Source organism: Paenibacillus sp. Marseille-Q7038 (assembly GCF_965111595.1).
Window position 1 is genome coordinate 1,223,185 of the sequence record NZ_CBCOOM010000002.1, and the last position, 98,640, is coordinate 1,321,824.

General features: G+C 43.3%; 89 protein-coding genes, 3 tRNA genes, 1 pseudogene and 1 other annotated feature (1 of these 94 only partly in view). Of the genes and pseudogenes, 72 read left to right on the forward strand and 21 right to left on the reverse strand.

Annotation, left to right across the window (positions count from 1 at the left end; all coding sequences use genetic code 11):
• The 3 genes in view from ACWPWY_RS22980 to ACWPWY_RS22990 are tightly spaced (at most 29 nt apart) and all read left to right on the forward strand, a layout consistent with a single transcriptional unit that may run on beyond the window.
• Positions 1-1,330, forward strand: the 3' portion of a protein-coding gene (locus ACWPWY_RS22980; protein ID WP_454193801.1) for a DEAD/DEAH box helicase. It extends 17 nt beyond the left edge of the window; 1,330 of the gene's 1,347 nt are visible here — the last part of the coding sequence; its start codon lies off the left edge, out of view; it ends in the stop codon at positions 1,328-1,330.
• Between the two features lie 29 nt (positions 1,331-1,359).
• Positions 1,360-2,106: an ABC transporter ATP-binding protein gene (locus ACWPWY_RS22985; protein WP_454193802.1), complete on the forward strand. Its 747-nt coding sequence runs from the start codon at positions 1,360-1,362 to the stop codon at positions 2,104-2,106.
• Between the two features lie 2 nt (positions 2,107-2,108).
• Positions 2,109-3,326, forward strand: a complete 1,218-nt coding sequence (locus tag ACWPWY_RS22990) for an ABC transporter permease (RefSeq protein ID WP_454193803.1) — start codon at positions 2,109-2,111, stop codon at positions 3,324-3,326.
• 128 nt (positions 3,327-3,454) lie between these two features.
• Here the strand turns inward: ACWPWY_RS22990 and ACWPWY_RS22995 are convergent, their stop codons facing one another.
• The 3 genes from ACWPWY_RS22995 to ACWPWY_RS23005 form a co-directional block, all read right to left on the reverse strand.
• Complete coding sequence (locus tag ACWPWY_RS22995; protein ID WP_454193804.1) at positions 3,455-3,595, reverse strand: YjcZ family sporulation protein; 141 nt, start codon at positions 3,593-3,595, stop codon at positions 3,455-3,457.
• Positions 3,596-3,761: 166 nt separating this feature from the next.
• The gene (locus tag ACWPWY_RS23000; RefSeq protein WP_454193805.1) at positions 3,762-5,060 is read right to left on the reverse strand and encodes an aminotransferase class I/II-fold pyridoxal phosphate-dependent enzyme; all 1,299 of its coding nucleotides are present in this window, start codon (positions 5,058-5,060) and stop codon (positions 3,762-3,764) included.
• Between the two features lie 172 nt (positions 5,061-5,232).
• Positions 5,233-5,856, reverse strand: a complete 624-nt coding sequence (locus ACWPWY_RS23005) for a pyridoxamine 5'-phosphate oxidase family protein (protein WP_454193806.1) — start codon at positions 5,854-5,856, stop codon at positions 5,233-5,235.
• Between the two features lie 136 nt (positions 5,857-5,992).
• On the opposite strand from ACWPWY_RS23005, the gene pdxR reads away from it, so the two are divergent.
• Both pdxR and ACWPWY_RS23015 read left to right on the forward strand, forming a co-directional pair.
• Entirely contained in the window at positions 5,993-7,468 is a 1,476-nt protein-coding gene (gene pdxR / locus ACWPWY_RS23010) for a MocR-like pyridoxine biosynthesis transcription factor PdxR (RefSeq protein WP_454193807.1), read from the forward strand.
• Positions 7,469-7,569: 101 nt separating this feature from the next.
• Positions 7,570-8,355, forward strand: coding sequence for a helix-turn-helix domain-containing protein (locus ACWPWY_RS23015; RefSeq protein WP_454193808.1), 786 nt, complete (start codon positions 7,570-7,572; stop codon positions 8,353-8,355).
• A 284-nt stretch (positions 8,356-8,639) separates the two neighbouring features.
• Here the strand turns inward: ACWPWY_RS23015 and asd are convergent, their stop codons facing one another.
• The gene (gene asd, locus ACWPWY_RS23020; RefSeq protein WP_454193809.1) at positions 8,640-9,461 is read right to left on the reverse strand and encodes an archaetidylserine decarboxylase; all 822 of its coding nucleotides are present in this window, start codon (positions 9,459-9,461) and stop codon (positions 8,640-8,642) included.
• A 144-nt stretch (positions 9,462-9,605) separates the two neighbouring features.
• On the reverse strand, positions 9,606-10,682 hold the full coding sequence (locus tag ACWPWY_RS23025) for a YheC/YheD family endospore coat-associated protein (protein WP_454193810.1): 1,077 nt from the start codon (positions 10,680-10,682) through the stop codon (positions 9,606-9,608).
• Between the two features lie 437 nt (positions 10,683-11,119).
• On the opposite strand from ACWPWY_RS23025, the gene ACWPWY_RS23030 reads away from it, so the two are divergent.
• From ACWPWY_RS23030 to ACWPWY_RS23105, 16 genes are all read left to right on the forward strand, one after another.
• Positions 11,120-12,025, forward strand: coding sequence for a glycosyltransferase family 2 protein (locus ACWPWY_RS23030; protein ID WP_454193933.1), 906 nt, complete (start codon positions 11,120-11,122; stop codon positions 12,023-12,025).
• 9 nt (positions 12,026-12,034) lie between these two features.
• Entirely contained in the window at positions 12,035-13,120 is a 1,086-nt protein-coding gene (locus tag ACWPWY_RS23035) for a glycosyltransferase family 2 protein (protein WP_454193811.1), read from the forward strand.
• On the forward strand, positions 13,117-13,890 hold the full coding sequence (locus tag ACWPWY_RS23040) for a glycosyltransferase family 2 protein (protein ID WP_454193812.1): 774 nt from the start codon (positions 13,117-13,119) through the stop codon (positions 13,888-13,890). The genes ACWPWY_RS23035 and ACWPWY_RS23040 overlap by 4 nt, the downstream gene beginning before the upstream one ends.
• Before the next feature lie 2 nt (positions 13,891-13,892).
• Complete coding sequence (locus ACWPWY_RS23045) at positions 13,893-14,624, forward strand: sugar phosphate nucleotidyltransferase (RefSeq protein WP_454193813.1); 732 nt, start codon at positions 13,893-13,895, stop codon at positions 14,622-14,624.
• 13 nt (positions 14,625-14,637) lie between these two features.
• Positions 14,638-15,675, forward strand: coding sequence for a GT-D fold domain-containing protein (locus ACWPWY_RS23050; protein WP_454193814.1), 1,038 nt, complete (start codon positions 14,638-14,640; stop codon positions 15,673-15,675).
• Between the two features lie 21 nt (positions 15,676-15,696).
• Positions 15,697-17,109: a glycosyltransferase family 2 protein gene (locus tag ACWPWY_RS23055; RefSeq protein ID WP_454193815.1), complete on the forward strand. Its 1,413-nt coding sequence runs from the start codon at positions 15,697-15,699 to the stop codon at positions 17,107-17,109.
• A 135-nt stretch (positions 17,110-17,244) separates the two neighbouring features.
• Positions 17,245-17,862 carry a DedA family protein gene (locus ACWPWY_RS23060; protein ID WP_454193816.1) on the forward strand — a complete coding sequence of 206 codons (618 nt, stop codon included), beginning with the start codon at positions 17,245-17,247 and terminating at the stop codon, positions 17,860-17,862.
• Between the two features lie 125 nt (positions 17,863-17,987).
• On the forward strand, positions 17,988-19,517 hold the full coding sequence (locus tag ACWPWY_RS23065; RefSeq protein WP_454193817.1) for a response regulator transcription factor: 1,530 nt from the start codon (positions 17,988-17,990) through the stop codon (positions 19,515-19,517).
• Positions 19,518-19,539: 22 nt separating this feature from the next.
• Positions 19,540-21,378, forward strand: coding sequence for a sensor histidine kinase (locus ACWPWY_RS23070; RefSeq protein WP_454193818.1), 1,839 nt, complete (start codon positions 19,540-19,542; stop codon positions 21,376-21,378).
• A complete protein-coding gene (locus ACWPWY_RS23075; protein WP_454193819.1) occupies positions 21,368-22,906 on the forward strand; it encodes a response regulator transcription factor in 1,539 nt (512 codons plus the stop codon). The genes ACWPWY_RS23070 and ACWPWY_RS23075 overlap by 11 nt, the downstream gene beginning before the upstream one ends.
• Before the next feature lie 128 nt (positions 22,907-23,034).
• The gene (locus ACWPWY_RS23080; RefSeq protein ID WP_454193820.1) at positions 23,035-24,717 is read left to right on the forward strand and encodes an ABC transporter substrate-binding protein; all 1,683 of its coding nucleotides are present in this window, start codon (positions 23,035-23,037) and stop codon (positions 24,715-24,717) included.
• Positions 24,718-24,858: 141 nt separating this feature from the next.
• Positions 24,859-25,824: an ABC transporter permease gene (locus ACWPWY_RS23085; protein WP_454193821.1), complete on the forward strand. Its 966-nt coding sequence runs from the start codon at positions 24,859-24,861 to the stop codon at positions 25,822-25,824.
• Positions 25,825-25,934: 110 nt separating this feature from the next.
• Positions 25,935-26,774 carry a carbohydrate ABC transporter permease gene (locus ACWPWY_RS23090; protein WP_454193934.1) on the forward strand — a complete coding sequence of 280 codons (840 nt, stop codon included), beginning with the start codon at positions 25,935-25,937 and terminating at the stop codon, positions 26,772-26,774.
• Positions 26,775-28,334, forward strand: coding sequence for a glycoside hydrolase family 43 protein (locus tag ACWPWY_RS23095; RefSeq protein WP_454193822.1), 1,560 nt, complete (start codon positions 26,775-26,777; stop codon positions 28,332-28,334).
• Positions 28,335-28,383: 49 nt separating this feature from the next.
• Complete coding sequence (locus tag ACWPWY_RS23100; RefSeq protein ID WP_454193823.1) at positions 28,384-29,418, forward strand: endo-1,4-beta-xylanase; 1,035 nt, start codon at positions 28,384-28,386, stop codon at positions 29,416-29,418.
• A gap of 81 nt (positions 29,419-29,499) precedes the next feature.
• Positions 29,500-30,486, forward strand: coding sequence for a glycoside hydrolase family 43 protein (locus tag ACWPWY_RS23105; RefSeq protein ID WP_454193935.1), 987 nt, complete (start codon positions 29,500-29,502; stop codon positions 30,484-30,486).
• Between the two features lie 133 nt (positions 30,487-30,619).
• On the opposite strand, the gene galU is transcribed toward ACWPWY_RS23105, so the two are convergent.
• On the reverse strand, positions 30,620-31,501 hold the full coding sequence (galU, locus tag ACWPWY_RS23110; RefSeq protein ID WP_454193824.1) for a UTP--glucose-1-phosphate uridylyltransferase GalU: 882 nt from the start codon (positions 31,499-31,501) through the stop codon (positions 30,620-30,622).
• Between the two features lie 389 nt (positions 31,502-31,890).
• Between galU and ACWPWY_RS23115 the strand changes: the two genes are divergently transcribed.
• The 19 genes from ACWPWY_RS23115 to ACWPWY_RS23205 all read left to right on the forward strand — a co-directional run bounded on the left by ACWPWY_RS23115 (position 31,891) and on the right by ACWPWY_RS23205 (position 50,318).
• A complete protein-coding gene (locus ACWPWY_RS23115) occupies positions 31,891-33,525 on the forward strand; it encodes a lactate permease LctP family transporter (protein WP_454193825.1) in 1,635 nt (544 codons plus the stop codon).
• 42 nt (positions 33,526-33,567) lie between these two features.
• Positions 33,568-34,521, forward strand: a complete 954-nt coding sequence (locus tag ACWPWY_RS23120; RefSeq protein ID WP_454193826.1) for an L-lactate dehydrogenase — start codon at positions 33,568-33,570, stop codon at positions 34,519-34,521.
• A gap of 135 nt (positions 34,522-34,656) precedes the next feature.
• On the forward strand, positions 34,657-34,944 hold the full coding sequence (locus ACWPWY_RS23125) for a nucleoside-diphosphate sugar epimerase (protein ID WP_454193827.1): 288 nt from the start codon (positions 34,657-34,659) through the stop codon (positions 34,942-34,944).
• Between the two features lie 37 nt (positions 34,945-34,981).
• Complete coding sequence (locus ACWPWY_RS23130; protein ID WP_454193936.1) at positions 34,982-35,302, forward strand: restriction endonuclease subunit S; 321 nt, start codon at positions 34,982-34,984, stop codon at positions 35,300-35,302.
• A 2-nt stretch (positions 35,303-35,304) separates the two neighbouring features.
• Positions 35,305-35,613 carry a hypothetical protein gene (locus ACWPWY_RS23135; protein ID WP_454193828.1) on the forward strand — a complete coding sequence of 103 codons (309 nt, stop codon included), beginning with the start codon at positions 35,305-35,307 and terminating at the stop codon, positions 35,611-35,613.
• Positions 35,610-35,954: a hypothetical protein gene (locus tag ACWPWY_RS23140; protein ID WP_454193829.1), complete on the forward strand. Its 345-nt coding sequence runs from the start codon at positions 35,610-35,612 to the stop codon at positions 35,952-35,954. The genes ACWPWY_RS23135 and ACWPWY_RS23140 overlap by 4 nt, the downstream gene beginning before the upstream one ends.
• A gap of 252 nt (positions 35,955-36,206) precedes the next feature.
• Positions 36,207-37,313, forward strand: a complete 1,107-nt coding sequence (locus tag ACWPWY_RS23145; RefSeq protein WP_454193830.1) for a CgeB family protein — start codon at positions 36,207-36,209, stop codon at positions 37,311-37,313.
• Positions 37,314-37,318: 5 nt separating this feature from the next.
• On the forward strand, positions 37,319-38,470 hold the full coding sequence (locus ACWPWY_RS23150) for a CgeB family protein (RefSeq protein ID WP_454193831.1): 1,152 nt from the start codon (positions 37,319-37,321) through the stop codon (positions 38,468-38,470).
• 179 nt (positions 38,471-38,649) lie between these two features.
• A complete protein-coding gene (locus ACWPWY_RS23155) occupies positions 38,650-40,065 on the forward strand; it encodes a glycosyltransferase family 4 protein (RefSeq protein ID WP_454193832.1) in 1,416 nt (471 codons plus the stop codon).
• A gap of 16 nt (positions 40,066-40,081) precedes the next feature.
• Complete coding sequence (wecB, locus tag ACWPWY_RS23160) at positions 40,082-41,173, forward strand: non-hydrolyzing UDP-N-acetylglucosamine 2-epimerase (RefSeq protein ID WP_454193833.1); 1,092 nt, start codon at positions 40,082-40,084, stop codon at positions 41,171-41,173.
• Positions 41,166-42,152 (forward strand): polysaccharide biosynthesis protein, encoded by a 987-nt coding sequence (locus ACWPWY_RS23165; RefSeq protein ID WP_454193834.1) that lies wholly within the window; start codon positions 41,166-41,168, stop codon positions 42,150-42,152. Before wecB ends, ACWPWY_RS23165 begins: the two co-directional genes overlap by 8 nt.
• Positions 42,149-42,979: a dTDP-4-dehydrorhamnose reductase family protein gene (locus ACWPWY_RS23170; protein ID WP_454193835.1), complete on the forward strand. Its 831-nt coding sequence runs from the start codon at positions 42,149-42,151 to the stop codon at positions 42,977-42,979. The genes ACWPWY_RS23165 and ACWPWY_RS23170 overlap by 4 nt, the downstream gene beginning before the upstream one ends.
• Positions 42,961-43,920 carry an NAD-dependent epimerase/dehydratase family protein gene (locus ACWPWY_RS23175; RefSeq protein WP_454193836.1) on the forward strand — a complete coding sequence of 320 codons (960 nt, stop codon included), beginning with the start codon at positions 42,961-42,963 and terminating at the stop codon, positions 43,918-43,920. Before ACWPWY_RS23170 ends, ACWPWY_RS23175 begins: the two co-directional genes overlap by 19 nt.
• Positions 43,917-44,630 carry a glycosyltransferase gene (locus tag ACWPWY_RS23180; RefSeq protein ID WP_454193837.1) on the forward strand — a complete coding sequence of 238 codons (714 nt, stop codon included), beginning with the start codon at positions 43,917-43,919 and terminating at the stop codon, positions 44,628-44,630. The genes ACWPWY_RS23175 and ACWPWY_RS23180 overlap by 4 nt, the downstream gene beginning before the upstream one ends.
• A gap of 25 nt (positions 44,631-44,655) precedes the next feature.
• Positions 44,656-45,237: a class I SAM-dependent methyltransferase gene (locus tag ACWPWY_RS23185; RefSeq protein ID WP_454193838.1), complete on the forward strand. Its 582-nt coding sequence runs from the start codon at positions 44,656-44,658 to the stop codon at positions 45,235-45,237.
• 18 nt (positions 45,238-45,255) lie between these two features.
• Positions 45,256-45,957, forward strand: coding sequence for a glycosyltransferase family 2 protein (locus ACWPWY_RS23190; protein WP_454193839.1), 702 nt, complete (start codon positions 45,256-45,258; stop codon positions 45,955-45,957).
• A 21-nt stretch (positions 45,958-45,978) separates the two neighbouring features.
• Positions 45,979-47,025, forward strand: coding sequence for a glycosyltransferase family 4 protein (locus tag ACWPWY_RS23195; RefSeq protein ID WP_454193840.1), 1,047 nt, complete (start codon positions 45,979-45,981; stop codon positions 47,023-47,025).
• A 150-nt stretch (positions 47,026-47,175) separates the two neighbouring features.
• The gene (gene aroD / locus ACWPWY_RS23200) at positions 47,176-47,949 is read left to right on the forward strand and encodes a type I 3-dehydroquinate dehydratase (protein ID WP_454193841.1); all 774 of its coding nucleotides are present in this window, start codon (positions 47,176-47,178) and stop codon (positions 47,947-47,949) included.
• Between the two features lie 176 nt (positions 47,950-48,125).
• Positions 48,126-50,318, forward strand: coding sequence for a stalk domain-containing protein (locus ACWPWY_RS23205; RefSeq protein WP_454193842.1), 2,193 nt, complete (start codon positions 48,126-48,128; stop codon positions 50,316-50,318).
• Between the two features lie 46 nt (positions 50,319-50,364).
• On the opposite strand, the gene ACWPWY_RS23210 is transcribed toward ACWPWY_RS23205, so the two are convergent.
• Positions 50,365-51,813 (reverse strand): glycosyltransferase family 4 protein, encoded by a 1,449-nt coding sequence (locus ACWPWY_RS23210; RefSeq protein WP_454193843.1) that lies wholly within the window; start codon positions 51,811-51,813, stop codon positions 50,365-50,367.
• A gap of 21 nt (positions 51,814-51,834) precedes the next feature.
• Positions 51,835-52,905 carry a glycosyltransferase family 4 protein gene (locus ACWPWY_RS23215; protein WP_454193844.1) on the reverse strand — a complete coding sequence of 357 codons (1,071 nt, stop codon included), beginning with the start codon at positions 52,903-52,905 and terminating at the stop codon, positions 51,835-51,837.
• Positions 52,906-53,108: 203 nt separating this feature from the next.
• On the opposite strand from ACWPWY_RS23215, the gene ACWPWY_RS23220 reads away from it, so the two are divergent.
• The 5 genes from ACWPWY_RS23220 to ACWPWY_RS23240 all read left to right on the forward strand — a co-directional run bounded on the left by ACWPWY_RS23220 (position 53,109) and on the right by ACWPWY_RS23240 (position 58,177).
• Positions 53,109-54,122: an ABC transporter ATP-binding protein gene (locus ACWPWY_RS23220; protein WP_454193845.1), complete on the forward strand. Its 1,014-nt coding sequence runs from the start codon at positions 53,109-53,111 to the stop codon at positions 54,120-54,122.
• Positions 54,119-54,832 (forward strand): ABC transporter permease subunit, encoded by a 714-nt coding sequence (locus tag ACWPWY_RS23225; protein WP_454193846.1) that lies wholly within the window; start codon positions 54,119-54,121, stop codon positions 54,830-54,832. The genes ACWPWY_RS23220 and ACWPWY_RS23225 overlap by 4 nt, the downstream gene beginning before the upstream one ends.
• A gap of 5 nt (positions 54,833-54,837) precedes the next feature.
• A complete protein-coding gene (locus tag ACWPWY_RS23230; protein WP_454193847.1) occupies positions 54,838-56,226 on the forward strand; it encodes a GldG family protein in 1,389 nt (462 codons plus the stop codon).
• Positions 56,223-57,179 (forward strand): DUF4340 domain-containing protein, encoded by a 957-nt coding sequence (locus tag ACWPWY_RS23235; RefSeq protein ID WP_454193848.1) that lies wholly within the window; start codon positions 56,223-56,225, stop codon positions 57,177-57,179. Before ACWPWY_RS23230 ends, ACWPWY_RS23235 begins: the two co-directional genes overlap by 4 nt.
• A gap of 149 nt (positions 57,180-57,328) precedes the next feature.
• Positions 57,329-58,177, forward strand: a complete 849-nt coding sequence (locus ACWPWY_RS23240; protein ID WP_454193849.1) for a YhcN/YlaJ family sporulation lipoprotein — start codon at positions 57,329-57,331, stop codon at positions 58,175-58,177.
• 80 nt (positions 58,178-58,257) lie between these two features.
• Here the strand turns inward: ACWPWY_RS23240 and ACWPWY_RS23245 are convergent, their stop codons facing one another.
• Positions 58,258-59,028, reverse strand: coding sequence for a DUF817 domain-containing protein (locus ACWPWY_RS23245; RefSeq protein ID WP_454193850.1), 771 nt, complete (start codon positions 59,026-59,028; stop codon positions 58,258-58,260).
• Positions 59,029-59,266: 238 nt separating this feature from the next.
• Positions 59,267-59,509 (forward strand) — a binding site (T-box leader).
• Positions 59,510-59,576: 67 nt separating this feature from the next.
• On the opposite strand from ACWPWY_RS23245, the gene ACWPWY_RS23250 reads away from it, so the two are divergent.
• Both ACWPWY_RS23250 and ACWPWY_RS23255 read left to right on the forward strand, forming a co-directional pair.
• Positions 59,577-59,649 (forward strand) — tRNA-Phe (locus ACWPWY_RS23250).
• 13 nt (positions 59,650-59,662) lie between these two features.
• A tRNA-Phe gene (locus ACWPWY_RS23255) sits at positions 59,663-59,735 on the forward strand.
• Positions 59,736-59,798: 63 nt separating this feature from the next.
• Here the strand turns inward: ACWPWY_RS23255 and ACWPWY_RS23260 are convergent.
• From ACWPWY_RS23260 to nikA, 5 genes are read right to left on the reverse strand one after another with little or no spacing between them, the layout of a single operon-like run.
• Positions 59,799-60,563: an ABC transporter ATP-binding protein gene (locus ACWPWY_RS23260; RefSeq protein ID WP_454193851.1), complete on the reverse strand. Its 765-nt coding sequence runs from the start codon at positions 60,561-60,563 to the stop codon at positions 59,799-59,801.
• Positions 60,564-60,570: 7 nt separating this feature from the next.
• Positions 60,571-61,353: an ABC transporter ATP-binding protein gene (locus ACWPWY_RS23265; protein WP_454193852.1), complete on the reverse strand. Its 783-nt coding sequence runs from the start codon at positions 61,351-61,353 to the stop codon at positions 60,571-60,573.
• A 4-nt stretch (positions 61,354-61,357) separates the two neighbouring features.
• Entirely contained in the window at positions 61,358-62,203 is an 846-nt protein-coding gene (nikC, locus tag ACWPWY_RS23270) for a nickel transporter permease (RefSeq protein ID WP_454193853.1), read from the reverse strand.
• Entirely contained in the window at positions 62,203-63,147 is a 945-nt protein-coding gene (gene nikB / locus ACWPWY_RS23275) for a nickel ABC transporter permease (RefSeq protein ID WP_454193854.1), read from the reverse strand. Before nikB ends, nikC begins: the two co-directional genes overlap by 1 nt.
• Positions 63,148-64,650 carry a nickel ABC transporter substrate-binding protein gene (gene nikA, locus ACWPWY_RS23280; protein ID WP_454193937.1) on the reverse strand — a complete coding sequence of 501 codons (1,503 nt, stop codon included), beginning with the start codon at positions 64,648-64,650 and terminating at the stop codon, positions 63,148-63,150. It abuts the gene before it with no gap.
• A 244-nt stretch (positions 64,651-64,894) separates the two neighbouring features.
• Here nikA and ACWPWY_RS23285 point away from each other — a divergent pair, with 244 nt between their 5' ends.
• The 3 genes and pseudogenes from ACWPWY_RS23285 (at position 64,895) to ACWPWY_RS23295 (ending at position 66,942) form a co-directional block, all read left to right on the forward strand.
• Complete coding sequence (locus ACWPWY_RS23285; RefSeq protein WP_454193855.1) at positions 64,895-66,148, forward strand: S41 family peptidase; 1,254 nt, start codon at positions 64,895-64,897, stop codon at positions 66,146-66,148.
• Between the two features lie 86 nt (positions 66,149-66,234).
• Positions 66,235-66,717, forward strand: a pseudogene (locus ACWPWY_RS23290) (DUF2975 domain-containing protein).
• 9 nt (positions 66,718-66,726) lie between these two features.
• Positions 66,727-66,942, forward strand: a complete 216-nt coding sequence (locus tag ACWPWY_RS23295) for a helix-turn-helix domain-containing protein (RefSeq protein WP_191802159.1) — start codon at positions 66,727-66,729, stop codon at positions 66,940-66,942.
• Positions 66,943-67,102: 160 nt separating this feature from the next.
• Here the strand turns inward: ACWPWY_RS23295 and ACWPWY_RS23300 are convergent, their stop codons facing one another.
• On the reverse strand, positions 67,103-67,513 hold the full coding sequence (locus ACWPWY_RS23300) for an Lrp/AsnC family transcriptional regulator (RefSeq protein WP_454193856.1): 411 nt from the start codon (positions 67,511-67,513) through the stop codon (positions 67,103-67,105).
• 128 nt (positions 67,514-67,641) lie between these two features.
• Between ACWPWY_RS23300 and ACWPWY_RS23305 the strand changes: the two genes are divergently transcribed.
• On the forward strand, positions 67,642-68,421 hold the full coding sequence (locus ACWPWY_RS23305; protein WP_454193857.1) for an MBL fold metallo-hydrolase: 780 nt from the start codon (positions 67,642-67,644) through the stop codon (positions 68,419-68,421).
• Between the two features lie 29 nt (positions 68,422-68,450).
• The gene (locus ACWPWY_RS23310) at positions 68,451-68,858 is read left to right on the forward strand and encodes an ester cyclase (RefSeq protein ID WP_454193858.1); all 408 of its coding nucleotides are present in this window, start codon (positions 68,451-68,453) and stop codon (positions 68,856-68,858) included.
• Between the two features lie 209 nt (positions 68,859-69,067).
• Here ACWPWY_RS23310 and ACWPWY_RS23315 read toward each other — a convergent pair whose 3' ends face one another.
• The gene (locus ACWPWY_RS23315; protein ID WP_047913631.1) at positions 69,068-69,289 is read right to left on the reverse strand and encodes a helix-turn-helix domain-containing protein; all 222 of its coding nucleotides are present in this window, start codon (positions 69,287-69,289) and stop codon (positions 69,068-69,070) included.
• A gap of 266 nt (positions 69,290-69,555) precedes the next feature.
• On the opposite strand from ACWPWY_RS23315, the gene ACWPWY_RS23320 reads away from it, so the two are divergent.
• The 3 genes from ACWPWY_RS23320 to nagA are packed head-to-tail and all read left to right on the forward strand — an operon-like array spanning position 69,556 to position 72,330.
• Complete coding sequence (locus tag ACWPWY_RS23320; RefSeq protein ID WP_454193859.1) at positions 69,556-70,413, forward strand: MurR/RpiR family transcriptional regulator; 858 nt, start codon at positions 69,556-69,558, stop codon at positions 70,411-70,413.
• Between the two features lie 5 nt (positions 70,414-70,418).
• Entirely contained in the window at positions 70,419-71,144 is a 726-nt protein-coding gene (gene nagB, locus ACWPWY_RS23325; protein WP_454193860.1) for a glucosamine-6-phosphate deaminase, read from the forward strand.
• Position 71,145: 1 nt separating this feature from the next.
• The gene (gene nagA / locus ACWPWY_RS23330) at positions 71,146-72,330 is read left to right on the forward strand and encodes an N-acetylglucosamine-6-phosphate deacetylase (RefSeq protein WP_454193861.1); all 1,185 of its coding nucleotides are present in this window, start codon (positions 71,146-71,148) and stop codon (positions 72,328-72,330) included.
• Between the two features lie 125 nt (positions 72,331-72,455).
• Here the strand turns inward: nagA and ACWPWY_RS23335 are convergent, their stop codons facing one another.
• Positions 72,456-73,817, reverse strand: a complete 1,362-nt coding sequence (locus tag ACWPWY_RS23335; protein WP_454193862.1) for a dipeptidase — start codon at positions 73,815-73,817, stop codon at positions 72,456-72,458.
• Positions 73,818-74,051: 234 nt separating this feature from the next.
• On the opposite strand from ACWPWY_RS23335, the gene ACWPWY_RS23340 reads away from it, so the two are divergent.
• The 7 genes from ACWPWY_RS23340 (at position 74,052) to ACWPWY_RS23370 (ending at position 87,072) form a co-directional block, all read left to right on the forward strand.
• Positions 74,052-76,463, forward strand: a complete 2,412-nt coding sequence (locus ACWPWY_RS23340; protein ID WP_454193863.1) for a helix-turn-helix domain-containing protein — start codon at positions 74,052-74,054, stop codon at positions 76,461-76,463.
• A gap of 315 nt (positions 76,464-76,778) precedes the next feature.
• Positions 76,779-77,714 carry an ABC transporter permease gene (locus ACWPWY_RS23345; RefSeq protein ID WP_454193938.1) on the forward strand — a complete coding sequence of 312 codons (936 nt, stop codon included), beginning with the start codon at positions 76,779-76,781 and terminating at the stop codon, positions 77,712-77,714.
• Positions 77,715-77,768: 54 nt separating this feature from the next.
• Positions 77,769-78,653, forward strand: a complete 885-nt coding sequence (locus tag ACWPWY_RS23350) for a carbohydrate ABC transporter permease (RefSeq protein WP_454193864.1) — start codon at positions 77,769-77,771, stop codon at positions 78,651-78,653.
• A 33-nt stretch (positions 78,654-78,686) separates the two neighbouring features.
• A complete protein-coding gene (locus ACWPWY_RS23355) occupies positions 78,687-80,213 on the forward strand; it encodes an extracellular solute-binding protein (RefSeq protein WP_454193865.1) in 1,527 nt (508 codons plus the stop codon).
• Between the two features lie 23 nt (positions 80,214-80,236).
• Positions 80,237-83,476 carry a glycosyl hydrolase gene (locus tag ACWPWY_RS23360; protein ID WP_454193866.1) on the forward strand — a complete coding sequence of 1,080 codons (3,240 nt, stop codon included), beginning with the start codon at positions 80,237-80,239 and terminating at the stop codon, positions 83,474-83,476.
• 22 nt (positions 83,477-83,498) lie between these two features.
• Entirely contained in the window at positions 83,499-84,788 is a 1,290-nt protein-coding gene (locus ACWPWY_RS23365) for a Gfo/Idh/MocA family oxidoreductase (protein ID WP_454193867.1), read from the forward strand.
• A 226-nt stretch (positions 84,789-85,014) separates the two neighbouring features.
• A complete protein-coding gene (locus ACWPWY_RS23370) occupies positions 85,015-87,072 on the forward strand; it encodes a glycoside hydrolase family 88/105 protein (protein ID WP_454193868.1) in 2,058 nt (685 codons plus the stop codon).
• A gap of 89 nt (positions 87,073-87,161) precedes the next feature.
• Here the strand turns inward: ACWPWY_RS23370 and ACWPWY_RS23375 are convergent, their stop codons facing one another.
• Positions 87,162-88,040, reverse strand: coding sequence for a DUF72 domain-containing protein (locus ACWPWY_RS23375; protein WP_454193869.1), 879 nt, complete (start codon positions 88,038-88,040; stop codon positions 87,162-87,164).
• Between the two features lie 184 nt (positions 88,041-88,224).
• Between ACWPWY_RS23375 and ACWPWY_RS23380 the strand changes: the two genes are divergently transcribed.
• On the forward strand, positions 88,225-89,238 hold the full coding sequence (locus tag ACWPWY_RS23380) for an MBL fold metallo-hydrolase (protein WP_454193870.1): 1,014 nt from the start codon (positions 88,225-88,227) through the stop codon (positions 89,236-89,238).
• A 57-nt stretch (positions 89,239-89,295) separates the two neighbouring features.
• Here ACWPWY_RS23380 and ACWPWY_RS23385 read toward each other — a convergent pair whose 3' ends face one another.
• Positions 89,296-89,874, reverse strand: coding sequence for a phosphatidylglycerophosphatase A family protein (locus ACWPWY_RS23385; RefSeq protein ID WP_160036321.1), 579 nt, complete (start codon positions 89,872-89,874; stop codon positions 89,296-89,298).
• Positions 89,875-89,996: 122 nt separating this feature from the next.
• Here ACWPWY_RS23385 and ACWPWY_RS23390 point away from each other — a divergent pair, with 122 nt between their 5' ends.
• From ACWPWY_RS23390 to ACWPWY_RS23400, 3 genes are all read left to right on the forward strand, one after another.
• Complete coding sequence (locus tag ACWPWY_RS23390; protein WP_454193871.1) at positions 89,997-91,052, forward strand: GerMN domain-containing protein; 1,056 nt, start codon at positions 89,997-89,999, stop codon at positions 91,050-91,052.
• A 98-nt stretch (positions 91,053-91,150) separates the two neighbouring features.
• Complete coding sequence (gene rph, locus ACWPWY_RS23395; RefSeq protein ID WP_454193872.1) at positions 91,151-91,906, forward strand: ribonuclease PH; 756 nt, start codon at positions 91,151-91,153, stop codon at positions 91,904-91,906.
• Between the two features lie 7 nt (positions 91,907-91,913).
• Positions 91,914-92,540, forward strand: coding sequence for an XTP/dITP diphosphatase (locus tag ACWPWY_RS23400; RefSeq protein ID WP_454193873.1), 627 nt, complete (start codon positions 91,914-91,916; stop codon positions 92,538-92,540).
• 105 nt (positions 92,541-92,645) lie between these two features.
• Here ACWPWY_RS23400 and asnB read toward each other — a convergent pair whose 3' ends face one another.
• Positions 92,646-94,490: an asparagine synthase (glutamine-hydrolyzing) gene (asnB, locus tag ACWPWY_RS23405; protein ID WP_454193874.1), complete on the reverse strand. Its 1,845-nt coding sequence runs from the start codon at positions 94,488-94,490 to the stop codon at positions 92,646-92,648.
• A 179-nt stretch (positions 94,491-94,669) separates the two neighbouring features.
• Here asnB and ACWPWY_RS23410 point away from each other — a divergent pair, with 179 nt between their 5' ends.
• From ACWPWY_RS23410 to mgtE, 4 genes are all read left to right on the forward strand, one after another.
• Positions 94,670-95,005, forward strand: a complete 336-nt coding sequence (locus ACWPWY_RS23410; protein WP_454193875.1) for a hypothetical protein — start codon at positions 94,670-94,672, stop codon at positions 95,003-95,005.
• 18 nt (positions 95,006-95,023) lie between these two features.
• Entirely contained in the window at positions 95,024-95,377 is a 354-nt protein-coding gene (locus ACWPWY_RS23415) for a hypothetical protein (protein WP_454193876.1), read from the forward strand.
• Positions 95,378-95,450: 73 nt separating this feature from the next.
• Entirely contained in the window at positions 95,451-95,579 is a 129-nt protein-coding gene (locus ACWPWY_RS23420; RefSeq protein ID WP_454193877.1) for a hypothetical protein, read from the forward strand.
• A 249-nt stretch (positions 95,580-95,828) separates the two neighbouring features.
• Positions 95,829-97,211, forward strand: a complete 1,383-nt coding sequence (mgtE, locus tag ACWPWY_RS23425) for a magnesium transporter (RefSeq protein WP_454193878.1) — start codon at positions 95,829-95,831, stop codon at positions 97,209-97,211.
• A gap of 147 nt (positions 97,212-97,358) precedes the next feature.
• Here mgtE and ACWPWY_RS23430 read toward each other — a convergent pair whose 3' ends face one another.
• On the reverse strand, positions 97,359-97,652 hold the full coding sequence (locus tag ACWPWY_RS23430) for a DUF4870 domain-containing protein (protein WP_454193879.1): 294 nt from the start codon (positions 97,650-97,652) through the stop codon (positions 97,359-97,361).
• Between the two features lie 144 nt (positions 97,653-97,796).
• Here ACWPWY_RS23430 and ACWPWY_RS23435 point away from each other — a divergent pair.
• Positions 97,797-97,870, forward strand: a tRNA-Arg gene (locus tag ACWPWY_RS23435).
• A 174-nt stretch (positions 97,871-98,044) separates the two neighbouring features.
• Positions 98,045-98,299: a hypothetical protein gene (locus ACWPWY_RS23440; protein WP_454193880.1), complete on the forward strand. Its 255-nt coding sequence runs from the start codon at positions 98,045-98,047 to the stop codon at positions 98,297-98,299.
• Positions 98,300-98,640: the final 341 nt, after the last annotated feature.

Consider the following 98,640-nt stretch of genomic DNA (forward strand, 5'->3'; position numbering starts at 1 on the left):
TTCACTCGGGCTACACCCGGATTTAATACAATTGCTTTCGGATAAAGGGATTACGGAGCCTTCTCCCGTACAGGAACAGACGATTCCTGTAATACGTGAAGGAAAAGATGTACTTGCTCGTTCCCAGACCGGAACAGGAAAAACATTAGCGTATTTGCTACCGCTTTTTGAAACGGTAGATACGAATGTGAAAGGAACACAAAAAGTAATTCTTGCTCCAACACAAGAGCTTGCTATGCAAATTGTACGAGAAGCAGAAATGTACGGTGCATATAAAGGAATTAAGACCCTTGGTCTTATTGGCGGTGCTGCCATCAAACGTCAGATTGAGAAGCTGAAAGAGCATCCTGAGATTGTCGTAGGGACCCCGGGCCGAGTACGCGAATTAATTGAAGTACGTAAACTCAAAATGCATCAGGTCAAAACGATTGTTATCGATGAAGCCGATCAGGTATTTCAGCTGGGCGGTGTAGGTGATGTGAATCATATTCTGCGCAGTGCACTTAGAGATCGCCAGCTCGTCTTTGTATCTGCTACCGTTGATGAAGGAACACGGAGACTGGCTGAACGTGAAATGAAAGATCTAGTCACGATTGGTATTGATCCCGAGCAAATGACGGCAGCAGGACTCACCCATTTGTATTTTGTAGCGGGTGAGCGCGAGAAAATTGATATGCTTCGCCGTGTGGTGCGTCATTTTGACCCTACTAAAGCGCTTGTGTTTGCTAATAATGCCGAGACGATTTCGGAAGTAGAAGCGAAAATGAACTACATGGGTATCTCTGCGGCTGCTCTTTACGGAGATGCGGATAAAATGACCCGGACCCGGGTTCTGAGTGCTTTCCGTGATGGACAGATTAAGCTCCTTATTGCCAGTGATGTAGCTGCACGAGGTCTTGATATTCAAGATTTACCGCTTGTCATTAACTTTGATCCTGCTTTTGACTCCGATCATTATGTTCACCGTGCAGGCAGAACAGGACGGATGGGCAAGACGGGAACGGTTGTATCCATCGTTGGGGAAAAAGAGACCTTTATCATGCGTAAATTTGCTAGAGAACTTGGCATTGAGTTGAATGAACGAGCAATGCAGGGTGGAGAAATTAAAGATGGACCGGCGGTTTCTTCCAATAGACCTCAGCGCACATTTACTAAAAAAGATTCTTCTGCTTCTGCTTCCGCTTCTTATGGAAAACCAGCGGTTCGCACAAGCAGTACGAAAGAACGCGAGCAATCCTCCGCTGTTCCTGGACGCAAGAACGAGAGAGAACGGGATCGGAAGAACAAAGGGGCTCCAAAATGGCTTAAAGACAAGAAAAAAGAGCAATAAGTCTAATATAGAAGAAAGCGGGGGATATCATGGAACAATCACCGATTCTGCAAATTAATAATCTTAGCGGAGGGTATAGTGCCAAAAAACCCGTGCTGCATCATATTGATTTTCAGGTGGCTCCTGGTGAGATGGTAGGCCTGATTGGACTTAACGGGGCGGGGAAAAGTACGACCATGAAGCATATACTCGGCCTGATGGTTCCGCAGCAAGGGGAGGTTCTGATTCAAGGGAAACGAAGAGAAGAAGATCCTGAATCTTATCAGAGCGGAATGGCCTTTGTTCCTGAATCACCGGAACTGTTTATGGAAATGACCGTTATGGAGCATCTGGAATTTACAGCACGTGCTTATAACGTGACCAAAGCAGAGTTTAAGGAACGGGCCGATCATTTGCTGGACATGTTCCGAATGAGAGATAAGAAAGATACCTTGTCGTCTCATTTGTCCAAAGGGATGCGGCAAAAAGTGATGATTATGAGCGCTTTTGTCGCAAGACCACCGCTTTACATTATCGATGAGCCTTTCCTTGGTCTTGACCCGCTAGGTATTCGGTCTTTGCTGGACTTTATGATGGAAATTCGCGCATCGGGTGCTTCCATTTTGCTTAGTTCACATATTCTATCGACTATCGAAAATTACTGTGACAGATTCATCATTCTTCACAGCGGCAAAATTATAGCGCAAGGAACACTCACAGAACTGCGTGAACAGTTCGCGATGGAGCAAGCTCCGCTCGAAGATCTATTCTATCAACTTGTACAAGGCAGGGATTGAAGATGGATCTGAAGCAGCTATGGAAAACAAGGCGTTCCGCTTTCTGGAATCAGATTACTCCTTATTTAGGGTATGTAATGCAGAGCGGGGTAGCAGTGATGATGGGGTTCGCCCTGATTGCTTTTTCCGCATGGTATACCGCACTTGTCCAGGATATCCCTGAAGGATTTCCGATCAACCTGGTTATGCTTGTTGTGCTTGCTCCTCCCGTGATATTCAGCAGCTTTAGAACGTATCTGCAGCAGGCAGATATCGTCTTTCTAAGACCTCAGGAATATCGAATGAATCTGTATTTACAGAACAGTTTTGTAAGAGGGATCGTCTATAAGTCGGTAGGTCTTGTTCTATTATTCATTCTTTTATGGCCGCTTTATATTCGCAGTGAAGGAGCACCGAAGCCCTTTTATCTGTTCTTACTTGTGCTTCTATTGCTTAAGTACTTTGCCAGCTATGGTGGATGGACTGAGCAACAGATGCTATCACGGTCTGCACGATTAGGGTATCGAGTACTTAGATACGGTTTTATTATAGTGAGTTTATATGCATTTTTATGGCACTCGCTTGCGTTAAGTCTGATTTTCATTGCCTTGCTTGCCGGATTATATCTGGTTTCTCTTCGGTTTCCCGTGAAACTGCCTGTTCATTGGGAAAATCTGATCGAGACAGAGCAGAACCAAAGTTCACGAGCGATGAAGACGTTAGGTTGGTTTGTAGAAGTTCCTGCTTCTCGTCAGCGGGTTCATGCCCGGAAGTGGCTGGCACCACTCGCTGATCGGCTTCGCTGGGGACAGCAAACGGCATTTCAGTATCTTATCGTCAAAACATTCCTGCGCAGTGACTTGCTTGGAATCACCGTAAGACTTACAGTGATTGGCGGATTATTCGTATACTGGACAGCAGACAGTTTATGGGGAAGCGGAGTTTATCTGTTCTTCTTATTCCTGTTAGGAATTCAGTTGTCTGGTCTCCGGCGTAATCACCATGATTCATTCTGGATTCATATCTATCCTGTGACCCCACAAAGCCGAAGAGAACAGGTACTTGGTTTTGTCTATGTATTACAGATGGCGGGTGTAGTCTTGTTATTCATCCCGCTGCTTCTTGGAGGGTGGGGCAGATGGGTAGAGACCTTGATTACATTCGTAATAGGTATACTCATCGCCCGCTGGTTCCGAGCCTCGGAACGTAAGAAGTGGTCAAACGAGGAAGATATGGAGTAAATGGAAGGTGCAAGAGGACAAACATGTAAGAAATAAGGGAGTACTTGCCATTGATCCAATGGGAAGTAAACAAGGCCGGGATGTTCCCGGCCTTTTGTCTTGTAATGGTTACAAGAACAGGTTTTTAATTAGTAGCTCATGAACGATTTAGCAATAATCACGAGCAAGATGAAGAGTACGAGGATTGCACCAATGCTTTTACTATCGCCGTAACCTCCGCCGTAACCTCCACCGTATCCATATCCGCTTCTTTCTTCAGATCCAGACATTGTACATTCCCCTTTCAAATCGATTTGTCGTGCGCCTCTTAACGAAGCGTACAACGTATTGTATGACAGGTGTACCTTGAGGGTTTGGGCTTAAGCCTTACTATATCAAATAAAAAAAGGAAACTCCGTGCTGAAAAGCGACAGAGTTTCCTTTTATTGTTGAATTCTATTCTTGGATTAGATCTTGAACTGCCTGATAAATGAGATCAAACAGATCTTCTAGCTGCTCTTCTTCAAGAGAAGAAAAGGCAATTCTCAGATCGTGTTCGCCAATGGCAATCGTGCCGATTCTGTATTCATTCAGCAGATGAATTCGCAGTTCTTCAGCAGATACTTTTGTAAGCTTGAGGCACATAAAATAACCGGAGTTAAACGGATAGTAATCCCAAGCACCGCTGTATTTTCCACTATCGAGCAGTGCTTTTACTTTATTAGCTCTTGCCTTCATAATGAGAAATTTCTCTTGCTTTTGTTCAGAGAATTCGGGCGAATTCAGTGCATCAAGTACAAAAGTCTGGGATGGGTGTGGTCCGCTAGAAATGGTTGCCCGAATAATACCTAGTGTTTTTTGTTCCAGTGCAGATAATACATCAGCACTTTCATGACCATAGGTAATAAAGCCGACACGGAAGCCCCATACGAATTCTTCCTTCGTTGCGCCGTCCACTTTTATAGGCAGAATACGCGGGTGAATGTTAGTCAGACTTCCAAACAGGGATTCATGCAGTGAATCTTCAAAGAAGAGACCGAAATAAGCATCATCTGTAACAACAACGACGTTAATGCCTGCGTCTGCGGCTTCTTTCACGGCAGTCACAATTTCTTTGCCTTCCTCAGCCCCTGGCGTATACCCTGTTGGGTTATTCGGGAAATTAAGTACAACAATCGCTTTCCCTTGATCTTTTTGAGATAGGAGAGCTTCTTTGAGTCCTGCGCTGTTAAACTGATTATGCTCATTAAACAGCGGATAGTTAATGAGTCTACCCTGTCTGCGAACCCCAAAAGTGAGTTCATAGTTCTCCCAGTTTTTATCTGGATATATAACAGCATCACCTTCGTCTACGAATAGGTCGGCAACAATGCTGAGACCATGGGTGAGCGCATTCGTAGCGACGGGATTACCAAATGATTTTCCTTGTAAAGAGGGGGTCTCTTCGAGCATTTTCTTACGCCATGCTTCCCGGAGAGCCGGTTTGCCTGCAGGAGGTGCATAAGGATACAAATCCTGTGGTTTATAAGCAGATAATTTTTCTTGAATGACTTGAAGGTGCATCGGTTTACCGTTTTCAGTGGCGATTCCGATTGTAGCATTATATTTCTTGGCACGGCTAGAAGCTTCTGCTGATTGACTCAAAATACCTTCCTTCGGATAATAAAGTTCTTTGCCAAGCTTCGAGAGCATGTCGTATACATGATTACTGCTCGCTTGAATGCTTTCGTTCAGCTGTAAAGCTAGTGGATTCATTTTATTCATCCTTCCAAGTCTTTGAATTGCATCCGTTCTGACCTTCTAAGGTGATAATATAAGACGCAGCCCGGATAGTCACCATTTACTGCCTCATATTATAGCACCAACACCTAGTGCCGTCACGGAAAAAAGGCTTTAGGCGAGTACCCACTGCATGAACGCGTTACTTTTATGTTAGATCGGTATGAAACGGGCAAAATTTACGCATGAGTTCAGCTGTTTCTACGTCTTTCTTCGTTCCTCGTTCTTCGAGCAAAGCTTGCACTTTTTCGTGTTTACTTTGCTCTAGGTTTTGTCCAAATTTAAATTTAGCTGTAACTCGGTCAGGTACGATACGAATAACAGCAACTGCTTTTAGCTGCCCTTTATATAAGGGGTCGTCTGCATTAATAGGAGTGTATCCGCCTTCCGGTTGGAGTTTATTCATGAACAAGGAGAGCGCCTTTGCTTTTTCAGAAGGGTCAGATACTTTCTCCGCATGACCAAAAACCGTGACACTTTTGAAATACGCAGTAGCAGGACAGGCCAGCAAGGGATCACTAAAGTAGGAAGGAATGAGTGCATACTCTTCTGCTACATTAAAACTAACCCCGGTCTTTGCTTTAAGATGCTTCATCTTTTCGCCTGCAAGACTTCCATGAAAATAAACATAACCGCTATCATATACAAAATTCAGCGGTGTAACATGCGGATCTCCATCCACACTTATGGTTCCAAGAAACCCATAGGTTTTCTCTGCCAGAAAAGCCTCGATTTCTGCTTCTTGCTCTATCGTAAATTCTTTTCTTCTCATTTATCGTGGTACCTCCCCTTTGTTTTATTTATCATAGAGGGAAGAATGTCATGAAAAAAGATCCAATAATTCAAATTTTTATTGGTCCATTGGAGTGGGAGATAACAATGAGTAAGAGAGAAGGGAGAGGCTGGATATGGAATTCACTATACCCTGGGAACACTACGTAGCCAAATATCGTTACAAATACAGTGCCTTATACCATGCCATCCGTGAGGGAATTCTAACGGGAACACTCCAGAGCGGCAGACGATTACCAGCTACGCGGGAACTAGCTCGGCAATATGGTATCTCAAGAGGTTCAGCTGCAACAGCTTACGATATGCTGCTCGCTGACGGTTATATCACTACAGAGATCGGGCGAGGGACCTATGTAGCAGTAATACGTATAGAAGAAAAACAAGCTGTTCATCCCACTTCCGAAGTTCCGCTGTCTACTTGGGGGAAAAGATTGTTAGAGAAACAAAGAATGGAAGAGGAAGGCAGACTTTTAATTTCTTCTGAAGCAGGAGAAATTAAGCATACAGAAGAACAAATCCGCTTTGATAAAGGAGAAATACCAGCTGCTGACTTTCCGTTTGCAGAGTGGAGAAAAGTTGCTTTTTCTAAGATGGAAGATGATGATTCAGCTCTAACTGATCCTGCAGGTGATGTTTTGCTTCGGGCTGCTATTGCCGGCCATCTTGGACTGAGCCGCGGAATTGCAGTTGATCCTGAACTCATCGTATTATTTAGCGGCTCGATGCAAGGGATTGCCCTGCTGACACAAATCTTGCTGAATGAGTCCGAAAAGGCGGTGATGGAAAATCCTGGATACCCGGGATTCTTGCAGGCGATTCGTGTTAATGGTGGAATTCCTATATTCGCTTCCGTAGATGAAGAAGGGATTATTCCGGAAGACTGGGATGCTACCCTTCTATATGTGACGCCAAGTCGTCATTTTCCTACGGGGGCTGTGCTTCCTCTGTCCCGAAGGCAAAAGCTTCTAGCCTGGGCTCACAAGCGGAATGCTATCATTATTGAAGACAGTTATGATAGTGACTTTCGTTTTCGAGGCCGTCCCATTGAGCCGCTGAAAGTGCTGGATTCCGAAGACAGAGTGATCTATATGGGTTCTTTCTCAAAAACCATGTATTCGGGTTTTCGGCTTGGATATGCCGTACTACCGCGCGGACTTCTACAGGCTGCTCGTGCAGTGAAAGCTTTTTATGACCCGTTTCCTCCCGGTTTAAATGAGCAACGTGGACTTGGGGAGTGGATGCGAAGAGGTGGATATGCGAAACATATACGCAAGTTAACCCGGACGTATGGTCATAAGCTGGATGTTTTTGTGGAAGCGATGGAAACCTATACGGATGATTTTTTTGAACTTCATGTTGGAGATGCAGGGATCAGATTGTATGCCATCTGGAAGCAGAGCAAGGAGAAATACACACAATTTATGAGCAAGTGTAAGCAGCACGAAGTTTATTTTACGGACAGTGCTATCTATCAGATGACAGAGGATCATAAACCGGCTGCGTATTTTGGATATGTTCATTTAACGGAAGAAACAATAAGAGAAGGCGCAAGACGGATGGCCGCTGCTTGGGAAGAAATAAGAAACGGCTAAGAACCTTCACAGATCGCTGTTGCCGTCTGTTTTTTTTCAAGACGTTTCACGCTATAATAGAAAAGTACATAGGAACCACTTTAATAAGGAGGAAGGACGACATGTTACAGGCGTCACCGTCGTCTTTTGTGATTTTGCCCGCCGTCGCCAAGATTGTCTGTGAGCCAGGCTGGAAATGGCAGAAGCGCGAAAAACCGATGCAAAACTATGATTTGTTTTATGTATGGAGCGGAGAAGGTACCGTTATCCTGAATGATGAACCTTTTTCGGCCCAAAAAGGAAGCTGTTTTCTGTTTAGACCTGGTGACCATACGATTGCGACTCATAACCCGCAAAAACCATTTGTCTTGACGTATATTCATTTTGATGTTGAAGGTTTAGTTGAGGAAGTTCCTGGTCCTTATCGCAAACTTAGAGAAACAGTTCATTTTGAACACATGCTGGCTAGGTATGTGCGTTTGTTCTTGTCGAATTCGTATGGCAGAGAAGAAGAAATCAAACTGATTCTTAAACAGCTGATGATTCATCTGCTTCGGGTTGACCAAGAGGAACCTGAGGAAAGGAAAGTAAGCAATCAGCTGGCACAAGCGATCCAGGAGATTGCAAATTACGTAAGGCAACATCCAGGAATTAACCATCGTGTGGAAGATTTGGCTGCGCGTGCAGGGTTATCCCCGCGTTATTTTTCAATCAAATTTAAAGAACTGGTCGGTTATTCGGTACAGTCTTATATTATAAAAATGAGAATTGAACGTGCCGAGCATCTGTTGGTTCACGCAGGTATGAATGTTACGGAAGTAGCCGATGCGCTAGGATATCGTGATATTTTCTTTTTTAGCAGACAATTCAAACAGTACACAGGAAAGAGTCCATCTGAAATTCGGTGAGATGTGACCGTTTCAAACTCTTATGTGCAGGGTATTTACTTGAAAAAAGTAGATAAGATTGCTTGCACAGTGAGGAGGGTGTAATTGTGAACGGAACACGAAGAATTCGCAATCGTGGTTGCTCGGGTAAAGGGTGGAATTTATTCCGCACGCGCATGCGCCGTAAACCGGCAGAAGATATATGGTTTTAATGTCAATGATAATTAAATCTCAGTCCATATGATGATTGGCCATAGATAAAAAGCAGCGAGCTTGTCAGGATATCCTGAAAGCGGCTGCTTTTTTTAGGTATGTGGATGAGTGGAAACGGAACGAGATTTTTTAGGTTTTAATAAGCCGAGAGGCTGCCCCATTTTCACATTTTGTCCTAGAGAAAGATCATGATCCGGTTCAAACGTTCCTTCTTCACAGAGGAGAACAACCGTGGAACCAAATTCAAAATAAGCAAGTTCATCTCCGCGTTCCCAAGCGGTTGCTGTATCGTCTGTATATTGAATACTGCTTACATTCATGGCCCCGACTTTGACCACTGCGATCTCGCCGAATTCGTGTTTGATATATGTAATTCGTCTTTCATTTCGGCTGAGTACCGACCTCATATGACGAAGACCGAAATCATTCACAGGATATACTTTACCGCGTATATGTTCACTTTCTACCAAAGTTCCCGTTACGGGAGAGTGAATTCGATGATAATCTTTTGGACTGAGATACAGTACAAAAGCCCAGCCATTCTTATATTTTTCAAGATGAGGAGAATGGTTGAGAAGATCTGACAATGTGTAATCATGGCCTTTTACATTTAGGAGTGTTCCTCCTGTAATAGGACTCATCGCTGTAATTTTACCGTCCACAGGACTCAGGAGCATATTTGGCTCTTCGTAAATCATTCTTGCATCTGTCTGTAATCTCCTCGTAAAAAAAGCATTTAAGGAGGGATAATCACCGGGTGCAAGTTCTGCCTCGTGTGCAGGGATCTCATATGTTTTGATGAACCATGGAATAAGCAGCCGGCTTGCACTGCTCTTCGAAAAAGTGCCGGTGATCCGGGAGATCCATTTACGTGAAGAAAGCTCTGTCATCAGACGCAGCAATGGTTTCGACATGTATATCCCCCTTATAAGACGTACCTTATAGACCGGGTTTCTTGGGCCCGGCCACTCTGCATTATATTGACACAGAACGCAAGCGAAATCAATACAGCTTTTTTCTTATTCGAATGATCTGCATAGAGAGATTCAGAGGGTGCCTTAGCCCTGATCCAACAAAAATCTTGCATACGCTAGAGGTGTTCTATAACTTTCCAGCCATTCTTTATCCATTCCTGCTTTTCGAAAACCGTATCGTTGGTCTCTTCCATTACATTCGATGAAATAGATTTCTCCCTGTGAGGTAAGGGCCATATCAAACCCTAGATCAGCTAGACCAGGTAACGTAAGCGAAAGATGCTGAGCGGCTGTTACAGCCAGGTGATGAATCTGTTGGACAACATGGGGGAGTGAGTGGGAGGGAAGGGCGAAGGGATGAACTACGTCATAAGGCAATGCCATTCCGCCTTGAGCCACATTAGTCACAAAATGATCCAGCGGGGCAACCTTCGCATACATCCCTGTTACATGCCAGCAACCCGTATTTCCTCGCTGTACAGAGACACGAAGATCAATAGGACGCCCTTTATAGGTAGCTAGGGGAATCCGTTCTTGAACTAGGTAACTCTTTTCCCGAATACGAGCGTATAGTGCAGGAGGCAGAACCCCTTTTTTGAAGGGATAGTGAACCCGCTTTTTATCACGAGCCGATGAAACGAAAATTTTCCCATTTCCATGTTCGTGAATGACACGCATAATTCCTTTTCCGATACTGCTGCTTACCGGCTTAAGTATCAAATCACAGTGTTTTTCGAGCATTTGCTGAATCGCCCCGATGGATGCAAGTTCGGTTTCCGGCAGATGAGAGGATAGTTCCGTGTTGTTCATGAGCAATCGGTAAATCTCATCTTTACCATAACGGTTCCGCACATTAAAAATAGTAATGCCACGCTGAATGAGACCGGCTATTAAGTAATGACTAATTTTAGAGAAGTGCATGGCCCGATTGTGGATTACCTTAGGGATTTCGATATGCTGCATCTGAAAACGTTGATTTTTACGAATGTAAGCTTTGCATTTACCCGCAAGTAGGTCGACATCTTCCAATCTTAGATAACAGACAGTCAGACCATAGTTAGTAGCAGCAAGCTCATAACAAGCAAGAGATTCCTGTCTAGTTCTACCTGCAGGGATACCCCGAAGTATGCTTGAATCCAGTAAAATTCCTACACGGTTCATCACCATACCCCTTCCTTTTTATTTCCTGCCTAGTTGTTATTCTTCTTATTCTATGAAAAAAGCGAACAGCCCGGGTAGGGCAACAGCTGAACCTTGAATAATGATACAAGCCTGATTCGGAAGCTTCGGAGTTAACCCGCGGAGAGACGCGAGTGGTGAGGAGGTATGAATCACAGTGTCAGGCGCCCAAAGTATAGCATAGGATGCAAAGATTACAGCTCTATGTGGATGGTTTACCCGAGAAGATTATTCATAAAAGGAAGGGCAACTGCCGTTTCCAAAAGTGAAAACGATCATAAGATGTACGTGATAACTCCATCTATATGCTGGAGGCCTGCAAGGGAGGTATACAGCGCATGGGAGATTTGAACAAAAGACAGCAGAAGGCGAAGAAGAACGGATCAGGAAAAAGTTCGGTTACTAGACGCCCGGGAATCATTAAAAAAAAAACAAAGAAAGGTTCCATGACACCTCATCGAACCCATCAAATAAAAAGCCCCCGCAGTAAGAACAAGAAACGCAAAAGCAAGAGAGCTAGACCTATTTGGACGACGGTATCTCCACTAGTGCAGCAAGAATTCATAGCACTGACTCGCAGCATTACTTCAGAGGAACCGGTAGTTTCGGTTATTATTCCTGCAATGAATGAGAGTTCTACAATCGCCGAAGCAGTCCTGGAGGGCCGCCGAATTCATCCATCCAGTGAAGTAATCGTTGTGGATAACGGTTCTACAGATGAGACAGCAGTACGAGCGGAGTCAGCGGGAGCCAAAGTGTTACGTTATGATGATCCGCTGGGTCATGATGTGGGCAGACGTATGGGAGCAGAAGCAGCAAAAGGAAGGGTGCTTTTATTTATCGATGGAGATATGGTTATACCGGCTCATCAGCTTCGACCGTTTGTTCAGGCGGTTCTATCCGGTGTTGATATCGCACTGAATGACTATCAGGGTCCCATACAGCGAACACCGGTTCATCCGGTGATCGAAGCCAAGTATGTGTTAAATATTATGCTTGGAAGATCCGATCTTGGGGGTGCTTCACTAACGGCAGTACCTCATGCGATCAGCCGTAAAGCATATGAAACAATCGGGTCAAACGCCCTTAGCTCACCTCCGCTTGCACAAACAATAGGAATAGCAAGGGGACTGAATGTTCAGGCAGTTCATCCGATTCCCGTGGGTCGGCTGAATCCATCCAGGCGGAAGGGCGGAGCCGATCTACTGACGGAGGTTATTCTCAGAGACCATCAGGAAGCGGTACACTGGTTGACGGAGAATTATGGATCAAGAGCAGGTTACACCGATCTATATCGAGATCGGCAGTTAGTTCGAATGAAGTGAGGCGAGGTGATGAGAATGAGGAACTCCACTGCAAAGAAAACGATAAAGCCCCGAAAGCGGAAAAGTAAAAGCGCGAAACGAATCCGTGTTTCTCGTATCTCATCTGCCCCTAAGACCCTTCGGATTCTTGGAGTAAAGGCAGGTCTCGCCGCTTCGAAAAAACTGCGCCAGTCCTCAGAATCAATACAAAATGTGCATGCGGAGTTTACGTCATGGTATTTTCAATCCGTAAGTAAATCCCTGCCATATGGTCAAGTTAGACAAATTGCAGAAGCTTATCAGCATGCCTTTTATCTCAAGAAGAGAAGTACAAACTTGCCTATCTTACTGCCGCTTGCGCATTCGGCTGCAGCCGTTGTATCCGCATCAGACGAAGAAGAAACACTGGGTGCTGTTTTGAAAGAACTAAGCAGGTTGCCTTTGCAAGAAATCATCGTAGTACTCAATGGGTGCAGTGACAATAGCTATGCTTTGGCGAGAGCTTATCCCCTCGTGACGATCGTCCATGAGCCGGAGCGGGTCGGTCATGATGTCGGGCGGGCGATAGGCGCTCAAATGACGACCGCAGATACGGTATTGTTCACAGATGGTGATATCGTTATTAAAGCGGAACAGCTGGCTCCTTTTCTATATGCTGTAGACACAGGGATGGATATGGCTCTAAACGATCTTCGTTCCTACTTACCGTCTTTTGCTCATCAGGATACAGTAACGCGTCTGAAAAGTTATCTGAATTCGGTACTGAACAGGCGAGATCTGGGTGCAAGTTCCCTAATCTCCGTACCGCACGCCCTCTCAAAAAAATGTATTCAAACGATAGGATATTCCAGCTTGATTGTTCCGCCGCTTGCTCAAACCACAGCAATCCAGAAAGGGTGCACTGTAGAGGTGGCTGCATCCGTTGATGTCATTACTAAGAATCGCCGCAGAACAGGGAATGTGGGGAAAGGGAATTCGGTGGAACAGATGATCATAGGAGATCATGCAGAGGCTCTGTCGTCGCTGCTCAAAACGTTACACGCGGAAGCTGAAGCTAAAACCGAAGCCTCTCTCTTCCATAGAGTAGAGGTAGCGCGCTGGAGGAATGCCAAATGAATCATTACCCTCTAACGAGTATAGTGATCCCCTCATTCAATGGGAGAGGTTGGCTAAAGCAATGTATCGATTCGATCCGTCAGTACACGGATGAACCTTATGAAATCATTGTTGTGGATGACGGTTCCAAAGATGATACCTTCGATTATTGTGCTTCGGAGAAGGTCCGTTTCATCTCTTTGCCGGAAAATGGGGGATTCCCTGCCGCCTGTAATGCAGGGTTAAGATTGGCAAGAGGAGAATCGCTGCTGCTGCTTAACAACGATGTAACGGTTACGAAAGACTGGCTTACCTTACTCTTGCAAGGACTTTATAGTGACCCTTCCATTGGAATTGTAGGTCCAGTCACCAATTATGCGAGTGGAATTCAGCAGGTTACGGTGGAGTATCATTCATTGGAACAGTTCCAAAAAATAGCGACTGAGCATAATAGGCCGGACCCTGAGAAATGGTTAGAAGTAAACCGAGTGGTAGGTCTTTGTTTTTTATTTAAACGTGAAGTTCTTGAGAAAATTGGTTATCTTGATGAACGATTCAGCCCGGGTCATTATGAAGATGATGATTATTGTTATCGTGCTCGGCTTGCGGGATATCGTCTCCTCGTATTGGGTGATATTCTGGTTCATCACGAGGGAAGCGCAAGTTTTAATAAAGAAAAAAAAGATAAATTACAGCAAATTCTTAACCGCAATCGGTTGTTATATATGGAAAAGTGGAAGGTCGATCCACTGCAATTTATTGATAGTTCACTAGATGAAAAGGAGGGATAGACTTGAAAGGAGTAATCCTTGCAGGAGGAACGGGAACACGTCTTCGTCCGCTTACCCTGTATTTAAATAAACATCTGCTGCCAGTCGGGAAATATCCTATGATTGTGTACGGAATTGAGTCTTTGCGTAAAGCTGGAATAACAGATATTTTTATGGTCATCAGCAAGCAGTCTTCAGGTCTATACACGGACTTTTTAGGCAGCGGGGAAGCTTTTGGTGTTAATATTACCTACCGAATACAAGAACAGGCGGGTGGAATCGCTGAGGCGCTTGATCTAGCTAAAGGATTTATTTTGCCACAGGAAAAATTCGTCGTACTGCTGGGGGATAACTTGTTTGCAGATGATCTTCGTCCCTATGTTGCGTCTTATACGAAACAGCGGCAAGGAACGGCCCGGGTACTGCTTAAAGAAGTAGATGATCCGAGAAGATACGGCGTTCCTGTATTTGACACAGCACATAAAGAACTCATTTCTCACATTGAAGAAAAACCAGACCATCCTAAATCTGCTTATAGTGTGACTGGGTTCTATATGTTCGATGCTTCGGTATTTCAGCTCATCAGCGGACTTGCTCCTTCGGCAAGGGGAGAACTTGAAATTACGGACGTGAATAATATGTATGCCGCCGCAGGAGGATTAGAGTATGACATTGTTCCGGGATTCTGGAGTGATGCAGGGACTTTTGAATCTTTACAAGAGGCCACGATAAAAATGAAAGACCTACTGCCATAGGAGAGTGGTCTAAATGAGTCGCAAGCAAGCCCCTAAACCAAAGAAAGGGAGTCGTTCACATATAACCTTTTCCAGATCCAAGTCCAGATCGAGAGGAAAAGGTAAACTTCGCGGCTCTAGCTCAACCTCTGCGGGCTCGAAACGCCATCGTAAGGTTCCTAAACAGCCAGCTGACAAGCAGGTGCCAAAAAAAAGACAGAAGGCTGTCACAGCTGAATCAAGGGATCAACCTCCCGTTCATTCCTTATATAGAGAAGGGATTTATTTAGGTGGAGAAGCTCTCGTAGAGAAATGGATGCCTGATGGGATGTTGCTCCCGGATGTCACTTGCGAAGAAATCATCCAGGCAGGACTTAAATATTATCGTTCTCATATGTTACAGCTTGCAGGCACCTCGGAGATTAAAGATCTCTTGTGGACCGCAATCGTCGAGAAGCGACCAATATCGCTGGTAAGACTTGGGGATGGGGAGCTGCTAAGTCTTGCTTATGATACAGTGATGTCTCCAGCAGAAGTCTATGAGTTAGGGGCATTCCTACCCTATGCTGGAGTGCCTGTACCTGATGCTTTTGTACAGAGGTCCTTAATCGATGCGATGAAAGGTGCTGATTATATCGGAGTACCTGTGTCACGCAAACCCGCTTTTCAGATGCTGATGTTTCGTTTATTCAAGCATTACCAGCTGCCTATCAGAGAAATGAGACTCACGACTTCTACTATAAACTTTAGCCTGTACCACACCGGATATTTAATACCGCTTCTATATGGGAGGCGTGTACTATTGATCGGGAACAGAGCCGTAAGTACAGCGCAGGTCCTGCGGGGAAAAGGAATTAATGTGATCGGTACGATCTATCCGGTCTCCGGTTTTTCTGATATTGACCAGGTTCTTGCTTCCTGTTCGGAATATGAATATGATATTGCACTTGTAGCTGCGGGTGTTCCAGCTGTCGTCATCTGTCAGCGAATTGCTTCAATGTACGGAAAGGTTGCTATTGATATAGGTCATGTAGCGGATGAAATGATAAAGAATGAAGCTACACCTGGCTGAGCTGATAAAAGGGGAATCCGTATGAAAAAAACCTTTAGAAAGAAAGGGCTCATCTCTACAAAAAGGAACCGAAAACAAAAAGGAGCAGTCACACAGCCACCTAATCCCGCTTATCAAGACGGATACCTGATGGGCTATGAAGACGGCTTAAAAGCGGGAACAGCATCTTACGGGAATTACATGGATGGAACTAGTATTGTTATTCCTACATTTAACCAGGCCTCTTATCTTAAAGAATGTATTAACAGCATAAAGGCAAACACCGACGTGCCGTACGAGATCATTGTCGTGGATAATGCGTCAAGTGATGGTACTGCAGCTTATTTACGGAGTCAAAACTTAGGAGTGCGCTATACCATTCTTGAAGAAAATCGCGGGTTTGCCGGTGGAATTAATTACGGACTGATGATGGCACGAGGCAAATATATCGTCATGCTGAATAATGATACTGTAGTAACAAAAGGCTGGTTAACTCATATGCTCCATTGTTTACAAAGTGATGAGCAGATCGCAGCAGTGGGTCCCGTCACGAATTACATTGGTGGAGACCAGCAGATTGATGTATCTTATCAACGGATACAGGAAATGTGGGCATTTGCCGAAAGATACTGTACCCCGGACCCGTCTCTGTGGCGGGTAACAGACAGGCTTGTGGGATTCTGTCTGTTATTCCGGCGTGAGCTCATCTCAGAAGTCGGCTATTTGGATGAAGGATACCGGATCGGAAACTATGAAGATGAAGATTGGAACACACGGATTCGCTTACTAGACCGAAAATTAGCCGTGGCAGGAGATAGTTTTATTCATCATTATGGCAGTGTAAGTATGAAGAAGCTTGCGGATCAGTTCGAGCAGACGAATAATCAAAATGCCAAGTTTTATGCAGACAAGTGGGGAAATCCTCATGATCTTGTTCAGAGAACAAAAGAAATACGGCGAACAGAAAACAATCCTGAATTAAATAAGTATGCCTACCATCTCTATCCAAACTATCGCTGGATTCAGAGTGCAGCAGGGAGTCTATACTGGTTAGCTGATGGACAGAAACATCACGTAAGTTATAGTGGAGAAGGGGCTGACGATGAGCAGCTGCGAAAGAGAGCAGTCACTTTATCAAGACCGGAGCTTCGTCAGATTCCTACCGGGGTGGACATAACGTTAAGTTCTGAACAAGAGATTGCTGGAATGATAAGAATGCATAATTACACTTTCGGCTTACCCGAAGGTAGTATCATCACGGAGGATTCCCTGCATGAAAATTCGGAATTGTTTCAGCTCGATGAAGGAAAGCGAAGACCGTTCGTTACCAGGTATGCTGCGGAGTATTGGTTAAACGATACGGATATTATTCATATTCTGAGCAGTCAAATCATTCATACCTTACCGCTGGGGCGGCCCTTAATTGCACCCTCTGTAATGCATTATCCACTGTAAACCATGAGCAAGAACCTTCTGCCTTCCTGAGTGATTCTTTTGAGAGGCAGAAGGGTAAACTTGATTAAAGTTCTACATTTGGATTACTATTTCTAGAAGAGAAAATACATTTATTTCTGTACATAAGGAGACTTCATGAATCTGATTGATGTAGTAGAAAGATTGTTCGATCAATACGGGTACTATGTATTACTTATTGGGTTGCCTTTAGATTTTATTGCTTTGCCCATTCCTCCGGGAAATAGTACGTTAACATATACGGGTTATTTAGTATACTTAGGTCTGCTGCACTGGCTCCCTGCTTATTTATTTGCCCTGGCAGGTGCAATTTTAGGTGTTACGATTACATATAGCATTGGTTATCGGTTTGGAACTCCGCTTGTAGATCGGTTTGGAAAATGGTTGTCTATTCATCCTGAGTTCTTAGAGAAGACAAGGAAACGATATGATAAATATGGGGACAAGCTGTTGTTATATGTCTTTTTTGTTCCCGGCGTGAGACAATTTATCGGCTATTTTATAGGTATTATCCGCCTCCCTTACCGTACAGTAGCAACGTACGCCTACGCAGGCACCGCCATCTGGGTTACTGTATTTTTCTCTATTGGTTACGTGTTTGGTGAACAGTGGAAGCAAGTATTTCAGATCGTTGAACGTTCGCTGACCCGGACGCTTATTTTGCTTGGCATCATATTTGTACTGTATCAGCTCATTCGCTGGATCATACGCCGCTCTCGTAAGCGAAAATCATAATTTAAGGAAAAAAGTGTAATTAACATGTGAAAACATGATATATTACAATAAATATTCTTTTATTAACAAGTATTTACATTTATGTTCGAACACCGTGCAAGCTTCATTTAGGGGAGGAAGCAAGTATGATGAATGTTTTATTGGTGGATGATGAGCCATGGGTCTTGGAGGGTTTGCGAACCATGGTGAATTGGGACAAATACGGATTTCGGATCTGCGGAGAGGTCGAGAACGGAAATGAGGCCTGGTCCTTAATAGAAGATCTTCAGCCGGACCTGGTATTTACAGATATTCATATGCCTTCCGTGAGTGGCCTTGAACTCATTGACCGTTCTATGCAAGAGCTGGCTAAGCCGCCGAGATTCGTCATCTTAAGCGGTTACGATAGTTTTGAATATGCGAAAACAGCGCTTGAACAGCGTGTCGAGGATTACTTGCTTAAACCCATTGATGAGGTTGAGATTGAAAAAGTGTTGGAACAGATTAGCCGAAAAATTCAGAAAGATCAGGCTACGGAGGATTTACATCAACGCGAGCGTGCTTTATATGTAAATTGCTTGTTCAACCGACTGCTTCAGGGAGAAGATTGCAGCATACTAAAAACGGAAGTAGAAGCAATCCTGCAAATGGAAGGGCAGGAGGATATAGCATGTCTTTTGATTGAGACGGATACGGGCCAGGAGGACTTGAAATCGCGAGTCCATAGCCTAACTGAGGCTTATTGCTCTGAGCTCTTTACGGATGCAGAAGGAAGAGTAGGTGTATTCTCTGCGATGGCAGAACTATCCCTGGAGCGGATTGAGGTGCTCGGAAGAGATCTCTATGAGCTATACTCTAGTCATACGCAAATAACGATGGCACTCGGACATCATCCAGGCGGAGTAGGGGCTACGAAGCAGGCATACGATAAAGCACAATTCGCACTTAAATGGAAGCGCTATCAAAGAGGAAACGGCATGATTCATTATGAGGATCTCCCGCAAAATGAGGGGATGACGAGTGTGAATCAAAAAGCTTTGACGACGTTGATGAGAACGATTTTGTCCGGTGAACAGGACAGATGGGAAGAAGAAGTGCACGCTCTGCTTGCTAACCCTGACTCTCATATACCTGTACCTGATATTGAATATGTCCGGGTTCAATTACTTGCACTAGAAATGGGCATTCGTAAACAGCTGAAGGAGCTGGATGGGGATGTGGACCACTTTATGCGGGATATCCAAAATACCCCGGGTTTCACCACTAAGATTAGCTCGTATTCTGCATCTCGGGAATATGCACTCGTCTTAACACAGAACGCTATGAAGGTGCTTAAAGAGCTGCGGAAAGAAAAGGAGTACAGCACGATTTTTCATGTAGTGCAGTATGTTAATCAGGAGTTTCGAGAGAAATTACAGCTGCAAGAGCTTGCACAGAAATTTCATATGAATGCGAACTATCTGGGGCAAGCATTCAAACAGCAGACCGGGAAGACCTTTCGGGAGTATTTAAATGACAAACGTATGGAGGAAGCAAAGCGTTTGTTGCGTCAGAGTCGTTTCAACATTGCCGAGGTATCTTTGAATTCAGGGTATCCCAATGCCGACTATTTTGTAAGTCAGTTCAAACGAATGACTGGCATGGCGCCTTCTGAATATAGAAAGCAGCGAGGATGACTTGATAAGTAACAAATGGAGGATGGCGATAGCAACTATGTTTAAGAAATTTCGATTTCGCGGCATCGTGAACGATATTCCTTTGAACTACAAGTTTATGCTGATCTATGTGATCGGAATTTTGCTTCCTATCATTGTGAGTAATTCTTTATTTATGGATCGAATGTCAGGGCTAATCAAGGAGCGGGAAGAGCAAAATTTGCAAATATCCCTGGAGCGGGCAAGAAAGGACATCCATACGATGATTGACGGCGGTGTTGCTGTCAGTCATGCCTTGATCACGGACAAACTGCTGTCTGAATCTATGGATCGGCTGTACGACGGCCAACTGGATTTCTATCGGACGTTTGATGAGCAGCTTCGCCACCGAGTGACCTCTTATATCCCTGTGAATAACCAGATTCAGCGAATCGGTATCTACACGGACAATCCAACGATCGTGCCTGGCGGCGATTATTATTATTTGGATACTTCGGCGCGATTAAGCAACTGGTTTAAGACTTGGGAAGCGGCGGGAGAATCGCTGCAAGTGGTCGCTTACCGCGATCAAGCAGCCAATGATCAGACTACAACCTCGTCTTTTTTTAGCGTTATTGAAAAAATGGACTATTACTACGCAGATAATTCTTATCAGAAACTAGTACGTATTGATTTTTACCTGAATCGTTTCTACGACGCTATCGCGAGAGAAAAGAGCTCGCTCGATCTGTATCTAGTCAACGCTCAGGATCAAATTATCGTGTCTGCAAGTGATAAGTACCAGGGCGAGATGGGCAGCGACTATGCGTTGTTCGATACGAGTAAGGCGGCAGATCAGGATTTACATATTGTTCCGATTGGCAGTGCCAGCTATGTGAAAGGATGGAAACTAATCGGTGTACCACAGGAAACGCGCACGAAACAAGCGATGCTGTCCATGCAGCTTTATTTTGGCATGCTGGCAGGTATCATTACTCTGATTACCTCGATTTTTATTTATATCATGCTGCGTTCGTATAATTACCGAGTGAAACGCCTGTCCAGGCATATGCAAAAGGTGGGGAACGAGAAATTCGATCTGATCAACATTGATGGTGGACAAGACGAGATCGGTGATTTGATCCGAAATTTCAATATGATGACTGCTCAGATCCATTCATTGATTAATAATGTGTACAAGCTTGAAATTCAGCAACGAAGCCTTGAAGCTGAACGTATCCGTGCTGAGCTTAATTTATTGCAAAGCCAAATGAATCCCCATTTTTTATTTAATACACTGAATGCGCTGCTTGTCGTTAGTACCAAGAACAATTATGTGGATGTTAAATATATTATTAAAGACCTGTCCAAGCTGCTTCGTCGTCTATTGAATTGGAAGGACGATGTAGTCACCTTGGAGGAGGAAATGAGTTTTACGGTAATGTACCTGGGGATTGAGAAATTTCGTTTTCGGGACAAATTTGAATATTACATTGAGATCAGTGATGAGGCGCGGTATTATAAAATACCAAAAATGAGTATTCAGCAATTGGCAGAAAACGCTTGTAAACATGGAATACAGGCTACACCGGGGCTTGGTTATGTAAAAATCCGTGCTGAAATCACGAGCGGTTATCTTTGTATCGTTGTATCTGATAATGGAAAGGGCATGGATAACGAACGGCTGCAAGAGGTTTTGCAACATATGCGGAGTAAAGAGGAAAGTGGAGGAAGCAATATTGGCATGCGGAACGTGTATCGCCGTCTTGAATTGTATTATGACGATAAAGTGAATTTTAGAATTGTGAGCAAGTTGGGTGAAGGGACCGAGGTGTCCTTCGAAATTCCTCTACAGCTGCTTGAAAGTCAAGGTGGAGAAGGAGGCAGGGACAATGACATTTAAAGTGTTGTTGATTGATGATGAGCCATGGGCGCTGGAGGGGTTGCAGCTCTGGATTCCCTGGGAAAAGCTTGGATTTAAGATTTGCGCTGTTTGTGAGAATGGGGCGGAAGGGCTCAAACGAATGGAGGAACTGAAGCCTGATCTCGTCATGGTCGATATTCATATGCCCGTGATGAATGGACTAGAAATGATTGAAGAGTGGCGGCGTAGAGAGAACGGATCGACTAAATTCATTATTTTAACGGGGTACAGTGATTTTGAGTATGCAAGAAAGGCACTTAAATTTAGAGTATCCCGTTATTTACTTAAACCTCTTGATGAGGACCAAGCGGTGCTCGAAATTCGTGCGGTAGTGCAGGAACTGATTAAGGAGCAGGAACAGCTTCATATTGGACAAATCGTACAAAGAGAACAAGAAATTATGTCAATAAAGGAGGCGCTGATCGGCAAAGAGCTGTCCGTAGAAGCGAATCAGGTAATAGAGTCCCTCTCCCGGTCAGACAAGGAGTGGAATGTATGCCTGGTCCAGGTACCTGGAGAAGACTCTGCTCGGTGGTTCAGCCTGGCTGCAGATTTTCTGAACGGATGGGATACCGTTTATATGATTCGATTGCGAAATAATCTTGTTTCCATTGTGTTCGGTGATGCTGTTCAAGGTACAAGAGAACCCATAAGAAAGCAATTGGAGGTAATGGCTCGCCGTCTGGCGGGCTTTCGTGCATTTATGGCTACTGGGATTGCGGTACCTTCACTAAATCGTATTAGAAGTTCCCAAATAACAGCAGAGGAAACGCTGTTGCATGCCTTTTATGAAGAGGAGAATACCAATATTCTAGATTATGACATGCACAAGGACCAGACTTTTACAAAGCATTACAACCAGCTGGAGATACTAGAGCGCATGCTGGGAGCATTTCAGCTCATCGATCACGCTGCCTACCGATCTGTTGTGGAGTATACTCAGCAGACCTTTCGGCAAACGCGGGTACACCCGGATGAGGCCCAGAAGTTTGTGATCTATCTTCTTCATGAAATTCGGACATATATGGATAAGCATATGACGCAAGATTTAGGAATCTCAAACCGATTGTTTGATATTCCCAATCTGGATGAAGCCCTGCTGACCTTTGATGTGCTGATTGGCATGCTACATTCGTGCGGCCGAGTCTGCTTTGAGCTTTTGCTTAAAGAGAATCCGGCTGAGACCCAAGGCATTGTGCAAGATATCAATGATTATATTCATGCGCATTTCCGCGAAGGATTGACCATAAAGTTACTGGCGGAACATTTCTTTCTTCATCCGGCCTATTTAGGGCAATTATTGATACGTAAAAATGGGATTGGATTCAATGAATTGCTCCATAATCTGCGGATTGAGGAGGCTTGCCGTTTGCTTCAGACGAATCAGTATAAAAATAGCGAAATCTCGGAAAAGGTCGGATATTCCAGCTACCCTCTTTTTTTAAAGCAATTTGAAAAACGGATGGAAATGTCACCTAATGATTACAAAAAAAATGTCCAAATATAGGAAAACCTATGCTTTTCACGGAAAGAGCTATAATTCGGATATAGTTTCCGTGTGATGTTAAATTTATAATGAAATTACACAAATGTAAGGGCTTTCAACATGGCAAGACCAAACTTTGGAGGTGCTTTATGGGGGAAAGAAAAAAACCGTTTTTCCGAGCGGGGGCCACATTGTTGTTGTCACTGGGCGTAGTGCTAGCCGGCTGTTCAGGCGGAAGTGGGAATGAACCGGGCAGCGGAGAAGCGAACGGTACGGGCGGCGATGTTGGATCTGATAGTCCGATAGAAATCTCGGTATTCCTAAACGAGGCCGGACAACAGCCAACTGCGGATAACAAAATCTACAAAAAAATCAAGGAAGAGCTTGGCGTTACGTTTAAATTCGAATTTCTGGCTGGCGACAAAAACCAGAAGCTCGGCGTTATGATTGCTGGCGGTGACTATCCAGATTTAATCTCTGCGGATACTAAGCTGACGGCAGCGGGTTCGGTGATTCCACTAGAGGATTTAATCGAAGAACATGCGCCTAATTTGAAGAAGCACTACGAAAAGTACTGGAATCAGATGAAAGACCCGAATGATGGACATATCTACTATCTGCCCAACTATGGTGCATATAACGGTGAAGTGTCCGATACCTATTACAGCGGACCTGCTTTCTGGATTCAAAAAGAAGTCTTGAAGGAATTTGGTTATCCAAAACTGAAGACACTCGACGAATACTTTGACTTGATCGAGAAATATAAAGAGAAGTATCCAACGATTGACGGCAAGCCGACCATTGGTTTTGAGGTGCTGAACTATGACTGGAAAAACTGGGGCTTGCTGAACGCACCGCAACATTTGATCGGTCATCCAAATGATGGCGGTGTGGTTGTAAATGATGGCAAGGCGGAGATTTTTGCAGACAAGGATTACGCTAAACAGTACTATCAGAAACTCAATGAAATCAATACCAAAGGCTTGCTAGATAAAGAAGCATTTGCGCAAAACTATGATCAGTACATGGCTAAATTATCTAGTGGTGCGGTACTCGGCATGTTCGACCAGAAGTGGAACTTCGGCACAGCGGAAGATTCCTTGAAAACGCAAGACAAAATCGAACGAACTTATGTAGGTTTTCCACTTGTATATGACAGCAGCACGAAGGACTATTATCGTGATCGCGCAGCACTGAATTTGAACAATGGTTTTGGCATTACCGTAAGTGCCAAGGATCCAGTGAAGATCATTAAAGTGCTTGATAAGCTGATGGAAGAAGAATGGCAGAAAACACTCACTTGGGGTGTTCAGGATGAAGATTATTACGTTAATGACGAAGGACGTTTCATGAAAACGGAAGAACAGCGCGACAATGCAACCGATGCTGCCTGGAAGCTGGCAAATAAAGCAGATGCTTTCTATGCAACTGCACCGAAGCTCGAAGGTTACTTCAGCGATGGGAACGCAACTTCTGCAAGCAATCAGCCTGAGGAATATCAAGCAAGCTTGAAACCTTTTGATAAGGAAGTTCTAGATGCTTATGGACATAACAGCTATGTAGACTTCTTCAGTGATCCACCGGAAAATCCAGTGTATTACCCAGCATGGTCTGTTGATCTGGTGGAAGGATCTCCAGCCAAGATTGCAAATACGAAGCTGACGGAAACGTCTACTAAGTATTTACCTAGAGCTATTCTCGCTAATCCATCCGAATTTGATAGTGTCTGGAATGAATATGTTTCTGAGATTCAAAAGCTGGACATCAAATCTTATGAAGATCGCATTAATGAAGTATTGCAATGGAGAATTGATAACTGGTCTGTGAAATAAGAGCAATTCTATCAGGAAGGAAGGTATCCTTCCTTCCTGATTTTTTTTGAGAATAAGTTACTAGACACGCTGTCACCCTTGGAAGATACGCCACTCTACGTTTTTCTTTTCACTACAAAGATGGATAGGGAGTTTGATATTATGGAGGAAATTGTAGCGGGCACCAAGCCCCTCAGCCCGAAGAAAAAACCGAAAAACAAGCGGCTGACCTGGGAAACGATCAAAGAACAGAAACAGCTTATATTTATGTCTGTTCCTCTGTTAGCATATATCATCACTTTTTCTTATGTACCAGTCTGGGGCTGGACGATGGCTTTTCAGGATTACAAACCTGCACGAAGCTTCTCGGATCAAACTTGGGTAGGATTCAAGCATTTTAAATTTTTGTTTACGGATGATAATTTTCTACGTGTACTTCGCAATACGCTTGGCATGAGTATCATCAACTTGATATTAGGCTTTGTAACTGCCATTATTCTGGCCCTTCTGCTTAATGAGATCAAAAAGGTTCTATGGAAGCGGACAGTGCAGACCATTTCCTATCTGCCCCACTTTCTATCTTGGATTATCGTTACTGGCATCGTGGCAACATCATTAGCTTCCGATGGAATTATCAATGATATTTTAATGAAACTGCATCTGATAGATCAGCCGATCCTTTGGCTGACGGAAGGCAAATATTTCTGGGGAGTCGTCGCAGCCTCCCATGTTTGGAAAGAAGTAGGATGGAATACAATCATTTATTTGGCAGCTATAGCCTCTATTGATCCCGCGCTGTATGAAGCATCCGATATCGATGGAGCGAACCGCTACCAAAAAATGTGGAATATTACGTTGCCAGGAATCAAGCCTACGATTGTTATTCTACTGATTATGTCGATTGGACATATTCTAGAAGCGGGCTTCGAGGTTCAATATTTGCTTGGCAACGGACTTGTTGTTGATTGGTCGGAAACGATTGATATCTTCGTGCTCAAATACGGGATTGCACAAGGCAATTATTCGCTCGCTACTGCAGGCGGGATATTCAAGTCTGTAGTCAGCATTACCATGTTGCTCTTTGCGAATTGGACCGCCAAGCGGCTTGGGGAAGAGAGGCTGTTATGATGAAAAAAACACCATTGTCCGGTTCAGGAAACACAGCGGTAGTTTCCACTCGTCGCTCGGGAAACAGAACCATTGAACCAGTCCTGTTCAATACCTTCAATACCATTTTCATGATCATGCTGGTGACGGTGACACTGTATCCTTTTTTAAACACAATTGTGGTTTCATTTAATGCAGGGAATGACACCATCCGGGGGGGATTGTACTTATGGCCCCGTGAGTTCACCTTGCAGAATTATAAAGCAGTATTTGCTTCAGGCACCATCTATAACGCATTTCTAATTTCCGTTGCACGAACCGTTCTCTCCACTTTACTGAATATTTTCTTGACTAGTATGCTGGCATACACACTGAGCCGGCGGGATTATGTTTTCCGTAAGTTGATTACTACTGTTTTTGTACTCACGATGTATTTCAACGCAGGACTTATACCCGGGTATTTCCTGATGAAGGACCTACATTTAATTAACTCTTTCTGGGTGTATATCTTACCATCCCTAATTAGTGCATTTAATCTTATCGTTATTCGAACTTATATTTATACCATCCCGGAGGCCTTAATCGAATCAGCAAAAATCGATGGTGCGGGAGAATTCAAAATTTTCTGGAAAGTCATCTTTCCGTTATGTACACCCGTTCTTGCAACCATTGCACTCTTCGTTGCTGTTGGCGCGTGGAATACTTGGTTTGATGCTTTTCTTTACACGTCCTCACGTCAAGAACTAAGTACACTACAATATGAATTGATGAAACTGTTATCTTCCAGTATGAATGCCAACAGTAATCCTTCGGTTGCCAACGGTGTGGGCATGGAAAATGCGACACAGGTGACACCGATTTCCATCCGGGCAGCAGTTACCATTGTCGCTTCGGTACCAATTCTACTGGTTTACCCGTTCATGCAAAAATACTTTGTCGTTGGACTAAATGTAGGGAGTGTGAAGGAATAGATGAAGGATCAGCTACTTTCAAAAACGATCCGTTATGCGAATCCCATCCTTCCTGGGTTCTATCCCGATCCAAGTATCGTGAAAGCGGAAGATTATTTTTATCTCATTTGCAGCTCATTTGAATATTTCCCCGGTGTGCCGATTTTTCGGAGCCGGGATTTGATCCACTGGGAGCAGATAGGCAATGTACTGGATCGGTTCAGCCAGCTTGATTTAACCAGGCAGAAAAGTTCAGACGGGATCTATGCTCCTGTACTTCGATATCATGAGGGCATTTTCTATATGATTACGACAGATGTAAGAGGCATCGGCAACTTTTATGTTACGGCAACCGATCCTGCGGGGCCATGGTCCGACCCGATTCGCATTCCTTATGGAGGGATCGACCCATCGTTGTTTTTTGATGATGACGGCAAAGTGTATGTTACTGCTCAGCAAGGTGCCGATTACGACTCTCATGCCATTCAGTATGAGATCAACATTACTACAGGAGAGGCACTCTCTAAACCGCAAATCGTCTGGCATGGAGATGGCGGTCCTTGGACGGAAGGACCGCATTTATATAAGATTAAAGGTTTGTATTACATGATGTCCGCCTCTGGAGGTACGGCCAAGGAGCACCGCGAAATTATTGGTCGAAGTGATAAGCCGTACGGTCCGTTTGAACGGTACCCTGAGCCCATTCTAACCCATCGCCAGCTGGATCATCCCATTCAGTATTTGGGTCATGCCGATCTGGTCGAGGATCATCAAGGCGATTGGTGGGCCGTATTCCTTGGTGTTCGATTGACAGAGGGCGGATATAGCGTTCTTGGGCGGGAAACGTTCCTTGCACCTGTGTTTTGGAAGGATGGTTGGCCGCACATCGACAATAATGAAGGGACAGTAAGCCTGGATATGTCAGTCCAGCGGTTAGAGGTGTCAACGCCTTCTATGCTAGATAGGAATGAGGCAATCGTTGTTGGCCGGGAGGACTTTGATGCAGAGCTTGGACCACAGTGGCTGTACGTACGCAATCCGTCAGAAGGGAAATGCACGCTTACGGAAAAACCAGGTTTCCTTACTTTATATGGTCAGGAGGCAGGGCTGAATGACACCCAGCAGATCACGTTCGTTGGCCGAAGGCAGCAACATCTTGATGCCAGCTTTACCGCTTGTATATCATTCGTTCCTGTATCCGAAGGAGAAGAGGCGGGACTATGCATCCGCCGGGATGAAGACGCACACTATGAGCTGGGTGTAAGACGCTCGGCCGATCAAAACATTATTTTTGCCCGCCTGACGGAATGTGGAGAGTCAGAAATTGTACATGAGAGCGAGGTAGAAACGGAGCAACTATTACTCCGAATCGAATCGACAGAGAAGGAATATAAGCTAACTTGTTCGGAAGATGGACAGAACTGGTTACATTTAGGTTCAGGCACAGCCCGTGCGATCTCTCCTGAGGATTTTGTACATAAAATGTGCTTTACCGGGGCAGTCGTTGGATTATATGCTACCGGCAACGGACAGGAAAGTCAGACACCTGCTCGCTTCGACTGGTTTGAGTATTGTATTTGATTCGCAGGAATACGGGCGGGGTTAACGGCAAGAGAAGAGGAGGGGGACCATGAACCCGATAAGAACAGAAGCTCCACTGAAAGAATTGTACAAGGACGCTTTCCAGATTGGAGCAGCGGTTAGTCCGATAAAGCTTGAAACCCAAGGATCACTACTTGCATATCACTTCAACAGCATAACGGCAGAAAATGAAATGAAATTCGAAAGCTTGCATCCGCAGGAAGATGAATACACGTTTCGTGACGCAGACGTTATCGCCGCATTTGCTAAAAAGCAGGGCATGGCGCTGCGCGGTCATACGCTCGTATGGCATAACCAAACTCCGGACTGGCTTTTCGAGAATGAAACAGGAGGACTAGCAGAACGTGATGTATTGCTTGCGCGATTGCGCTCGCATATTCAGACCGTCGTTGGCAGATATAAGGATGTTATTTACTCGTGGGATGTCGTGAACGAAGTCATTTCAGATGATGCGGGAGATGAAAATGCATTTTTGCGGCCATCGAAATGGCTGGATATTGCCGGAGAGGACTTCATTGCCAAAGCTTTCGAATTCGCCCATGAAGCAGATCCTCAGGCACTTTTGTTCTATAACGATTACAATGAGTCCCATCCGCATAAGCGGGAGCGCATTTATCGCCTTGTTCGTTCCTTGTTAGATCAAGGCGTGCCAATTCATGGCGTTGGTTTGCAGGCACACTGGAATCTATACGATCCATCCCTGGACGATATTCGTGCCGCGATTGAACGATATGCACAGCTAGGCTTGCAGCTACAGCTTACTGAACTGGATGTGTCAGTATTTCGCTTTGAAGACAGGCGCACGGATCTTGCTCATCCTACGCAGGACATGCTGGAATTACAAGCCGCAAGATATGAGTCTATTTTCCGCGTGCTTCATGAGTATCGCGAACATATCAGCGCCGTAACATTCTGGGGAGCAGCCGATGATTACACTTGGCTCGATGATTTTCCGGTCAGGGGACGTAAAAACTGGCCTTTCTTATTTGATGAGGCTCAGCGTCCGAAGGAAGCTTATCAGCGAGTTGCCCGAATTGTTGCTCCGAGTATAAATAAGAAGTAATACAACATCTTGAACCCATGGAACATCGATATCATAGAGTTGTTTATTATCCCTTTGGAAGGAGTTGTTTGGATGTCAACAATGCCTAAACAGCCTAAACCGCATGAACCTTTAGTCACTCATATTTACACTGCCGATCCGTCAGCTCATGTATTCGAGAATCGTATCTATATTTACCCTTCCCATGATTTGGATCACGATGGTCCAGTTAATGACAATGGTGATCAATATAAGATGGAGGATTATCACATTTTATCGATGGCTGACCTGGATTCGCCCGTGACAGATCACGGTGAGGCGCTACATGTGAAGGATGTACCATGGGCGTCATGCCAGATGTGGGCGCCGGATGCCGCTTTCAAAAATGGATTGTATTACTTGTTTTTTCCTGCGCGGGATCATGAAGGGATTTTTCGCATCGGTGTAGCTACATCGATCTCTCCCGAAGGCCCATTCAAGCCGGAGGAACAGTATATGGAGGGGAGCTTCAGTATTGATCCTGCTGTTTTTGTTGACGAAAATGAAGAGGCTTACATACTCTTTGGAGGACTTTGGGGCGGACAATTAGAGAAGTGGCAGACGGGAAGCTACGTGGAACATGCAGAAGGCCCAGCTCCTGATGAGCCGGCGCTTGGACCAAGAATTGCAAAGCTAAGTGAGGATATGCTCTCAATGGTTTCAGAAGCAATGGAGATTGTGATCCTTGACCAAGAAGGAAAGCCGCTGACCGCAGGGAATGAGGATTGCAGATATTTTGAAGGACCATGGATGCACAAATATAATGACAAATATTATTTATCCTACTCTACAGGATCGACACACAAGCTTGTGTATGCCATCGGTGATAGCCCAATGGGACCTTTCACTTATCAAGGCACCATTTTGCCACCCGTCATGGGTTGGACAACACATCATTCGATTGTGCAATTTCAGGAGAAATGGTACTTATTCTATCACGACTGTTCTCTTTCCGGTGGTGTCGATTATAAGCGTTGCGTAAAATTTGCGGAGCTTACGTACTATCCGGATGGAACGATTCGCATGATTGATCCTTATCCTGAGAAGTGAAGTAGGATTTGAGGGGATGGCACGGACTGCTGTGGGATTGACCAGCAAAGGAGAAAGCTTAAAAGGAGTATGTCTCGTAACATGGGACATACTCCTTTTTTATTGTGGAAAACAGTAATCTATCATTGTGAATTTATCGATGTAAAGAGGTGTTTTCAAGTTTGGTATGTAACATGCGTAATACCTCATCACGGTACTTGGGGTTAGCTAAAGCAAATTCAATATTCGTATCAAGAAATCCTAGTATATCACCTACATCATATCGTTTACCTTCAAATTCGTAACCGTATACAGGCGTAATTTGATTTAATCTTTCAATCGCATCAGTTAGCTGGATTTCCCCGCCAAGACCAATGTGGTGCTCTTCCAGCAGAGGGAAAATTTCAGGTGTCAGTACATACCGGCCGATAATGGCAAGATTGGAGGGAGAGGTTCCAGGTTTCGGTTTCTCGACAAAACGCAGTGCAGAATAACTTCGCCCTCTTTTTCCACGGGGTTCCATAATGCCGTATTTGTGTGTATCTTCATCGGGTACCTGCATGACCCCCAGTACTGATGCACCTACCTTTTCATGCTCATCAATCAACTGTTTCAAGCAAGGTACAGGATTTACGACAATGTCATCTCCAAGCAGTACCGCAAATGGCTCATCTCCGACAAATTTACGAGCACACCAGATCGCATGGCCTAGACCTTTGGGTTCTTTTTGCCGGATATAATGAATATTAGGCACGGTAGAGGAAGAGAGAACTTCTTCCAGAGCAAGGGACTTCCCTTTGTCTGCAAGCAGCTGTTCCAGTTCAAAAGCATGGTCGAAATGATCCTCGATGGATCTTTTTCCCTTTCCGGTAACGATGATAATATCTTCGACTCCAGCAGCGATTGCTTCTTCGACAATATATTGAATGGTTGGTTTATTCAGGATCGGCATCATTTCTTTTGGCATGGCTTTTGTTGCGGGAAGAAATCGGGTTCCAAGTCCTGCGGCAGGAATTACTGCTTTTTTTACTGTCATGAATTTCATCACCTTCCTAGCTTATCTGCTTATATTCATCATATCAAGATTATGGAATAAAGTCACAAAGTACGGAATTTGATGGGATTTTATCTCTCCTTATTAGAAAAAGTTAGAAATAATTCATTGGAATATAATGTATTTGTTTTAATGTGTGAGAAAAATCACATACAATGTTTATCCGCATCGCTATAGTAAAAACGCGGCCGGGACATTGTGACAAACATCATGACTGAAAAAACGCCGCTTTTTTTACCAGACTAAAGTGAAAGTTTTCACATGATTAGTTTTAAAAAAGACAAGCATCTCTATTTTGTCGGCAATGTGAATAGGATAATCTAGCGCGGCTCACAATATCTAAACAATTAGCATTAAGGAGTGAGATACAAGTGGGGGTTTGGAATCAAATATACGACCCGATGGGCAATATATGGCTATCTGCTTTGGTGGCTGCCATACCCATTATATTCTTTATTGTAGCTTTAACGGTTTTTAAAATGAAAGGCTATGTAGCCGGACTGCTGAGCATTGTTGTTGCAGCCTGTGTAGCTTTATTCTTTTACAAAATGCCCTTCGTTAAAGTGGTAGGGACTGGTTTTTATGGCGTGCTTGCTGGGTTATGGCCGGTAGCTTCTATTGTACTGGCAGCAATTTTCTTGTATAAACTTACGGTAAAAACAGGAAAATTTGATATAATCAAGAATAGTATAGCGACAATTACCGAAGATCAGCGATTACAAGTACTTCTTGTTGCTTTCTCCTTTGGTGCGTTCTTGGAAGGGGCGGCTGGATTTGGTGCTCCTGTAGCGATTACAGCGGTAATTCTGATTGGTTTAGGATTTAAGCCTGTATATGCAGCTGGTCTTTGTCTTGTGGCTAATATTGCTGGAGGTTCTTATGGTGCGATGGGAATTCCCGTTACGACACCTGCTACGCTTACGGGACTTTCTGGACTTGAAGTTGCAAGCCGAACATCGTACGTTATTCCGATTATCAGTTTAATGATTGCTTTTCTGTTGGTTTACTTAATTGATGGATTTAAAGGAATGAGACAAACTTGGCCAGCGATTTTGGTAAGTGGAGGTTCATTTGCCATCACTCAGTTTATTGTACTTAATACCCTGGGTGCTGAACTCGTGGATATTATCTCTGCCCTTGTCAGTCTGGTTGCACTTGCGCTTTTCCTGCGTATTTGGAAACCAAAAGAAATTTATCGTTTAAATAAAGAGGATCAAGCGAACCAAGCAAAAGGAACGATCAAGAAAGAAACATATAGCTTGGGACAAGTTGCTTTCGCTTGGTTACCATTTGTTCTATTGACGATTATGGTTATTTTGTTCTCGCTGAAACCAGTCAAAGCGTTGTTCGCAGCAGGTGGACCGCTTAACAATCTGGTCTTCAGTTTCCCTATAAAAGGAGTTCATAACCAAATTTTGAGACAACCTCCGGTTGTTCCAGAAGAGACACCTTACGCTGCTGTATTTAATCTTGATTTATTCTCATCTACTACAACCGCAATTGTCATTGCAGCGCTTCTAACCATACTGATTTATCGTATTAAAGGAAGCATCATTAAAGAAGCAGCAATAGAAACGTTTAAAGAATTGTACATCCCGATTATTACGATTTGTAGCGTACTTGCATTTGCTTACATTTGTAACTATTCAGGTATGTCTTCAACACTCGGTCTTGCTTTTGCATCAACGGGCAGTATCTTCCCGTTGTTCGCACCAATTCTGGGTTGGATTGGGGTATTCTTGACCGGTTCTGTTGTTAACAGCGGATCTCTATTTGCACCATTGCAAGCTGTAACGGCAAACCAAATTGGCATTCTGCCAGAAGCTATGGTTGCTGCGAACGTAATGGGTGGTGCAATGGCTAAAATGATCTCGCCGCAATCGGTAGCCGTAGCTGCAGCGGCAGTAGGTCTTGCGGGTAAAGAGAATGAATTGTTTAAATTTACAATCAAGATCAGTGTAATTTTACTCGTTGTTGTTGGGATAATAAACTGGGCTCTTTATTAAGAACAAAAATTCAGCTTTTGAGATTGAAGGGAGATTATTATTATGGTAGGTAATAAAATTAATCGTGTTGTATTGGTAGGTACTGGAGCAGTAGGTTGCAGTTACGCTTACGCTATGATTAACCAGGGGATTGCTGAGGAACTCGTTCTTGTTGACGTAAATGCTGCTAAAGCCGAAGGCGAAGCAATGGACCTTAATCATGGTGTGCCATTCGCACCTTCTCCAACTAAAGTATGGAGCGGTTCTTATGAAGAATGCAAAAATGCGGACCTTGTTGTTATTACAGCAGGTTTGCCGCAAAAACCAGGTGAAACCCGTCTTGATCTTGTAGACAAAAATGCGAAGATCTTCAAAACAATCGTACGTGAAATTATGGACAGCGGATTTGATGGCATTTTCTTGATCGCTTCTAATCCAGTTGATATCCTTACTTATGTAACTTGGAAAGAATCCGGTTTGCCAAAAGAACGTGTGCTTGGTTCGGGAACAACGTTGGATACAGCTCGTCTGCGTTATATGATCGGTGAATACCTGGAAGTGGATACACGTAACGTCCACGCAGCCATTATTGGTGAGCATGGTGATACAGAATTTGCGGTATGGAGCCAAGCTTCCATCGGTATCGAATCCCTCGATAAAGTGATTGAGCGTCGTAACAACCCAGAAGATCGAGCAAAACTCGATGAAATTTTCGTTAACGTTCGTGATGCAGCATATCACATTATTGAACGTAAAGGTGCGACTTACTATGCGATTGGTATGGCACTCGCTCGTGTTACCAAAGCAATCCTCGGTAATGAAAATAGTATCTTAACCGTATCTTCTCTTCTTGAGGGACATTATGGTCAAGATGATCTATATATCGGTGTTCCGGCGATTGTTAACCGCGGTGGAGTTCGCGAAGTCATCGAAATTGACCTTAACGAAGAAGAAAAAGCGAAATTTAATCACTCTGCGAAAGTACTTAAAGAATTAATCGCTAAAGTTTATAGCTAATCCCCTTCATATCTAGGAACTGAGTTCCCCGGCCCGGCATATGCTACTTAAGGCAAATGCTTAGGCCGGGGATTTTTTTGTTTTTTTTCGAGAAATGAAATAACCGATCTTAATCTTATAAAGGAGGGCCGGGTCATGCAAAACAAATTAGATGAAATGCTGGCACATATGGCTCATGCTCATCAGCAAGTTGCCAGAGTACTCGATGCGGAACGAGAGGTCAATGTCCGTATGGCTGAACTCATGAATGAAATGCCGGATCTAATGCCGCATTTTACAGATGCTCAAGGGTTGCTTGATGGTTCCGGTTCTATAAATGCGGGCATTGTTGCTTATTTGGGCGGACTTGCTGATTTACAAGAAATGATTGCTGACTCCATTTCTCATCTGGTAAAGGAACTGGCAGTGGCTGATGAAGAGTAATCTTCTACTATTTTAAAGAAGGCAGGTGATCGTGGAAATGAACAGAGAGAAATCACTGCTCCAAATGCTTGATGCTGCGGTCAAAGTCCAGTACAATATTTCCCTTATATTGGAGGCGAAGGCACTCGAAGCAGAGAAAATGAGAAACTGGTCCGTCAATCACTTAACCGGTGCCATCTATGACAGTCATGAGGATCAACTAACCGTCTCCCTTAAACTTCAAGAGCAGTTAATTGAACTGCTTGAGGGAATTAACCGAATGGAAGCTGGTTTGAATAAGAATTTGAAAGCACTGCTTCATCAAAGCGAAGAGAATGGTTTTGATCAAATGATGGATTATGACAGCGGTAAGGGATAGAGATGAATTTGCTATCCAAAGAAAGAGAAGCGAAAATCGCGTTTCTTGAATCCATGACAAGAAGTCAGTCTGCACTGTCGCGGTTGCTGACCATCATTGCAGATCGCTATGAGCTAATTAGCTCCACCGAGGACATTGTGCCTGAGCATATCCTTCTTATTGAACGCTGCCGTATGGAGATGGCAGAGATGGCCGGGATGATGAAGATCAATCCACTGAATAAGGGAAACCCTGCTTCTCCATGGTATGCAAATCAGCTATTTGTCAGGCAAGCGAGCATCTCAAGACACAAGCGTAAACAGGAGGAATGATGATGAAAAGAAAAAAGTCTTTAAAAGCGGTATCCTTAAAAAAAGGTACTGCCAAAAAGGCCGCTCATTCGGCACCGAAAGCAAGGGGATTAGCCAAGAAGAGAAGGAAACTTACAGGGCGGAAGACCAAATCTCTATTGAAAAAGAACTCCTCTTCCGTGATCAAAAAAAAGAAAAGCAAACGAAAAGTTTCTCCGAAAAATACCGCGAAGCGACACTCGCAAGTAAAAAAAACCGGACTCAAATCCTACAACGACGTTTACAACGAAGGGTTCAACGTCGGGTTTGCCAAAGGGTTCGAAGATGGTCATGCTCTCGCTTATCAAGGTGAGGAGATCTAAGCTCGCAAGGACCGTCATCTTCGTCTGACTTAAGTAAAACAGACGTACAAGATGACGGCTTAGGCTCATTTTTGGGAGGACAAGTTACCTGAATAAACTCACATATACATAACACACCAAAGACAAATGTCTGCCGTACAAACGCCAATTTTCTTTGGCTCTGGACACACGTCCATGATGCATTTGACCTTAGGGCATATAGTTAGAAGGACGACATGAACTAATGTACAAGAGAGATAGGGTGAGTGCGAGGTGAAACTGACAAGGAGGAAGCAAAGTTATCGTGATGGATATGCGGAAGGGATTCGGTTCGGTGGGTGTGAGGCAATTCTTCAGAGAGTAAAGAAACCCGAATATATGATCCACCAGATGAAAGTAATTTATGTCCCGCAAGGTTTTGAAGCCATCGATGAAGGGGTCATTGCTGCTCTTCAGATGGCTGTCTCGGAGTGTATCGTAGTGGATGCCGCTCATGTGAAAGAATATGCTGCGATCCATATGCCGGATCTTGTGCTCGTCATGAATGGTCTTCATGTCTTTCCTGAGAATCATTTATCGCAAATCGATGAGATTCGGGCTTTGGGAATCCGGACAGCGATCTGGTTCGTAGATGATCCTTATTTTACAGAAGATACAGCAGCCATCTGTCTGCACTACGATCTCGTGTTCACCCATGAAATTAGGGCGATACCATTCTATCAGGAGCAGGGAGCCAACCATGTCCATCATGTTCCGCTCGGTGTAAATACATCTCTTTTTTCTCCACGTAAGACGTCTTTAGATCATCAATATGATGTTTGCTTCATTGGCAGTGGATTTTGGAATCGAATCTCTTTGTTTGATGAACTCGCTCCTTTTTTGAAAAATAAACGTGTCCTGATTGCAGGAGGACAGTGGGGCAGGCTGCAGAGGCAAGACTTACTCGCATCTTTTATCAAACCGGACTGGATTCCTCCCGCGGAAACGGTCAATTACTACAACGGGGCAAAAATCGTGATTAATATGCATAGGCCCCATGAATACGGGCTGGATAATCGAAACACTCATCAGATTCCTGCAGGCTCTATTAATCCGAGAACGTATGAAATTAATGCCTGTGGAACACTACAAATCACGGATATTAGAGAAGACCTTTCGAATTACTATAGGCCCGGCTATGACATAGAGACTTATGAAAATGGTGCTCAGCTACAGGAAAAAATCGCTTATTACCTTGGGAATGAAGAACAGCGGCTAGCTGTTGCATGGAGAAGTCTATATACAACGCACGAGAAACATACTTTTCTATCACGCATTCACATGTTGCTGAGTTATGTGAAAGCTATTCACTTCGTAAAAAGACAAGAAGAAGGAGGATGATGATAGTGGCTAAAAAACGAGTAAAGACTCGGCAAAAGAAAACGGTACAGGCAAGACCGAAGCGTTTGCCGTATTCAGTAAATCCAGCGAATCAGAGTGCAACTTTCCAAAAAGGATACGAAGACGGATATCTACGCGGCCGCGCTAATTTTATTATGAACCGAGCAGTAGAGCCTTTTCCTGTACGCCCTCTACACCTCCTTTATGTTTCCTCTGGTAAGGGATTTCCTTACTCCCCGCTGGATGAGGCAATAAGAGGAACATTGCGAGACTTAGTAACAACGCTTCATGTAGCAGAACCTCAAGAATCGATTGCTAAAATGGCAGCTTTGCTGAAGCCTGATCTCGTGCTGGTCTTAGATGGAATGTACTTTCCGGTAGAACAGGTAAAAGCAATTCGAAATCAAGGAATTCGAACGGCAATCTGGCTGACAGATGATCCCTACTATACAGATATAACGCTAAATATTGCTCCTCATTATGATTATATCTTCACACTTGAACTCAATTGTATCGAGCTATATCAGAGTCACGGATGTCCAGAAGTACATTATTTACCTTTTGCTGCTTATCTCCCCCAGTTTCACCCGAATACACTGCCTACCATTCATCGCAGAGATATCAGTTTCATTGGATCAGGATATTGGAATCGTGTGAACTACTTTAATCCTCTTCTTCCGCAAATAATGTCCCATCAAACCGTATTCAACGGAATATGGTGGGATCGACTCACTGATTTTGAAAAGTATCAACCTAAGATTGAACTGAATCGCTGGATGAGTCCAGAAGAGACAAAAGATGTGTACAACGGAACAAAGATTGTGCTCAACCTGCACCGTTCCCATGAAGATGATTCTGTAAATAATAACAGTCTTAAGATCCCCGCTTTATCACCCAACCCTCGTACTTTTGAAATTTCAGCCTGTGCAACCCTGCAACTTACCGATGCCAGAGAAGATTTGGCCCGTTTTTATACACCAGGAGTAGAGATTGAAACATACGAGACGGCTGCTGAGATGATGGACAAAATTGAATACTATCTTGCTAATGAAGATAAACGGAGAGAAATTGCGCTAAGAGGCTTTGAGCGCACGTGGAAAGAGCACTCGTATCATCACCGAATTCACTCCCTGCTTCAGACGATATTCGGCTCATAACGAGCTTCCTGTAAATTATGTGCGAATGATACGGTGCATATGTCGTGCCGTCATTTGCCGTATTTCATATATTGTGGTTAGAGCCATGATCCTTCAAACGCACAATCGAAGGAGGTGAACAACGCACATCCTTTCGCTGCCATTGTTAGGTAAGTAAGCAGGAAGGTTGTACGCCCGAGATGACACAAAAGCCTAAATTAATGTTATTCAGTCATATCAGTCACAGCCAAAGTATTACGGGGGCAGAAAAGTTGTTGTTGCGCTTTTGCCAAGAAATGAGTCCTTACTTTCGCTGTGTACTCGTGGTCCCTAGTGAAGGATTGATCTCCTGGCTAGCCCGAAAGAATGGAGTTCGGGTAAAAGTCCAGTCTTATGAACTGCTTCATTCGATATACACTCCCTACGAGGGGCTCAGACATGAAGCAGAACAGTTAATGCAAACCCCATCTTCTCACGCCGTTATCCATCTGTTGCAAAAAGAATCTCCCCACATCGTACTCACGAATACATGTGTGAATGCGGTACCTGCCATGGCAGCACGAATGCTTAACATCCCGGTGATTTGGAAAATTACCGAAACCATTACCACGAACGCGTATACTGCGGAATCCATAAAGATCATTGATGAGTTCAGCAACTGGGTAATCGGCATCTCGCAAACGGTCTTCGAACCCTTACAAGGCGGCAATATCCCCGCAAAATCCACCGTATTATCTCCAACGTGGGATGCTTCTCTTGCTGCAATTCATCAGTGGAACGATCTTCGAACAACAAGACGCAGCATGATTGGACTATCCCCTGACCATTTCTGCATTGGCTATATTTCCACTTTTATATACGATGCCAAAGGGTTACTGCCTTTCGTACGAAGTGCTCTGTCTTTATGTGAATCTTATCCCCATAGCAGGTTTTGGATTATAGGAAACCCGGTTGATGAAGTCTATTACAACGATTGTGTGAGATTGATTTCCGAATCGGGGTACCGTCATCAATTTATTTTCACTCCTTTTCTTGAACAAGTAAGCGAAGCGTACTGTGCGATGGATCTTACCGTCGTCCCGAGTATGGTCAAAGAAGGTTTTGGGATGACGGCACTGGAGAGTCTTTACTTTGGAACACCGGTTATTGCCTTTGGGCAGGGAGGACTTCAGGAGATGATGGAGGCGGTCGGTAATTCCCATTTACTTGCTGAGCCGGGTAGTGTTGAGGAATTAGCAAGCAGGATGGCTGTCTGTATCCAAAATCCAGAGGAAACGGCACGTACGGGAGAACGAAGTAAAGTAGTCGCAGAGCAGCAATACGGTTCAGAAGCATATAAGACCCGCGCGGAAGAGATGATTCGTGATCTCATGAGCCGATTCCCAGATTGGTTCCATACGTCAGCTGCTCGTCTTCGAACTCATGCGAAGAAGCGTAAACCGGCGAGAAGTAAGAAAAAGAAGATTCTTCCTCAACGAAAGAAAAAACCAACCTCTGTGAGGTTGAAAAAAACCGTTAAAAAAACCATGAAGCCAATGAAGAATAATAAAAGGAAAAAAACACGTTCTGCCATGAAGCCTCTGAGGTCTCGGAAAAAACGGAAGATGACTTCATGAAAAAGGAGGGTTCACCTTGAAGATCATGACGGTACTTGGAACAAGACCAGAAATTATCCGGCTAAGTCTTATTATTCCTAAGCTGGATCGTTATGCAGATCGGCACATCCTTGTGCATACGGGACAGAATTTCACAGAAAGTCTGAGCGGCCAATTTTTTAGAGAATTAGGACTGAGATCTCCGGATTATGTACTCCAGGATGAAGCAGCTACGCTTGGTGAGCAATTGTCTGCCATGTTCAGTCAGCTGGAAACGATTCTAATTCAAGAAAAGCCGGATAAAATCTTGCTGCTGGGAGACACCAACAGTGCTCTATCGGCAATTCTTGCAGAGAGAATGGGCATTCCGGTCATTCATATGGAAGCAGGGAATCGGTGTTATGACCTAAATGTACCAGAAGAGAAAAACCGCCGGGTAATTGATGCCATATCAAGCATTAATATGCCTTATACAGAACAAAGCAAAGCACACTTAATCCGGGAAGGTGTCCCTAGTCAGCGAATTGTACTCACGGGCAATCCCATATACGAAGTAATGCAGCATTATGAAAATCGGATGCTGGACAGCAAAATCATGAAAACCTTGAGACTTGAAAAAGGAGAATACTTTCTCGTTACGGCCCACCGTGCAGAAAATGTAGATCATCCAGGGCATCTAGCAGCCATTATGACAGGACTGAATCTCGTAGCAGAGAAACACGGAAAACGGATCATTTGCAGTATTCACCCTCGTACAGCGGAACGAATTAAGGAACATTTGAAGCTTAAGATGCATCCGCTAGTTGAATTCCATGAGCCTTTCGGCTTTTTCGACTTTCTTTTGCTGGAGCAAAATGCATGCTGTGCCTTAACGGACAGCGGAACTGTACAGGAAGAGTGCTGCATTATGGGAGTGCCTACCGTGACCATGCGTAAGACTACGGAACGGCCAGAGACCGTGGATTGCGGGAGTAACATTGTATCGGGGCTGGAAGCTGACCGTATTGCAGCCTCGGCAGCGCTGATGATGGAACTGCAGCGTTCATGGGAGTGTCCCAAAGGGTATCTCGCTAAAGATGTATCGGATAAAGTAGTTAAATTTCTGCTTGGAGGGAAGCTGCATGTTTGAAAATCAACGTATTCTCGTTACCGGAGGTACCGGTTCTTGGGGGCATGAATTAATCACTCAATTACTGACTTTGAATCCCAAGGAAGTTATTGTATATTCTCGCGGCGAATCGAGTCAAGTAGCCATGAGCCGTGAGTTTGAAGATAGCCGCCTCAGTTTTTGTATCGGAGATATCAGGGATAAGGAAGCGCTCGTTGCCGCTTGCAAAGAAGTGGATTATGTATATCATTTGGCAGCACTGAAGCATGTACCAGTCTGTGAGGATCAACCCTATGAAGCATTAAAGACCAATGTTATTGGTACGCAAAATGTAATTGAGGCAGCGGTGGAGAATGAAGTGAAGAAAGTAATCTATATTTCCACGGATAAAGCGGCAAATCCATCGAACTTTTATGGAATGACAAAAGCGATTGGAGAAAAGCTGATTGTATATGCGAACTTACTTCGCAGTAAAACAGCATTCGTTACCGTGCGTGGTGGAAATGTTCTGGGTACGAACGGAAGTGTGGTCCATCTGTTTAAGGATCAGATTAAGAATAAAGGCGTAGTATCGATTACGGATATGGAGATGACACGATTCTTCCTTACGCTTCGCGATGCGATATCGCTCTTATTTGATGCTTCTGTAAAAAGTGTGGGCGGAGAAATTTTTGTAATGACGATGCCTACCTGCAAAATTGTCGATCTTGCCGAAGTATTAATTGAAGATGCAGGGGTATCCGGGGTGCAAATCGTGGAAAGAGGTACACGGCCGGGAGAGAAAATTCACGAAATTCTAATGAGTGAGTTCGAGAGCAGAACAACCATTGTCTATGATGAAAAATATCTTGTGATTCTTCCAACGATTAATCTGCCTGATCTAAAAGAACACTATAAATACTACGAGCCGGTGACCTTCTCCAGTTTCAGTTCGGAATTTAATCTGATGTCGAAAGAGGAGATTAAGGAAATCCTGCAGCGCGGGGGGTTCCTTGGATGAAACTGCTCATAATTGGTGGTCATGGTATGGCAGGGCACATGATGGTTCAATATTTCAAACAACAAGGACACCACACGGTGTTTTATACATCTCGTAATAAGAAAGATCCGAACGGACTGATCCTGGATGTGAATGATATCCACAGTGTAGATTTGCTCGTAAAAGCAGTTCACCCTGATGTCATTATCAACGCAGTGGGGATTTTAAATCAGTATGCAGAGAAAAATATAATTCAAGCCTACCATGTCAATGGTTTTTTACCGCATCGCCTTGCGAATCTAGCTGATCAAGTTGGCGCAAAACTCATTCATATCAGCACAGATTGCGTATTCAAAGGGGAGCGGTCAGGAGGTTATACAGAAGAGGATTTACCAGATGGAGAGACGATATATGCGATTACAAAATCACTCGGGGAAGTTTGTTCCCCGGGTCATCTTACGATACGTACTTCCATTATCGGACCGGAAATTCGTAAGAATGGGATCGGTCTAATGCATTGGTTCTTTGCACAAAAAGGGGTTGTGCAAGGGTATACGAAAGCAAGATGGAATGGAGTGACTACACTCATGCTTGCTAAGGTGGTGGATGAGTACATGACTTCGAAAGTGTCGGGTCTAATTCATCTGGCTCATCCTGATCCCGTATCAAAGTATGAGCTATTATTACTTTTTAAAGAAATATGGGATCTCAAAGAAACGATAATCGTCCCCAACAGTACGTTTGAACAGGATCGAACCCTCGCTGTTACACGGGAGGATGTAAACCCCCTTCTGCCGTCTTATCGTGACATGCTGAAGGAGTTGAAAGAATGGATACAACGGGACTGAAAGACAAAGTCGTGCTGGTAACCGGTGCTTCTGGATTTACAGGACGGCATGCAGTTCACCTTCTCTGCGCGCTTGGTGCAAAGGTTGCGGCCGTCACCCGATCTCTTTCTGTTGATTTGCAAGATCCTAACGTAACCGTACATTTATGTGATCTCCGAGATCGTCAAGCAGTGAATCGGCTTGTGAGTCATACTCAGCCTGATTATATCTTGCATTTGGCAGGTCAGAATTCAGTACCTGCCTCCTGGGCAGACCCAGTGTCTACCATTGAAATGAATGTGATGTCCCCGCTATACCTGCTCGATGCCATGCGAACGCTGCCTGAATGCCGAGCTGTCATCGTTGGTTCACGTCTGAAGTACATTCCTGTTCCAGATCTCCCTTTATCACCTCCTCACCCTTATAGTCTTAGTAAATACATGGAGGAACTCGTTACCGTATCATTCTCAGCGATGTATAGCCAGCAGATGATTTACGCCGAACCAGGAAATCTCATCGGGCCTGGACCTTCCACTGGGATATGTTCCTTACTTGCTGCACATGTCATTTCGGCTGAACAAGGGGAAAATCCTAATCCGTTCCGCTTATCATCCCGTGATGATGCCCGTGATTATCTAGATGTGCGGGACGCCGTTCGGGCATATCTTGCGCTTTTGCTGAATGGGGAGCCAGGCAAAATTTATCCTGTGATTTCAGGTAAAGAAAGAACACTTGGAGAGATATCGGACTTACTTCGATCTTATACAAAAGCACAGGTACCTCTGCTTTGGGGAGCCCCTTCTTCTGGTCCTGGAGGTGTCTCTGCTGTAGATAATGATTCTGATTCCTGCGCTTCGCTTACGAAGTTAGGTTGGAAACCAGAAATTTCATTCGCCTCTTCTATAGAGGATGTATTGCAGGATCACCGCTATCGTCGTAGTAAGGAAGGAGGGCAAGCATGAATTCTCTCCCTCTGGTCACAGTGGTCATTCCTTTCTATAACTGTCCCTATATCTCGCAAGCCATTCGCAGCGCACTCAGCCAAACGTATTCTATGGTAGAAATTATCGTAGTTGATGACGGATCTACACAGTATACGGAACAAATTCATCCCTACCTGCCTTTTATTTATTATCTTGGTAAGGCGAATGGCGGAACGGCTTCCGCACTGAATCATGGAATTCGGTATGCCTCTGGAGAGTACATCGTTTGGCTCAGCTCGGATGACCGGCTTTATCCAGAGAAGATCGAGAAACAAGTACAGTTCATGATGAATCAGCAGGCTGTCATTTCTCATACCAATTTTAACTATATTAATGAAAATAACAGTGTAACCCAATACCGTGCCGGCATTTCCCCCCTGACAAGAAGGGAAATGCTGCAGGTTTTTCTTACGGGGAATCCAGTTAATGGATGTACGGTTATGTTTCATAAATCACTGTTTGAGAACATAGGATTGTTTGATGAATCTCTTCCTTATACGCATGATTATGATTTATGGTACCGCGTTCTGCTGAAAGGATGTACGATTCCCTATTTACCGGAACCGCTGACGGCCTACCGTAAACACCATGGAATGGGGTCTGTAAAATATGCAGATAAAATCCAGCAAGAAATCCGAATGATTCAAACCAGGTATGCTGAACGGATACGGCAGATGCTTCAAGTGTAAGGTCTGTAAGGAAGGGGGAAAATGAATGTATCATGAAATACAGAAAAACGATTTTTTGCCATTATTAAGTGAATTGCTTAGGTTCTCAGATAGTGTGCTTGATGTTGGCAGCGGTCTTGGTGTTCTACTAGAATATTACGAGTCCAGGCTCATTGTAGCACTAGATATCCACCGGCCCTACCTGGAACATCGCGTCTACTCCGCTCCACATGTCATCCCCCTGAATGCAGATGCCAAAATGTTAGACCAATTATTTCTTCCTAATACATTTTCCGCTGTAACCATGATTGATTCTCTGGAACACTTTACAAAAGAAGATGGAACATCGATCCTTCAGCAAGCTGAAAAGATTGCCAAAAATCGGATTATTATCTTTACGCCGCGTGGTTTTTTTCCTCAAGAAGGAGTTGACCACTACAATTTACAGGGCGAAATATATCAGAATCATTACAGCGGTTGGGAAGCAGAAGAACTTGAAAACATTGGATACCAGGTGATTGTCCTCAAAGGATTCCACAATCCAATGAATCCCTCTTTTGAAGAATCGTATGGTACGGAACATGAACCTGTTGATGCACTTTTAGCTTGGAAAATCCTTGATGAGTAAAAGTGAGGTGAGAAGCTCATGTATCATAGTCCTGTCGTGACGATCGTCATCCCCTTTTATAATTGCAAATACATTGGAGAAGCCATCGAGAGTGCTCTGCAACAAACCTACCCCCATCTCGAAATTATTGTCGTGGATGATGGATCAACCCAGCATACTGAACTCGTTACACCTTATAAAGATCAAATTCGCTATATCCGTAAAGTGAATGGCGGAACAGCGACGGCACTTAATACAGGAATTGTACATGCGAAGGGGCAGTATTTTGCTTGGTTAAGCAGTGACGATGCCTTCCTTCCCCATAAAGTGGAGACACAAGTGAATTATATGATAGAAAAGCGATTGTCTTTTACCCAATCCGCATATCATTATATGAATACGCTCAGTGAGCAAACAGAAACGATCTATCCGAAGCTTGGAAGCAGATCAGACATGATTCATACTCTTTTATCCTATTGTCCGATCAATGGTTGTTCCGTCATGCTAGATGCGCAGGTATTCGGTAAAGTGGGGCTGTTTAATCCAAATTTCCGCTATGCACATGATTATGAGATGTGGCTCAGATTACTTCCGCATTACGAACTTGGGTGCGTGGATATCCCGCTGATCAAATACCGGATGCATGAACAGATGGGGACAGCAAGACATATGGAAGAGATAGAAAAAGAGGTAGCTGCCATTCAGAATCTTCATAGGTCTGCTCTGCTATCTTTACTGTGAATGTATGGAGGTGAAGGGCAGGTGCGTTACATCTTACCTGTATATACGTTATGTCATGGCGGTGCACAGCGGATGATCGCGGAATTAGCGAATCGTCTTGTGGACACGGGGCATGAAGTTTTGATCGTCATGCCAAGCCAAGGGATCGTGGAATATGAGATCAAAGCACGAATTCTGCAAGTGAAGGAGACCATTTTACAATCACGCCATATTCCTAAAGGGGATGTCATTTTATCTAATTTCTACACTACCGCTTATCCGGCGCAACAAGCCAGCGAAGAGGGAAAAGGACTGCATGTTCGATTGTCCTTGTGTTATGAGCCTACATTTCTGAGAGATAACCAGTATTCATTCCCTTCGTATCATCTAACCCCTCATTTACTTGTCTTATCCCGGTGGCAGCAAGATATGATTTTTCTTAATCATGGGATAAAGGGCAGGATTGTACCAGTAGGTGTCAGTACATTTTTCCATAATATGCGTTTTCGAAATCAATTAAATGGACCCTTAAATATTACTTCGATCTACCGGAAAGAAGAAGGGGATTTTTCGTGGCATCGGGAACAAAAATACTTGCTTGCTCAGCTGGATCTTGTGAAAGCTGCCCATTCAGAAGTGACGCTGAACCTAATCACACCTCCTGGGGAATATGCAGACTCTGAGGATATTCAGTTTCTTCAATCGACGGGGAAATATAATATCTTCACTCCAGAAAACGATGAAGAGCTGAGATATCATTATAACCAGACGGATATCTATGTAAGTTCAGGATCATACGATACAGGTTCACTTCCAGGCCTGGAAGCGATGCGATGCGGTGCGGCTCTTGTCGCTTGTTATTCAGGAGGAAACACGGAATATGCAGTGCATGAACGAAACTGTCTTATGTCTTACCGATACGAAAATCGGTTAGCGGAGGATGTTATTAGGCTGATTGAAGATCACCCGCTACGGTTAAAACTGGCGAAGAATGGGGAACGTGACTCGAGTGTCTTTACTTGGGAGAAAAGCTATTCCGAGCTGGAGCGGATTGTGAACGATATCGTGAGCAGAGTCCATGCTAATTAGCCGTATGTTTCTTTTAAAATTCTATATGAAAAGACCTCTGCGCAGAAGGCAGGGGTTTTTTGCTGATACATTCTCAATAACTGTAATAACAGGTATACTATCCAAAACGAGTATTAACTCTTTATAGAGAAGATAAAGGAGTCTATCAACATGCAAAATACGCTAAAGCCCGTTATCGTAAAAAATGTTGTGATTGGCGAAGGCGCACCTAAAATTTGTGTTCCGCTCGTAGGGGAGACAGTTGAACAGTTAAAAGAAGAGGCTGATTTTTTAAAAACTCAGGATCTTGATGTGATTGAATGGCGTGTCGATTACTTTGAACATGTAGAAGATACCGAGAAAGTGAAGGAAGCTCTAGCAGAAATTCGTTTGATTCTTCCATCCGAGCCGATTATCTTTACGTTCCGCAGCGCAAAAGAAGGCGGAGAAAAAGAAATCAGCACTGCTTATTATGTAGAATTGAATCAAGTCATTGCAGCAACTGGACAAGTAGATATGGTGGATGCGGAGCTGTTTACAGGGGATGCAGAAGTAAAAGCAATTATAGAGGCAGCACATAAGCATAATGTCTATGTGATCATCTCAAACCATGATTTTGATAAAACACCTTCTAAGGAAGAAATCGTCTCTCGTCTTCGCAAAGCACAAGAGCTCGGCGGCGATATTCCGAAACTGGCAGCGATGCCGCAAAGTGTCTCTGATGTGCTCATGCTGATGGAAGCAACTCATACCATGAAAGAAGAGTATGCAGACAGACCGATCATTACCATGTCTATGGCGGGCAAAGGGGTGATCAGCCGGATCGCGGGTGAACTGTTTGGTTCTGCACTCACATTTGGATCTGCTAAAAAAGCATCCGCTCCAGGTCAGGTACCTGTCGGAGAACTTCGTAGTGTGCTGAACGTGCTGCATAAACATATGTAATTGGGTAACGAAAAAATGTTTGAGCCTTTTTGGGTTCAAGCGTTTTTTTGTTTAAAGGTAAATTATGGTTTCATTTAAATTGTGTGAAACATTATAATTCATTCTGCGTCTTAACTTAGGGCCAAGGTTTTTTTTGACGTAGCCTTAAAAATATCACACACCTAGAAGGAGACAGAATGAAACAAATGAAGCGTGGTTTACTAATTGTATTTACGATTTTAGGGCTGCTCTGCTACCCGTTTTCTGGGTATGCTCAAGCCGATGAACTCAACTTTGAGGATCTTTTTAACGAGGCGGTTATCCTTTCCATCGGTAGTCCAAACGCCATCTATGATACGGAAGACCGTATTATTGACGAAAATAACTATAATATTGTGCCTTATGTAAAAAGTCAGCGAACGATGGTGCCGCTGCGCTTTATTAGTGAAAGTCTTGGTGCACGTGTTGCCTGGAATCAGGCGACTTCTACTGCAACCATTACTCTTGCGGGAAAGGAAATAAAGATTACACTGGGCAGCAAGACCATACTTGTGAACGGGAAAAAGACAGCACTTGATGCACCGGCGGAATATAAACAAGGCCGGACGTTTGTGCCCATTCGTCTAATTAGTGAAACACTCGGCAAGAAGGTATTTTACAGTCGAGGAATGATTGTAATTAGTGAGAAATCAATTCTACATCCGACTCAAGATGCCGAGATAGTAGATTATTTAAAATTTATTTTAGAACCGTACAATAAAAGTCCTTACTCAGGCAAAAACCTAACGAATCAGCAAATCGCAAGTTTTGAGCAAAGTGTTGTTCTATTAGAAGCACTGGATCGCAGCGGTGAATCTACCGGATTTGGAAGTGCATTTGCGGTAGGTTATGGTCTGTACTTAACGAATTATCACGTTATTAATGAAGCAAGCAGTTATGTTATCTACACAGGAAAAGATCAAGTGTATGAAGCAGCAGGCGTTGTAGCTGTGGACAAGACTAATGATCTGGCTTTAGTAAAAGCAAAGATTCGAACAAATGTACCTCCGCTACATATGGGTTCCACGCAGAACTTGGCGAAAGGACAGGCGGTTGTTGCCATTGGTAATCCGGAAGGACTGCAAAACACCGTTTCAACGGGAATAATTAGTGGGCTTCGTGTAATTGATAACCAAAGTTTAATTCAATTTACAGCACCGATTGCTTCAGGTAGTTCGGGTGGAGCACTATTTAATAAAAAAGGAGAAGTGATTGGGGTTACTTCTTCCGGTATAGATGAAGGGAATTTGAATTTTGCGGTCCCTATTGATTATGCGAAATCATGGATCAGCAAATATAATGCAATGACATTTTCAAAAATAGCAGTATTAAATCAGGATCAATTCAGAGAACCCTCGAATGGATCTGGAACAGATGCGCCGGAAGAAAACCCCAAACCTCCAGCAGTTACACTGACAGGGAATGTAAGTGTATTAAATGAAGTTATACAGGAAGCGGTAACTGATCCATCTAGGCCAGTTGTCTATGCCATTGATGACAGTGAATCCACCATTATTTGTTACGATCTCACGGAGAAGAAAGTGATCAAGACTTCAACTCCATTTAGCAAGGCACCGCGGAAACTCGTATATGCAGGTGGAGAACTTTACGTCATTTTTAGTGATGGAGAATACAGTCCCTACCGGTATGATGGAGAGCAAGGCGGAACCGTGAGAGTACTTGATCCATCCACATTTCAAGTAATAGAGGAGTGGGATGTAGATATTGACCCTTATGATATTGTGGCTGATGAGTCGGGTCATGTGTATCTTACTTCAGGTTCCGGTCAGTGGACATATATTAAAAGTTATGACAGGACGACCAAGAGAGAACTTTCTTCGTCTCGCGTATATCACCAAACGAAAATCATGATGCATCCATCAGAGAATCGAATTTACTCTATTACTACTCCGTTAAGTCCGAGAGATATGGATGTGTTCCAGCTCACGGATGGGAAGATCACGACCACCTATGATTCTCCTTATCATGGAGACTATAAATTGTCCACGGTATTTGGGATTACGCCAGATGGTAAATTTATTGTGAACGGTGCGGGTTCTGTGTTTACGGCTACGAATAATAAAACGAGTGACATGAACTATGCCGGTACGATGGATAAGTTTGATATCGTTGTTGCGAATAAGAATCATACAGAAAAATTCTATACAGCAACAAAAAATGTGATTAACCAAGTGGATACAATGACGCTATCCACGACGAAAACATACAAGACACAAGGAACCATCGTAAAACTGCTGATGACAGATACTCAGCTCATTGCGATTACGAAGGTAACTGTTACTGGCTCAACACTAACGAAGAATGCAGTTGAGGTGGTTACGAAACTCTAGTATTCTAGAGTGCGCCAATGAAATGGTGCATCAGACGGTGAACAAGCTAGCGTAAACTAGTTTGTTCACCGTCTTTTTCTTCTTTTATTACCTTCCGATCAGGCAAGCGATAATCCGCAGGAAGTTTGCTCATTAAATCTGCTAGAAGTTCGGAAGAAATCGGCAGATGAGGAAGAGAGAAAGTGGATGATGTACTCAGAGGATCTATTCGTGCGTCGCTTCTGTTTTTTTTCATATCTGTCTTCTCGTCTTGCCCACGCTCCGACGTATGATCCTTTTTAATGTAACGCTCATAAACCGCAAGGGTGTCCTCCGCCTGCCGTTCCAGTGAACGGTATTTACGTGCCCAAGTACGCGCCGCCGCTCCGACACGGGTCCTTACTTTAGGATGTGTGAGAAGGTAGTCTAGCTTGCGGGCAAGAGCGGCAGCATCGGAAGGAGGAATGATATATCCGGTCTTGCCCTCTACTACCATATCCGGCATACCGGCGGTATCTGCCACAATGACGGGAATGCCTGCAAGCTGCGCTTCCGTGACAGAGAAGGGCTGAGTATCCTGTAAACTCGGCTGTACATAGATATCTACGTTCTTTAGGAACGAAGGCACATTAGTAACCATACCCCAGAATTTCACATGATCAGTTAATCTTTTTTTCTTCGCTTGTTCTTTAAAAAGAGAGCCCATACTTCCTTCCCCGGCAATCCAGATGACAAAATCCCCTCTGTACTTTTTCAGGATCGCGGCTGCTTCAAGTAGTACATGAATTCCTTTGATATATTCCAATCGGCCGGTAAAAGCAATCACCTTCTTGGTAGAAGGTGCGGGATATGAAGTTTGTTTTGCTGCAAGCTCATCATATTGAATCAGGTCTACCGCATAAGGAATTCGGCTGAATGCAGCGGGAGGTGCACCCAATTGCTGCATTAGCTGCTGAATCCAGCTTGATGAGACGATAAATCCATCAGATGCAGCGATGCCGAGTTGTTCCATCGTCTTATAGTATTTTCCCAGCGGGGTACGTAAATAATCTTCTTTACACGCATCAGAGTTCATCTGCAGTTCATCGAGATACCCTTCTAAATGCAGTGAACCATGATAGCTCGTGATAAGTGGAACTTTGCGCTTCATTACACGGGAGATAGCGTATGCGCTAATCGGGTCTTGAGCATGAATCAGGTCATAAGATTCGGTTCCTAAATAAGCAATTCCAAGTTCATAGGCATACCGATTAAGTTCCAGATAAGCAAGATAGGGGTCTGCATGAAGGGCTGGGACTTGATTCGTAGAGAGCTGTGAACGCAGGGTGGGGAGGACTGCTTTTTTTTCGAATAACCACCCTTTTTTTAATATATATACGGTCTCTTTCTGCATATCGGTTCCGATGACATCGACTTCTATTCCATGTTCCGCGTACCACTCCGATAACTGCCGAATATAGGTCCAGATTCCCCCAAGGTTCTGTAGTCCCCAGAAGGTTGCCATGAGTATTTTCATGAAGAAGTGTGCTCCTTCCTTTTAAAAAACAGCCAAGGCGTTCATCATTTGGCGGAACGAATGGGCATAAGCATCCGGGGAAAATTGAGAGACGAGATACTCACGGCCTGCCTTTTGAATCTCCGTACGAATCGTATGATTGTTCATCAGTTCCAGCACCTCGTTTGTCCCCTGTTCAACTTGACCAAGGGGATAAAATTTACCGGTTTGGTTATGTGTAATGAACGCTCTTACACCGTCTGAATCCGTGCTGACCACAGGACATTCACAGCTAATCGCCTCAGCCACGGCATATCCAAAGCCCTCCATAATCGACGTAGAAATCATAACTCCGCCTGATCTCGCTACCATGGAATAGTACATAGGCATCTTGGAGTGTGGAACATTGCTGAAAATACCGATTTTATCCTCTAAATGTAACGTTTTTAATGTTTCGTAGAACTGCTGTTCATCTGCTGAAAAAGCAAGGGTAGGATCATGAAAAAACCATAGTCTTGCTTCCGGTTTTTCTTGGATTACACGGTGACCAATGTGGAGAAATTCTCGCCAGTTTTTATTAAATTCGAGACGACCGACCCAGAGTAAAGCTGGATAGGGTGGGATGTCGGTTTCAAGCGGGGCAAAGCTCGTTGTATCGAGCATTCCTTTAATGATAAATAGGTGCATAAACGGGCACATGTCCAAAAAAAGCTGATGAAGATGGGTGGTTGGGGGAATAAGAACAGCGTCTGCGTAGGCTTGCAGATAAGGGGAAGCCATTTCGATGGTCTCCACAGCCGCTTCTTTTGTGCCGAGTCCCTGTGCTTCAAAGATGATTTTTCCTTTGTAATGAAGAAAAACACGGAGCCGTTCCAGCATATTAATATCCGAAGTGGAAATAACAGCATCATATTGCTGTTCTTCTAAAAGCGCACGAATCTCCTCATTATCTGACATGGTAAACACCGTACCTGTAGTATTCTGGAGTCCGGTGCCTGACATGAGATATAAGGTATGTGCTTCGATACCATGCTGTTTCAAGGCTGCACAGCGCAGCCGATTGAGCGTCTCCACACCGCCGCTCGGAATAAAGAAAGTAAATAGTACTTTCAAGACATACCCCTCCCGTTACATTTGATAAGATAAGGTACGTATAACATGGGGTAACGGTGTGGGTGGATAGGTGTTAGTTCACAGTTTAGACAACTTTTTTTAAGGATTCTTTTAGATTCATTTAAGAATCGTTTATTGTTATCAGGCTAGACTGGGAATAACCGTTAATGAACGGAGAAGAGAAGCAGAAAGGATGAAGTCTTTTGCTGAAACTAGATCAAGTAAGTAAAACTTACAATGGTCAAAGAGGGGTTCAGAATCTCGATTTCTCCATGGAGCGGGGAGAGATTGTTGGTTTTCTGGGCCCGAACGGAGCAGGGAAAACGACAACCATGCGAATGATTACCGGCTATTTAAGACCAACCGAAGGCAAGGTTCTCCTAGATGGAATGTCTGTACATGAGCAGGGGAGAAAAGTTCGTTCTCGTATCGGATACTTACCAGAGACACCCCCGTTATATCCAGACATGACCGTACTAGCTTACTTGAAATTTGTTGCGAAATTACGTGACGTGCCTGCAAGGGAGCAGAAGTACAGAATAGATGAGATGGTAAGCAGACTTGGACTAATCGGTAGAGAACAACAGATGATTCGGAGCTTATCCAAAGGATATAAACAGCGGACGGGACTCGCAGGAGCCATTATCCATAAGCCGGATCTACTGATTCTAGATGAACCTACGTCTGGACTAGATCCTAATCAGATTATGGAGATACGAGATTTAATCAAAGAGTTAGGAGAGAATCACACTGTATTACTAAGTACACATATCCTCCCAGAAGTGAGTGCTTTGTGCAGCCGAGTTCTCATTATTAACCAAGGAAAACTGGTACTGGATGGTTCACCTGATTCGATAGGAAATTCAATGGGAGATGCATTTGAGGTTCACCTTACGGTAAAAGGAGAAGCAGAACATATACTTCCTATTCTAACTTCTTGGGGAGAGGAGCAAGAACACACGATTACTCTTGGTATGCATCATCAATCAGAAGGGATTTTACAGCTGCAGCTAAGCACTCCATCTCGTTATGATTACAGAGAGGAACTCTTTCACAAACTTGCTTCTGAGCATATTCCTATTCTAGAAATGAAGAAACAAGATCAGACACTAGAAGAAGTGTTCCAGAAACTGACGATGACGGAAATAGAAGATGACAGTGAGCTTTTAAGCAAGGAGTCTGGGAAAGCCAAGAAAGAAGGGAGGAAGCGGAAATGAAACGGATGATGGCTATTTTTTATAAAGAACTTCAGTCCTATTTTCTTGCTCCCACTACGTATTTTGCTTTTGCTATTTATGTATTGTTGTCGAGCTTTTTGTTCTTTATGAGCTTTGTCTATTATCAGCCTAGTATTGTTGACTACCGGCTTGTGCTGGGAGATACCGTATCCTTATTAATTTACATCGTGCCTCTGCTGACGATGCGTCTCATTGCGGAAGAATTTAAGCAAGGAACCGATGAACTATTAATGACTTCACCAACGAGTGTAACCGAAATTGTATTCGGAAAATATTTGGCGTCCTTGGTTATTTTACTGCTTTTGATTCTATGCAGTCTGACCTACCCGCTTATTATGTCCTTGTATGGTGATATTAATGAAACGACGGTATGGCTATCCGCACTGGGTCTCTTTTTAATGGGTGCCTCTATGATGGCAATTGGGCTCTTTGCGTCATCCTTATCCCAACATCAGATGGTATCAGCGGTGGCTGGCTTCATTATATTACTTGTGCTGTGGATGATTGATTCCTTTACTGGTAGCAGCAGTACAATAACAGCTTGGCTTTCCCCATTTTCCTTGTCTAATCGATTTGCGAATTTCACTAAAGGTGTGATTAGTGGACCTGATGTGATTTTCTATCTTACATTAGCCGGTGTTTTCCTGATGCTCAGTATTCAGGGCATTGAGCGGAAACGGTGGAGGTAAGAAGGATGAAAAAATGGATGAATCATACGAACAGCGGAATTATTTCCGCAGCGATTATCGGTATTTTTATTTTGCTGACGTTATTTATCAATTCACTCGGAGGTTTTCAGCTCGATTTCTCTGAGGGAAAGCAGAACACGTTATCAGAGCAAACAAAAGAAGCAGTTAAAGGGATTACGGAAGATACCCGAGTGCTGGTGTTCACGGTTAACAGCTCTAGTGACGAATTATTAAACCGGGAAGTAACTGATTTGGTTGATGAGTACAGTAAGCTGAATAGTAAACTCAAAGTTGAAAAATACAATCTTGAATCGGAACCTGTACTGGCTCAGCAATATGGACTGAACTCAAGTTCCATTGTCATTTTACAAGGGGACAAGCAGCAAATTGTGTCGATGATTGATTTATTCTCTTCTGGGGAAAATGAAGGTTCTTATTTGTTCTCAGGAGAAGAAAAATTAACACAGGCACTTCTTTCACTTGAATCGGATGAAACACATAAAGTAGCCTTTTTAACCGGACATGGAGAACTTGAACTGTCTGCAACCACAACGCTGCAAACCTCACTGAACCAGAGCAATATGGAGACAACAGAAATCACTTTATCGGAAGATACTGCGGTACCTGAAGATACGGATGTCTTGGCTATTTTGGGACCGCAAGAAGATCTGAGTGACGCAGAATTAGAGCAGGTTCAAAACTATATGGATCATGGGGGCAAGCTGCTCCTCACGCTTGGTTTTCACGAAGATATGGAGAGCCAGTGGAAAAATATTGATTATCTAATGAAACAATATGGAGTGGTAGATGAACATGCCATTATGGTGGATCAGGAATCTTCCACGACAAATGGACCTTTGTGGTCCATGCCTCAGCTTGAATCACATGCGGTTACAGATAAATTAATTCAAAATCATCTTCAGCCGGTCTTTAGTTTATCTCTTGGACTTAGCGCTGAAACACAAGATAAATGGATGGTAACGTCTATTCTGGAGTCCTCAGACACGAGTTATGGGGAAACGGATATAACAGGACTTTTGGAGAATGAAACGAATAATGATACGAAAGAAGATTTGCAAGGACCCGTCAAATTAGGTTATGCCATAGAAACGACGGATGGTAATCCGAAAGCCGTTATTTTAGGTGCGACTACTTTCATGCAAGATTATGAAATTGGAAGTGGGGGGAATCGAGATTTTGTCCTCAATACCATTAATTATCTTGCAGAAAAAGAAAATGGCTTGACCATTCGTCCGAGGGAGCAGATGGGATATGAACTGGCTTACTTGACACAGGCGCAAGGTTCCACGATTTTCGCGATTGCAGTAATCGGCATGCCCCTTATTTTTGTTATCCTTGGTGCTTTACTATGGTGGAGGCGTAGAAAAAAATGAAGAAGTTTATTCCGACGATTCTTTTGTTAGTTGTGCTGGCGGGGATGTGGGCTTTCGCACACTCCCAGAACTATTTTCAGGAACAAGCGGAACCGGAAAAACTAATGGGCACAGATGTGATAGATCCCGCAGCAATTACTTCATTTCGTATTGTGAACAGTGGTGAAACCACTGAAATTACCAAACAAAATAACGAGTGGGTTATGACTGCCCCTGAAGCGTATCCTGTGAATAGCTATGCGGTTGATGAATGGCTTGAAACGGTAACCAATGTGGATCTTGCCTCCGTCGTAGAAGAGAATCCGGCAGATCTAGAGAAATATGGACTTTCTCTAGATGATCAGGGGATTACAATTACAACGGAAGATGGCGGTACGGTTGAGATCGCCCTTGGAAATACTCTGCCCACAGGAAATAAAGTTTACGCACAATTAGGATCAGGACAAGTGGTAAGTATTGCAGAAACGACCGCATCGAATCTCCTGCTAAGTCCTCTACAGCTCATGGATACTACTCCTTTTGAATGGGATAATGATCAGCTTGTATCTCTTGAATGGGAGAGCAGTGATATTTCATGGGTTTTAAAACAGAAGGAAGAGGAAGAAGGGAATACGGCGGCCTGGACCTTAAATGGTGAAAGCGTAGAACTCGCCGATGCGGATTCGCTGATGAATCAGCTGAAGACAATTGCTACTGATCAAGTGCTGCAAAAACCTAAGCAAGGAGTAGCTTCTGTTTCTTTTACAGTAACTGCTGAATTAAAGGATGGAACGACCCGGGTATATCAAGGGCTGACCGATTCCTCTGACGAAGGTATTTATTATGTGAAAACGAACCAAGACATTACACTTGCTTATGTTATTTCTGCTGATGCAGTGGATAAGGTAACTGATAAAGCGAAAGATTTACGGAATGGACCGAGTAAAACAGAAGAAACGGATACAACAGAATAATAAAAGAAGCTCGAAGTCACCGCTTATATAGTGGGATCTTCGGGCTTTTTTTAATGGCGTGTTCCATATCCTTTCAGCATAAGGCTGTAGTGCTTCGCGCATGCTAAAGGAGTGTTATAACAACTTCAAATTGAAGCGGAGGATGAAACATGCCAGGAATGAATAAAACCAAAGCGGTTACCCTTTCTTTATCTGCTGCAATTCTTATGATGTCAGCCCTAACCGGTTGTGGATCTACGGCGGATGATAATGATCAAGGAGTGAAAACGAACAATGTCCGTAATTATGGGTCGGATATGAACCGCAACGCTCGTAATGGTATCAACTACGGAATTAATGGCATTAATCCGGACCGGGCTAGTGTACATCGTACAACAAATCTTTCTGCAAATAGTCAAATGACGAAAGCGATCTCTGATATGAACGGAGTGGGACAGGCTTATGTTTTGCGCACTGATCATAATGCTTATGTTGCGGTATCGCTCAAAGAAGGCGTACAGCAACAAAGCACAAGACATCATAATAACCGAAATCAAATGAATCAAAATGTAGGCAGTTTGGGTGCAAATGATGTAGGGACAAGAGCTCCTTATACAACAAGCGGTATTGCCCCAGGTCTGCGTTCCAACGACTATTCTCAGAGTAATATGCTAGGTGATAATGACAATGGTCCACGTGGTGCAGGCGGCATCTTTAACCCGAATAATGTTACTATGAACAACCAAAGAGGTTCAGGAACGTCCAGCAGAATGAATAACAACAACCAAGCAGAAGAACAAGTTACAGATGAGTTAAGACAAAAAATTACGAAGAAAATTAAACAAATGGATCCAAAGGTGAAAAATGTATATATTTCAGCAAATCCTGATTTCATGAAGCGCATTCAAGGATATGGATCTGATCTGAGAAATGGGAGACCAATCAGCGGTATGGTGAATGAGTTCCAGGTGATGATGGACCGCATTTTCCCGGCTAGAACGAATTCTAATCAACAGTAATTGAGTAGAAATTATTATTGATTTTATTAAGTTATGAAGAAAAGGCGTTGTCTAAGGACAGCGTCTTTTCTATATGAGAGTCATGAGTTTGTCTGGCTTGCTTTAACATGTTTAAGCTGGGCAACAATAATAACACTAATGATAACTAGAAGAAACCAGGAGCTGATTTTACTAAAACTGACCAATTGCCAGGATTCATGCTGATCAGGGTATTTCCAACCATAAAAAAATGTAGCTATATTTTCAGCAGCCCAAATAAAAAAGCCTACAATCATAAAAGCAAGCGTTAGAGGCATTCGGTAGGTTACAGTCTTTACCCGATAAATGATCCAAGTTTTCCAAAAAACAATAAAGACAAGCAGTGTCAGCCACCAACGAAAATCGGGTATAAAATGATGAGTGAAAAAATTGAGGTAAATGGCTCCTCCTAACAATAGCGAAGGAAGAAGCCCAGGCCATCCAGTCATGTCCATGCGCAGCCTCCGCCATATTTGACACATAAAGCTTGCAACACTTGCATACATAAATCCGCTGTAAAGCGGTACTCCAAATAGCTTAGTATATCCAGGTTCGGGGTAAGCCCATGATCCCATCCACACCTTATAAATCTCCAGTACCAATCCAATGATATGAAATATACATATCACTTTTATTTCGTCAATAGTCTCGAGTCCACTACGGTACATGAGGAACTGCACTCCGAGCAGTATAAGTAGAATGGCGTCATAACGATAGAGGAAGGGGATCTCTATTACACTAGTGAGGGCAAGCGTAATAAAGATGGACACTGGGAAAATACAGCTCATCGCTTGATGATAACCAAAATGTAATAGTTGTACTATTGGTTTCATGTCTTGTATATCTCCTTTCTATTTGAATACAAAGGATCGTTCATTCTTAGCGTACGTATTGAATAATTTTCTTTCTGTTATTTATTAATATATAGGTGAAATTGATTGGGAAAAAGAGAAAATACTTTGACTAAATGTTCTTATTTTTCTAACCATAGGAGATAATTTTAATTCTATTTTTTAAAAGTGTTGACTTTAAATAGGTATTACATCATAATAAGGAAAATTACATAACAAACTAAAAGCTTTGATGGAGAAAAGTAATTCAAATACCTGCTTACAGGGAGGAAACGCCGAAGATTGAGAGCGTTTCTAGGGGAATGGTATGAATGAAGTTCGCTCTGGAGCTGTCCCTTGAAACCATCTGTTGGTAAGTAGAGGTGTACCGGTTTAACCGTTATTCATTAAAGTGAGAGCTTTCTCTTTGTTTTTTTCAAGGGGGCTCTAATATAGGGTGGTACCGCGGCTCCTCGTCCCTTTGAACGAGGGGCTTTTTTGTATTCTATTAAGGAGATAATGGTTCTATTTACAGTGATATATTTATATAAGGCTCGGTAGCTCAGTTGGTAGAGCATAGGACTGAAAATCCTAGTGTCGGCGGTTCGATTCCGTCCCGAGCCATCCCCAAAAATAAGGCTCGGTAGCTCAGTTGGTAGAGCATAGGACTGAAAATCCTAGTGTCGGCGGTTCAATTCCGTCCCGAGCCATTTATGAACTTGTTAAAAACAAAAAACGACTCAGTAGATGAGTCGTTTTTCTTATAATGAAGTTTAAAATATAGAAATGAGTTCTTTCGTATAAGAATGTCGTTGATCTGAGAACAATTGATCACGGTTGAATTGATCTACAATGTTCCCTTCCTTCATAACCATGATCCTTTGACTCATTTGATGCACAGCGGCAAGATCATGAGAAATAAATAAATAAGAGAGATCCAAGGTATTACGAAGTTTTGTTAATAAGTCCAGGACCGCACCTTGGGATATGACGTCTAAGCTGGCGGTTGGTTCATCAAGTACAATAAGTTCCGGCTCAATACTGATCGCACGAGCAATGGTGACACGCTGACGTTGTCCGCCGCTTATTTCGTGTGGATATTTGCTTGCTATGCTCTCTGGCAGTTCCACTGCTTCAAGAAGCTGCTTTACAAAGGCTTCTTTTGAAGTATAGGAGAAGTGTCTTAACTTGAGCTTCTTACGATATACATCGAAAGGATCGACTAAAGAATCTTTGATTCTTAGCTTGGGATTCAGAGCCGCGGAAGGATTTTGGAATACGATTTGCATCTTTTGGCGGTAAGGATGTAATTGACGCTCATTAAGATGCTCTATCGCTGTATTGTTGAATTGAATTGAACCTTCATCTATAGACTCAATTCTTAGCAAGCAGCGGGCAAGCGTACTCTTGCCACAGCCGCTCTCACCTACGAGTCCAAGACACTCTCCTTTGGATAGTTCAAAGGAGAGGTTATTTACCGCTAATTTCGCTTGTCCTTGATATGATTTTGTTACATGGCTTACCGTAAGCAACTTCATACGAATTCTACCTCCTGTACATACGCTGCATGGTATCTAATGTGGGTGCCGCTTTGATCAATTGTTGGGTATATTCGTGCGTTGGATGATGAAGGATATGATCTTTCTCGCCTGATTCGATAATTTTACCGTCTTTCATTACGGCTAAACGATTTGCATTACGTTTAACATGGCGCCAGTCATGTGTGATGAATAGAATAGCAAAGCCTATTTCTTTTTGCTTCAATGAAAGTAATTCTAAAATCTTATGTCCTGAGACACTATCTAGAGCCGTGGTTATTTCATCGGCAATGATTAAGTCTGGTGATAGTAGAAGCGCCATAGCAATAGATACTCGTTGCAGCTGCCCACCGCTTAACTGAAAAGGATATCGACCATCTAAAGATGTATCTAAACCAACAGATTCAAGAGCATGAAAGGTGTTTGATTTTCGTGCCTTGCTGTCGCTAATTCCATGTACTTTTTGATATTCTTCAAAGTGCTGTCTAATGGTTCGAAAAGGTGTGAAGGACCCTTGGTAATCTTGAAATATATAAGATATTTTCTGACCGCGAAGCGTCCTCATCTGTTTTGGTGAAGCAGTCAGCAAATCTATATCATCGAATAAAATTTTGCCGTTTGCCTGAAGATTAGAAGGGAGCATCTGGCCAATCGCTTGTGATAATAATGTTTTTCCACTTCCGCTTTGCCCAACTAGCGCATACCAATCTCCCTTATGAAGAGAGAGGGATACGGAATCAACAATTTTCTTGTTTTTGCTGGAGATGGATACTTGTTCGATGGATAGCACTAGCTTAAAGCACCTCTTTCTTAACATCAAAATGATCACGTAAGTAATCCCCGAGCAGATTTGTTAACAGTACAGAAAGCACAATAGCCAGCCCAGGAAAGATCATTAATTGAGGTTTAGATTGGAAATAAGCTCTTGATTCATTAAGCATGGCTCCCCATTCGGGAACAGGAGGCTGAGCACCAAGGCCGATGTAAGAAAAGGCAGAAATAAGCAGGATAATCTTTCCTAGATCCAAACTTGCAAGTACAAAAACATTTCCTATAATATGCGGGAATAAATGCTTACGCATGATTTTGCTAGAAGATAGACCATTCGTACGTGCGATCAAAACATAATCTTTTTGCGACTCTGCTAGAACGGTGCTACGTACAAGGCGGGCATAACTGACCCATTTCACCATGACAATGGCTAGGACAAGGTTACCGATTCCCGCACCGAGCAGTCCACTTAGAACAATAGCGACAATCGTATCCGGGAAAGCTAAAAAGCCGTCAGCAATCCGCATGAAAATCCGATCAACGATTCCACGTTTATATCCTGAAAAAAGACCGATGGGAATGCCAATCACGAGAGAAACAAACAAGGCCAGTATACTGTAACCAATAGTTTGCTGTGCGCCAAGTAAGAGTCTAGTAAGTACGTCTCGTCCGAGTTGATCTGTTCCAAGTGGATGCGTAAGGCTAGTTCCCTGAAGTCGATGATCCAAATTCGTTAAAGTAGGGTCGTGTCGTAAGAAAGCAAAAGTATAAATCGCAATCAGCGCTACAAAAAGAATGGATACCAGTGCGAGAATCCCTTTCCAACGATGCTTTTTTATCTTCAGGAGCTGTAAAAGGTTACCTCTCATCAATGGTTCTCCCTCTCTTTCAGTTTCATTTCCGGATTTACATACCGGTAAGATAAATCCACACAAGTGTTTACGATAAAAACAATCACAGCCATCATTAAAATGTATCCTTGAATAAGTGGGTAGTCACGTTGACGAATTGCATCAACGATAAGCTTTCCCGTTCCTGGATAGGCAAATAAAACTTCGATGACGACAACACCGCCAATTAAGCTCCCTAGACTCACTCCAAAAAAGGTGATTACAGGGGGGAGACTGTGTCTGAGTGCATGCACTAGAAAAATTCTATGCTCAGGTAATCCGCGGCTTCTTGCTGCACGAATGAATTCTTGGCCTAGGGAATCAAGCAAACTTGAGCGGAGTAGACGGACATATACACTGGAAATAGCTAAGCCCAGCGTTAGTGAAGGTAAGACCAGTGTAAGCCATCCGTCTCTTCCCATAGTAGGCAGCCAGTTAAGGCGTACACCAAACAAATCAATAAAAATCAGGCCCAGCCAAAAACTTGGAATGGCTGCTCCAAGAATGGATAAAGTTCTACTTGCTTGGTCGATCCAACTATTTTTGTAGAGAGCAGATAATGATCCTAACGGGATCGATACGAACAGCATCACGAGTAACGCACCAGCAGCTAATTCAAGTGTTGCCGGAAGTCCTCTTAAGATGACGTCCATTACAGGCTGACCGGTGGTGTAGGATTGACCAAAATCAAGCTGAATAAATTGGAGCAGCCACATTCCATATTGAACCAGTAAGGGATCATTAAATCCCATCTCTTCTCTTAATGTCTCCACTTGCTCCTGGCTAACGGATAACTCATCCACATTCAAGATCGTGAGCACGGGATCACCCGGTGCAAGTCGGATAAATAAAAAACTGATAAATGTAATAAATAACATGAAGAAAAGAACTTCCAAAAACTTACGAGTTAGAATTCGAATCATTTAATTCACATCCAGCTGGTTTGTAATCATGTAATATTCGCTGCGTGTGGTAATCCAATTTTTTACTTTGTTTGCATCATAAGCAACAATCGTAGAAGGGTGGAGAATATACGAATTGATCACATTCTCATGAACGTAATCCGCAGCTTGTTCTGCTAACAAAGCCCGTTGTTCCTGATTAACGGTTTGATTCAGTTTATTAATCATTGCGGTGAGTTCAGGTTGTTCTGTACGACTAAAGTTAAGAGCACCTGTAGGATGATAGGTTGCATTTAAATAATATCCAGCATCTCCGCGCGGGGCTGTTAGATTACTATAAGTAGCTAAATCCCAATCCCGATTCGAAGCCATGTATTCTTCCGGGGTATCGATTTGACGGATCTCGACATCAATTCCGATCTGTTTGGCGTCTGACTGAAACACTTGGGCTATTAATGGAAGATCCGCTCTTGCACTATAAGTTAACAGCGTGAACGTAAGGGGTTCACCGTCTTTTTGCATTTTTCCATCTACAAGAGAGTAACCTGCTTTATTCAGGTACTGAATTGCTATGTCAGATCCTGAGGGTTGCTGTTCATACTTAGGAGCGAAAGGTAATGAAGGTAGAAAAGGACCTGTAGCAGGTTCAGCGTAACCAAGCAGAATGGAATCCACAATCTTTTGCCGATGAATTAACGCATCTACTGCTCGCCGGACATTCACATCTTTTAAGCTTTCCCGATTCATGTTCATTGTCATTTGATGTACCCGAAATGTAGCAGTGGATTCCACGTTAATACCATCTTTTTCCTGAAGAGTTTCTAAACTCCCTGTCTCAGGACGGTATACGATATCAACTTGACCAGACTGCAGGGCAAGCGTTCGAGCATTGGCATCTTCATTGAAGGAAAAAGTCACTCTATCCAGATTTGAAGCCCCATCCCAGTAATCATTGTAGCGTTCAAGCTCCAGTTTACTGCCAGGTATGAACGAACTGAGTACGAAAGGTCCTGTTCCAATCGGTTGATTGACAAAGTCTTTTTCCGTTACGTCAATAATGGATACATTTGGATTAACGAGCTCGGATATAAATTCAGGAAATGGTTCCGTTGTCGTAATATGTAGGATATATCCATCTGCTTCTATGCTTTTAATTTTAAGTGCATTCTGAATAGCAATGTTTTCATGTAAAGCACGTTCTAGGGAAGCTTTCACAGCTTCTGCATCCATTATATTTCCATTATGAAACGTGATATTCTCACGAAGTTTAATGGTCCAATGCTCTCCATCATCGCCTTCCCAGCTTTCCGCTAGCCATGGAGAAACTGTTAGATTTTCCTCCTCTAAACGAACCAGTGTTTCTGTAATTCCTGCTCTTAACGGAACGTAACTTGAATCTACATGTGGATCTAATGAATTTGTTGAGAAATTATAAAGAAAGTGAATATGTTTACGATCATCAGCGCTTTGAGAGGGCTGGCTGCAAGCACTTATTACACATATAGATAACAATAAAATACTCATCTTAAGAAAAATATATCTGTAGCTTGATCTCGGCTTGCTAACATGAAGATGATGTGGACTGTTTTTCTCATGTCTCATTTTATGTACCTCTCTATTCGTAATTTTTACGATTAATACATATATGATAACGGAAGGATTCTTTGGTGACAAGAGAATGTTTCTATTCATTTTTTGGTAAATTTTAAAAATACAGTTTGTGATCGATATCTTTTGAATCTATAGAGAGATATAGAGGAGGGAAGTAATGAAAAAGAGAGGATTAATCATTATTTTATTTATTAGCCTGGTGGTGTTTTTTTCTTATAACCAAACGACAAAGCAGAGTGAAAGTATCCAAGAAGACATTGCAGTTCCTCAAGCTGCACGTTTACCTATGTTAACAAGAGAGCAGATGATGGAGGACTTTGAATATCTCCTTCAGATTTTATCGGAAAATTATCCTTTTTTAAACGTCAATAAACGAATGAATGGGATCAATTGGGTTGCTAAGGAACAAGAATACCGAGCGAAATTTGAAAGCGTTAATACAATGGGTTATTTCGAGAGTTTACTGCATGAGATAGTAGGGGATTTAAATAACAGGCATACCCGATTGATAACCCTCGAATCCTATCATTCATTACTAAATGTCTATCAGCAAAACCCGGGAATATATAAACCTTGGATTGAATTGTTTGAAGATTCTGTGGTAGTACAAAGATATAATCATATGAGCAATAAGCAAAATATAAATCCAACTTCTACCTATTCATATCCTAGTGTGAAAACGGTAGATATAGACGAAAATACAGCATACATAAAAATTCCTACCTTTTATGCTACCGAAATGAAGAAGGGATTATCGATCATAACACCCTATATTCATACTATTACGGAAAAGAATGTACTCATTATAGATATAAGAAATAATTCAGGAGGAGCCGATCCGTATTGGACTACTTTAGTTGAACAGATAACTAGTCAACCGATCACTTGGACATCTTATTATTTATTTAGAAAAGGAGAGTATATTAAGCCATTTGTTGAAAGTAAGTCTGGAATGGACTTTGAGGATTTACCTTCTCTATCGGAATTAACTACACAGAATAGCAACATCCAGTTAGGGCCTGAAATGATGGATCATTTTGAAAAGTATCTTGAAGTTACAACAACAATTTCACCTAAAAAATCAATAGCTTACAAAGGTAAGATCTATGTACTGGTGAATGATGCGGTCTATTCTTCAACTGAGAAATTTTCTGTTTTTGCAAAGGAAACAAAATGGGCTACGCTTGTCGGTGAGCGAACAGGCGGTGATGGAATCGGAGCGGATCCTGTGGTTCTTAAGTTACCGAATAGTGGATTTTTAGTCAGCTTTTCTTTGGTTATGGGGCTTACATCAGATGGATCCATTAATGAAGAGGATAAAACGACCCCTCATATCCTTGTAGATACTGCAGAAACAGAGAATATACATGATGATCCTGCAATCAAAGCGATAATGCATCAGAAACACTAACATAATAAATTAACAATATATTTTTATTGTAAAACGATAAAAAACTATGTTAAAGTGAATAAATAAAAATGAAGTGAGGTGTATTTGTGAAACGAGTATCAACACTCTTTTTAAGAATAGCTGTTGTACTTATGGGGATTCCAATTCTTGCTTTATGCATTTTTGGTGCCTAATATCGGGGAATTTGTAGGAGAAATGATTCCGAATATCGCTTATATACAGTATTTCGTTATATTTTACTTTTATCTAACGGCGATCCCTTTTTATTTTGCTCTTTATCAAGCCTATAAACTTTTAAACTATATTGATAAGAACGAGGCTTTCTCGGAATTATCGGTAAGAGCTTTGAAAAATATAAAATATAGTGCTATCACAATTAGTGTGTTGTATGTGATATCCTTGCCACTCTTTTATATCGTGGCAGAGATTGATGACGCTCCAGGAATTATTGTCATTGGACTTATCTTAATTTTCGCCTCCATGGTGATTGCCGTCTTTGCAAAGCAGTTCTTCAAAGGCTTTTACAAGAAGCAAATGATATAAAATCAGAAAATGACTTTACAGTCTGAGGTGATCGCATGGCCATTATAATCAATATCGATGTGATGTTGGCTAAGAGAAAGATGAGTGTTACGGAGCTATCTGAGAAGGTTGGTATCACGATGGCGAATATCTCCATTCTAAAAAATGGGAAGGCAAAAGCAATTCGATTATCTACTTTAGAGGCGATTTGTAAGGCTTTAGAATGTCAGCCTGGAGATCTATTAGAATACAAAAGTGACAAAGATACTTAAGTATGATGTGAATAAAAAACAGAATTACTTCAATTAATTAGTAAGAGGATCAATGTGCATAATACATTCATTGATTCTCTTTTTTTGTTAATTCTATGTTTGTTGAATTTTTGCCCCGTTTGTTTACATTTTTCTTCCCAATCGCAGTTTCTCTATTTCATTATTTATGAATCACAATAGATAATTTATAGTTCGCATACTCGTTTAACGCTTCTAGAAATTCATTCATTCGTTCATTCGATGGAAATTTGCATTCAAGAATGTAACAACCATCTCCACTAATTTTATAGTTGCGTAGAAGGTATTGTTCTTGAGTTTTGATGAAAGATAAATAGGGCTGATGGTTCGTGCTCTCTGTAATGATCGTTAGAAAAGCATGGATATAAAAACCCAATTTAACCTGATTTAATTGAATCGTATATCGCTCAATCACTCCACTATCCTCGAGTTTCGCAACTCTTGCTGAAGTGGCTGGACCTGTCAGATGAACCTTTTCTCCTAATTCCTTCATCGTGATGCGGCTGTTTTTGGACAGTTCATCAAGGATATCCATATCCGTTTTATCTAACATTTTCATTATCCTTTCATAAATAAAGTGAAATCGCCAAAAGACTTTTTTCATCGCATGTATTCATAATTAGTCATAGTTTATATTAAAAGAGTTCTTCAAATCAAGGTAATGAAAAGGAGTTAATAATCATGAATATACATCACATTCGTAATGCAACAGCGGTTGTAGAATATGCAGGTAAAAAGTTTTTAGTTGATCCCATGTTGGCGGATAAAGGGACAATGCCACCTTTTGGCTCGGGTGTTGGATTGCCTCCTGCACCTAGAGAAGACCAAAATAATCCTTTGGTAAACCTACCCACATCCATTAACAATATAATATCTAATATTGATGCTGTTATTGTTACACATCTGCATTCTGACCACTGGGATGAGGCTGCTAAAGAAGCATTGCCAAAAGAAATAAAAGTATTCGCCCAAAATGAGGACGATGCGACAGCAATCCGAAACGATGGCTTCAAGAATGTAGAGGCCTTACAAGAAAACACTATTTTTGAAGATATTCAATTGATTAAAACAAAAGGTGAGCATGGTAGAGGCGAAATCTTAAAGCATGCTGGTGAAGTATGTGGCGTTATATTCAAACATTCAAATGAAAAAACACTATATTTTACGGGTGATACTGTATGGTATGAAGCGGTTGAAGAGACCATCAATGCCCATAAACCAGAAATCATTGTAGCCAATGCAGGAGATAATCATTTCCTTACGAGTGGTTCTCTTATCATGGGAACAGAGGATTTATATGAAGTGTACAAGACAGCCCCTGATGCAAAAATTATTGCTGTTCACATGGAAGCTGTAAACCATTGGGGATTGTCGAGGGAAGAATTAAAAAACTTTATTAACGAAAAAGAAATCTCGGCTAGTGTGTTAGTACCGGATGACGGAGATTCTTATTCATTTTAAGATTAGAACAAGAAATGAGGATTAACATTATGTCATTAGAAGCTAATAAAGAATTAGTTCGTCGTTTTTTTGAGACGATAGAAGAAGAGAACTATGATGCTCTTCGAGAATTCTGTCATGAAGACTATGTATTTTACCCACAGGTGGATACCCCTTTTCCAGGTGTGGAGGGTCTTATAGAATCAGAAAAGAAAAACTTTGATGCTTTCCCAGGTTTTAAAATGCCGATTGTAGAGATGGTAGCGGAAGGTGATCTGGTAGCCGCCACATTTATCTTTGAAGGAAAACATACGGGTATCCCTTTTGCTGGTGTTCCTGCGACAGGTAAAGAAGCTAGATTTTCTCTGATGATACGTTTGCGTATTTCTGAAGGGAAAATTATTGAGCAAAGATCTTTTGTGGATATTCATGATATCATTCGGCAAATAAAGGCTTAAGTTAATGATAATTTAATATTTGTAAGGAAAGAGGCCCTATACGATGGATGTATGGGTCTCTTTTTTATGTAACAGTTTATCTTGTTATATAACCTCATAATAAATACCAAAGTAACTAGCAAGCCCTCGAGTAATCAAGTAAAGCCCTCTTCTCTCATCCCTAAGGACAAACGAAGAGGGCTATGACGAAATGACAGAACTTCTTTTCGTCAGATTTTTAATTCTCCTAGCTTAATCAATTCTACTACCGCTTGTGAACGACCCTTAACATTGAGTTTCTGCATCACATTTGAAATATGATTGCGCACCGTTTTCTCGCTGATAAAAAGAAGTCCCGCGATATCACGCGTCGTTTTGTCCTGCACCAGAAGCTCGAATACTTCGCGTTCACGGTGGGTCAACAAAAATTTGCTCTTGTGGTCACCCTTCAATGTTCACCCCTCCTTGCCCGGGTTTGTATGGTGTAACAAGGTTAAGGGATACAGTCAACTCATCTTATGTAAAGTCACCTAGAATGGTTCGGTATGTGCAAAAATTTGGGCTAATCCAAGTTTTCTGGAACATGCTACCAACAGAACACAAAACCTGGTTGATTTCACTATCTATCATGGATTATGATGAGACCATAGTAAAAATAATTTTCTTCAATGATTATAATTACATTAAAATAATTTTCATCCCGAGGTGGATTCATCGTATGACCGCGATCTTACATGCGTTACTTCAAGAAATGGAACAACTTCCTCCGCAAGAGAGAAGAATTGCCGAGGTCATTTTAGAATCACCTTCTGTCATCAAGCAGTTATCTATTAAGGAACTAGCTGAAAGAAGCGGAACGAGCCCAGCAACAGTGACTCGGTTCTGTAAATCCAGACATTTTCGAGGTTTTCCAGACTTCAAAATGAAGCTTGCAGCAGAAACTTCCCAACCTTCGGGTATAAAGGCATATCAAGATATCGTTGCGGGAAATTCGCTTACTACGATTGTAGAAGCCATCGAAGCGAATCACGTAGCATCGATTATGGACACCACAAGACTGCTTGATATGGAACGCCTTGAGGAATCGATACGTCTGCTTTGCCGAGCAAGGCGGGTAGATCTGTACGGAGTCGCTACTTCATCTATCGTGACACAGGACTTCTATCAGAAATTAATTCGAATTGGAGTTTCCTGCACTGCTTTTTCAGATGGACATCTGCAGGTGACATCTGCTTCATCCCTGGGTCCTGAGGATGTTGCTTTTGCAGTTTCCTATTCAGGTGAGACGCAGGACACGATTGATGCCCTGGTTTGTGCTAAAGAACACGGAGCGAGTACGATATCTCTTACTTCGTATGGGCACAACACTCTGGCATCCATTGCTGATATTCCCTTGTTTACTTCTTCACTAGAACAAGGGATGCGCCGAGGAGATATGGCTTCGCGTATCGCATTACTACATGTGATTGATATTTTATTTACAGGCATGGTCAGTCAGGATTTTGAACGATTTGTTCCAAGACTGGATGGCTCTTATGAGCAAGTACAACGTGTGAAATTACGGAATGGAGGATAAATATAATGAATATTAGAATTTTTGATCAAGAAAAAGAGCTTAACACAACCGGAGCAGAGCTTATCGCATCCCTTTTAAAGAGTAAACCAAAAGCTGTACTTGGGCTTGCAACAGGAAGTTCTCCTGTGGGAATTTATAACGAACTGATCGATATGTATAACCGCGGACTTGTAAGTTTTTCGAATACTTCTTCATTTAATTTGGATGAGTACGTTGGGCTGTCTGTAAATCACCCGGAAAGTTATCGCAGCTTCATGAACAACAAGCTGTTTAATCACGTTGACATTAAGCTGGAGAATACCCATGTACCGGATGGAAATGCAGCTGACCTAGATGCAGAGTGTGCGCATTATGAGGAACTATTAAATAATCATGGACCTGTTGATCTTCAGTTACTTGGCATAGGTCATAACGGACATATTGGATTCAATGAACCGGGAGCAAGTCTTACGGGAGGAACTCACGTTGTAGATTTGAAAGCAGAGACACTGAAGGCTAACGCTCGTTTCTTCCCTTCTATTGATGATGTGCCTAAACAAGCAATGACGATGGGGGTTGCATCCATTCTCAAGGCGAAGCAAATTGTGCTTATTGCTAGGGGTGAAGATAAGGCTGAAATTATTCGTACGGCGCTGACAGGTCCAATTACGACGGAATGTCCGGCATCTCTTTTGCAATGCCATCCGAATGTGACGGTTCTGCTGGATCGCGGAGCTGGGAGGTTCATGTAATATGATAAATCAAGGAAACGGCTTGACTACGATATATGGAAATGTAGTGATGAAAGATGAGGTTTTAGAACAGGGTGCTGTGATTGTACGAAATGACAAAATCGTTTATGCAGGGCCTGCTTCTGAAATTCCCCATAGATGGATGGATGAACAAGGTGAAGTGATCCAAGGAAATGACGGATACATTGTTCCTGGTTTTATCGATGTTCATGTTCACGGCGGCGGCGGCGAAGATTTCATGGATTCCTCAAAAGAAGTCTTAGACACGATTACTTCGTATCATGCTTCGCAAGGGACGACAACCATGCTGGCAACGACAATGACGGCTCCTAAAGAATGGATTGATAAAGTTCTCCATGAAGTGAATGAATATCGCACGCAGCCGATGCCTTATGCACAGCTCGCTGGGGTTCATCTAGAAGGTCCGTTTATTAGTCCCAAATGGCCGGGAGCACAAAATCCAGAACATATTTCCCTGCCTGATGTGAACTGGCTTATTTCCTGGGAAAAGATGTACCCAGGTCTGATTCGTCAAGTCACCCTTGCTCCAGAGCGAGAAGGGGCTCATGAAGTGATTACATGGCTGCGAGAACAACATATTACTGCTGCTCTAGGGCATACAGATGCTACGTATGAAGAGGTGGAAGCTGCGGTAGAAGCGGGACTTCATCACGCCGTCCACACGTTTAATGCGATGACTCCCCTGCATCATCGGAAGCCAGGAACGGCGGGTGCTGTATTAAGTGATCTCCGGATCAGTGCGGAAGTGATTGCTGATGGAATTCATGTGCACCCTGCTGCGGTATCTCTCATTGCTCAGCTCAAAAGCAGTATTCATAAACTGGTACTCATTACAGATGCAATGTCAGCTACGGGTCTTCCCGATGGGAATTACACATTAGGAGATTTGCCTGTTGTAGTAAAAGAGGGTGTGGCCCGGCTGGAAGATGGAATAACACTCGCAGGAAGTACACTTACCATGATTCGTGGGTTCCAATTCCTAGTCAAGGAAGTGGGGCTGAGTATGGTAGAAGCTTCTCAGGCAGCAAGTCACAATCCGGCGAGCCTACTCGGACTTCTTGATGTAACAGGAACAATAGAGCAGGGGAAACAAGCCGATATCCTATTACTGGATTCTTCTCTAGAGCTTACAGACGTATGGATTAAAGGCTCGAAATTAAAATAAAAAGCAGGCTGGATTCAATCCAACCTGCTTCCTCTAAACTCCATTCGACTTCGATCGAATGTGAGTCAGACTGTAGACAAACTAGCTTAAACTAGTTTGTTTACAGTCTTTTTTACTTTTCACTTTTAAACACGCTTCAAATAATCAACAATGGTCAGCAGACCTTTATTAAAATTCTCCAAGTTGAAATGCTCATTTGGTGCATGCAGATTTTCATCTGGCAAGCCAAAGCCCATCATTACCGTAGGTGCATTCAGTGTGCTGGACAGTTTTTCAACGATAGGGATAGAACCTCCATCTTTGGTAAACAGTGCACGTGTACCATATACCGATTCGTATGCATCTGCCGCTTTTTGCAGCATCGGATGCGACGGATCGATATTAAAGGCAAATGCTTTCTCTTTTGGAGTAATAGTTAGTTTTGCTCCTACCGGAGTGTGAGCATTCAGGTGTGCTTCGATTGCATCCAGGCAAGCTTGCGGATCTTGATCAGCAACAAGGCGGCAAGTAATCTTGGCGTGTGCTTCTTTAGGGATAACCGTCTTCGTTCCTTCACCTTGGAATCCACCATATACGCCGTTAAGTTCAAGCGTAGGACGTGCACCGATTCGCTCCACGAAAGAGTAACCTTCTTCGCCAAAGAGCGCATCAAGACCGAGATCTTGTTTCAGTTTCTCCTCGTCAAATTGCTGTTTAGCAAATTCTTCGCGCATTTCCGGAGACAATTCTTGAACCCCGTTATAGAAACCTTCTACACTTACTCGTCCTTGTTTATCGTGCAAGGTAGACAGTAATTCAACCATCGCATGAAGGGCATTAGGTACACCGCCTCCATAAGAACCCGAATGCAGATCTGTATTTGCTGTATTTAAAGAAAGCTCAAGGGAACAAAGTCCACGCAGTCCTGTAGAGATGGCTGGTTTTCCTGGAGCAAGCAAGGATGTGTCTGAGACGAGAACGACATCAGCTGCAAGCTTTTCTTTGTTTTGTTCGAGGAAGAGCGGAAGGTTTGGACTGGATACTTCTTCTTCACCTTCAATACAGAATTTGATGTTAACGGGTAGTTCCTTCTCTTGTTTCAAAATCGCTTCCACAGCCTTAACATGCAAGAACAATTGTCCTTTATCATCGGTTGCACCGCGAGCATACAATTTTCCGTCACGAATGGAAGGCTCAAAAGGAGGGGTTTCCCATAAATGTAATGGATCAACCGGCTGTACATCATAGTGACCATAGATCAGCACGGTAGGTTTCCCTTCCGCATGCAGATAATCTGCTGTAAGCAAAGGATGACCTTTGGTTTCGTGAATTTCTACATGTTCAAGGCCCGCTTCCGTCAGTTTAGCTGCAAGCCATTCTGCCGCTTTATAGACATCACCTTTATGTTCAGATAAGGCAGAGATACTCGGAATGGATAACCACTCCTGTAACTCATTCAGATGTTGTTCACGATTGTTTTCAAAATATGCTTTGTAATCAATACTCATAGTGAATGGATCCTCCTCAAATAACGTCTTCAACGATTCTTTATTATTTTACACTCTTTTTCAAGGAATACGAAATTAGGAGTGGTTAAACTACAAAATAATCCATTTTTGCAGGATTAAGGGTGAAACAAGGCGAAACAAATATATTAACCATTTCATTGTCTTGTTAAACCCTATAGAACTTAAATAATTCAAGAATTGTGACTTCGAGAAAATAGGCAGGTGAACATAACGATGATTCCTCATCTTCATTCGGCACGTAAGAAGAAGTTCAATCCGCTTGGTTTCATAAAGGGAAGTCCCCGTAAGGGCAGATTTTATCGTAAAAGTTTAATTACCATTTTGCTGATTGCAAGTATTCCAGGACTCATAACAGGGATGACGATGTACTGGCTTGTAATTGGGCAGATGGAAAAAGAATTTAACAGGCTTCATCAGAATCAGATTATGAATCGAGCTGAGAATCTTGCAGATCAGTTCAGCTATATGGAACTCAGCTTATCTCACTGGGCATTTGAACCCCGATTTGGTGAAGAGTTGAAAGACATGGACTATGTCTATCAATTTACGGAAACAGAAGATATCGTCAAAACATTATACGTACTGCAAGGCTCTAATCCACTTATTCAAAAAGTAGAGCTGTACGTGAATGAACCTGAACCTATTTTGTTCAATCGATCTTATGGAGAATTGACTGACTCTCGGCTGATTGAATCCTATAATCAATACCTTAGTGATGGGCACCACATTTACTGGACAGATCGAATTCCAGGACAGCCGCTGACGGAGCAGAGGACGAAGGGTAACTCAGCCCATTTGCTTCAGACAGACCCGGGAGAAGGCTTAGTCCTTGTTCATAAAATTCCAGGAGGGAGTCTCAGCCCTTTCGGAGCTCTCATTGTTAAGCTGGATAACAAAAAAGTAACGAATCTACTGAAAACGCTTACTCCTTATGATCAAGGTTCGACTTTTTTAATGGACCAAAAAGGAAATATACTCCTGTCCGGTGGAGACCATGAGGGCAGTTCCTCTAAACAGTTAAATGAAGAAATTAGACAAAAGGTGGACCTGTCTCACGACAAGGGTTCATTACTATATACGTTTGAAGGGATATCTTACTCTGTGTCCTATGGGAAAATGAACCGGATTGATTCGGACTGGATCTATGTTTCAGCAGCGCCGATTACAGACATAACAGCCCCTTTATTATCCGTGTCCAAAGGGATTGTACTGATGAGTACGGCTGGACTCGTTCTTGCGATCCTATTATCGTGGCTGGTATCTCGCCGCATCTATACACCAATTGAACGATTGTTGAGGTTGCTTTCTGCGGAATCAACTAGTAACAGTCCTGTCCCGCCAGCGGTTACTGTGGATGAATTTGAACTGATTGAAGCGCAGTGGAACGAACTTGTGACGGAGCGAAGTACAGTACGTAAAAGACTGGAACTTCAGTTGCCGCAGCTGCGGGGCGGATATATCATGCAGCTTATTCAAGGACATTTATCTGCTCATTCTGAAACGGATCTTCGGCAGCGACTACAGGATCTTGGATTTCGGGTGCAGAATCAGCAATTTTTACTAGTAAGACTGCAGCTTACAGGTTACTCGAAGCTAAGTGGACGTTTTCTTGAGCAGGATAAAGGCCTTGTTACTTTAACCGTAGTGAATATCATGGAGGAATTCGCAGAGCCACGTTTTGAGCAAGTCAGTGTGCTGAATTTCTACGACTTGTCTGCTGCCATACTTGTAACCGGTGAAGAAGAGAAACTAAAAGCATCCGTGCTTGAATGGTCCGAAGAATTGATGGTTGTTATTAACCAAATTATGAAGATGAATGTGACAATTATGGTGGGTAGACCTACGGCTTCGGTTAGTGACTTACCCTCCATATTTATGGAACTTGAGCAGGCAGAAGCATTTCATAGCATTGAAGAACTCAACCAGCTTCTGGATTTAGATCATTTGACACTCGCTCACGATATAGAGCAATCGAGTTATCCGTTTCTTATTGAACGAGATCTGATTCATGCCATTCGAACGGGAAAAGAAGAAGAGGCAGGAAATTTACTCCATGATTTTGTAAAACAAGTCACACAGCGTCAATGTACGATCTATCAGCTACAGCAGACAATGCTTCAACTGCTGGCAAGCATGCTGCATATGATGCTGCAGTCTGGAATTCCCCCATATGAACTATTCAGTGGCCGCAATTTATATGATGAGCTTGCCCAGCTAAGGGAACCAGTGCAAATTGAAGCTTGGCTGAAATCGGAAGTCATTACTCCTTTTATTACCTTTATGGAAGACAGATCACACTCAGGGCTGAAACCAACAGTTGAACGCACCATGGAACGCATTGATCAGCAGTATATGACGGATATATCACTGGAAGCTTGTGCCGATCTGGAAGACATGACTCCTTATGCCCTTAGTAAAGCTTTTAAACAGGTTGCAGGAATCAATTTTATTGATTATGTCACCTTTCGGCGCATGGACATGGCAAAACGTTTACTGCGAGAAACCGATTTGAAAATTAACGAAATTGCTGATCAGGTAGGTTATCAGCATAGTTACTTTAATCGGATCTTCAAGAAACAAGAAGGGCTGACCCCAGGGCAATACCGTGAACAGTGGAATCGTTAATTCGACTTTTATGCCCGTTTAACAGTTGTACAAAAAAAGAAAGGAATGCAAAAAAGTGATATACAGGTGGAACAAAGAAGTGGGAAAGAACTTAATTTCCTTGTTCCACCAGGCTTTTTGAGCAATTTCGCCTACATACAAAAATGGTCAGTTGCCGGAAACGGTTAGCGATCTGTAAAGTAAAAACCAATCAAATGTTAACGCTTACAAAATAATCTGGTTTCATTCGCCAAAGGAAGGAGATCGCTCATGAATCAACATTTGCCTGGTGGTTCACCGGATTCTGCAACACTACAGCCGTATACACCGAATAGAATGACCAAGGCTGAAGCGAAACAAAAAGCGAGAAAAAGATGGCTCGCTCAATTAAAACGAAACAAGTGGCTTTACGTCCTCTTAGCCCCTGGACTGCTTTATTTTCTTATCTTTAAATATGCACAGATGTGGGGGGTCGTCATTGCATTTCAAGACTATCAACCCTTTCTTGGAATTCGTGACAGCCAGTGGGTAGGGTTTGATAACTTTACTACCTTTTTTCAGAATCCAGACTTCTTCAGGCTGCTACGAAACACTTTGATTCTAGCTTTATATGATTTGATCTTCTTCTTTCCTGCACCGATCCTAGTCGCCTTACTTCTTAATGAAGTTACGAAATCATGGTTTAAAAGAACGATTCAGACGCTTGTTTACGTACCTCACTTTGTATCTATGGTTATTATCGCCAGTATTACGTATGTGTTTCTTACACCGAATGGCGGTGTTCTGTATGACCTGATCGCCCAATTCACAGGCAAGCCAGTGGACGTGCTGTCGAATCCCGAAGCATTCCGTCCTCTCATCATTATCCAAATGTTGTGGAAAGAGGTAGGGTGGGGAACCATCATATTCTTGGCCGCACTTGCAGGGGTAGATATGGAACAATATGAAGCTGCTATTGTAGATGGGGCGGGACGGATGCGTAGAATTTGGCACATTACTCTTCCTGCTATACGTAATACGATTATTATTTTGCTGATTCTTCGTTTGGGGAACTTTATGGACACGGGATTTGAGCAAATTTATCTAATGACCAATTCCTTGAACCGTGATGTAGCGGATGTGTTTGATACCTATGTGTATCAAGTTGGTATCACACAGGGAGCTTTCAGCTACAGTACTGCGGTTGGATTATTTAAATCTTTAATCGGTATTATCCTGATTCTTGGGGCTAACAAACTGGCCAAAAAGTTTGGGCACTCCGGTATCTACTAGCCCAAGGCTGGTTAGCTTGCATCGATTCTAAATTTTTAATAGGGGGTCCGCAAGATGAACAAACGGTTTAATACCCCAGGCGGGCGTGTGTTTGATGCGTTCAACTACGTGTTCTTGGGTCTGTTTGGACTTGTCACTGTACTGCCGTTTCTCTACATCATTGGAAATTCATTTGCCACAGAAGCAGAGATTACGGCCCGAAGTTTCTTTCTGATACCAAAGGAATTTTCGATTAGTGCGTATCAGTATATCTTCTCTTCATCCACGATTTTTAGAAGTATTGGTAATTCCATTTTCATTACGGTTGCCGGGACCATTGTCAATTTGTTTTTTACGCTGACGATGGCGTACCCCTTGTCTCGCAAAAACTTCTGGGGACGAAATGTAGTGATGAACTTAGTTATCTTCTCCATGTTATTTAGTGGAGGAATGATCCCAACTTATCTCGTTATCCGTGGTCTAGGTTTGCTGGATAGCTACTGGGCATTGATTTTGCCAGGGGCGATTGGCGCGTTTAACTTGATTGTGGTCAAAAACTTTTTTCAAGAACTTCCAGCAGGATTGGAAGAGGCAGCTTCGATCGATGGATGTACGGATCTCGGTGTGCTATGGCGAATAGTGCTTCCATTATCAAAACCTGTTATCGCCACCTTCGCTCTATTTTACGCGGTAGGTCATTGGAATAACTTTTTCTCGGCCCTGTTATATTTAACAGACAGTGCGAAATGGCCGCTGCAGATCATGCTTAGGCAGATTGTGCTTCTATCGCAAGGGACGGTGGGAGACATGGCTAACCTCGATCAAAACTTTGTTCAGCCACCTGAACAGTCCATTAAAATGGCGGTGATCGTGGTTGGTACAATCCCAATTCTACTCGTGTATCCGTTCTTACAAAAGCATTTTGCAAAAGGGGTCCTGCTTGGTTCTATTAAGGGGTAACAAGAAACTAAACATATATGGGGGTATAGGTTCATGAAAAAAACCAAAGGCACGTTAGCGTATTCTGTAAAAGTGGTGAGTACTGCGTTCTTGATTACTTCCTTGCTTGCTGCTTGTTCACCTGGGGGAAAAGAAAATGCGGCTGAACCTGTAAATCAGAACAGTCCAGGATCGAAAAATCAAATTAGTATTATGGTACCAAACTTTCAAGCAGAAACACCTGCGGATAACAATGCGGTTCTACAGAAACTCGAAGAACTTACGGATACAGAAGTGGAGTTTCAGTGGGTACCAAGTAGTTCTTATGATGATAAATTCAACATAACACTCGCATCAGGGAAGCTCCCTAGCCTCATGGTGGTACTCGGCAAATCGCCAAGTTTTATCAATGCAGCTCGCAGTGGTGCTTTCTGGGAACTCGGTCCTTATTTGAAAGATTATAAAAATCTATCAGGTGCCAATGAGATTATTCTCAACAATGCATCCATTGATGGGAAAACCTACGGCATATACCGTGCTCGGGCACTTGGAAGAAACGGGGTTACGATTCGGAAAGACTGGCTGGATGCCCTTAAGCTAAAAGCACCGACCACAATTGATGAATTTTACAATGTCATGAAGGCGTTTACAGAGAATGATCCAGATGGCAATGGGAAAAAGGATACGTACGGGCTCATCGCGAGTCAATTTAACGGCCCATGGGACATCATGCAAGTGTGGTTTGGTGCACCAAATGGCTGGGGGGAGGAAAACGGGAAGCTGATCCCAGCGCATACGACACCTGAATATCTGGAAGCATTGAAGTTCTTCCGCCAGTTATACGGGGAAGGCCTTATTAATCAAGATTTTGCTGTAATGGATGCTACCAAAATGTCCGATCTGATGGTCAACGGTAAAGGTGGAGTTATGGTCGATGTAGCAGATAATGCACAGCGTATTGAAACAAAAATATTGGAGAAGGACCCGAATCACACAGATGCCGTAGATGTTTTGCAAGCTATGGTGGGGCCTGCAGGACACCGTGATCTTCCAACTTCCGGATATGCCGGCATGATCGCTATCTCCAAAAGTTCAGTGAAAACCGAGGAAGAGCTGAAACAAGTCCTTACTTTTCTTGACCGTTTGAATGATGAGGAGCTGCAAATGCTGATGTCTTATGGACTCGAAGGCACTCATTATGAGAAAAAGGATGATTACATCGTTCCTACGACAGATAAATTGGCCATGAGAGATCTGAACGGAACGAACCAGATTCTCATGTTTATTCCTGAGACACTGGGACTCACTGTAGAGCAGACGGAAATCCGTAAGAAGGTAGCTGAAGTGCAAAAAGCAAACGAATCCATCGTTATTCCTAACCCGGGTGAACCGCTGATCTCGGATGTCTATGCACAAAAAGGACCTCAGCTCGACAATATCATTAATGATGCGCGTACGAAGTTTATCGTGGGTCAGATTGACGAAAAAGGGTTGCAGGACGCTTTTGCCTTGTGGGAGAAAAACGGAGGTAAAGAGTATGTAGAAGAGATCAATACACTTTACGCCGAGCTGCAGAAATAAAAGGCTTCAGGGAGGTTATCCGCATGTGGAATACCGAGACATTTCAGAATCCAGGAAATGAATATCGTGCTCATCCTTTCTGGTTCTGGAATGGTGAAATGGATGATGAACAGATCAGACACCAAATTTCGGAGATGGAAAAACAAGGCGTAGGCGGATTTTTTATCTGTGCGAGACAGGGACTAACCGTCCCTTATCTCTCACAGGCTTGGTTTCATAAGGTACGGTTTGCTGTGAAGGAAGCGAAGGCAAAAGGGATGCAGGTTTGGCTTTACGATGAATATCCGTATCCGAGCGGCATGGCGGGCGGAGAAGTGACCCTTGAAATGCCCGAAGCGAAACAGCGTGCGCTTATACATCACACAAGGAGAGTGAGCCATGGCGAAAATATGTCATGGACCTTGCCATGGGCGGTGATCTTGTATGCAAAAGCAGTGCCGCTTAACGCGGACGGGATACACCAGTGGGAACAAACAATAGAACTTCGAAAACAGATCGGAAATATCCAGCTTGAGCAGGTGTACCAAGAAACGGGACTCACTTCATATAATCGTAAGCGATTTTTCACTTATGAAACTGCGTTTCGTTTGGAATGGGAAGTGCCTGAAGGAGAATATGAAATTTTTATTTTCATGGAGCAGGAAATCGATGATTTTAAATATTACGGTAATTTTGTAGATCCTCTTAATGAGAAGGCCATGAAACGATTTATTGAGCTTACGCATGAGCGGTATGAGGAGGAACTCGGAGAAGATTTCGGAACCGTGATTAAAGGGATGTTCACGGACGAGATTGCACCTCTTGGCCGAATTCCATGGTCACCGCAGCTGCCCTCTTTCTTCAAAGAAAGAACAGGATACGATCTTATTGAACAACTTCCAGCCTTACTGCGAAGTGATGTACCCAAGGCAAAACAGACTCGGTATGACTATTATCAATCCGTTCATCTGCTGCTGCGAAAATCCGTTCATAAGCAGGCCCACGATTTCTGTGAGCAGGCACACATTGAATATGCAGCTGAGGTACCTTCCCTGCGAATGACAACACAGCTGTACAGTCATCTGCCAGGCGGTGACTCTGCTCATGAAAAAACAGGCCGTTCGCTTGAATATATACTCCAGCGCTACGGACTGAATATGCGGGATAACCCAAAGATGGTTAGTTCCCTAGCTCGGCAGCTGGGCAGACCGCGCAATATGATTGAATGCTTTCATAGCGTAGGCTGGTCCATGACCTTACAGGATGCGAAATGGATGATCGACCGAATGGCTGCCATGGGCACGAATTTCTATAATTTCCATGCCTTTTTCTATACGATCAGCGGGCTTGCGAAACATGATGCACCACCGTCTCAATTTTTACAGAATCCCTATTGGCCTTATTTCCGTGAGCTCGGAGATTATGTAGGGCGCATTAGTTATCTAATGAGCGAAGGGAAGGCAGATATTCGAATCGCTTTGCTTGACCCAACAACCACCTTCTGGACCCTGATGGGGAATCCGCTGCATGGATTTGCGTACGGCGGAGAAGAGGAAGAAGAAAAAGCACAGCTTGATCAGCTCAAGGAAGACTGGCTAATTCTATCGAATCTACTGCTTCGATATCGCCGTGACTATGATCATCTTGATCCAGAACTGCTCGCAGAAGCACGGATTAGAGAGGGGAACATCGAAATCGGCGAGGCATCCTATGAGGTGCTGGTTCTGCCCCCTATGATGAATCTGGAGGCTGCTGCTTGGAGTCAGCTTCAAGCCTTTGTTAGCTCAGGCGGAAAAGTGATAACGACCGGGTGTCTTCCGGTTGAGTCTGTCGAGCCGGGCTCCCCGGGAGCCAGCGATTGGGAAGAACTTTGCGAAAAAGAGAATGTGTACTCTCTTCCTGAAGCTGGAGCGATGGAACAGAAAATTTCAGAGTATCTTTTGCCACAGCTCGATGAATGGTTAGATGATGCTGTCGTACTAAGGGTAGAGAATGACCCGCTGCATATCCTTCAGCAGTTCCGCATGATCTCAGCACATGAGGCTGCTTTATTCCTGACGAATCAGGAAGGAGAAACCTTGCAAGGAAAGTTGCAGATTGATAGGAAGGCACTGCTCAGCAGTTTAGGAGCGAATGCGGAGATCAGTAACACCGAAGTCAGTGTGCGGAACTTGTCACTACGCACAGGGGAAACAAGTGAAAGACGGATTGTTACTGATCATAAAGAATTGGAAGTTACACTTGCTCCTTATGAAGCGGTAGTTTTCCTATTGGACGTTGTCCCGGCAAACGTGAAGACGGATAGAGAACTGAACATAGTACCCAGTCCATATCAAATTAAACTTCCTGTAACAGGGGGGTGGACGGTAACTCCAGAGCAGGATAATAAACTGCGTATCGGTGATTTTTCATTAACCGTTACTGACTCGCTGGGGCAGGTACATATTCAGGATCTGAAAGTACAGGCTAAAACGTTCATTGAGCAGATTGCCAGTGAAGCGGGAAGCGGCCTGCCTCTCCAATTTGATCAAGTATTCGGTACACCGAAGAAAGCGAAAGTGGCTTATCCACTCGATGCCGTTTATAAGTCTCAGTTCATGTGCCATAGAAAAGAACAGAACTGCTTATTGTTTTTTGATAGGAGCGCCATCTCGGGGAATTATGTAATTGAAGTCAATCAGCACCGGCTGAGTTCCTCAGATTTCGCTCCCGTCTTGATCACCGATTATACCAATATCGGGACTCAGATTGCTCCATTCCTTCAGGTAGGGCTGAATGAGATTACGATTCAAGTCAAAGTGACAACAGACTATGATGGAATTGTAGATCCGCTTATGTTGTCAGGAGCGTTTGGTGTTTACTATGAGGACGATATACCTGTATTGGCGGAATTACCCGAATCTATTGATATCCTTCTACCAGAACCAATGGCAGGTTTCCCACATTACGCAGGGACACTAAGTGTAAAACGTACCTTTGAATACAAGGCTGTAGCGGAGCAGGCTTCCGACCAGTTTGAACTTTTCTTTTCGGGTTTTCGTTTGCAAGATGTGATTGAAGTGCTTGTTAATGGACAATCTCTGGGGATTCGCGCGTGGTCTCCTTATTGCTGGGCGGGTAGTACCACCCTTCTTCATGAAGGAGATAATCAGGTAGAAGTCAGAGTTACCGGAACACTGATTGGCCTGCTCGAAGGTACTTATTTTGACCAGGAGCAGCATGCGGCAATAGATGTGAGAATAAAACAATATGAAGCACCGTTAACATGCAATTTACAAAAATAGAAACCTTAGGAGGTAACATAAAATGAGCAAAAAAACTTATGCGGTGGTAGGTACGGGAGGACGAGCAGGATTTTTCTATACGGCACTGGCCAAAGATTATCGTGATCAGTCTGAACTTCTTGCATTTTGTGATACCAACCAGACACGTATGGATTATGCGAATAAAGTGCTGAGGGAGGAATGTGATTACCCTGAGGTACCTACTTATAAAGAAACTGAATTTGAATCCATGATTGAAAAGCATAAGCCGGACACCATTATAGTCACGAGTATCGACCGAACTCATCACCGCTATATTATCCGAGCTCTCGAACTTGGTTGTGATGTCATTACAGAAAAGCCGATGACGGTTGACGAGGAAAAATGTCAGGAGATTCTGGATGCGGTAGAAAGAACCGGACGTAATGTTCGGGTGACTTTTAACTATAGATATGCTCCGCATCATACGAAAGCTCGGGAGCTGATCATGAACGGAACGATTGGCGATGTTCATTCCGTGCATTTTGAATGGCTTTTGAATACTCGTCATGGCGCAGATTATTTCCGCAGATGGCACCGTGACAAACGGAACAGCGGGGGACTACTTGTACATAAATCAACGCATCATTTCGACTTGGTTAATTTCTGGATCGGCTCTCAGCCTGAGACCGTCTTCGCGTTTGGGGATTTACTCTTCTACGGTAAAGAGAATGCGGAGAATCGCGGAGAAAGCCATCCTTATCAGCGGGCAACAGGGAATGAACATGCGAAAGATGACCCTTTTGCATTGCATCTAGATGAGAATGAATCTCTCAAAGCGATGTATCTGGATGCAGAGCACGAAGATGGATATCAGCGGGACCAAAACGTTTTTGGAGACGGAATTAATATCGAAGACACGATGGGTGTCCTTGTTAGATATAAAAACCGTGCAGTCCTTACGTATTCACTGAATGCGTATATGCCTTGGGAAGGATACCGTATTGCTTTTAATGGCAGTAAGGGACGGATTGAAATGAATATTATTGAACAGTCCTATGTGAATGCAGGCGGAGACCGGGCGAACGAAGGTGCGCTGCAAGGGCATAGTATCAAAGTGTTCCCTATGTTTGATGCTCCTTATCTGGTTGATGTAGAAGAAGGAGAAGGAGGACACGGAGGTGGCGACCCTGTTCTTCTGAATGATCTGTTTGGTGAGCCGGTGCATGACCCATTTGACCGCGCAGCGAATCATGTGGATGGCGCACGTTCTATCTTGACAGGGATTGCAGCTAACAAAGCCATTCGTACGGGACTTCCTGTACAGATTGACGATCTTGTGAAGTTCTACTAGGACGCTTTCCGTCATAACGAACACTATAAATTAAGAACAGAAGGGACTGGTCCTCATTCCATATTTTCATGAAAATGAAGCGATAGCGAGCCGTGTACCTGATTCCATACCGGATGTGCTTGAGACCATTGCACAGCGATATATCGGGGATAATCCTAAGCATTCGTTTCTATTCCGCGCCTTTCATAGAGAGGGGTTTAAGAGACTTTCAGATTATAGATATGAGATGGATCTCTGCGAACGTCTGCCAGAAGCGACTACCGGGAGTTATGCTTATGTATGGGGGAAGCTGTGGAGTGAACAACCGCAAGATACGAAACTGAATATGAGTTTAAGCTGCTATAGTCCGGTGAAAATTTATGTGAACGGAGCCTTATTCTTTACTTCGGATCTGCATCAAGAACTATTCCCAGAAAGACGTACTGCTCTGCAAATTCCCGTGCAATACGGTTGGAATGATGTCATTCTTCAGTTTGTGAAGACCGATGTTGGCTTTGGCGGTGTCTTTGGTACGGGTTCGTTTAAGAACTTTCCTCTTCATTTTATTGTTCCAAGTCATGACCGGGACGGAATGGAAGGATGGCTGCATTCAGAAGCATTTCATGAGCCTCCAGCAGAGCTGCCTCGTCAAGGAATGAGTGAAGAAGAAACAGGGCTTACCTGGTATCCTCGGCAGTATTGGACTGAACTCGAGGACCATTCCGGAGTATTTGCAAGGCTCTATGGAACAGAACAGCAAGCGGAAGCGTACGCCTGGACAACAGTTGCTGTAAATAAGCCGGGAAGCACCCCTCTCTTATTGAAAGGCAGACACGACGGACCGATTACGGTCTACCTAGATGGAGCGATAATCTATGAATCAAAGGCACCTGAAGGGGAATTGAGACTGCAGATCCAGCGTAATTTCGGTATCCATCACTTAATTATCAAGGGCACCTGTCTTGATTCTACGGTTTCCAGGTGGGGATTTCATCTCGAGGAGATCGAACAGGAGAGTGGGGCTGCATTAATCTCACCTTATCCAGTAGCGGGTAGTTGCGATCCTTACTTATACCTAGGACCTTTTGAACCGGGAACAAATTGGGCTCCTGCACAGATTCAGGAAGTACACCGAGTATTTGATGATGGCAAACAAGGCGTATATTATCAACTGGATCAGCCGGGAACGACGATCCGGCCTTATCTTGAAAACACACATTATGGTAAATGGAATTATCCTTTAGGGGTCACATTACTCGGCCTTTTGCATACGGGAACGGAGCTCGGAAGAAAAGATTTTATTCGCTACGGTGTAGATCATATTTCACTCAGTACTACCTTTGATCAGTATGGGTTATGGGACAAGGCAACGTATGGAGCGGCTGGGATTAACAATCAGCTGTCAGCCATCGATAGTTTGGATGACTGCGGTTCTTTTGGAGCGACGATGATGGCTGCGATGGATCTGCAGGAGATTCCTTATGGAAGAGAGACAGCGGACCGTATTGCTGCTTATATCACGGAAGAGCAGGAACGTTTGGAAGATGGGGCTTTCTTTCGCCAAAGAGGCAGTGGAGAGATGCGCCAGGAGACTATGTGGTGCGATGATTTATACATGAGCACTCCTTTTCTCTCCCGTTATGCACGGCTTACCGGAGATTCATCGTATCTAGAGGATGCGGTACAACAATTTTTGCTATTCCGTAAATATCTCTATATCCCGAAACTACAAGTGATGTCTCATGTATATGATTTTGTTAGAGGCAGTGCAACGGGAATCCCATGGGGACGAGGAAATGGGTGGGTGCTTTTCTCACTTACTGAACTTCTGGATATCCTTCCTGAGAATCATGCCAAGCGCTCCGAGCTGATGTCTTTCTACAGGAATTTGTGCCAAGGTTATCTTCGTCTGCAAGGAGAAAATGGTCTATGGCATCAAGTACTAAACCGTCCTGATAGTTATGAAGAAAGCTCTTGCACGTCCATGTTTATTTATGCTTATGCCAAAGGGATTCGCAGCGGCTGGTTAACCGATCCTGCTCCGTATATTGATGCGGTATTCCAAGGATGGAGAGGGCTGACTCGTGTCGCAATTGATGCGAAAGGCAATATTTACGGTGTCTGCCGCGGATCAGGATATTCCTTTACTGCGGCCTATTATAAAGATGATTTAGGATGGAAACTGAATGATACACATGGAATTGGAATTGTGCTTCTCGCAGGTGTAGAAACGCTACGTTTACAAAATGAGCTTGAAAAAACAGAAGCAGCCGAAGCCGCAGCGGTTTCACCACGTTCTTCTTAATTGCGAATCTGAAGATTCGTTCATACGATAACAAAAGGGTAAGAGGCTCATATGGAGTCTCTTACCCTTATTGTATATGTGCAAGGTAGCTAGAAGAGTTCAAGCTGCTCGGGTTCTTCTTCCTGTCTTTGTTTCACGATATCGGAAGCGAGAGGCCGGGGTGACATGCCTAATAAGGTCATCAGCTGTTTTGCATTAGCAGCGGCATCTCCGCCGGAGTTGTTGTTAAAAACGATACAGATTTCTTTGCTCTGACGAGATAACTCCTGAAGTTTTAGCTTCCAATCGGCAAGTTCTTCTTCATTGTAGCGGTAAAGATACCTCACTTCTCTCCAGTTAGGAGCCCCGCTTTGATGCCAGCCAGCAGCATTTCTACCATGAAACCGAATGATGGACAGATCATCGTCTGTGGCGGATAGGATGGTAGGTACAGAACCTTGTCCCGCGTCCGGTTCATCGCAGATGCTGTGAATCCAGCCTTCACGCCGCATGAAGGCAAGTGTTTTTGCCTGCATGTCTCCTTCAAACCAGCTTCGATGACGAAATTCCAGTGCACAAGGAATCCCTTGCATGCGTTCTTTGATTTCACGCAGGGTGGTTACGTTGTCCCGATTACAATCAAACCAAGGTGGAAACTGAAATAATACAGCTTTCAATTTGCCGCATTCGATCATCGGATTAAGAGATTCAATAAACGCAGCATACATACTTTCTGTGTCTGTAAAGTAGGGTTTGCCGCGAAGATGGCCGGTCATCCCTTGATACGCTTTGACAATAAATGAAAAGTGTTCAGGTGTATCCTCCGTCCACTTCGCCATGCGCTCTGTCGGCTGAACAGCATAGAAGCTGCTGTCTACTTCGACAATGGGAAAGTGGGCACTGTATTCGGCTAGTTTATCTTTCGATTTCGTGCCGGGTAGGTACAGATCATCATGGTCGCCCCAGCCCGTCAGACCAACATGGATCATTAAGATGTACCTCCTTGCCTGATTTTTCTGGTAAACTTTCTTTGTCCGCACATTATATAGTAAGTTTTATGGGGGTTCAAATGAGACAACCCTTATCATTTTAAATACGACTATACTATCGGTTTGAAACAGACGGGAATCATGATGTTTATTTTATGTCGGTTAGAGAAGAGAGAGGATACACATGAAACTGCCTGAATGGACTTTCCACGAGGACGAACAAATAACACAGGTTAAGATCTCTATGCCCTACCCGTTACGATGGGTGAACAGTTATCTTTGGAGAGGGGAAAAGGGTGTTGTCATTGTGGATCCTGGCCCACGTAGTAATCAGACGGAAGAGGAATGGCGTGTAGTCTGGAATGAACTATCAATTGCACCGCAGGAGGTCACAGATATTGTCCTGACTCATCATCACCCAGATCATTACGGATTAGCCGGCTGGATGCAGGAACAGACAGGAGCAAGCGTATGGATGTCTCAAAGGGCACATCAGGAAGCTGAGTTTATGTGGGGGAGTAAGGCGGAGATTAATCACGTTCTGCCTATATATTTTCGCAGCCATGGTATGACAGAGACATGGGCGGAGCAGCTGCTTCCTCACCTGGAAAGTTTCGACCCTCAGGTTAGCCCATCACCCTTGGTTCAATATGTAGAAGAGGGGGCTTTTAAAGTGGGAGGACGAACGTTTCAGGTCATTGAAACTTCCGGGCATGCCCCTGGGCATTTATCATTCTACGAGGCAGACCGGGAGCTAATTCTATGCGGAGATGCGGTTCTGCCGCAAATTTCACCGAATATAAGCTTGCTGCCTGGCAGTGATCCAGAGCCGCTGCTACATTTTATTCAAGGATTAGAACAGCTGGAAGCACTCTCTGTGCGCAAAGCTTTTCCAGGTCACCGGCATCTGATGAAATCTTTCCACGAGCGTGTAAGTTCGCTGAAGGTCCATCACGAAGAACGGCTGAATCAGATCGAGAAAATGATTGGTGAACAGCCGCATACTGCATTTGAAGTTTGCACGGCTCTATTTGGAGAGAAATTCGGAATTCATCAAATGCGTTTTGCCATGGCAGAGACGCTAGCTCATCTACAAGAGCTTGTTCGTCAGGGAAGAGCTGATCTCACTCCGATCGCACAGCAGGGAAGTAAGCATCCGCTGTATGTTTATGTAATCAAAACGAAGGACAACCCTTGACTAGATGATAGGGTTGTCCTTTTTTCTTATCCATCTGGTGCAGTAATATACGGCTGTTTATTTTTCGATTTCCATGATCTCTTCCATATCATCTCTAACCGGATACCCGCCGAGTTCTTCTTCCCGCTCAGCCTGTTTACGATGGGCAATCCGGCTGCTGGCTGAAGCAGCGACAGCACCTACAATATCGTCAAGGAACGTGTGAATATGACCATCGTTTTTGTCGTTTAATTTCTCTAAGATTCCCGGTTTTAATTTATCAATGTACCCGTAATTGGTAAATCCAATACTGCCATATACGTTCACAATGGAAAAAGCGAGAACCTCATCTACTCCGTAAAGGCCTTCATCATGTTTGATCATATCCTGCAGCGGCGAGATGAGTTTGCCTTCTTCTGCAAGGATATCCAGCTGGATTCCTGTAATTACGGCATTTTGTACTTCGCGTTTCTTAAGCACTTGCTTCACATTATGAATGCACTCTTCCATGGTGAGCTCAGGATAGTATTTTGATTGTAGCAGCATGACGAGTTCCGCAATCTCTTCTACTTTCACACCACGTTTCTCTAGCCATTCATTCGTTGCTTCGGCTACTTTTCGGCTGTTCAAGCTATAAGGCATGTTGTCCAGTGTCATTTATCTTCACTCCTTTGTCAAAGCACAGTTTATCCCGTTTCTTTAAAATTTAGTTATTTTTTAACCAAGAGCTCGTATACATAGTAGTACAATCTGTACAAAATTGTTAGGAGGACATCGATATGAGTCGTTTCCAACGCAAGGTTAAAATGATATCTGCAGCGGGTCTGATTACGGTTCCTGTGTTACTTACAGGATGCGGTATATTTCCATCACAAACTTCTCAGCCTATTGACGAGCCGCCTTCCATCATTGAATCTGCGATGATCAAGGCAGCCGAGGGAAAAGGAGGCGCTCTTCAAACGGCGCAAGCTACTATTTATTTGAAAGATCAGAATGGTCTACTTGCTCCGGTTACGATGTCACTTCCTACTCTTGGAGATTTAACCTTTGCTGAATCAGAACTCGCCGCACTCGTAACGGGAGGAGCTTACTCAGGGTATTTGCCGGAAGGATTTACAGGTGTGCTCCCACAAGGAACAGAAATTAAGGATGTAAGTATTGATACAGAGAACAAGCTGGCTGTTGTTGAATTCAACTCCAAATTTACGGAGTATAAGCCGGAAGAAGAGCGTCAGATTCTTGAAGCACTCACCTGGACACTGACCGGAAATCCAGATGTGCAGAATATACAGCTGTGGGTAGATGGGAAAAAACTAAACGAAATGCCAGTAAACGGTACACCGGTTGCACAGTCGTTAACAAGAGGGATGGGTATCAATCTTGATCTTGGCAGTTCGCTGTCTACGAACTCAAGTCCTGTTACCGTATATTTTACCGACTCGACGCCGGACGGAGTGGAGTACTATGTCCCTGTGACGAGGTTAATAGAGCCGAGTAATGATCGCCTCAAATCAGCCTTGACTGAACTCATTAAAGGACCAGGCAGTGGTGAACTGGATATGGTGCTGACTGCAGGCACACTTCTAGAATCGGTCGTAACTGGAGAAGATGGTATCGTTACGGTAGCTCTGCAGGATGATATTTTTGCTGAAGGAGTGACTGTTCCTACCTCACTCTTACAATCGGTTGTAATGACGGTAGCGGATAACTCAGGTAATCCGGATATCAAAGTGAAAATCACACTAAATGATCAGAAGACAGTAATGGGGGAAGATGAGCAGAATTATGGTGAACCGGTCACAAAACCGGAGTATATTAATGAAATTCCAATTTAATGAATAATTCTTAACCTGTAAAGGTGCTTTTGATGGACCATTTTGGTAGAATAAAAAAGACTATTACAGGACGCTTAAGACGTAGGAGGCAGTAAAAGATGAGATCTAACGGACGCACCAGTGAACAGCTAAGGCCGATCAAGATAACCGCAGGTACCAATAAATTCGCAGAAGGTTCCGTATTTATTGAGGTGGGGGACACCAAAGTCATTTGTACTGCAACTGTCGATGAGAAAGTACCTCACTTCATGAAGGGACAAGGCAAAGGCTGGGTGACAGCTGAATATTCCATGCTTCCTCGGGCAACCCAAACCCGGAATCAACGTGAGGCAGCTCGCGGCAAATTAACGGGTCGTACCATGGAAATACAGCGACTCATTGGACGCGCTTTGCGGTCCGTGGTTGATTTGCAAGCACTTGGTGAGCGCACAATTACCCTGGATTGCGATGTGATTCAGGCGGATGGAGGAACACGTACCACTTCCATTACCGGTGCCTTTGTTGCGATGGCTATTGCGATTGACAAAATTGCTCAGCAGCATCGTTTGCCTGTATTCCCGATCACTGATTATCTTGCTTCGGTGAGTGTTGGTGTAGTAGGACAGGAAGCTGTGCTTGATCTAAACTATGAAGAAGATTCCAAAGCGAAAGTCGATATGAATATCGTGATGACAGGCAGCGGTGAATTTGTAGAGCTACAAGGAACGGGCGAAGAGCGACCATTCAGCCGTAAGGAATTGGACGAATTACTCAGCCTTGGAGAACTCGGTGTGCTTGAGATGATTAAGCTACAGAAAGAAACACTAGGTCCGATCGCACTGAAGATCGGTTCACGCGGAATTGGGGAGGCTTGATTCTTCCATGTTTCAGCTTGATAGCCCCATTGTTATTGTAGCTACGAAAAATAAAGGGAAAGTTCGTGAATTCTCCCATGCATTTGCTGCACTTGGTATAGAAGTAAAGAGCATGTATGACTATCCGGACCTGCCTGATGTGGTGGAAGACGGTGAGACGTTTGCTGCTAATGCATTTAAGAAAGCAAAAGCCGTAGGCGATGCGCTGCATCTTCCTGTACTCGCTGACGATTCTGGCTTATGTGTAGATCGTTTGGACGGAGCTCCAGGCGTCTACTCTGCGAGATATGCCGGTGAAGGTGCGACCGATGCGGACAATAATGAGAAGCTGCTAAGTACACTCGGCTCTCTTCAGCTTGGTGAAGATACAGAACAGCCTCTCCTTAGTCCCGCCCGGTTTGTGTGTGCTTTAGTGCTATACGATCCTTCAACGGGAAATAAGGTGGAGTCTTTCGGTTCAGTAGAAGGGTTTATTACATCCGAAGGTGCTGGACAAGGTGGCTTTGGATATGATCCGCTCTTTTATTTACCGGAGTACGATAAAACGATGGCTGAACTTAGCATGGATGAGAAGCAAGCCATTAGTCATCGGGGAGCTGCGCTGCGCGAACTGATGACGAAGTTAAAGGCTTAGTAGACTTGTAAGTTAACAAATACCGTCCTAGGATCATAATCGAGGAAGAGAAAGAAGACCTGCCGGTGGCAGGTCTTCTTTTATAATATACTACTACGTTTCCTATCAACGGATCGCCACTTTATAAGTCTTAAGCCAGAAGTTAACTTGCGTAAGATAGGCGAATAACTGAGGACCGGACATCAGTTGGCCAAACCACGGCAAGTTCGTAGACGCGTCTTTGGAAGCGGCGAGCTCTTTAATTTTCTTCACATCTATTAGCGGTAATATCGGTGAACTAGGATCGTCCAGCACATCTAGCATTTGCTGGCGTACTGCCTCCAAGTAGTTGGGATTATGGGTTTTGGGATACGGGCTTTTTTTACGATAGAGCACATCATCCGGCAGAATGCCTTCCAGTGCTTTACGCAGAATGCCTTTCTCCCGATCCCCGGTGATCTTAATTTCCCAAGGAACATTAAACACATATTCAACCAGACGATGATCGCAGTAAGGAACGCGTACTTCAAGACCAACACCCATACTCATCCGGTCTTTCCGATCGAGCAGCGTTGGCATGAAGCGGGTAATATTCAGATAAGACATAACACGCATTTGCGCTGCTTTGCCACTTTCTCCGGTTAAGAGCGGCGTTTCTGCAACAGCATCTGAATAGCGATCATTTAAATATTCAAGCGGACGAATCCACTCAGCAATATCAGCAGATAAGAGACTTGCTCTCATTTTGGGTGCAACTGCCCAGGGGAAGGTCCCGGAATTCAGCATGTCTTCACGATGGAACCATGGATAGCCGCCAAATACTTCGTCTGCCGCTTCACCGGAAATCGCAACCGTTGCTTTTTTCTTGATTTCCCGGCAAAACAAATAAAGCGAGGAATCGACATCGGTCATCCCCGGCAAATCTCTGGATATCGTGGCTGCATTTAGTGCACCGACTACTTCATCTGTATCAAATTCTATAAAATGATGCTTGGTTTTTAGTTCTTCAACCATTCGCTGAATAAAAGGAGCATCTGAATTAGGCTGGAAAGCATGGGCTTTGAAATGTTTGTCATTATCTACGTAATCGACCGAGAATGTATCAATGTTGCCTTGACCTTTTCTTTTATAGTAATTAACGGCAAGTGCTGACAGTGCGCTTGAATCAAGGCCACCGGATAACAAAGAGCCGAGCGGTACATCGGAAGCAAGCTGACGCTCCAGCGTATCTATAAGCAGGCGTCTTACTTCAGCTGCTGTTGCCTCTACATCATCTTCATGCGGCTTGCTTTCGAGCTTCCAGTAAGCGTAAGTACGTAGACCGTTTCTAGTGAACAGAGCGGCATGACCTGCCCGAAGTTCTTTCATGGAGGAATATACACCATGACCTGGTGTTCTGGCAGGACCGATAATAAAAATTTCTGCAAGTCCTTCAGGTCCAACTACCGCTTCCACAGCAGGGTGCAGCAACAGGGCTTTTGGTTCGGAACCAAATACGAGTGTATCTCCTTGATGACTATAAAAAAGTGGTTTTACGCCTAAACGATCCCTTGCCATAAAAATATGTTCACGTCCGCTGTCCCATATAACAAAAGCAAATATACCATTAAACCGGTCTACACATCCGGGTCCCCACTCCACATAACTTGCCAAAAGTACCTCTGTATCACAAGTGGTCTTGAATCGATGTCCACGCTGTTCCAATTCTTTTTTTAGCTCCGGTGCATTATAAAGCTCTCCGTTGTATACAAGGGTATACTGTTTGTCGCTGTGGTTCATAATCATTGGCTGGGCACCGTTCTCAGGGTCCATGACGCTCAGTCTTCGATGTCCAAAGGCGCACGGTCCAGAGATCCATGTTCCTCCAGCATCAGGTCCTCGATTCGACATACTTTCCGTCATGCGAACAAGGAGTTCGGAGTCCTGCGTGAGATCATGATTCCACTGTATAAATCCAGTAATTCCGCACATGAGAGTTCATCCTTTCTGGTCGTTTCTTCCACAGAAGTTTGTCTTTAGGGAGTGGAGAGCGGTCCTACCTTACATTTCTATTCTCACAGTAAAACAAATATATGCCGAATTCAGGCATAAAATGTCTGTCCGCATCCGAAACTATAAATGAGAAAACTATGCATGAGGAGCGATGAACATTGCAAAAGAGCCTGTATTTCGTGTCGGTAGGGGGACGATCCGTTCTGGCTGACCAAAGAGCTGCTTCATACGAGTGGATCATTCAAGCAACACCTGAACAGGCAGAGAACCTGCAAGGGTTGCTAAGTTTAATGCAAGAAAAAGAGGAAGAGGCCTTTCCCGGATATGTTTTTCCATGGCCCGATACAGAAGAAGCCTCCGTCAATGTGTTATATGAGGAAGCACTTCAAAATGTGTATAACGAAATTTATCGGTTAGGAACGAAAGACACGCGAAGCCATTTGTCGCAATATGGCATCGTACGAGATTACGTTAATAGACAAGACTTTCATTAACGGAAGGAGAAGGGGAATATGTATGTCATTCAGGATGCGAGAATAACAAAAGAACTGGAGCTAGATGGTCTATCTTGCGTAGAAGTTGCCGTAGAACCTGCAAGGGTGGGTGATCCCTCCTTACTGTTATACATAACAGGCAGTGCAGACGGATCGCTGGAACTCCACAGAATCATAAGAAACCATCACGATCTTACACTGGACTGGTATAACAATAATGAGAATACTGCTTTTGAGGATGCGACGGAAATTGCTTTTGAGAATCGAGTTGATGTTTTGGCAGAGCAAGAAAAAACGGAATTCATGCAGTCTTTGCTAAGTCATGGATCTTTAAATCAGGATTTACGGAATCGACTTTTCAGCCAGAAATGATGCAAACATTTTTGATTATGAAATGCGACAACTACACATAATACTCCTGTAACCCGGGGAGGTGAACTGAAAAGTGACTTCAAAGTACAAGAAAAGTAAGGTGAACCATTATAAGGTTAATAATGAGTTTGCTGAGGAAGTACTTGCGAAGAACAACCAACATGAAGTACATCGTAACCCGATGCGTTTCGGGAACAAATAACCCGGGCTGCAACTGACGCCTCCACTCTTTCTTTAGGAAAGGGTGGAGGCTGTCTACTTAGAAAAGCGATATACTTACAGTTCGTATACAGAAAGAAGCCGGATAAGAAGGATTTATCGATTAGGATGGTTTTGCATTCCCCAGCTCGGGTAAAAGTTTACAAGATAAAGTATTGTTCTCATAGACAAAGCAGTATACCGTTGTAGTAAATTAATATTGTTATATATTTTGCACTAGGAACAGAAGGTGATGATGATGAGAAGAGACAAACGTAGTAGAGATGAAGACCTGCAAGCCCTGACTTTAAGCATCGAAGAAGCTATAAAAACGGGGCGCATTAATGAGATGATTCATGAGCTAGAAGAATGGGAACCTTACGATCTCGCTGTTATTTATGAAGAGATAAATGAGGCCTATCGTCCGCAGTTTATGAATGCTCTTGAGATTGAGACTTTAACAGGGATGTTGAGTGAACTTTCTCCTATGGTTGAAGTAAGTGCACTGTACATACTTAGTAAGGAAAAGGCAGCACAGGTTCTAAATCGGATGGATAACGATGATCTTGCCGATTTGTTGGGCGAGATTCCTGAAGAGATGAAAGAATATATGCTCTCTATTATGGAAGTGACGGAGAGAGAGACGGTTCGTGAACTCATGAACTTTGGTCCAGAGACGGCTGGGGGGATCATGACCAACCGTTACGTATGGTTTTATGCTAAATATACGGTTCGTGAAGCCGTTGAAAAAGTAAAACATTTTGCCGATCTAACGAATGATATACAGGATCTATACGTGCTAAATGAAGAGAAAGAATTAATTGGTCTGACCACATACCGTGATTTGGTACTAGCTCAGGCTACGGATCTCATTGAGAACTTGATGCGTGAGAATGTAGTAAAGGTAACCGCAGATATGGACCAAGAGGAAGTAGCTCATTTATTTGAGCAGTATGACCTTGTGTCTCTGCCGGTTGAAGACGCAAATGGGAAATTGATCGGGGTAGTTACTTTTGATGATGTCCTGGACGTACTGCGGGCAGAAGCAAATGAAGACATTAACAAATTGTCGGCTACCGACAAAACGATTGATTTTCATACGCATCCACTGACCGCTGCCAAGCGCCGTCTGCCTTGGCTCATTATGTTGCTGTTTCTCGGTTTGTTATCGGGTAGTATCATCAGTATATTTGAAGGCACGCTTAGTAAGGTTGTAGCTCTAACCTTCTTTATGCCAATGATCGCAGGTATGACAGGAAATACGGGAACACAGTCTCTAGCCGTGGTTATTCGTGGACTTAGCCCTCAAACGAAAATGAATGGGAAGACCATTACCCGCCTGTTGAGACGAGAATTACTCGTAGGGATTATTATTGGTGTGGTATGCGGAATCAGTGTTGCGCTTGTTGCTGGTTTCTGGCAGATGAGTTTTGCACTCGGGGCAGTGATTGGATTTTCGCTCCTTCTGACGATTATTATTGGTACGATGGCAGGAACCATCATTCCTATTATTTTGTACAAACTGAAAATAGACCCTGCCGTAGCTTCCGGTCCGCTGATCACTACACTGAATGACTTATTCTCGTTATCTGTTTATTTTGGCACCGCTACTATATTTATTTCCTATTTAACATGATTGAACTAACGGAAGGTATTACGAAATTAATTGGATTGAATACTAAAAAGCAGTTGTTCCCATAGGATGTACTCTATTGTTAAATACAAATAACAATGGGAGGTACACTTCTCAGGAATCAACTGCTTTCTAAATTACAGCAAGGGATTAAACATCATCACGGAGCACCTTAATACCTTGAAAGATATTATAGATAAAAACAGCTATATAAATAATGAAGAAAAGGTTTACGTAGCCGATAATAGAAGTTGTATGGTTCGCATTAAACATGAAGATTAACAGTGGAATCAGCGCAAGAAAAGGAAACACATGCGAGAAAAATGCTTTTTTGGCATGCCCTCTAACATAGTTATCTTGTGCTACAATCCATACAATGAGTGGAAGCAAAAATGGGGCGAAAAAAATGCTGAAATAACTAAGAGATGACAGTAGTTGTCGCATAAGCTACGAACGCTCCTTTGTTGTTTTGTTATATTTACATCATATTACCCTGGCACGCCCAGGATGATACCTAAAAAAATACTTTGACAAATAGTCATTTTGCGATATAATAAGTATCGCACGTGAAAATTAACTACATAATTTGTCTCAGTAGCTCAGCAGGATAGAGCAACGGCCTTCTAAGCCGTCGGTCGGGGGTTCGAATCCCTCCTGGGACGTACAGAGAAAAGGCATCCCTTTGGATGTCTTTTTTGTTTTTGTTGCTTTTATAGATGGCTTAATCTAATCTGAGTAATGTATTATCGGTTATGAAGATAAGAAATCGAATTGGAATATAACGATTTAATGTGGAATTTAACAGTCAGACATACGTTATAAAGGAGAGATAGGCTATGAAAAAATGTGCTGTGTGGATGCCCTTCGTAGCTTTCTTAGTGGTATTGCTAAATTATTTCGGTCTAGATGACTACAATATTTTGCTTATGGGTGTTAGCCCTGTTGCTTGGTTCAGTGAATTTGTACCAAACAAGAATCTTACACATATTTCTTCTTTTATTATTTACATCGTTGCTGTTGTTTTCTGGTTTTTGATCGGTATGTTATTGGATCGTTCCATTATTGGTTTGAAGAAGAAATCAGCTCAGTAGACCAGAAGCTTATTACATATAATCCCATACAAAAAAGAGAGACGTCCAGATGGATGTCTCTCTTTTTTCTTTTTGTTATTAATAAAATTCTAGGAGAGGAGATCTCACCTTGCCGGCCAAAAGCGAAGGGAAGATGTCGGAAAAAACTCCGACACCCTTTGTAGTAGTTCTCAACCCCAGAACATAAAAAAGGCATCCTATAAAGGCAATGTCATTTAGTTAAGGCACATGCTAAAAGAGCAGGTTATCGAAAAGATAACCTGCTCTTTTTTTGCGAACAAACGAGAAATAAGACTTGACAAGCAGGCTGAAATGTGTGGCGAAGCCCCTTGAAACGAGGG

Excerpts from the sequence above, each read along its gene's own strand:
- ACWPWY_RS23310 (WP_454193858.1), top strand. The coding sequence starts at position 68,451 with ATGTCATTAGAAGCTAATAAAGAATTAGTTCGTCGTTTTTTTGAGACG.
- ACWPWY_RS23050 (WP_454193814.1), top strand. The coding sequence starts at position 14,638 with ATGAGTCGCAAGCAAGCCCCTAAACCAAAGAAAGGGAGTCGTTCACAT.
- ACWPWY_RS23040 (WP_454193812.1), top strand. The coding sequence starts at position 13,117 with ATGAATCATTACCCTCTAACGAGTATAGTGATCCCCTCATTCAATGGG.
- ACWPWY_RS23440 (WP_454193880.1), top strand. The coding sequence starts at position 98,045 with ATGAAAAAATGTGCTGTGTGGATGCCCTTCGTAGCTTTCTTAGTGGTA.
- ACWPWY_RS23240 (WP_454193849.1), top strand. The coding sequence starts at position 57,329 with ATGCCAGGAATGAATAAAACCAAAGCGGTTACCCTTTCTTTATCTGCT.
- pdxR (WP_454193807.1), top strand. The coding sequence starts at position 5,993 with ATGGAATTCACTATACCCTGGGAACACTACGTAGCCAAATATCGTTAC.
- ACWPWY_RS23060 (WP_454193816.1), top strand. The coding sequence starts at position 17,245 with ATGAATCTGATTGATGTAGTAGAAAGATTGTTCGATCAATACGGGTAC.
- ACWPWY_RS23185 (WP_454193838.1), top strand. The coding sequence starts at position 44,656 with ATGTATCATGAAATACAGAAAAACGATTTTTTGCCATTATTAAGTGAA.
- asd (WP_454193809.1), bottom strand. The coding sequence starts at position 9,461 with ATGTCGAAACCATTGCTGCGTCTGATGACAGAGCTTTCTTCACGTAAA.
- ACWPWY_RS23355 (WP_454193865.1), top strand. The coding sequence starts at position 78,687 with ATGAAAAAAACCAAAGGCACGTTAGCGTATTCTGTAAAAGTGGTGAGT.
- ACWPWY_RS23080 (WP_454193820.1), top strand. The coding sequence starts at position 23,035 with ATGGGGGAAAGAAAAAAACCGTTTTTCCGAGCGGGGGCCACATTGTTG.
- ACWPWY_RS23095 (WP_454193822.1), top strand. The coding sequence starts at position 26,775 with ATGAAGGATCAGCTACTTTCAAAAACGATCCGTTATGCGAATCCCATC.
- ACWPWY_RS23350 (WP_454193864.1), top strand. The coding sequence starts at position 77,769 with ATGAACAAACGGTTTAATACCCCAGGCGGGCGTGTGTTTGATGCGTTC.
- ACWPWY_RS23335 (WP_454193862.1), bottom strand. The coding sequence starts at position 73,817 with ATGAGTATTGATTACAAAGCATATTTTGAAAACAATCGTGAACAACAT.
- ACWPWY_RS23155 (WP_454193832.1), top strand. The coding sequence starts at position 38,650 with ATGACACAAAAGCCTAAATTAATGTTATTCAGTCATATCAGTCACAGC.
- ACWPWY_RS23085 (WP_454193821.1), top strand. The coding sequence starts at position 24,859 with ATGGAGGAAATTGTAGCGGGCACCAAGCCCCTCAGCCCGAAGAAAAAA.
- ACWPWY_RS23260 (WP_454193851.1), bottom strand. The coding sequence starts at position 60,563 with ATGAAGTTGCTTACGGTAAGCCATGTAACAAAATCATATCAAGGACAA.
- ACWPWY_RS22995 (WP_454193804.1), bottom strand. The coding sequence starts at position 3,595 with ATGTCTGGATCTGAAGAAAGAAGCGGATATGGATACGGTGGAGGTTAC.
- ACWPWY_RS23385 (WP_160036321.1), bottom strand. The coding sequence starts at position 89,874 with ATGACACTGGACAACATGCCTTATAGCTTGAACAGCCGAAAAGTAGCC.
- ACWPWY_RS23210 (WP_454193843.1), bottom strand. The coding sequence starts at position 51,813 with ATGAAAATACTCATGGCAACCTTCTGGGGACTACAGAACCTTGGGGGA.
- ACWPWY_RS23120 (WP_454193826.1), top strand. The coding sequence starts at position 33,568 with ATGGTAGGTAATAAAATTAATCGTGTTGTATTGGTAGGTACTGGAGCA.
- aroD (WP_454193841.1), top strand. The coding sequence starts at position 47,176 with ATGCAAAATACGCTAAAGCCCGTTATCGTAAAAAATGTTGTGATTGGC.
- ACWPWY_RS23225 (WP_454193846.1), top strand. The coding sequence starts at position 54,119 with ATGAAACGGATGATGGCTATTTTTTATAAAGAACTTCAGTCCTATTTT.
- ACWPWY_RS23295 (WP_191802159.1), top strand. The coding sequence starts at position 66,727 with ATGGCCATTATAATCAATATCGATGTGATGTTGGCTAAGAGAAAGATG.
- ACWPWY_RS23245 (WP_454193850.1), bottom strand. The coding sequence starts at position 59,028 with ATGAAACCAATAGTACAACTATTACATTTTGGTTATCATCAAGCGATG.
- asnB (WP_454193874.1), bottom strand. The coding sequence starts at position 94,490 with ATGTGCGGAATTACTGGATTTATACAGTGGAATCATGATCTCACGCAG.
- ACWPWY_RS23105 (WP_454193935.1), top strand. The coding sequence starts at position 29,500 with ATGCCTAAACAGCCTAAACCGCATGAACCTTTAGTCACTCATATTTAC.
- ACWPWY_RS23300 (WP_454193856.1), bottom strand. The coding sequence starts at position 67,513 with ATGTTAGATAAAACGGATATGGATATCCTTGATGAACTGTCCAAAAAC.
- ACWPWY_RS23125 (WP_454193827.1), top strand. The coding sequence starts at position 34,657 with ATGCAAAACAAATTAGATGAAATGCTGGCACATATGGCTCATGCTCAT.
- nikB (WP_454193854.1), bottom strand. The coding sequence starts at position 63,147 with ATGATTCGAATTCTAACTCGTAAGTTTTTGGAAGTTCTTTTCTTCATG.
- mgtE (WP_454193878.1), top strand. The coding sequence starts at position 95,829 with ATGATGATGAGAAGAGACAAACGTAGTAGAGATGAAGACCTGCAAGCC.
- ACWPWY_RS23100 (WP_454193823.1), top strand. The coding sequence starts at position 28,384 with ATGAACCCGATAAGAACAGAAGCTCCACTGAAAGAATTGTACAAGGAC.
- ACWPWY_RS23005 (WP_454193806.1), bottom strand. The coding sequence starts at position 5,856 with ATGAGAAGAAAAGAATTTACGATAGAGCAAGAAGCAGAAATCGAGGCT.
- nikC (WP_454193853.1), bottom strand. The coding sequence starts at position 62,203 with ATGAGAGGTAACCTTTTACAGCTCCTGAAGATAAAAAAGCATCGTTGG.
- ACWPWY_RS23090 (WP_454193934.1), top strand. The coding sequence starts at position 25,935 with ATGATCATGCTGGTGACGGTGACACTGTATCCTTTTTTAAACACAATT.
- nagB (WP_454193860.1), top strand. The coding sequence starts at position 70,419 with ATGAATATTAGAATTTTTGATCAAGAAAAAGAGCTTAACACAACCGGA.
- ACWPWY_RS23165 (WP_454193834.1), top strand. The coding sequence starts at position 41,166 with ATGTTTGAAAATCAACGTATTCTCGTTACCGGAGGTACCGGTTCTTGG.
- ACWPWY_RS23430 (WP_454193879.1), bottom strand. The coding sequence starts at position 97,652 with ATGCGACAACTACTGTCATCTCTTAGTTATTTCAGCATTTTTTTCGCC.
- ACWPWY_RS23175 (WP_454193836.1), top strand. The coding sequence starts at position 42,961 with ATGGATACAACGGGACTGAAAGACAAAGTCGTGCTGGTAACCGGTGCT.
- ACWPWY_RS23205 (WP_454193842.1), top strand. The coding sequence starts at position 48,126 with ATGAAACAAATGAAGCGTGGTTTACTAATTGTATTTACGATTTTAGGG.
- ACWPWY_RS23180 (WP_454193837.1), top strand. The coding sequence starts at position 43,917 with ATGAATTCTCTCCCTCTGGTCACAGTGGTCATTCCTTTCTATAACTGT.
- ACWPWY_RS23230 (WP_454193847.1), top strand. The coding sequence starts at position 54,838 with ATGAAAAAATGGATGAATCATACGAACAGCGGAATTATTTCCGCAGCG.
- ACWPWY_RS23365 (WP_454193867.1), top strand. The coding sequence starts at position 83,499 with ATGAGCAAAAAAACTTATGCGGTGGTAGGTACGGGAGGACGAGCAGGA.
- ACWPWY_RS23065 (WP_454193817.1), top strand. The coding sequence starts at position 17,988 with ATGATGAATGTTTTATTGGTGGATGATGAGCCATGGGTCTTGGAGGGT.
- ACWPWY_RS23345 (WP_454193938.1), top strand. The coding sequence starts at position 76,779 with ATGACCAAGGCTGAAGCGAAACAAAAAGCGAGAAAAAGATGGCTCGCT.
- ACWPWY_RS23140 (WP_454193829.1), top strand. The coding sequence starts at position 35,610 with ATGATGATGAAAAGAAAAAAGTCTTTAAAAGCGGTATCCTTAAAAAAA.
- ACWPWY_RS23305 (WP_454193857.1), top strand. The coding sequence starts at position 67,642 with ATGAATATACATCACATTCGTAATGCAACAGCGGTTGTAGAATATGCA.
- ACWPWY_RS23075 (WP_454193819.1), top strand. The coding sequence starts at position 21,368 with ATGACATTTAAAGTGTTGTTGATTGATGATGAGCCATGGGCGCTGGAG.
- ACWPWY_RS23380 (WP_454193870.1), top strand. The coding sequence starts at position 88,225 with ATGAAACTGCCTGAATGGACTTTCCACGAGGACGAACAAATAACACAG.
- ACWPWY_RS23070 (WP_454193818.1), top strand. The coding sequence starts at position 19,540 with ATGGCGATAGCAACTATGTTTAAGAAATTTCGATTTCGCGGCATCGTG.
- ACWPWY_RS23190 (WP_454193839.1), top strand. The coding sequence starts at position 45,256 with ATGTATCATAGTCCTGTCGTGACGATCGTCATCCCCTTTTATAATTGC.
- ACWPWY_RS23285 (WP_454193855.1), top strand. The coding sequence starts at position 64,895 with ATGAAAAAGAGAGGATTAATCATTATTTTATTTATTAGCCTGGTGGTG.
- ACWPWY_RS23320 (WP_454193859.1), top strand. The coding sequence starts at position 69,556 with ATGACCGCGATCTTACATGCGTTACTTCAAGAAATGGAACAACTTCCT.
- ACWPWY_RS23055 (WP_454193815.1), top strand. The coding sequence starts at position 15,697 with ATGAAAAAAACCTTTAGAAAGAAAGGGCTCATCTCTACAAAAAGGAAC.
- ACWPWY_RS23235 (WP_454193848.1), top strand. The coding sequence starts at position 56,223 with ATGAAGAAGTTTATTCCGACGATTCTTTTGTTAGTTGTGCTGGCGGGG.
- ACWPWY_RS23375 (WP_454193869.1), bottom strand. The coding sequence starts at position 88,040 with ATGATCCATGTTGGTCTGACGGGCTGGGGCGACCATGATGATCTGTAC.
- ACWPWY_RS23130 (WP_454193936.1), top strand. The coding sequence starts at position 34,982 with ATGAACAGAGAGAAATCACTGCTCCAAATGCTTGATGCTGCGGTCAAA.
- ACWPWY_RS23000 (WP_454193805.1), bottom strand. The coding sequence starts at position 5,060 with ATGAATCCACTAGCTTTACAGCTGAACGAAAGCATTCAAGCGAGCAGT.
- ACWPWY_RS23340 (WP_454193863.1), top strand. The coding sequence starts at position 74,052 with ATGATTCCTCATCTTCATTCGGCACGTAAGAAGAAGTTCAATCCGCTT.
- ACWPWY_RS23400 (WP_454193873.1), top strand. The coding sequence starts at position 91,914 with ATGTTTCAGCTTGATAGCCCCATTGTTATTGTAGCTACGAAAAATAAA.
- ACWPWY_RS23135 (WP_454193828.1), top strand. The coding sequence starts at position 35,305 with ATGAATTTGCTATCCAAAGAAAGAGAAGCGAAAATCGCGTTTCTTGAA.
- ACWPWY_RS23035 (WP_454193811.1), top strand. The coding sequence starts at position 12,035 with ATGAGAATGAGGAACTCCACTGCAAAGAAAACGATAAAGCCCCGAAAG.
- ACWPWY_RS22990 (WP_454193803.1), top strand. The coding sequence starts at position 2,109 with ATGGATCTGAAGCAGCTATGGAAAACAAGGCGTTCCGCTTTCTGGAAT.
- galU (WP_454193824.1), bottom strand. The coding sequence starts at position 31,501 with ATGACAGTAAAAAAAGCAGTAATTCCTGCCGCAGGACTTGGAACCCGA.
- ACWPWY_RS23015 (WP_454193808.1), top strand. The coding sequence starts at position 7,570 with ATGTTACAGGCGTCACCGTCGTCTTTTGTGATTTTGCCCGCCGTCGCC.
- ACWPWY_RS23370 (WP_454193868.1), top strand. The coding sequence starts at position 85,015 with ATGGATCTCTGCGAACGTCTGCCAGAAGCGACTACCGGGAGTTATGCT.
- ACWPWY_RS23390 (WP_454193871.1), top strand. The coding sequence starts at position 89,997 with ATGAGTCGTTTCCAACGCAAGGTTAAAATGATATCTGCAGCGGGTCTG.
- ACWPWY_RS22985 (WP_454193802.1), top strand. The coding sequence starts at position 1,360 with ATGGAACAATCACCGATTCTGCAAATTAATAATCTTAGCGGAGGGTAT.
- ACWPWY_RS23025 (WP_454193810.1), bottom strand. The coding sequence starts at position 10,682 with ATGAACCGTGTAGGAATTTTACTGGATTCAAGCATACTTCGGGGTATC.
- rph (WP_454193872.1), top strand. The coding sequence starts at position 91,151 with ATGAGATCTAACGGACGCACCAGTGAACAGCTAAGGCCGATCAAGATA.
- ACWPWY_RS23170 (WP_454193835.1), top strand. The coding sequence starts at position 42,149 with ATGAAACTGCTCATAATTGGTGGTCATGGTATGGCAGGGCACATGATG.
- ACWPWY_RS23415 (WP_454193876.1), top strand. The coding sequence starts at position 95,024 with ATGTATGTCATTCAGGATGCGAGAATAACAAAAGAACTGGAGCTAGAT.
- nagA (WP_454193861.1), top strand. The coding sequence starts at position 71,146 with ATGATAAATCAAGGAAACGGCTTGACTACGATATATGGAAATGTAGTG.
- ACWPWY_RS23360 (WP_454193866.1), top strand. The coding sequence starts at position 80,237 with ATGTGGAATACCGAGACATTTCAGAATCCAGGAAATGAATATCGTGCT.
- nikA (WP_454193937.1), bottom strand. The coding sequence starts at position 64,650 with ATGAGTATTTTATTGTTATCTATATGTGTAATAAGTGCTTGCAGCCAG.